123 protein-coding genes (2 of these 123 running past the window's edge) are annotated in these 111,953 nt (G+C 74.3%); 27 read left to right on the plus strand and 96 right to left on the minus strand.

All coding sequences use genetic code 11. The features are described 5' to 3' along the window. Together WA616_RS05545 and WA616_RS05550 are read right to left on the minus strand one after the other, a co-directional pair. Positions 1–1,378, minus strand: partial view of an ABC transporter ATP-binding protein gene (locus WA616_RS05545; RefSeq protein WP_336028042.1) — the 5' portion only. The gene continues 242 nt to the left of window position 1, outside the view; the window shows 1,378 of its 1,620 coding nt (coding positions 1–1,378); it begins with the start codon at positions 1,376–1,378; the stop codon falls past the left edge of the window. Between the two features lie 255 nt (positions 1,379–1,633). Continuing rightward, positions 1,634–2,701, minus strand: a complete 1,068-nt coding sequence (locus tag WA616_RS05550; RefSeq protein ID WP_336028043.1) for a BMP family lipoprotein — start codon at positions 2,699–2,701, stop codon at positions 1,634–1,636. A 265-nt stretch (positions 2,702–2,966) separates the two neighbouring features. On the opposite strand from WA616_RS05550, the gene WA616_RS05555 reads away from it, so the two are divergent. Beyond that, the gene (locus tag WA616_RS05555; RefSeq protein WP_336028045.1) at positions 2,967–4,274 is read left to right on the plus strand and encodes a D-alanyl-D-alanine carboxypeptidase family protein; all 1,308 of its coding nucleotides are present in this window, start codon (positions 2,967–2,969) and stop codon (positions 4,272–4,274) included. Here the strand turns inward: WA616_RS05555 and WA616_RS05560 are convergent. Genes WA616_RS05560 through hisC form a run of 4 tightly spaced genes read right to left on the minus strand, consistent with a single transcriptional unit; the run spans position 4,159 to position 7,992 of the window. After that, positions 4,159–5,184, minus strand: coding sequence for a YihY/virulence factor BrkB family protein (locus tag WA616_RS05560; protein WP_336028047.1), 1,026 nt, complete (start codon positions 5,182–5,184; stop codon positions 4,159–4,161). The two genes, WA616_RS05555 and WA616_RS05560, sit on opposite strands and share 116 nt — an antisense overlap. A 37-nt stretch (positions 5,185–5,221) precedes the next feature. Further along, positions 5,222–5,797, minus strand: coding sequence for a 2'-5' RNA ligase family protein (locus WA616_RS05565; protein ID WP_336028049.1), 576 nt, complete (start codon positions 5,795–5,797; stop codon positions 5,222–5,224). Next, positions 5,794–6,807, minus strand: coding sequence for a tryptophan--tRNA ligase (gene trpS / locus WA616_RS05570; protein WP_336028050.1), 1,014 nt, complete (start codon positions 6,805–6,807; stop codon positions 5,794–5,796). The genes WA616_RS05565 and trpS overlap by 4 nt, the downstream gene beginning before the upstream one ends. A gap of 39 nt (positions 6,808–6,846) precedes the next feature. Beyond that, positions 6,847–7,992, minus strand: coding sequence for a histidinol-phosphate transaminase (hisC, locus tag WA616_RS05575; protein WP_336028052.1), 1,146 nt, complete (start codon positions 7,990–7,992; stop codon positions 6,847–6,849). A 42-nt stretch (positions 7,993–8,034) separates the two neighbouring features. Here hisC and galE point away from each other — a divergent pair, with 42 nt between their 5' ends. Further along, entirely contained in the window at positions 8,035–8,991 is a 957-nt protein-coding gene (galE, locus tag WA616_RS05580; RefSeq protein WP_336028053.1) for a UDP-glucose 4-epimerase GalE, read from the plus strand. A 25-nt stretch (positions 8,992–9,016) separates the two neighbouring features. Here the strand turns inward: galE and WA616_RS05585 are convergent, their stop codons facing one another. After that, positions 9,017–10,336, minus strand: coding sequence for a hemolysin family protein (locus tag WA616_RS05585; protein ID WP_336028054.1), 1,320 nt, complete (start codon positions 10,334–10,336; stop codon positions 9,017–9,019). 197 nt (positions 10,337–10,533) lie between these two features. On the opposite strand from WA616_RS05585, the gene WA616_RS05590 reads away from it, so the two are divergent. Beyond that, positions 10,534–11,595 carry a CAP domain-containing protein gene (locus WA616_RS05590; RefSeq protein ID WP_336028056.1) on the plus strand — a complete coding sequence of 354 codons (1,062 nt, stop codon included), beginning with the start codon at positions 10,534–10,536 and terminating at the stop codon, positions 11,593–11,595. A 4-nt stretch (positions 11,596–11,599) separates the two neighbouring features. Here the strand turns inward: WA616_RS05590 and WA616_RS05595 are convergent, their stop codons facing one another. From WA616_RS05595 to WA616_RS05615, 5 genes are all read right to left on the minus strand, one after another. Further along, positions 11,600–12,499, minus strand: coding sequence for an endonuclease domain-containing protein (locus WA616_RS05595; protein ID WP_336028058.1), 900 nt, complete (start codon positions 12,497–12,499; stop codon positions 11,600–11,602). A 139-nt stretch (positions 12,500–12,638) separates the two neighbouring features. Then, positions 12,639–13,853, minus strand: a complete 1,215-nt coding sequence (locus tag WA616_RS05600) for an NADP-dependent isocitrate dehydrogenase (RefSeq protein WP_336028061.1) — start codon at positions 13,851–13,853, stop codon at positions 12,639–12,641. A gap of 65 nt (positions 13,854–13,918) precedes the next feature. After that, positions 13,919–14,872 carry a malate dehydrogenase gene (gene mdh, locus WA616_RS05605; RefSeq protein ID WP_073421465.1) on the minus strand — a complete coding sequence of 318 codons (954 nt, stop codon included), beginning with the start codon at positions 14,870–14,872 and terminating at the stop codon, positions 13,919–13,921. 53 nt (positions 14,873–14,925) lie between these two features. Next, positions 14,926–15,225 carry a DUF3017 domain-containing protein gene (locus WA616_RS05610; protein WP_073421463.1) on the minus strand — a complete coding sequence of 100 codons (300 nt, stop codon included), beginning with the start codon at positions 15,223–15,225 and terminating at the stop codon, positions 14,926–14,928. Beyond that, on the minus strand, positions 15,222–16,094 hold the full coding sequence (locus tag WA616_RS05615) for a bifunctional methylenetetrahydrofolate dehydrogenase/methenyltetrahydrofolate cyclohydrolase (RefSeq protein WP_336028065.1): 873 nt from the start codon (positions 16,092–16,094) through the stop codon (positions 15,222–15,224). Before WA616_RS05615 ends, WA616_RS05610 begins: the two co-directional genes overlap by 4 nt. A gap of 101 nt (positions 16,095–16,195) precedes the next feature. Between WA616_RS05615 and WA616_RS05620 the strand changes: the two genes are divergently transcribed. Beyond that, a complete protein-coding gene (locus WA616_RS05620) occupies positions 16,196–16,798 on the plus strand; it encodes a hypothetical protein (RefSeq protein WP_336028066.1) in 603 nt (200 codons plus the stop codon). A 149-nt stretch (positions 16,799–16,947) separates the two neighbouring features. Here WA616_RS05620 and WA616_RS05625 read toward each other — a convergent pair whose 3' ends face one another. The 9 genes from WA616_RS05625 to WA616_RS05665 all read right to left on the minus strand — a co-directional run bounded on the left by WA616_RS05625 (position 16,948) and on the right by WA616_RS05665 (position 26,022). Then, complete coding sequence (locus WA616_RS05625; protein ID WP_336028067.1) at positions 16,948–17,577, minus strand: pentapeptide repeat-containing protein; 630 nt, start codon at positions 17,575–17,577, stop codon at positions 16,948–16,950. Beyond that, a complete protein-coding gene (purH, locus tag WA616_RS05630) occupies positions 17,577–19,130 on the minus strand; it encodes a bifunctional phosphoribosylaminoimidazolecarboxamide formyltransferase/IMP cyclohydrolase (RefSeq protein ID WP_336028068.1) in 1,554 nt (517 codons plus the stop codon). Before purH ends, WA616_RS05625 begins: the two co-directional genes overlap by 1 nt. Continuing rightward, positions 19,127–19,735: a phosphoribosylglycinamide formyltransferase gene (gene purN / locus WA616_RS05635; RefSeq protein ID WP_336028070.1), complete on the minus strand. Its 609-nt coding sequence runs from the start codon at positions 19,733–19,735 to the stop codon at positions 19,127–19,129. The genes purH and purN overlap by 4 nt, the downstream gene beginning before the upstream one ends. An 84-nt stretch (positions 19,736–19,819) precedes the next feature. Then, complete coding sequence (locus WA616_RS05640; RefSeq protein ID WP_336028072.1) at positions 19,820–21,004, minus strand: cell division protein PerM; 1,185 nt, start codon at positions 21,002–21,004, stop codon at positions 19,820–19,822. Then, complete coding sequence (locus WA616_RS05645) at positions 20,935–22,230, minus strand: hypothetical protein (protein ID WP_336028074.1); 1,296 nt, start codon at positions 22,228–22,230, stop codon at positions 20,935–20,937. Before WA616_RS05645 ends, WA616_RS05640 begins: the two co-directional genes overlap by 70 nt. A 190-nt stretch (positions 22,231–22,420) precedes the next feature. Next, positions 22,421–23,299, minus strand: a complete 879-nt coding sequence (sucD, locus tag WA616_RS05650; protein WP_073421452.1) for a succinate--CoA ligase subunit alpha — start codon at positions 23,297–23,299, stop codon at positions 22,421–22,423. A 28-nt stretch (positions 23,300–23,327) separates the two neighbouring features. Continuing rightward, positions 23,328–24,488, minus strand: a complete 1,161-nt coding sequence (sucC, locus tag WA616_RS05655; protein ID WP_336028077.1) for an ADP-forming succinate--CoA ligase subunit beta — start codon at positions 24,486–24,488, stop codon at positions 23,328–23,330. Between the two features lie 104 nt (positions 24,489–24,592). Further along, complete coding sequence (locus tag WA616_RS05660; RefSeq protein WP_336028078.1) at positions 24,593–24,952, minus strand: cobalamin B12-binding domain-containing protein; 360 nt, start codon at positions 24,950–24,952, stop codon at positions 24,593–24,595. Next, positions 24,949–26,022, minus strand: coding sequence for a hypothetical protein (locus WA616_RS05665; protein ID WP_336028080.1), 1,074 nt, complete (start codon positions 26,020–26,022; stop codon positions 24,949–24,951). The genes WA616_RS05660 and WA616_RS05665 overlap by 4 nt, the downstream gene beginning before the upstream one ends. Positions 26,023–26,339: 317 nt before the next feature. Here WA616_RS05665 and WA616_RS05670 point away from each other — a divergent pair, with 317 nt between their 5' ends. After that, positions 26,340–27,161, plus strand: a complete 822-nt coding sequence (locus WA616_RS05670; RefSeq protein ID WP_336028082.1) for a lipase family alpha/beta hydrolase — start codon at positions 26,340–26,342, stop codon at positions 27,159–27,161. 188 nt (positions 27,162–27,349) lie between these two features. Beyond that, positions 27,350–28,294 (plus strand): M23 family metallopeptidase, encoded by a 945-nt coding sequence (locus WA616_RS05675; protein WP_336028083.1) that lies wholly within the window; start codon positions 27,350–27,352, stop codon positions 28,292–28,294. A gap of 222 nt (positions 28,295–28,516) precedes the next feature. Here WA616_RS05675 and pcrA read toward each other — a convergent pair whose 3' ends face one another. Then, the gene (pcrA, locus tag WA616_RS05680; RefSeq protein WP_336028084.1) at positions 28,517–30,808 is read right to left on the minus strand and encodes a DNA helicase PcrA; all 2,292 of its coding nucleotides are present in this window, start codon (positions 30,806–30,808) and stop codon (positions 28,517–28,519) included. 247 nt (positions 30,809–31,055) lie between these two features. On the opposite strand from pcrA, the gene WA616_RS05685 reads away from it, so the two are divergent. From WA616_RS05685 to WA616_RS05700, 4 genes are all read left to right on the plus strand, one after another. Then, positions 31,056–31,319: a chorismate mutase gene (locus WA616_RS05685; RefSeq protein ID WP_336028085.1), complete on the plus strand. Its 264-nt coding sequence runs from the start codon at positions 31,056–31,058 to the stop codon at positions 31,317–31,319. Between the two features lie 65 nt (positions 31,320–31,384). Then, positions 31,385–31,954: a carboxymuconolactone decarboxylase family protein gene (locus WA616_RS05690; RefSeq protein WP_336028087.1), complete on the plus strand. Its 570-nt coding sequence runs from the start codon at positions 31,385–31,387 to the stop codon at positions 31,952–31,954. Further along, positions 31,951–32,868 carry an RNA polymerase sigma factor SigJ gene (sigJ, locus tag WA616_RS05695; protein WP_336028088.1) on the plus strand — a complete coding sequence of 306 codons (918 nt, stop codon included), beginning with the start codon at positions 31,951–31,953 and terminating at the stop codon, positions 32,866–32,868. Before WA616_RS05690 ends, sigJ begins: the two co-directional genes overlap by 4 nt. A gap of 9 nt (positions 32,869–32,877) precedes the next feature. Continuing rightward, entirely contained in the window at positions 32,878–33,612 is a 735-nt protein-coding gene (locus WA616_RS05700; RefSeq protein ID WP_336028090.1) for a PIG-L deacetylase family protein, read from the plus strand. Positions 33,613–33,664: 52 nt separating this feature from the next. On the opposite strand, the gene WA616_RS05705 is transcribed toward WA616_RS05700, so the two are convergent. Continuing rightward, positions 33,665–35,269: a M28 family metallopeptidase gene (locus WA616_RS05705; RefSeq protein WP_336028093.1), complete on the minus strand. Its 1,605-nt coding sequence runs from the start codon at positions 35,267–35,269 to the stop codon at positions 33,665–33,667. 415 nt (positions 35,270–35,684) lie between these two features. Here WA616_RS05705 and WA616_RS05710 point away from each other — a divergent pair, with 415 nt between their 5' ends. Then, the gene (locus tag WA616_RS05710; protein ID WP_336028094.1) at positions 35,685–37,067 is read left to right on the plus strand and encodes an acetamidase/formamidase family protein; all 1,383 of its coding nucleotides are present in this window, start codon (positions 35,685–35,687) and stop codon (positions 37,065–37,067) included. Between the two features lie 53 nt (positions 37,068–37,120). Here WA616_RS05710 and WA616_RS05715 read toward each other — a convergent pair whose 3' ends face one another. Both WA616_RS05715 and WA616_RS05720 read right to left on the minus strand, forming a co-directional pair. Next, a complete protein-coding gene (locus WA616_RS05715) occupies positions 37,121–37,777 on the minus strand; it encodes a response regulator (protein ID WP_073421441.1) in 657 nt (218 codons plus the stop codon). Then, the gene (locus WA616_RS05720; protein WP_336028095.1) at positions 37,774–39,108 is read right to left on the minus strand and encodes an ATP-binding protein; all 1,335 of its coding nucleotides are present in this window, start codon (positions 39,106–39,108) and stop codon (positions 37,774–37,776) included. The genes WA616_RS05715 and WA616_RS05720 overlap by 4 nt, the downstream gene beginning before the upstream one ends. 124 nt (positions 39,109–39,232) lie before the next feature. On the opposite strand from WA616_RS05720, the gene WA616_RS05725 reads away from it, so the two are divergent. Then, positions 39,233–40,123, plus strand: coding sequence for a PspC domain-containing protein (locus WA616_RS05725; RefSeq protein ID WP_336028097.1), 891 nt, complete (start codon positions 39,233–39,235; stop codon positions 40,121–40,123). Beyond that, entirely contained in the window at positions 40,116–40,418 is a 303-nt protein-coding gene (locus WA616_RS05730; RefSeq protein ID WP_073421439.1) for a hypothetical protein, read from the plus strand. The genes WA616_RS05725 and WA616_RS05730 overlap by 8 nt, the downstream gene beginning before the upstream one ends. Before the next feature lie 91 nt (positions 40,419–40,509). On the opposite strand, the gene WA616_RS05735 is transcribed toward WA616_RS05730, so the two are convergent. Next, positions 40,510–41,097, minus strand: coding sequence for a dienelactone hydrolase family protein (locus tag WA616_RS05735; RefSeq protein ID WP_336028099.1), 588 nt, complete (start codon positions 41,095–41,097; stop codon positions 40,510–40,512). A gap of 63 nt (positions 41,098–41,160) precedes the next feature. Here WA616_RS05735 and WA616_RS05740 point away from each other — a divergent pair, with 63 nt between their 5' ends. Beyond that, the gene (locus WA616_RS05740; RefSeq protein ID WP_336028101.1) at positions 41,161–41,850 is read left to right on the plus strand and encodes a helix-turn-helix transcriptional regulator; all 690 of its coding nucleotides are present in this window, start codon (positions 41,161–41,163) and stop codon (positions 41,848–41,850) included. A 3-nt stretch (positions 41,851–41,853) separates the two neighbouring features. Here the strand turns inward: WA616_RS05740 and guaA are convergent, their stop codons facing one another. From guaA to guaB, 3 genes are read right to left on the minus strand one after another with little or no spacing between them, the layout of a single operon-like run. Continuing rightward, a complete protein-coding gene (guaA, locus tag WA616_RS05745; RefSeq protein WP_336028103.1) occupies positions 41,854–43,416 on the minus strand; it encodes a glutamine-hydrolyzing GMP synthase in 1,563 nt (520 codons plus the stop codon). After that, positions 43,416–44,552: a GuaB3 family IMP dehydrogenase-related protein gene (locus WA616_RS05750; RefSeq protein ID WP_336028104.1), complete on the minus strand. Its 1,137-nt coding sequence runs from the start codon at positions 44,550–44,552 to the stop codon at positions 43,416–43,418. Before WA616_RS05750 ends, guaA begins: the two co-directional genes overlap by 1 nt. Positions 44,553–44,555: 3 nt before the next feature. Then, entirely contained in the window at positions 44,556–46,073 is a 1,518-nt protein-coding gene (gene guaB, locus WA616_RS05755; RefSeq protein ID WP_336028106.1) for an IMP dehydrogenase, read from the minus strand. A 200-nt stretch (positions 46,074–46,273) separates the two neighbouring features. Between guaB and WA616_RS05760 the strand changes: the two genes are divergently transcribed. Further along, complete coding sequence (locus tag WA616_RS05760) at positions 46,274–46,669, plus strand: DUF5319 family protein (RefSeq protein WP_336028107.1); 396 nt, start codon at positions 46,274–46,276, stop codon at positions 46,667–46,669. A 2-nt stretch (positions 46,670–46,671) separates the two neighbouring features. Here WA616_RS05760 and WA616_RS05765 read toward each other — a convergent pair whose 3' ends face one another. Together WA616_RS05765 and WA616_RS05770 are read right to left on the minus strand one after the other, a co-directional pair. Then, a complete protein-coding gene (locus WA616_RS05765; RefSeq protein WP_336028109.1) occupies positions 46,672–46,842 on the minus strand; it encodes a DUF1059 domain-containing protein in 171 nt (56 codons plus the stop codon). Between the two features lie 158 nt (positions 46,843–47,000). Beyond that, on the minus strand, positions 47,001–47,693 hold the full coding sequence (locus WA616_RS05770; protein ID WP_442901973.1) for a response regulator transcription factor: 693 nt from the start codon (positions 47,691–47,693) through the stop codon (positions 47,001–47,003). Positions 47,694–47,982: 289 nt separating this feature from the next. Here WA616_RS05770 and WA616_RS05775 point away from each other — a divergent pair, with 289 nt between their 5' ends. Continuing rightward, positions 47,983–48,282, plus strand: coding sequence for a WhiB family transcriptional regulator (locus WA616_RS05775; RefSeq protein WP_073421428.1), 300 nt, complete (start codon positions 47,983–47,985; stop codon positions 48,280–48,282). 66 nt (positions 48,283–48,348) lie between these two features. Here WA616_RS05775 and WA616_RS05780 read toward each other — a convergent pair whose 3' ends face one another. Then, the gene (locus WA616_RS05780) at positions 48,349–48,858 is read right to left on the minus strand and encodes a hypothetical protein (protein WP_336028110.1); all 510 of its coding nucleotides are present in this window, start codon (positions 48,856–48,858) and stop codon (positions 48,349–48,351) included. A gap of 48 nt (positions 48,859–48,906) precedes the next feature. Between WA616_RS05780 and WA616_RS05785 the strand changes: the two genes are divergently transcribed. Next, positions 48,907–49,347, plus strand: coding sequence for a MarR family winged helix-turn-helix transcriptional regulator (locus WA616_RS05785; RefSeq protein ID WP_336028112.1), 441 nt, complete (start codon positions 48,907–48,909; stop codon positions 49,345–49,347). A gap of 147 nt (positions 49,348–49,494) precedes the next feature. On the opposite strand, the gene groL is transcribed toward WA616_RS05785, so the two are convergent. Both groL and groES read right to left on the minus strand, forming a co-directional pair. Then, positions 49,495–51,138, minus strand: coding sequence for a chaperonin GroEL (groL, locus tag WA616_RS05790; protein WP_073421423.1), 1,644 nt, complete (start codon positions 51,136–51,138; stop codon positions 49,495–49,497). Between the two features lie 155 nt (positions 51,139–51,293). After that, complete coding sequence (gene groES / locus WA616_RS05795) at positions 51,294–51,602, minus strand: co-chaperone GroES (RefSeq protein ID WP_073421422.1); 309 nt, start codon at positions 51,600–51,602, stop codon at positions 51,294–51,296. 183 nt (positions 51,603–51,785) lie between these two features. Between groES and WA616_RS05800 the strand changes: the two genes are divergently transcribed. Beyond that, on the plus strand, positions 51,786–52,991 hold the full coding sequence (locus tag WA616_RS05800; RefSeq protein WP_336028114.1) for a THUMP-like domain-containing protein: 1,206 nt from the start codon (positions 51,786–51,788) through the stop codon (positions 52,989–52,991). Here WA616_RS05800 and tsaD read toward each other — a convergent pair. From tsaD to WA616_RS05830, 6 genes are read right to left on the minus strand one after another with little or no spacing between them, the layout of a single operon-like run. Continuing rightward, positions 52,988–54,022: a tRNA (adenosine(37)-N6)-threonylcarbamoyltransferase complex transferase subunit TsaD gene (gene tsaD / locus WA616_RS05805; RefSeq protein ID WP_336028116.1), complete on the minus strand. Its 1,035-nt coding sequence runs from the start codon at positions 54,020–54,022 to the stop codon at positions 52,988–52,990. The genes WA616_RS05800 and tsaD overlap by 4 nt on opposite strands. Continuing rightward, positions 54,019–54,483 (minus strand): ribosomal protein S18-alanine N-acetyltransferase, encoded by a 465-nt coding sequence (rimI, locus tag WA616_RS05810; protein WP_336028118.1) that lies wholly within the window; start codon positions 54,481–54,483, stop codon positions 54,019–54,021. Before rimI ends, tsaD begins: the two co-directional genes overlap by 4 nt. Next, positions 54,480–55,118: a tRNA (adenosine(37)-N6)-threonylcarbamoyltransferase complex dimerization subunit type 1 TsaB gene (tsaB, locus tag WA616_RS05815; RefSeq protein WP_336028120.1), complete on the minus strand. Its 639-nt coding sequence runs from the start codon at positions 55,116–55,118 to the stop codon at positions 54,480–54,482. The genes rimI and tsaB overlap by 4 nt, the downstream gene beginning before the upstream one ends. Before the next feature lie 11 nt (positions 55,119–55,129). Further along, entirely contained in the window at positions 55,130–55,639 is a 510-nt protein-coding gene (locus WA616_RS05820; RefSeq protein ID WP_336028122.1) for a GNAT family N-acetyltransferase, read from the minus strand. Next, positions 55,636–56,085, minus strand: coding sequence for a tRNA (adenosine(37)-N6)-threonylcarbamoyltransferase complex ATPase subunit type 1 TsaE (tsaE, locus tag WA616_RS05825; RefSeq protein ID WP_336028124.1), 450 nt, complete (start codon positions 56,083–56,085; stop codon positions 55,636–55,638). The genes WA616_RS05820 and tsaE overlap by 4 nt, the downstream gene beginning before the upstream one ends. Further along, the gene (locus WA616_RS05830) at positions 56,082–56,714 is read right to left on the minus strand and encodes a uracil-DNA glycosylase (protein WP_336028125.1); all 633 of its coding nucleotides are present in this window, start codon (positions 56,712–56,714) and stop codon (positions 56,082–56,084) included. Before WA616_RS05830 ends, tsaE begins: the two co-directional genes overlap by 4 nt. A 95-nt stretch (positions 56,715–56,809) precedes the next feature. On the opposite strand from WA616_RS05830, the gene WA616_RS05835 reads away from it, so the two are divergent. Further along, on the plus strand, positions 56,810–57,364 hold the full coding sequence (locus WA616_RS05835; RefSeq protein WP_336028127.1) for a TIGR04222 domain-containing membrane protein: 555 nt from the start codon (positions 56,810–56,812) through the stop codon (positions 57,362–57,364). A gap of 28 nt (positions 57,365–57,392) precedes the next feature. Here the strand turns inward: WA616_RS05835 and WA616_RS05840 are convergent, their stop codons facing one another. The 11 genes from WA616_RS05840 to WA616_RS05890 all read right to left on the minus strand — a co-directional run bounded on the left by WA616_RS05840 (position 57,393) and on the right by WA616_RS05890 (position 68,745). After that, positions 57,393–58,616: an alpha/beta fold hydrolase gene (locus tag WA616_RS05840; RefSeq protein WP_336028129.1), complete on the minus strand. Its 1,224-nt coding sequence runs from the start codon at positions 58,614–58,616 to the stop codon at positions 57,393–57,395. After that, positions 58,616–59,752, minus strand: a complete 1,137-nt coding sequence (gene alr, locus WA616_RS05845) for an alanine racemase (RefSeq protein ID WP_336028130.1) — start codon at positions 59,750–59,752, stop codon at positions 58,616–58,618. The genes WA616_RS05840 and alr overlap by 1 nt, the downstream gene beginning before the upstream one ends. Next, entirely contained in the window at positions 59,749–61,212 is a 1,464-nt protein-coding gene (locus WA616_RS05850) for an NAD(P)H-hydrate dehydratase (protein ID WP_336028131.1), read from the minus strand. Before WA616_RS05850 ends, alr begins: the two co-directional genes overlap by 4 nt. After that, positions 61,209–61,586 (minus strand): holo-ACP synthase, encoded by a 378-nt coding sequence (locus WA616_RS05855; RefSeq protein WP_073421405.1) that lies wholly within the window; start codon positions 61,584–61,586, stop codon positions 61,209–61,211. The genes WA616_RS05850 and WA616_RS05855 overlap by 4 nt, the downstream gene beginning before the upstream one ends. Positions 61,587–61,707: 121 nt before the next feature. Then, on the minus strand, positions 61,708–63,582 hold the full coding sequence (glmS, locus tag WA616_RS05860; RefSeq protein WP_336028133.1) for a glutamine--fructose-6-phosphate transaminase (isomerizing): 1,875 nt from the start codon (positions 63,580–63,582) through the stop codon (positions 61,708–61,710). A gap of 202 nt (positions 63,583–63,784) precedes the next feature. Then, on the minus strand, positions 63,785–64,624 hold the full coding sequence (locus WA616_RS05865) for a DUF427 domain-containing protein (RefSeq protein WP_336028134.1): 840 nt from the start codon (positions 64,622–64,624) through the stop codon (positions 63,785–63,787). 61 nt (positions 64,625–64,685) lie between these two features. Then, positions 64,686–66,026 carry a phosphoglucosamine mutase gene (gene glmM / locus WA616_RS05870; protein ID WP_336028135.1) on the minus strand — a complete coding sequence of 447 codons (1,341 nt, stop codon included), beginning with the start codon at positions 66,024–66,026 and terminating at the stop codon, positions 64,686–64,688. 11 nt (positions 66,027–66,037) lie between these two features. Further along, positions 66,038–66,457 carry a 30S ribosomal protein S9 gene (rpsI, locus tag WA616_RS05875; RefSeq protein ID WP_442901974.1) on the minus strand — a complete coding sequence of 140 codons (420 nt, stop codon included), beginning with the start codon at positions 66,455–66,457 and terminating at the stop codon, positions 66,038–66,040. Next, complete coding sequence (gene rplM, locus WA616_RS05880; RefSeq protein WP_073421397.1) at positions 66,454–66,897, minus strand: 50S ribosomal protein L13; 444 nt, start codon at positions 66,895–66,897, stop codon at positions 66,454–66,456. The genes rpsI and rplM overlap by 4 nt, the downstream gene beginning before the upstream one ends. A gap of 122 nt (positions 66,898–67,019) precedes the next feature. Then, entirely contained in the window at positions 67,020–68,222 is a 1,203-nt protein-coding gene (locus tag WA616_RS05885; RefSeq protein ID WP_336028137.1) for a DUF7373 family lipoprotein, read from the minus strand. A 31-nt stretch (positions 68,223–68,253) separates the two neighbouring features. Then, entirely contained in the window at positions 68,254–68,745 is a 492-nt protein-coding gene (locus tag WA616_RS05890; protein WP_336028138.1) for a beta-class carbonic anhydrase, read from the minus strand. 133 nt (positions 68,746–68,878) lie between these two features. Between WA616_RS05890 and moeA the strand changes: the two genes are divergently transcribed. The 3 genes from moeA to WA616_RS05905 are packed head-to-tail and all read left to right on the plus strand — an operon-like array spanning position 68,879 to position 71,030. After that, on the plus strand, positions 68,879–70,072 hold the full coding sequence (gene moeA, locus WA616_RS05895) for a molybdopterin molybdotransferase MoeA (RefSeq protein ID WP_336028139.1): 1,194 nt from the start codon (positions 68,879–68,881) through the stop codon (positions 70,070–70,072). After that, the gene (gene moaC, locus WA616_RS05900; protein WP_073421388.1) at positions 70,069–70,539 is read left to right on the plus strand and encodes a cyclic pyranopterin monophosphate synthase MoaC; all 471 of its coding nucleotides are present in this window, start codon (positions 70,069–70,071) and stop codon (positions 70,537–70,539) included. Before moeA ends, moaC begins: the two co-directional genes overlap by 4 nt. After that, the gene (locus WA616_RS05905) at positions 70,536–71,030 is read left to right on the plus strand and encodes a MogA/MoaB family molybdenum cofactor biosynthesis protein (protein ID WP_336028141.1); all 495 of its coding nucleotides are present in this window, start codon (positions 70,536–70,538) and stop codon (positions 71,028–71,030) included. Before moaC ends, WA616_RS05905 begins: the two co-directional genes overlap by 4 nt. 120 nt (positions 71,031–71,150) lie before the next feature. Here the strand turns inward: WA616_RS05905 and fdhD are convergent, their stop codons facing one another. Beyond that, entirely contained in the window at positions 71,151–71,981 is an 831-nt protein-coding gene (fdhD, locus tag WA616_RS05910) for a formate dehydrogenase accessory sulfurtransferase FdhD (RefSeq protein WP_336028143.1), read from the minus strand. Positions 71,982–72,022: 41 nt separating this feature from the next. On the opposite strand from fdhD, the gene mobA reads away from it, so the two are divergent. Further along, a complete protein-coding gene (gene mobA / locus WA616_RS05915; RefSeq protein ID WP_336028144.1) occupies positions 72,023–72,616 on the plus strand; it encodes a molybdenum cofactor guanylyltransferase in 594 nt (197 codons plus the stop codon). A 29-nt stretch (positions 72,617–72,645) separates the two neighbouring features. Continuing rightward, complete coding sequence (locus tag WA616_RS05920; protein WP_336028147.1) at positions 72,646–73,308, plus strand: NAD(P)H-binding protein; 663 nt, start codon at positions 72,646–72,648, stop codon at positions 73,306–73,308. A gap of 4 nt (positions 73,309–73,312) precedes the next feature. Here the strand turns inward: WA616_RS05920 and truA are convergent, their stop codons facing one another. From truA to rpsL, 37 genes are all read right to left on the minus strand, one after another. Then, positions 73,313–74,161 (minus strand): tRNA pseudouridine(38-40) synthase TruA, encoded by an 849-nt coding sequence (gene truA / locus WA616_RS05925; protein WP_336028541.1) that lies wholly within the window; start codon positions 74,159–74,161, stop codon positions 73,313–73,315. A 6-nt stretch (positions 74,162–74,167) separates the two neighbouring features. Continuing rightward, a complete protein-coding gene (locus tag WA616_RS05930) occupies positions 74,168–74,545 on the minus strand; it encodes a hypothetical protein (protein WP_336028148.1) in 378 nt (125 codons plus the stop codon). After that, positions 74,542–75,168 carry a 50S ribosomal protein L17 gene (gene rplQ / locus WA616_RS24455; protein WP_442901975.1) on the minus strand — a complete coding sequence of 209 codons (627 nt, stop codon included), beginning with the start codon at positions 75,166–75,168 and terminating at the stop codon, positions 74,542–74,544. The genes WA616_RS05930 and rplQ overlap by 4 nt, the downstream gene beginning before the upstream one ends. Before the next feature lie 134 nt (positions 75,169–75,302). Then, complete coding sequence (locus WA616_RS05940; protein ID WP_336028149.1) at positions 75,303–76,379, minus strand: DNA-directed RNA polymerase subunit alpha; 1,077 nt, start codon at positions 76,377–76,379, stop codon at positions 75,303–75,305. A 122-nt stretch (positions 76,380–76,501) separates the two neighbouring features. Then, positions 76,502–77,128 (minus strand): 30S ribosomal protein S4, encoded by a 627-nt coding sequence (rpsD, locus tag WA616_RS05945; protein WP_073421374.1) that lies wholly within the window; start codon positions 77,126–77,128, stop codon positions 76,502–76,504. Between the two features lie 35 nt (positions 77,129–77,163). Beyond that, positions 77,164–77,571, minus strand: a complete 408-nt coding sequence (gene rpsK / locus WA616_RS05950) for a 30S ribosomal protein S11 (RefSeq protein WP_012950456.1) — start codon at positions 77,569–77,571, stop codon at positions 77,164–77,166. Positions 77,572–77,671: 100 nt separating this feature from the next. After that, positions 77,672–78,052 (minus strand): 30S ribosomal protein S13, encoded by a 381-nt coding sequence (gene rpsM / locus WA616_RS05955; protein ID WP_073421372.1) that lies wholly within the window; start codon positions 78,050–78,052, stop codon positions 77,672–77,674. Positions 78,053–78,067: 15 nt separating this feature from the next. Next, on the minus strand, positions 78,068–78,181 hold the full coding sequence (gene rpmJ / locus WA616_RS05960; protein ID WP_012950458.1) for a 50S ribosomal protein L36: 114 nt from the start codon (positions 78,179–78,181) through the stop codon (positions 78,068–78,070). A 73-nt stretch (positions 78,182–78,254) separates the two neighbouring features. Further along, complete coding sequence (gene infA / locus WA616_RS05965) at positions 78,255–78,476, minus strand: translation initiation factor IF-1 (protein ID WP_012950459.1); 222 nt, start codon at positions 78,474–78,476, stop codon at positions 78,255–78,257. 252 nt (positions 78,477–78,728) lie between these two features. Then, positions 78,729–79,532, minus strand: a complete 804-nt coding sequence (gene map, locus WA616_RS05970; RefSeq protein WP_336028172.1) for a type I methionyl aminopeptidase — start codon at positions 79,530–79,532, stop codon at positions 78,729–78,731. A gap of 70 nt (positions 79,533–79,602) precedes the next feature. Next, the gene (locus WA616_RS05975; protein WP_336028174.1) at positions 79,603–80,193 is read right to left on the minus strand and encodes an adenylate kinase; all 591 of its coding nucleotides are present in this window, start codon (positions 80,191–80,193) and stop codon (positions 79,603–79,605) included. An 8-nt stretch (positions 80,194–80,201) separates the two neighbouring features. Then, a complete protein-coding gene (gene secY / locus WA616_RS05980) occupies positions 80,202–81,512 on the minus strand; it encodes a preprotein translocase subunit SecY (protein WP_336028176.1) in 1,311 nt (436 codons plus the stop codon). Between the two features lie 192 nt (positions 81,513–81,704). Further along, positions 81,705–82,148, minus strand: coding sequence for a 50S ribosomal protein L15 (gene rplO, locus WA616_RS05985; RefSeq protein ID WP_073421369.1), 444 nt, complete (start codon positions 82,146–82,148; stop codon positions 81,705–81,707). Positions 82,149–82,161: 13 nt separating this feature from the next. Next, a complete protein-coding gene (rpmD, locus tag WA616_RS05990) occupies positions 82,162–82,341 on the minus strand; it encodes a 50S ribosomal protein L30 (protein WP_073421368.1) in 180 nt (59 codons plus the stop codon). Between the two features lies 1 nt (position 82,342). Further along, positions 82,343–82,957 carry a 30S ribosomal protein S5 gene (gene rpsE / locus WA616_RS05995; RefSeq protein ID WP_073421366.1) on the minus strand — a complete coding sequence of 205 codons (615 nt, stop codon included), beginning with the start codon at positions 82,955–82,957 and terminating at the stop codon, positions 82,343–82,345. A 40-nt stretch (positions 82,958–82,997) separates the two neighbouring features. Next, positions 82,998–83,405, minus strand: a complete 408-nt coding sequence (gene rplR / locus WA616_RS06000) for a 50S ribosomal protein L18 (protein WP_073421942.1) — start codon at positions 83,403–83,405, stop codon at positions 82,998–83,000. Next, the gene (rplF, locus tag WA616_RS06005) at positions 83,405–83,944 is read right to left on the minus strand and encodes a 50S ribosomal protein L6 (RefSeq protein ID WP_073421365.1); all 540 of its coding nucleotides are present in this window, start codon (positions 83,942–83,944) and stop codon (positions 83,405–83,407) included. The genes rplR and rplF overlap by 1 nt, the downstream gene beginning before the upstream one ends. Before the next feature lie 14 nt (positions 83,945–83,958). Further along, positions 83,959–84,363: a 30S ribosomal protein S8 gene (rpsH, locus tag WA616_RS06010; protein WP_425432423.1), complete on the minus strand. Its 405-nt coding sequence runs from the start codon at positions 84,361–84,363 to the stop codon at positions 83,959–83,961. A 122-nt stretch (positions 84,364–84,485) separates the two neighbouring features. After that, on the minus strand, positions 84,486–84,671 hold the full coding sequence (locus WA616_RS06015) for a type Z 30S ribosomal protein S14 (protein ID WP_012950469.1): 186 nt from the start codon (positions 84,669–84,671) through the stop codon (positions 84,486–84,488). A 22-nt stretch (positions 84,672–84,693) separates the two neighbouring features. After that, positions 84,694–85,278 (minus strand): 50S ribosomal protein L5, encoded by a 585-nt coding sequence (gene rplE / locus WA616_RS06020; RefSeq protein WP_073421361.1) that lies wholly within the window; start codon positions 85,276–85,278, stop codon positions 84,694–84,696. Positions 85,279–85,280: 2 nt separating this feature from the next. Next, entirely contained in the window at positions 85,281–85,640 is a 360-nt protein-coding gene (gene rplX / locus WA616_RS06025; RefSeq protein WP_442901976.1) for a 50S ribosomal protein L24, read from the minus strand. 2 nt (positions 85,641–85,642) lie between these two features. Beyond that, positions 85,643–86,011: a 50S ribosomal protein L14 gene (rplN, locus tag WA616_RS06030; protein ID WP_073421359.1), complete on the minus strand. Its 369-nt coding sequence runs from the start codon at positions 86,009–86,011 to the stop codon at positions 85,643–85,645. Positions 86,012–86,232: 221 nt separating this feature from the next. Continuing rightward, positions 86,233–86,532, minus strand: a complete 300-nt coding sequence (gene rpsQ / locus WA616_RS06035; protein WP_073421356.1) for a 30S ribosomal protein S17 — start codon at positions 86,530–86,532, stop codon at positions 86,233–86,235. Next, the gene (rpmC, locus tag WA616_RS06040; protein ID WP_073421354.1) at positions 86,529–86,762 is read right to left on the minus strand and encodes a 50S ribosomal protein L29; all 234 of its coding nucleotides are present in this window, start codon (positions 86,760–86,762) and stop codon (positions 86,529–86,531) included. Before rpmC ends, rpsQ begins: the two co-directional genes overlap by 4 nt. Next, positions 86,762–87,178 carry a 50S ribosomal protein L16 gene (rplP, locus tag WA616_RS06045; RefSeq protein WP_073421352.1) on the minus strand — a complete coding sequence of 139 codons (417 nt, stop codon included), beginning with the start codon at positions 87,176–87,178 and terminating at the stop codon, positions 86,762–86,764. Before rplP ends, rpmC begins: the two co-directional genes overlap by 1 nt. A gap of 3 nt (positions 87,179–87,181) precedes the next feature. Continuing rightward, entirely contained in the window at positions 87,182–88,096 is a 915-nt protein-coding gene (gene rpsC, locus WA616_RS06050) for a 30S ribosomal protein S3 (protein ID WP_073421350.1), read from the minus strand. Then, positions 88,096–88,587, minus strand: coding sequence for a 50S ribosomal protein L22 (rplV, locus tag WA616_RS06055; RefSeq protein ID WP_442901977.1), 492 nt, complete (start codon positions 88,585–88,587; stop codon positions 88,096–88,098). The genes rpsC and rplV overlap by 1 nt, the downstream gene beginning before the upstream one ends. 27 nt (positions 88,588–88,614) lie before the next feature. Further along, positions 88,615–88,896, minus strand: coding sequence for a 30S ribosomal protein S19 (rpsS, locus tag WA616_RS06060; RefSeq protein WP_073421347.1), 282 nt, complete (start codon positions 88,894–88,896; stop codon positions 88,615–88,617). Between the two features lie 23 nt (positions 88,897–88,919). Continuing rightward, positions 88,920–89,753 carry a 50S ribosomal protein L2 gene (gene rplB, locus WA616_RS06065; protein ID WP_073421345.1) on the minus strand — a complete coding sequence of 278 codons (834 nt, stop codon included), beginning with the start codon at positions 89,751–89,753 and terminating at the stop codon, positions 88,920–88,922. Positions 89,754–89,797: 44 nt separating this feature from the next. After that, entirely contained in the window at positions 89,798–90,100 is a 303-nt protein-coding gene (gene rplW / locus WA616_RS06070; protein ID WP_073421343.1) for a 50S ribosomal protein L23, read from the minus strand. Beyond that, positions 90,097–90,918 carry a 50S ribosomal protein L4 gene (rplD, locus tag WA616_RS06075; protein WP_336028187.1) on the minus strand — a complete coding sequence of 274 codons (822 nt, stop codon included), beginning with the start codon at positions 90,916–90,918 and terminating at the stop codon, positions 90,097–90,099. The genes rplW and rplD overlap by 4 nt, the downstream gene beginning before the upstream one ends. Next, positions 90,915–91,580, minus strand: coding sequence for a 50S ribosomal protein L3 (gene rplC, locus WA616_RS06080; protein ID WP_073421340.1), 666 nt, complete (start codon positions 91,578–91,580; stop codon positions 90,915–90,917). Before rplC ends, rplD begins: the two co-directional genes overlap by 4 nt. 16 nt (positions 91,581–91,596) lie before the next feature. Then, entirely contained in the window at positions 91,597–91,902 is a 306-nt protein-coding gene (rpsJ, locus tag WA616_RS06085) for a 30S ribosomal protein S10 (RefSeq protein ID WP_014742859.1), read from the minus strand. Positions 91,903–92,070: 168 nt separating this feature from the next. Next, positions 92,071–93,264, minus strand: a complete 1,194-nt coding sequence (tuf, locus tag WA616_RS06090) for an elongation factor Tu (protein ID WP_073421338.1) — start codon at positions 93,262–93,264, stop codon at positions 92,071–92,073. Between the two features lie 91 nt (positions 93,265–93,355). After that, positions 93,356–95,455 carry an elongation factor G gene (gene fusA, locus WA616_RS06095; protein WP_073421337.1) on the minus strand — a complete coding sequence of 700 codons (2,100 nt, stop codon included), beginning with the start codon at positions 95,453–95,455 and terminating at the stop codon, positions 93,356–93,358. Positions 95,456–95,559: 104 nt separating this feature from the next. Continuing rightward, the gene (gene rpsG, locus WA616_RS06100) at positions 95,560–96,030 is read right to left on the minus strand and encodes a 30S ribosomal protein S7 (RefSeq protein WP_073421335.1); all 471 of its coding nucleotides are present in this window, start codon (positions 96,028–96,030) and stop codon (positions 95,560–95,562) included. Then, complete coding sequence (rpsL, locus tag WA616_RS06105; RefSeq protein WP_012950487.1) at positions 96,030–96,404, minus strand: 30S ribosomal protein S12; 375 nt, start codon at positions 96,402–96,404, stop codon at positions 96,030–96,032. The genes rpsG and rpsL overlap by 1 nt, the downstream gene beginning before the upstream one ends. Before the next feature lie 602 nt (positions 96,405–97,006). Between rpsL and WA616_RS06110 the strand changes: the two genes are divergently transcribed. The 3 genes from WA616_RS06110 (at position 97,007) to WA616_RS06120 (ending at position 99,471) form a co-directional block, all read left to right on the plus strand. Continuing rightward, positions 97,007–97,984: a hypothetical protein gene (locus WA616_RS06110; protein WP_336028194.1), complete on the plus strand. Its 978-nt coding sequence runs from the start codon at positions 97,007–97,009 to the stop codon at positions 97,982–97,984. Positions 97,985–98,120: 136 nt separating this feature from the next. Beyond that, positions 98,121–98,351: a hypothetical protein gene (locus WA616_RS06115; protein ID WP_073421332.1), complete on the plus strand. Its 231-nt coding sequence runs from the start codon at positions 98,121–98,123 to the stop codon at positions 98,349–98,351. Between the two features lie 76 nt (positions 98,352–98,427). After that, the gene (locus tag WA616_RS06120) at positions 98,428–99,471 is read left to right on the plus strand and encodes an LLM class F420-dependent oxidoreductase (RefSeq protein ID WP_336028196.1); all 1,044 of its coding nucleotides are present in this window, start codon (positions 98,428–98,430) and stop codon (positions 99,469–99,471) included. A gap of 272 nt (positions 99,472–99,743) precedes the next feature. Here WA616_RS06120 and WA616_RS06125 read toward each other — a convergent pair whose 3' ends face one another. The 7 genes from WA616_RS06125 to WA616_RS06155 all read right to left on the minus strand — a co-directional run. Further along, positions 99,744–103,649: a DNA-directed RNA polymerase subunit beta' gene (locus WA616_RS06125; protein ID WP_073421329.1), complete on the minus strand. Its 3,906-nt coding sequence runs from the start codon at positions 103,647–103,649 to the stop codon at positions 99,744–99,746. Positions 103,650–103,746: 97 nt separating this feature from the next. After that, positions 103,747–107,256, minus strand: coding sequence for a DNA-directed RNA polymerase subunit beta (gene rpoB, locus WA616_RS06130; RefSeq protein WP_083628769.1), 3,510 nt, complete (start codon positions 107,254–107,256; stop codon positions 103,747–103,749). A 348-nt stretch (positions 107,257–107,604) separates the two neighbouring features. Further along, a complete protein-coding gene (locus tag WA616_RS06135) occupies positions 107,605–108,495 on the minus strand; it encodes a hypothetical protein (protein ID WP_336028199.1) in 891 nt (296 codons plus the stop codon). Between the two features lie 5 nt (positions 108,496–108,500). After that, the gene (locus WA616_RS06140; RefSeq protein WP_336028200.1) at positions 108,501–109,130 is read right to left on the minus strand and encodes a hypothetical protein; all 630 of its coding nucleotides are present in this window, start codon (positions 109,128–109,130) and stop codon (positions 108,501–108,503) included. 58 nt (positions 109,131–109,188) lie between these two features. Next, the gene (locus WA616_RS06145; protein ID WP_336028202.1) at positions 109,189–110,457 is read right to left on the minus strand and encodes an MlaD family protein; all 1,269 of its coding nucleotides are present in this window, start codon (positions 110,455–110,457) and stop codon (positions 109,189–109,191) included. Continuing rightward, the gene (locus tag WA616_RS06150; RefSeq protein ID WP_336028203.1) at positions 110,454–111,716 is read right to left on the minus strand and encodes an MCE family protein; all 1,263 of its coding nucleotides are present in this window, start codon (positions 111,714–111,716) and stop codon (positions 110,454–110,456) included. Before WA616_RS06150 ends, WA616_RS06145 begins: the two co-directional genes overlap by 4 nt. Continuing rightward, a protein-coding gene (locus WA616_RS06155; protein ID WP_336028204.1) for an MCE family protein crosses the window boundary here: on the minus strand, positions 111,713–111,953 show its final stretch. Its footprint extends 1,001 nt past the window's final position; the window shows 241 of its 1,242 coding nt (coding positions 1,002–1,242); the start codon falls outside the window, past its right edge; it ends in the stop codon at positions 111,713–111,715. Before WA616_RS06155 ends, WA616_RS06150 begins: the two co-directional genes overlap by 4 nt.

The raw sequence follows: 111,953 nt of genomic DNA on the forward strand, positions 1-111,953 counted from the left end.
GGTGCGCCGCGAGCAGCAGCCGCGGGGCGGCGCTCATCTCGCGGCCGACGATCAGCTTCTGCTGGTTGCCGCCGGACAGCGCGACGGCCGGCGTGTCCGGCCCGGGGGCGCGGACGTCGTAGTCGCGCATGATCCGCGCGGTGTCGGTGCGGGCGCCGCGGCGGTCGATGAAGGGCCCCTTGACCGCCGGCGGCCGGGTCTGGTGTCCCAGGATGCGGTTCTCCCACAGCGGCGCCTCGAGCAGCATGCCCTGGCGGTGGCGGTCCTCGGGGATGAACCCGAGCCCGGCCTCGCGGCGGGCGCGGGTGCTCCACGCGGTGATGTCGTCGGCACCGAGCAGCACGGTGCCGGCCGCGAGGGCGCGCAGGCCCATGACGGCGTCGACGAGCTCGGCCTGGCCGTTGCCCTCGACGCCGGCGATGCCCACGACCTCGCCCTCGCGGACGGTCAGCGTGACGTCGTCGACCGGCGGGCGGCCGGTGGGCGCGGCGACGGTGACGTCGCGCAACTGGAGCACCGGCGTCTCGCGCACGGTGGAGGTGCGGATCTCCGGCGAGGGCAGCTCGCTGCCGACCATGAGCTCGGCGAGCTGGCGCGCCGTCGTCGTCCGCGGGTCGGCGGTGCCGACGGTGGTGCCGCGGCGGATGACGGTGATCGAGTCGGCGACCTTGCGGACCTCGTCGAGCTTGTGCGAGATGAAGATGACCGTCAGGCCCTCGCGCTTGAGCTCGGCGAGGTTGCCGAACAGCTCGTCGACCTCCTGCGGCACGAGCACGGCGGTGGGCTCGTCGAGGATCAGCGTGGTGGCGCCGCGGTAGAGCACCTTGGCGATCTCCACCCGCTGCCGGTCGCCGACGCCCAGGTCCTCGACGAGGACGTCCGGGTCGAGGCCGAGCGCGTAGGCGTCGGAGATCTCGCGGATCCGGCCGCGGGCCTGCGCGCCGATGCCGTGCGCCTTCTCCGCGCCGAGCACGACGTTCTCCAGCACGGTCAGGTTGTCGGCGAGCATGAAGTGCTGGTGCACCATGCCGATCCCCGCGGCGATCGCGTCGGCCGGGCTCCTGAAGTGCACCTCACGGCCGTGCAGCAGCACGTGTCCCTCGTCGGGGCGGTGCATGCCGTAGAGCGTCTTCATGAGCGTCGACTTGCCGGCGCCGTTCTCGCCCACGATGGCGTGCACCTCGCCGCGCCGGACGCGCAGCTCGATGTCCTTGTTCGCGACCACGCCGGGGAAGCGCTTGGTGATGCCGCGCAGTTCGACGGCCAGCGGGGCCGGCGCGGCAGCGTCGCCGCCCTCGGCGCCGGCCCCGGTCGCGCCCTCGCTCAGGCCGGCCGGCGTCGGTGCCGGGACGCCTGCCGGGGAGCCTGGTGTGGCCATGGTGGGCCCTTCCTGCGTTCCTTCGGCCCACGGGTGCGCGGGCTCGCGTCCACTCTGCTGCACCGGCGGCGCGGGATCGACCGCGGTCCCCGGCGTGCGCACCGGCCGGGCGACCGGCGGGTGCGTCGGCTGGGCATCCTCCCCGACGAGTGTGACGGGCGGGGATCCCCCTCACGGCGGAGGGCCCGGGGGTGCGTGTGCTCCCCCCGGGCCCTCCGGTCGTCCGTCGTCAGCCGGCGGTGCGGCCGGTCGGCGTCACGGGGTCGTCGGGACCTCGATCTCGCCGTCGACGATCTGCTGGCGGTACTCGTCGATCTGCTCCTGGATGTCGTCGATGAAGCCGCCCGAGGTGGACAGGCCGACGCCGTCCTGCTCCAGGTTGTAGGTGATGTCCGAACCGCCCTCGACGCTGCCGTCGACGAAGGAGTCGACGAACGAGGACACCGCGGTGTCCACGCGCTTGAGCATGGAGGTCAGGATGACCGCCTGCAGCGCCGGGTCGTCGACCGTCTGGTACTGGTCAGAGTCGACGCCGATGGCGCGGTTGCCGGAGGCCGCGGCCGCCTGGAAGACACCGAGGCCCGAGCCGCCGGCCGCGTGGTAGACGATGTCGGCGCCGGCCTGGTACATGCCCTGGGCGACCAGCAGGCCGCGGTCGGGGGCGCCGAATCCGGAGAAGTCACCGGCCGGGGAGATGTACTGCCGGTCGATGATGATCTGCGGGTCGACCGCCTGCGCACCGGCCACGTACCCGGCCTCGAACTTCTGGATCAGCGGGGTCTCCACGCCGCCGACGAAGCCGATGTGGCCGGTCTCCGACTTGGTCGCGGCCGCGACGCCGGCGAGGAAGGAGCCCTGCTCCTCGGCGAAGAGCAGACCCGTGAGGTTGCTTGGGTTACCTACTTCGGTCGTCGAGTAGTCGACGATCGCGAAGGTCGTGTCCGGGTACTGCTCGACCACGTCGCCGATGATCTCGCCGTAGGCGAAGCCGACCGCGATGACCGGGTTGTAGCCCTCGTCGGCCAGCTGGGTCAGCAGGTCGACGCGGTTGGAGCCGTCGGCGTTGGGGCTGAGGTCCTGGAACTCCCCGCCGTGCTCCTCGACGGCGGCCTCGAGGCCCGCGACCGCCGCGTCGTTGAACGAGCGGTCGCCCCGGCCGCCGGTGTCGAAGGCCAGGCCGATGCGGGGCTCCTCGCTGCCCCCGCCCTCGCCGCCGCCGCTCCCGCTGCTGCCGCCGCCGGTCTCGTCGCTGGCACAGGCGGCCAGGGCCATGCTGCCGGCCAGCAGCAGGGCCGCGACCTTCATCTTCCGCGCTCGGCGCAAGACGCACTCCTCTCTGGGGGGAGCTCCCGGCACAGACGGGGGAGCTCCCGTGGGTCCTGGTCCGTCACGCCCGGGGACACCCCGGCACGGCCGGGACGCCGGACGCGACGACCCCGGCACGCTAACCGCGCTGCGCCCCCCCGCCGCCATCCGTGCGACGGACCGAGACGGGATCGTTGTGAACGCCCCGCCCGCGCGGAGTCCCGGCCACGGCCGCCCGCGCCTGGCGACCCGGCCCCGCCGGCCCGCGGCTAGCGTCCTCCCCGTGCGGCGACGGTGGGGTGCGCTGGTGGCCGTGCTGGCCGCGTTGGCGGTGCTCCTGGGCGCCGCTCCCGCCGCGGCGGCACCGGCCGACGACACCCCGCGCCCCACGGCCGACCCGGCCGCCCCCACGCCCACCGCGCCACCGGCCGGCGGGCCGCCGCAGGGCTCGGCGCCGGGCGGGGTCACCGTCGGCGGTGACGGCCTCGACACCCGCGGCACCGTGGTGGCCGACGGGGCGCCGCCGCTGCCCGACGGCGTCGTGGCGGCCGGCTGGCTCGTCGCCGACGCGGGCACCGGCGAGGTGCTGGCCGCCCGTGACCCGCACGGCCGCCACTACCCGGCGAGCACGCTCAAGACGCTGACCCTGCTGACCCTCGCCCACCGGCTGGACCCCGCGCTGGTGGTGGAGGGCACCGTCGAGGACGAGCAGATGGAGGGCAGCAAGGTCGGCATCGTGGCCGGCGGCCGCTACCCGGTCGGGTTGCTGTTCCAGGCGCTGGTGATGCAGTCGGGCAACGACGCGGCCAACGCGCTGGCCCGGGCGGCCGGGGGCACCGCGCCCACGATCGCCGCGATGAACGCCCGGGCGCTGCAGCTGGGCGCCTTCGACACGGTCGCCGGGTCGGTGTCGGGCCTCGACGTCGCCGGGCAGTCCTCCTCCCCCTACGACCTCGCCCTGTTCTTCCGGGAGCTGGTCGCGGACCCGGTCACCGCGGGGCTGCTCCTGACGCCGACGGCGCAGATGCCCGGCTTCGAGGGCCGCTCTCCCGGCTTCCAGATCCAGAACCAGAACCCGCTGGCCGGCTACCCGGGGACGCTGGGCGGCAAGACCGGGTTCACCGACGCCGCCCGGCACACCTACGTGACCGCCGCCGAGCGGGACGGCCGGCGGCTGGTGGTCAGCGTGATGGGCACCGAGAACGTGCCGCTGCGCGCCGCCGACCAGGCCGCGCGCCTGCTCGACTGGGGCTTCGCCGTCCCGGCGTCGCTGACCGGCGTCGGCCGCCTGGTCGCCTCAGCCGACGAGGTCCCCGCTCCTCCCCCGACCCGGACGGCGACGCCGACGCCGGCCGGCCCCGCGGAGGTGGCGGCGGGCCCGCCCGCGGCGGCGCCGGCGGCCGGCGACGGCGGCCCGCCCGCGCTCGGCCTGCTGGCGCTCGGCGCGGCCGCGGCCGCGGTCGTCGCCGCCACGGTCATCGGCCGGCGGCGGGCGGTGCGCCGGACGCCGCCGCCACCGGGGGCCGCGTCTCCGGGACGGCGGGCACCGCCGGGGTCAGGCGCGGGAGGGTCGCCGTCCACGCCGCCGTGAAGAACGCGAACCGGACCACCAGGTTGATCCACACCAGGACGCCGACCGCGCCGCCGAAGGCCGACGAGGTCACGCTGCCCGAGATCAGCGACAGGTAGAGGCTGCCGGCCAGCTTCATCAGCTCGAACCCGGCGGCGCCGAACAGCGCGCCGGGCATCAGCAGCCGCAGCGGGTGCGATGTCGAGGGCACCACCCGTAGCAGCCACAGGAAGACGACGACGTCGCCGGCGAACGCCAGCGCGATGCCGAGCAGGCTGGTGCCCACGGCCAGCCCCGGCGCGTCCTGCAGCCCCAGGACGTCGAGCACCACGGAGGTGGCCTGGGTGGCGAAGCCGGTCAGGCCGATGCTGAGCAGGCCGGCGCCGCCGAGGGCGACGAGCGCGACGACGTCGGCGAGGTTGTCGCGCCAGAACTCCGGCTCGTCGACGGAGCCCTTCCAGATCTGCTCCATGCCGATGCGCAGCTTGTCCATGGCGCGCAGCCCGGCGTAGAGGAAGCCGGCCGCGCCGATGATCCCGGTCAGGCCGGCCGCGCCCACCGCCGAGCGCAGCTCGTCGACGATCTGCCGCCCCGTGCCGCCGGGGAAGGACTCCCGGATGGCGGTGTAGAGCTCCCGCTGCAGGATCGCGTCGCCGGACAGGACCAGGGCGATGACCGAGGCGACCAGCAGCAGCACCGGGAACAGGCCGAGGAACACGAAGTAGGTGACCCCGGCGGCGAGCAGGTCGCCCTGGCTGCGCTGGTAGCGGCCGCCGGCCCGGGCGAGGTGGTCGAACCACGGGCGCCGGCCGCGCTGGCTGCGGACGAGGGAGTCCACGGAGCCCGCGACCCGGGCCCCGGCACCGGTGACGCGGGCCCAGGGGCCGCGTCCGGCGTTGGCGGGGGGCCGGTCGTCCGGAGGGGTGCCCACCCCGTCCAGTCTGCTGCCTCGGGGACCGCGGCGCAGGTCAGCGGCGGTGCGGCGGCCCGGTCAGCGGGTACTCGCGGGCGACCACCCAGGTGCCGGTGGGGCTCTGCTCGAACTCGGTGAACGAGGTGACGGCGAACTCCGCCGACAGGTCGGCCAGGCCGCTGTAGGCGAGGTCGAGCATGTCCGGCGCGACGTCGTGGGCCACGGTCACGTGCGGGTGGTACGGGAACGACAGGTCGCGCGCCAGCGGCCCGGTGCGCACGTCGGAGGCCAGCAGCTCGCAGTTGCCGATGCCCTTGGCGACGGTCACGAAGACGACGTCGGAGACCGGCGTGAAGGTGCCGGTGCCCGACAGGTGCATCTCGAACGGCGGGTGGTCGCGGGCGACGCGCGCCAGGTGCTCGCTGATCGCGGCGCGGTCGGCGCACGGCACCTCGGTGGGCGGCAGCAGCGTGACGTGCGGCGGGACGACGGTGGCCTGCGGGTCGCCGACCTTGGCGCGCCAGTCGACGAGCACCTGCGCCCAGGGCTCGGGGACCGGCACGAGGACGCCGACGACGGAGGTCTGCGGCGGCGCCGTCCGGCTGCGCGGGACGAACGTGTCGTCGTTCACGACACCGCCCCCGCGGGCCGGAGGAAGCCGACGCGGTCGTAGACCGTGGCGACGGTGGCCGCGGCGACCTCGCGGGCACGGGCCGCCCCGCCGGCGAGCAGCCGCTCGAGCTCGGCGCGGTCGTCGAGCAGCTCCTGCGTGCGGGCGCGCACCGGGGCGACGAAGTCGGTGACCACCTCGGCGAGCTCCTTCTTGAGGTCGCCGTAGCCGCGGCCGGCGAACCGCTCCTCCAGCTCGGGCACCGGGACGCCCGACAGGGCGCTGTGGATCGTCAGCAGGTTGGTGACGCCGGGCTTGTTCTCCGCGTCGGCCACCACCTCGCGGCCGGTGTCGGTGACCGCCGAGCGGATCTTCTTCGCCGACGTCCTCGGGTCGTCGAGGAGGAACACGCAGCCGGCCGGCGGCAGGCTCTTGCTCATCTTCTTCTCGGGCGACTGCAGGTCGAGGATCTTCGCCGCGCCCTGCGGGATCCGGGCGGCGGGCAGCGTGAACGTGTCGCCGAACCGGCCGTTGAACCGGGTGGCGAGGTCGCGGGTCAGCTCGAGGTGCTGGCGCTGGTCCTCGCCCACGGGCACCTCGTCGGCCTGGTAGACGAGGATGTCGGCGGCCTGCAGCACCGGGTAGGTGAACAGCCCGACCGAGGAGCCCGCGGCGCCCTCGCGCTGGCTCTTGTCCTTGAACTGCGTCATGCGGCTGGCCTCGCCGAAGCGGGCGAGGCACTCGAGCACCCACGAGAGCTGGACGTGCTCCGGCACGTGGCTCTGCACGAACAGCGAGCTGCGGTCGGGGTCCACGCCGAGGGCCAGCAGCTGCGCGGCGGACACCAGGGTGTTCTGCCGCAGCTGCGCCGGGTCCCAGTCCATCGTGATCGCGTGCTGGTCGACGACGCAGTAGAACGCCTCGGCGGTGTCCTGCAGCGCGACCCACTGGCGGAGCGCACCCAGGTAGTTGCCGAGGTGGAAGGAGCCCGCCGTCGGCTGGATGCCGGAGAGGACACGGGGTCGTGACATGAGGTGCGGTGGCACGGCGGCCATCAAACCAGCCGCGGCTCAGCCGACCGGCGCGCCGGTGCGCACGTCGTCGCCCGCCGCACCCGACGCGCCGGTGGTGACCTCGTCGAGCGCCGCGAGGAAGACGTCGTCCTCCTCGGGCGTGCCGACCGTCACCCGGATGCCCTCGCCGGCGAAGGGACGGGTGATGACGCCGCGGCCCTCCAGCGCCGCCGCGACCTCCGCCGTCGGCTCCCCCAGCGGCAGCCACACGAAGTTGGCCTGGCTGTCGGGCACCTCGTGGCCGCGCTCGCGCAGGGCCGCGGTGAGCCGGTCCCGCTCGGCGACGACGGCGGCCACCCGCCGGCCCACCTCGTCGGCGCTGGCCAGCGCCGCGACCGCGGCGGCCTGCGCGAGGCTGGACACGCTGAAGGGCACGTGCGTGCGGCGGACGGCGTCGGCGACGGCCGGGTCCTCGGCGACGAGGTAGCCCACCCGCAGGCCGGCCAGCCCCCACGCCTTGGAGAACGTGCGCAGCACCGCGACGTTCGGCCGGCCGCGCATGAGCTCGAGCCCGTCCGGGACGTCGGGGTCGGTGACGAACTCCCGGTACGCCTCGTCGAGGACGACCAGCACGGACTCGGGCACCCGGTCGAGGAACCGCTCGAGCTCGGCCCGCCGCACCGCCGTCGACGTCGGGTTGTTGGGGTTGCAGACGAACAGCAGGCGCGTGTCGTCGTCGACCACGGCGGCCAGCGCGTCCAGGTCGTGGGTGTCGGGTGACCCGCCGGGGCGGGAGGACACCAGCGGCACCTGCAGGCTGCGCGCCCCGGCGACCTGGGCCAGCAGCGGGTACATCTCGAACGAGCGCCAGGCGAAGGCGATCGCCGTCCCGGGGTCGTTGAACGACTGCGCGAGCTGCTGGCAGAGCATCACCGCGCCGCAGCCGGGCACGACCTGCACCGGGTCGACGTCGTAGTGCTCGGCCAGCGCCCGGGTGAGGACGGCGGCCCCGTTGTCGGGGTAGCGGTAGGTCTCCCCCGCCGTCGCCGACAACGCCTGGACGACCGCCGGCAGCGGCGGGAACGGCACCTCGTTGCTGGCCAGCTTGACGGCGCGGTCGACGCCGAGCTCGCGGGCGAGGTCGGCCGGGTTGCGGCCGGGCTTGTAGGCCGGCAGCGCCTGCACCGCCGGACGTGCGCTCACCACGGACAGGTCCTCCCGGGCGACGGCTCCTAGGGTGGCCCCATGCGCGTACTCGTCGCCGGTGGGGCCGGCTACATCGGCAGCGTAGTCACCGCCGCCCTCCTCGAGGGCGGCCACGAGGTCACCGTGCTCGACGACCTCTCGACCGGGCACGCCGACGCCGTCCCGGAGGGCGCCCGGTTCGTGCAGGCCAGGCTGCAGGAGTCGGCGCCGGTGCTGGCCGAGGTGCGGCCCGAGGCGGTGCTGCACTTCGCGGCCAAGAGCCTGGTCGGCGAGTCGCAGGTCAAGCCGGAGATCTACTGGGAGCACAACGTCGGCGGGTCGCTGGCGCTGCTCGAGGCGATGCGCGCGGTCGACTGCCGGCGGATCGTGTTCTCCTCCACGGCGGCCACCTACGGCGAGCCCGACCAGGTGCCGATCCGCGAGGACGCGCAGACCCGGCCCACCAACACCTACGGCGCCACGAAGCTCGCCGTCGACGCGATGCTCACCTCCTACGCCACCGCGTACGACTTCGCCGCGGTGAGCCTGCGCTACTTCAACGTGGCCGGCGCCGCGTACGGCCGGGGCGAGCGGCACACCACCGAGACGCACCTCATCCCGATCGCGCTGCAGGTCGCGGCCGGGACGCGGAAGGCGATGACCGTCTACGGCGAGGACTACCCGACGCCGGACGGCACCTGCATCCGCGACTACATCCACGTCTCCGACCTCGCCGACGCGCACCTGCTGGCGCTGACCGCGCCGCAGCCGGGCGAGCACCGGGTCTACAACCTGGGCAACGGCACGGGCTTCTCCGTGCAGCAGGTCGTCGACGCCGTCCGCGAGGTCACCGGGCACCCGGTGCCGGTGCAGGTGGGCGAGCGGCGGGCGGGCGACCCGGCGCAGCTTGTGGCCGCCAGCGACCGGATCCGGGCCGACCTCGGCTGGAGCCCGCGGCACACCGACCTCACCGGGATCGTGCGCGACGCCTGGGAGGTCGCGCAGGGGCGGAGCTGACGGACCCGGGCTCCCCTGCCGGCGCTCAACCGGCCGGGGCGTCCTCCCCGGCCGGCTCGGCGTCCGGGGCGCCGGTGACCGACAGCCGGGCGATCCGCCGTCCGTCGAGCTCCAGGACGCTGAGGGTGCGGCCCTCCACCTCGACCGAGTCGCCGACGCCGGGGATGCGGCCGAGCTCGGCGAGGACGAAGCCGGCCACCGTCTCGTAGGGGCCCTCGGGCAGCCGCAGGCCGGTGACCTCCGCGAAGTCGTCGAGGTTGAGCAGGCCGTCGACCTCGTGCGGTCCGCCGGGACGCTCGTCGGCGTCGGCGACGACCTCCTCGTCGTACTCGTCGTAGATCTCGCCGATGACCTCCTCGATGAGGTCCTCGAGGCTGACGATGCCGTCGGTGCCGCCGTACTCGTCCACCACGACCGCGATGTGCTGGTTCTCCCGGCGCATCTCCGACAGCGCCGTCAGCACGCCGGCGGTGCCGGGCAGCCGCTTGACCTCGCGGGCGAGGTCGCCGACGGTGGCCGCGCGCCCGGCGGGATGGGTGGGCAGCAGCAGGTCGCGGACGTGCACGAAGCCGACGACGTCGTCCTGGTCGCGGCCGGTCACCGGGTAGCGCGACCAGCCGGACTCGGCCACCTGGCGCGCGGCGCGGCTGACCGTCGTCGAGGCCTCGAGGAACTCGACCTCGGTGCGCGGGGTCATCACCTCGCGGACCTCGCGGTCGCCGGCGCGGAACACCTCGTCGATGAGCCGGCGCTCGTCGCTGGACAGCGACTCGTGGGCGGCGACGAGGTCGCGCAGCTCCTCCTGGCTGATCGCCTCGCCGCTGGCCCTCGGGTCGCTGCCGAGGAGCCGCACCAGGACGTTCGTGGAGGCCGACAGCAGCCAGATGACCGGCCGCGACAGCCGCGCGATGGTGTTCAGCGGGCGGGCGACCATCAGCGAGAAGCCCTCGGCGCGCTGCAGCGCCAGGCGCTTCGGCGTCAGCTCGCCGACCACCAGCGACAGGTAGCTGATCGCCACGGTGACCAGGACGAGGGCCAGCGGGTCGGCCACGCCCTCTCCCATGCCGCGGGCGACCAGCCAGTCGCTGAACGGCTCGGCGAGGGTGCTCGCGCCGAAGGCGGCGGACAGGAAGCCCGCGAGGGTGACACCCACCTGGACGGCGGCGAGGAACCGGTTGGGGTCGGCGAGCAGGCGGGCCAGCGCACGGCCGCGGCCGCCCCGCTCGGACAGCACGCGGACCTGGGCCTCCCGCAGCGACACCAGGGCGATCTCCGCGCCGGCGAAGAAGCCCCCCACCAGCACGAAGACGACAACCAGGACGATGTCGAGCCAGACGTCGCTCACGGCGGCGTGCTCCTCGGAGATGGGGGCGGGGTGAGCCGTCCATGCTGCCCGCCCGGCCCGCGCGGGCGGCGCCTGGGGCTCCCCGGGCGCGGGCGTGTGACCTCGGTCACGTCCCTCTCCCGGGTGAACGGCCGCTACGGCTAGTCTCGACGAAGTCACGGTCCGTTTCTGTCGAGTCCCGTGAGGACGTCCTCCTCGTGCGCCACCGCCGGTCTTCCCCGCTGCCCGCCCGCCTCGCCGCCGCGGGCCGTCGGCTGCTCCCGTCGCTGGTCCGCGTCCTGCTCGGCCGGCGCGCGCTGTCCGTCCTGGCCGTGACGGTGGTCGTCGCCGGCATCGCACTGGTGGTCCCGCTGGTGATGGCCGGGCGCGGCGCGCTGTCGACGGCGGAGTCGGCCGTCATGACCACCGCCGAGGACGCCGGGCAGCGGACCGGTGTGGTGACGATGGGCGTCGACGGCGAGCCCGCGCCGGGGTCCGCGGGGGCCGGCTCGGCGTCGTCGGGCTCGTCCTCCTCCTCGGCTACGTCCTCGTCGGGCTCGGCGTCGTCCGCGTCGGCGTCCTCGCCGGCCGGGTCCCGGTCCGGGACCGCCGCGGCCCCGGGCACCGCCTCGTCGTCCGCTCCGGCAGGCGCCCCGTCGCCCGCCGCGTCGTCCGCCGCGTCGTCCGCGGCGGAGGCGCCGCACTCCCCCGCGGAGGCCCCGTCCGCGTCGGCGGGGGCGCCTCCGGCCGGGTCGCCCTCCGCGGCCGGGTCGTCCTCCGCGTCGGCGGGCGCGCCCGCGCCGCAGGCGGCTCCCGCTCCGCCGGCCGCGCCCACGCCGGGCACCACGTCGCCGGGCACCACGTCGCCGGCGTCGGCCCCCTCGCCGACGCCGTCGCGGAGCAGCACGCCGTCCTCCTCCCCCGGCCCGGCGGCCCTCCCGGCGCCCGGCGCCACCGCGGCCGCGGTGCCCGGCGGGGCGGCCGCGGTGCTGGCGGCGGTCGACGTCGCCCGGGTGGCCGCGGGCTGCGACCCGCTGACCCGCGACGCCGGCCTGGCCGCGCAGGCCGAGGCGCACGGCGAGGAGATGCGGCGCGCGGGCGGCGAGGTGCCGGTGGGCGGCGGCGCGGTGGCGGCCGGGACCCGCGACGGCGGCACGGTCGTCGCCGGCTGGCTCGCCGGCCCCGCCGCCGGGGACCTGCTCGACTGCTCCCTGACCAGCGCGGGCGCGGCCGTCGTCGGCGGCCCCGGCGGCCCGTTCTGGACCCTCCTGCTCGCCTGACCCCTCAGCGCGCCACGGCGGCGGCCTGGCGGGCCCGCAGCGCCAGGACCCGCGCGACGAGGCGCTCGGCGTGGCGCATGTCCTCGGTGGTGACCGAGAGGGTCACCCAGCCGGCCGCCGTCATCCGGTTGGCCCGCCGCCGGTCGGCGAGGAAGGCGGCCCGGCCGCCGTGCCACAGCCCGTCGTACTCGATGGCCAGGCGCAGCTCGGGGTAGGCGAGGTCCACCCGGGCGACGAACCCCTGCGCGTCCCGGACGACGTACTGGGCCACGGGCGGCGGGAGCCCCGCACGGGCCAGCAGCAGGCGCAGCCGCGTCTCCTGCGGGGACTCCGCGAGCCCGTCGGCGAGCGCGGCCACGGCCCGGGCCTGTGCGCTGCCCCGGCACCGGGGCAGCCCGGCGACCGCGGCGCGCACGGCGGGCAGGTCGGCGAGCCCCGCGCGGACCAGGTGGTCGAGCAGGACGACGCACTCGTCCGGGTCCCCGTCCCGCACGAGGTCGACGGCCGTGTCGACGCGGCCGGTGCAGGGCCGCCCGCGGCGGACGGCCAGCGCCTGCCCGGAGCGCAGCGCGCGGACGCGGACGCCGTCGCCCGCGTTCCACCGCGTGCCGGGAGGGACGACGACCTCCACCGGGTCGTCGGCGCCGGCGAGTCCGGGCACGCCCCAGAGCAGCGCGGCGCTGCGCCGGGCGAAGCCCGCGCCCGGCGGCAGGACGAGGCCCACCCCGGCGACGTGCAGCCCGTGGGTGACCGGGAGCCGGGCGTCCGCGTGGACGTCCTGCCGGAGCCGCCGCCAGGCGCTGCTGCGCAGCTGGTTGCGCGTGAGCCAGCCTCGGTCGACCGCCGTGGAGCCGCGGAACGCGCGTCCCTCCAGCGGGAGCGGGCGTGAGGGCGGCACGGGCACGCCGGCGAGCCTGCCGCCACCGGGCGTCCGCGCGACCGTCGTCCACAGGACGACGACACGGCAGTGGCCCCCTCGGACGCGCCGAGAGGGCCACTGACGTGCGTCCGTCACCGCGGGGGCGACGGACGCGGGTGCTGGGTCAGGCCATGGCCTTCTGCAGGTTGCTGTCGATGGCCGCCAGGAAGTCCTGGGTGGTCAGCCACGGCTGGTCCTTGCTGATCAGCAACGCGAGGTCCTTGGTCATCTGACCGCCCTCGACGGTGTCGATGCAGACCTTCTCGAGGGTCTCGGCGAACCGGGTGACCTCGGGGGTGCCGTCCAGCTTGCCGCGGTGGGCGAGGCCCCGGGTCCAGGCGAAGATCGACGCGATCGGGTTGGTCGACGTCTCCTTGCCCTGCTGGTGCTGCCGGTAGTGGCGGGTCACCGTGCCGTGGGCGGCCTCGGCCTCGACCGTGCGGCCGTCCGGGGTGGCCAGCACCGAGGTCATGAGGCCGAGCGAGCCGAAGCCCTGCGCGACGGTGTCGGACTGGACGTCGCCGTCGTAGTTCTTGCAGGCCCAGACGTAGCCGCCCTCCCACTTGAGGGACGCGGCGACCATGTCGTCGATGAGCCGGTGCTCGTAGGTGATGCCGGCCGCCTGGAACTGGTCCTTGAACTCGGCCTCGAAGGTCTCCTCGAAGATGTCCTTGAAGCGGCCGTCGTAGGCCTTGAGGATCGTGTTCTTCGTGGACAGGTAGACCGGGTAGCCGCGCGAGAGGCCGTAGTTCAGCGAGGCGCGGGCGAAGTCGCGGATCGAGTCGTCGAGGTTGTACATCGACAGCGAGACGCCGGCGCCGGGCGCCTGGAAGACCTCGTGCTCGATCGGCTGCGAGCCGTCGTCCGGGGTGAAGGTGACGGTCAGCTTCCCCGAGGTGGGGAACTTGAAGTCGGTGGCCCGGTACTGGTCGCCGTAGGCGTGGCGGCCGACGATGATCGGCTTGGTCCAGCCCGGCACGAGCCGCGGCACGTTCTGCATGATGATCGGCTCGCGGAAGATCACGCCGCCGAGGATGTTGCGGATCGTCCCGTTCGGGGAGCGCCACATCTTCTTGAGGCCGAACTCCTCGACCCGCGCCTCGTCCGGCGTGATGGTGGCGCACTTGACGCCGACGCCGTGCTGCTTGATCGCGTTGGCGGAGTCGATCGTGACCTGGTCGTCGGTGGCGTCGCGGTGCTCGATGCCCAGGTCGTAGTACTCCAGGTTCACGTCGAGGTACGGCAGGATCAGCTGGTCCTTGATGAACTGCCAGATGATCCGGGTCATCTCGTCGCCGTCGAGTTCGACGACGGTGCCCTCGACCTTGATCTTGCTCACGTCAGACATTCCCTCTCTGCAGCCCCGGCCCGTCGGGCCGGGAGTCGGTCAGGTCGCGGCCGCTCTCACATGTCCGCGACGTCGGCCTGCTTGGCACGCACCGCCTCGGCGGCCTCGCGCAGCCCGGCCAGCTCGCTGTCGGTCAGGTCCCCCTCGACCACCCGGCGCACACCCCCGCGGCCGATCTCCGCCTCGACGCCGAGGTACACGCCGGAGATCCCGTACTCGCCGTCGACCCACGCGCACACCGGCATGACCGCGCCCGAGTCCTCGATGACGGCGCGGGCCATGCGGGCCGCGGCCGCCGAGGGCGCGTAGTACGCCGAGCCGGTCTTGAGCAGCGCCACGACCTCGGCGCCGCCGTTGCGGGTGCGCTGCACGAGGTGCTCGACGCGGTCGGGGGCCATCACGTCGGCCAGCGGCTTGCCGTCGACGGTGCAGCGCGAGGGCACCGGCACCATCGTGTCGCCGTGCGAGCCGAGGGTCAGGGTGCGCACCGAGGAGACCGGGACGCCGAGCTCCTCGGCGACGTTGTTGGTGAACCGGGCGGTGTCGAGCATCCCGGCCTGGCCCATGACCCGCTCCTTCGGGAAGCCGGTGGCGAGCTGGGCGAGGGCGGTCATCTCGTCGAGCGGGTTGCTCACCACGATGACGACGGCGTCCGGCGAGCTCTGCGCGATGTTCTCGGCGACCGAGCGGACGATGCCGGCGTTGGTCTCGATGAGGTCCATGCGGCTCATGCCGGGCTTGCGGGGCAGGCCCGCGGTGACGACCACGACGTCGGAGCCCTCGGTGCCCTCGTAGGAGCCCCCGCCGACGCCGACGACGCGCGTCTCGAAGCCCTCGATCGGGCGTGACTGGTTGATGTCGAGGGCCAGGCCCTCGGGCTTGCCCTCGACGATGTCGGTGAGCACGACCGTCTCGAAGACGTCGTACTCCGCCAGTCGAAGGGCGGTGGTGGAGCCGTAGAAGCCGGCACCGACGACGGTGACCTTGCCGTTCCTGGGCTGCTCTGCCATGGGCGTCAACCTAGACCCGGGACCCTCGTCGCCGCGCCCGCGGGCCGGTCCGCTCAACTGCCCGGCACCAGGACGGACAGCACCGTGACCGCCACCCCGGCCCCGGCCATCAGGACGACGTCGACCGGGCGGCTCCGGACGGCGAGGAAACCGACCCGCCGCACCGGCAGCACCAGCCGCAGCACCGCGGCGCCCACCAGCGCCAGCCCGACCACCAGCAGGCCGCGCCGCCAGTGCTCGAGCGCGACCATGCCCAGCCCCACCGCGACCGCGACCAGGACCGCGAACAGCGGCAGCTGGCGCAGCAGCCCGGCCAGGAACGGCCGGCGCGTGTAGAGGGGCGGCCGGCTCATCGGGCGGTGAGCACCTCGGCCGCGACGGCGCGCTCGGCGGCGAGCACCACGTTCTGCAGCAGCATCGCCCGCGTCATCGGTCCGACGCCGCCGGGGTTGGGCGCCACGTGGCCGGCCACCCCGGCGACGTCCGCCGCCACGTCGCCGGCGATCTTCCCGTCGACCCGGCTGACCCCGACGTCGAGCACCGCGGCGCCCGGCTTGACGACGTCGGCCGTGACCAGCCCGGGGACGCCGGCCGCGGCGACGACGACGTCGGCGCTGCGCAGGTGGGCGGCCAGGTCGCGGGTGCCGGTGTGGCAGAGGGTCACCGTGGCGTTCTCGGTGCGCCGGGTGAGCAGCAGCCCGAGCGGCCGGCCGACGGTGATCCCGCGCCCGACGACGACCACCTCGGCCCCGGCGACGGGGACGTCGTACCGGCGCAGCAGCTCGACGATGCCGACCGGCGTGCACGGCAGCGGCCCGTCGACGCCGAGCACCAGGCGGCCCAGGTTGGTGGGGTGCAGCCCGTCGGCGTCCTTGGCCGGGTCCATCGCCTCGAGGACGGCGTACTCGTCGACCTGGCGGGGCAGCGGGAGCTGCACGATGTAGCCGGTGCAGGCCGGGTCGGCGTTGAGCTCCTCGACGACGCCGAGGACGTCGGTGAGCGTGGCGGTGGCCGGCAGCTCGCGCTGGATGCTGGCGATGCCGACCTGCGCGCAGTCCGAGTGCTTGGCGTTGACGTACCAGCGGCTGCCCGGGTCGTCGCCGACGAGCAGGGTGCCCAGGCCCGGCCGGCGGCCGGCCGCGGTGAGGGCCTCGACCCGCGCGGTGAGCTCCTGGCGGATCGTGGCGGCGGTGGCCTTGCCGTCGAGGATCGTCGCGGGCACCCCGACAGTGTGCCGGAGGCGTCCCCGGCGGGGCCCTCCCGGCCCTACGCTCGCGGCGGCGCCTCCCCCGCGCCGTACCGCCCGCCCCGCGAGGAGTGCCGATGAGCGAGCCCGACCCGTCGACCCGGCAGATGCCCGCCGCACAGGCCGGTGGGTGGCGGGAGCAGACGGCGCCGGGGGCCGGCGGCTCCGGGGCGCACGGCTACGCCGGGACGGGCGAGAACTACTACACCTCGCCCAACTACTCGACCCGGCCGGTGGCGGTGCGCCGACCGGCGTCGCTCGCCGGGCTGCTGTGCATCCTCGCCGGGATCGCCGCCGGGATCAGCGTGCTGCTGCGCTGGCTGGCCGACACCCCCGACCGCGGCTGGGACCTCGTCGGGCGCGGGTTCACCGAGCTCGGCGACGGCTTCTCGCAGCTGACGTCGTCGGGCTTCTGGCAGCCGCTGGCCGTGGTGTTCGGCGGCGCGGTGCTGTTCGTGCTGGGCATCCTGCTGTGGCTGCCGGCCCGCACCCACCGCACGCTCGGGGTGCTGGCGCTGTTCGTCAGCGCTCTGGCGATCGCGGCGGTGCTCGTCCCGCTGGCCCGCGAGGAGTGGGACGCCGGCCGGTTCGCCCTCGGCTTCTGGTTCGGCTGCGCCGTCGGCGTCCTCGGCCTGCTGGGCGCCCTCTGGGCGATGCTCAAGGGCCCCCGGTACCGGTAGGGGTGAGCCGCCCTGCGGGGACGGCGGCCCGTCCGCGGGGCCGGAGGCTCCCGGTCGGGACGTCGTGACGGGGCTCCGTGCAGCAGGGGGACGGCACCTGGCCGCGGTGGAGGCCGGTAGGCCGACCAGGTGTCAGGGCGGCTCCCCTACTACTCGACCCTCGCGCCGTGGGCCTGGGCGAGCTGGACGGCCTGGGGCAGGTCGAGCCGGACGCCGGTGAGCTCCAGCCCGCGCCACGGCCACGCCTCGGTGGCCGCGCCGCGCAGGTCGGCCCCGGGCAGCTTCGCGCCCTGCATCCGCGCCCGGTCGAGGTCGGCGCCGGTGAGGTCGCACTCGCGCAGGTCGGCGTCGGTCAGGTCGGCCTCGCGGAACCGCTGGCCCGACAGGTCGGTGCCCGACAGGTCCGCCCCGCGCAGCGACGTCCAGCTCCAGTCGCAGTCGGTGCTGGTCAGCGGCCGCAGCGTGGCGCCCGGGAAGTGCGAGCCGGTGAGCTTGCAGCCGTCCCACACGACGTCGATGAGCCGCGCGCGGTCGAACCGGCAGGACAGGAACGCCGACCCGCGGTGCCGCGAGCCGCTCATCCGCACCCCGGTGAGCACGCAGGAGTCGAACACGCAGCGCCGGGTGACCAGCTCGGTCAGGTCGGCGTCGTGGAACCGGCAGCGGGTGAACGTGACGCCCTCGAGCTCGGCGCCCCACCAGTCCACGGAGGAGAGGTCGGCGTCGGTGACCTCGGCGCCGTCCTCCGGGGGCCGGACGTGCGGCCGCGACCCCGGCATCAGTGGGCGAAGTGGCGGGTCCCGGTGAGGTAGAGCGGCACGCCGGCCGCGCTCGCGGCGGCGACGACCTCCTCGTCCCGCACCGACCCGCCCGGCTGCACCACCGCGCGCACGCCGGCGTCGAGGAGCACCTGCAGGCCGTCGGCGAAGGGGAAGAACGCGTCGGAGGCGGCCACCGACCCGGCGGCCCGCTCCCCCGCCCGCGAGACCGCCAGGCGCGCGGAGTCCACCCGGTTCACCTGGCCCATGCCGACGCCGACGGTCGCCTTGTCGTGCGCGAGCAGGATCGCGTTGCTCTTCACCGCGCGCACCGAGCGCCAGGCGAACACCAGGTCGTCGAGGCCCGCGGCGTCCAGCGGCTCCCCGCAGGCGAGCGTCCACGTCGTCGGGTCGTCGCCGGCGGCGTCGATCCGGTCGGCGGTCTGCAGCAGCAGCCCGCCGCCGACCGGCCGCATCTCCACGGCGGGGCGCGCGGCGCCGTCGAGCCGCAGCAGCCGGATGTTCTTCTTCGCCGTCAGCACGCCGACCGCGTCCTCGGTGAACGACGGCGCGACGACGACCTCGGTGAACACCCCGGCCACCTGCTCGGCCATGGCGAGGTCGACCTCGCGGTTGGCGGCGATGACCCCGCCGAACGCCGAGACCGGGTCGCAGGCGTGCGCCTTGCGGTGCGCGGAGGCGATGTCGGCGCCGACGGCGATGCCGCACGGGTTGGCGTGCTTGATGATCGCGACGCAGGGGTCGTTGTGGTCCTGCGCGGCCCGCCAGGCGGCGTCGGTGTCGACGTAGTTGTTGTAGGACATCTGCTTGCCGTGCAGCTGCTCGGCGTGCGCCAGGCCCGGCGTCCCGCCGCGGTAGAGCGCGGCCTGCTGGTGCGGGTTCTCGCCGTAGCGCAGCACGTCGGCGCGCTCCCACGAGGCGCCGACCCACGCGGGGAACGCCGACTCGTCGTCGGGTGCGAGCACGCTGCCCATCCAGGAGGCGACGGCGACGTCGTAGCTCGCGGTGTGCCGGAAGGCCGCCGCGGCGAGCCGCTGCCGCTCGGGGAGGGTGAACCCGCCCGCGGCGACGGCGGCGAGCACGTCGCCGTAGCGCGCCGGGTCGACGACGACGGCCACCGCCGGGTGGTTCTTCGCCGCGGCGCGCACCATCGCGGGGCCCCCGATGTCGATCTGCTCCACGCACTCGTCGGGCGTCGCGCCCGAGGCGACGGTCTCGGTGAACGGGTAGAGGTTGACCACGACGAGGTCGAAGGGCGCGATGCCGAGCTCGTCGAGCTGCGCTGTGTGCTCGGGCTTCCGGCGGTCGGCGAGGATGCCGGCGTGCACCGCCGGGTGCAGGGTCTTCACCCGCCCGTCGAGGCACTCGGGGAAGCCGGTGACCTGCTCGACCGGGGTGACGGCGATGCCGGCCTCCGCGATGCGGCGGGCGGTGGCCCCGGTGCTCACCAGCTCGACGCCGGCGTCGGCCAGCCCGCGGGCGAGCTCCTCGATCCCGGTCTTGTCGTACACGCCCAGCAGGGCTCGGCGCACCGGGGTCCGGCTCTCGGTCATCGCGCGCTCTCCTCCGTCGTCCCGGTGACGAGTCGCGCCACCGTCTCCACCAGGAGCGTGCGCTCCACGGCCTTGATCCGTTCGTGCAGTCGGTCCTCGTCGTCGCCGGGCAGCACCGGGACCTCGCGCTGCGCCAGCACCGGGCCGGTGTCCACGCCGGCGTCGACCAGGTGGACGGTGCTGCCGGTGACCTCCGCGCCGGCGGCCAGGGCGTCGCGGACGGCGTGCGCGCCCGGGAACGCCGGCAGCAGCGCGGGGTGGGTGTTCACGAGCCGGCCCTCGTAGCGCGCCAGCACGGCGGGGCCGACGATCTTCATGAACCCGGCGGAGACCACCCAGTCGGGGCGGTGCGCGGCGATCGCGTCGGCCAGCGCGGCGTCCCAGGCGGCCCGGTCGGGGAAGGCGCGCAGCGGGACGGTGAAGGTGGGCAGGCCGCGGCGGCGGGCGTGGCCGAGGCCGGCGGCCTCGCGGTCGGCGCCGACGGCGACGACCTCCGCGGGGTAGCCGGGGGCGTCGGCGGCGTCGAGGAGCGCCGCGCACAGCGAGCCGGTGCCCGACAGCAGCACCACGACCCGCGCCCGCGCGGGGGATGGAGCGGCCGGCACGCCGCTGATCCTATGAGGACCCCGTCCTCCTCCCGCCTCGCAGGCTCGGCGCGAGCCCTGGGACGGGGCCGGCCGCACGGGGCGTCAGTCCCGCGCCCGCCAGCGGGCCACGGCCGCCGCGAGGGCCGCGGCGATGCCGGCCTGCAGCGCGACGGCCAGCGCGGTGGCCACCGGCGGCGCCCCGACGTCGGCCAGCGCGCCGTCGCCCAGCGAGCCGCCGGCGACCGCGACGGCCAGCCCGGAGGCGACCCCCAGCAGCAGCCCGGTGAGGACGCCCCACAGGCCCGCGGAGACCGAGCCGCCGTCGTCGTCGCCCATCCGGCGGCCGAGCACCGTGCCGGCCACGAGGCCGGCGAGCGCGGGCACCGCCTGCGAGGCGAAGGCCAGCAGGGGCACGGCCTGGGTGTCGGGGAGCGCGGCCAGCAGCGGCAGCGCGGGGACCGGGCCGAGGCTGACCCCGTGCACGGAGACGACGGTCGCCGCGCCGACGGAGAAGCCCGGCCCGGCGGCGACCCCGAGGGCCGCGGCGGCGGCGTTGGGCAGCAGCAGCGCGCCGAGCGCCAGGAGCCCGAGGACGCCGGCGGCCGACCCGCCCAGCGACTCCTCGACCGCCGCGTACCCGGCGGCGTCGGCGCCCACGGCGACCGCGACCACCGCGCAGCACAGCCCGCCGGCGGCGAGCAGGCCCGCCAGGACGGCCGGCAGCAGGGGCCGGACCGGCCCGGGCAGCCGGTCGAGGGCGGCGTCGGCCAGGCCGCTCTCCCGCAGCACGCCCCAGCCGCCCGCCACGAGCGCGAGGACCGCCGCACCGGCCGCGCAGCGCAGCAGGTCGGTGCGCGCGCCGGGCCCGTCGACGGCGAGCGCCAGCAGCACGGCGAGCAACGCGTGCACCGCCACCACGGTCGCCACGACGACGCCGGCCGCGCCGGCCCCGGCCGCCCCGGTCACCCGGGTGACCCCGCGCGCCGCGCGGGACAGGCCGACGGCGACGGCGAGGGTGAGCAGCAGCGGGGCGAGCACGACCGGCCCGGACCCGAGGTCGAGGCCGCCGCCGTTGGCCAGCAGCCACAGCCGGCCGGCCACCCGGACCGACCCGCCGACGGGCAGCCCGCCGGTGGGGTCCAGCGCCTGGACGACGACGACCGCGAGGCCCAGGCCGACGAGGCCGAGCAGCGTCACCGCCGCGGTGGCCGCGACCGTCAGGCCTGCCCCGCGTGCGGCCGACTGCTGCCGGCCGGGGACGGGCAGGCGCGCCAGCAGGGAGACCACGTCCCCACTCTCGCAAGCGCGGCGGCCGGATGCCGGTCGCACGCGCCGGGACCGGGTCCCGGACGCCGACGAGGGCCGGCGGCGGGTGCCGCCGGCCCTCGTCGGGACGGGTGCGTCCGGGGACGCGCAGTGCTCGCGTGCGCGCTCAGGTCAGGGCTGGCCCTGGCCCGAGGCGCTCGAACCGCCGGGCTGCCGGCCCGGGTCGGTGGCCGGGGACGGGGTGGCGGGCTGGGCGTCGTGCTGGCCGTGCTGCTGGCCCGGCTGCTGGCCCGGCTGCGGCTGCCCCCACTGCTGACCGGCTGGCCGTAGGGGGCCGGCTGGCCGTACTGCCCCGGCTGGCCGTAGGGCTGGGGCTGCCCGTAGGGCTGCGGCTGGCCGTACGGCTGCGGCTGGCCGTAGGTGCCGGGCTGCCCGGAGGACGCGGGCGGGCCGGGGTTGGTGGACGAGCCGTGCTGGCCGAACTCCGGCGCCTGCTGGTTGGCCCACTGGGCGGCCCCGGCGACGGCACCGGGGAGCGCCGGGCGGGTGCGCAGCTCCGGGATCAGCCGCAGGACGGCGACGGCGGTGACCGCGGCGGTCACCAGCAGCGCGAGCAGCCCGACCAGGCTGAACTCCCAGTCGAAGGTCTGGATCCAGGCGATCAGCGTGAGCAGCAGCGCGAGCCCGGCCAGCCCCACGGTGACCCAGCTGCGCGGGAAGCCCAGGCGCAGCTCGGTGACCGCCGGCAGCAGCGCCCAGACGGCCGCCGCCAGCAGCAGGATGAAGCTGAAGGTGACCAGGCCGCTGAACGAGAAGCCGTTCACGTTGTAGTCGGTGGAGAAGTAGCTGTCGTCGAAGTCGATCCACGGCAGGATCGCCAGGACGAGGAACAGCAGCGCACCGGCGGCGACGACGTAGTCGGCCACCTTCAGGCGCGTGAGGTCGAAGCCCGCGCCCGCCGGGCGCGGGGGCTGCCCCCACGGCTGGCCGTACGGCGGCTGCTGGCCGTACGGGCCCTGGGGCTGCTGACCGTACGGGGGCTGCCCCTGGGGCGCGCCGTAGGGCGGCTGCTGACCGTAGGGGGACTGCTGGCCGTTGGGCGCCTGCTGACCGTACGGCTGCTGGCCGTACGGGGGCTGCCCCTGGGGGGCGCCGTACGGCGGCGGCTGCTGCCCGTACCCCGGCTGGCCGCCCGGACCCGGCTGGCCGGGGCCCCCGGGCTGCTGCGGCGGCTGACTGGACGTCATGGTTCGGCTCTCTCTCGTTCCTGGGTACGGCGTCGCGGATGCTCTCCCCCTCCGTCGCGGGGCTGCAACCCCGCCACGCCCACCCCTCCCCACGAAGGGGCGGGATCGTGACCGGGCCGCGACCGGGCCCCGACGAACGGAACTGCCCCGGCTCCTGGGCAGGGGCCGGGGCAGTTCGCGGGGTTGGCGGTCAGGCGCCGACGAGCTCCCGCATGAGGCGGGCGGTCTCCGACGGCGTCTTGCCGACGCCGACGCCGGCGGCCTCGAGGGCCTCCTTCTTCGCCTGCGCGGTGCCGGCCGAGCCGGACACGATCGCGCCGGCGTGGCCCATCGTCTTGCCCTCGGGGGCGGTGAAGCCCGCGACGTAGCCGACGACGGGCTTGGTGACGTTGGCCTTGATGAAGTCGGCCGCGCGCTCCTCGGCGTCGCCACCGATCTCGCCGATCATCACGATGGCCTCGGTCTCCGGGTCGTCCTGGAAGGCCTGCAGCGCGTCGATGTGCGTGGTGCCGATGACCGGGTCGCCGCCGATGCCGATGGCGGTGGAGAAACCGATGTCCCGGAGCTCGTACATCATCTGGTAGGTCAGCGTGCCGGACTTGCTGACCAGCCCGATCTTGCCCTGCTGGGTGATGTTGGCCGGGATGATGCCGGCGTTCGAGCGCCCGGGGCTGATCAGGCCCGGGCAGTTCGGGCCGATGATCCGCGTCGAGCTGCCCTGGGCGTGCGCCCAGAAGGCGGTCGAGTCGTGCACCGGGATGCCCTCGGTGATGACGACGGCGAGCCCGATCTGGGCGTCGATCGCCTCGATGACCGCCGCCTTGGCGAACGGCGGGGGCACGAAGATGACGCTGACGTCGGCGCCGGTCTCCTTCATGGCCTCGGCGACGCCGCCGAACACCGGCACGCTGGCGCCCTCGAAGTCGACGCTGGTGCCGGCCTTGCGGGGGTTCACGCCGCCGACGATCGCGGTGCCGGAGGCCAGCATGCGCTGCGTGTGCTTGCTGCCCTCCGAGCCGGTCATGCCCTGGACGATGACCTTGCTGTTCTCGTTGAGGAAGATCGACATCTCTCTGTCTCCTGTTCGGTCGCGGCGATCAGGCGGCGAGCTCGGCGGCGCGGCGCGCGGCGCCGTCCATCGTGTCGACCACGGTCACGAGCGGGTGGTTGGCCTCGGCGAGGATCCGGCGGCCCTCCTCGACGTTGTTGCCGTCGAGCCGGACGACCAGCGGCTTGGTCGCCTCGTCGCCGAGGATGCCGAGCGCGGAGACGATGCCGTTGGCCACGGCGTCGCAGGCGGTGATCCCGCCGAAGACGTTGACGAAGACGCTCTTCACGGCCGGGTCGGAGAGGATGATCTCCAGGCCGTTGGCCATGACCTCCGCCGAGGCGCCGCCGCCGATGTCGAGGAAGTTGGCCGGCTTGACGCCGCCGAACTCCTCACCGGCGTAGGCGACGACGTCGAGGGTGCTCATGACCAGGCCGGCACCGTTGCCGATGATCCCGACCTCGCCCTCGAGCTTGACGTAGTTCAGGTCCTTCTCCTTGGCGCGCGCCTCGAGCGGGTCGGCGGCGGCGGTGTCCGCGAGCTCGGCGTGCGCGGCGTGCCGGAAGGCGGCGTTCTCGTCGAGGGTCACCTTCGCGTCGAGCGCGAGGACGGTGCCGTCGGGCGCCTTGGCCAGCGGGTTGACCTCGACGAGCGTGGCGTCCTCCTTGCTGAAGACGTCCCACAGCTGCACGGCGATGGCGATCACCTGGTCGCGCACCTCGGGGGCGAACCCGGCGGCGTCGACGATCTCGGCGGCCTTGGTCTCGTCGACGCCCTTGCCGGCGTCGACCGGGATCCGGGCGAGGGCCTCGGGGCGCTCGACGGCGAGCTGCTCGATCTCCATGCCGCCCTCGACGCTGGCCATGGCCAGGAAGGTGCGGTTGGACCGGTCGAGCAGGTAGGAGAAGTAGTACTCCTCGGCGATGTCGCTGGCCTGGGCCACCATCACCTTATGGGTGACGTGTCCCTTGATGTCCAGCCCGAGGATGTCCTGGGCGCGCGCCTTGGCGTCCTCCGCGTTGTCGGCCAGCTTGACGCCGCCCGCCTTGCCGCGCCCGCCGGTCTTGACCTGCGCCTTGACGACGACGGTCTGCCCGATCTCGCGGGCGATCGCCTCGGCCTGCTCGGGTGTCTCGGCGACGCCGCCGGGGAGCACGGGCACGCCGTGCGAGGCCAGCAGGTCACGCGCCTGGTACTCGAAGAGATCCACGGACAGGCACCGTAGCCCCCGGGGAACCGGCCTGCCGCACCGGCGGTGGGTGCCGTGCGCGGGGTCACACGCTCCCGGGTGGACGCCCCCGCCGGGCCCGCAGGTCAGGCGCGGCGCAGCGCTGCGACGACGTCGTCGGGCGGGGTGCCGTCGGGGAACCGGAGGACACCGGCGGGCGGCTCGCCGTCGTCGCCGAGGACGAAGACGGTCACGTCGTCGGCGCCGTCGCCGGCCAGCCGGCCGAGCAGCCCGGCGAGCAGCCGGGGAGGCGCGCCGGCGAGGCCGACGGCGTCGGCGTCCTCCTGGACGACGGTGGCGGCCAGGCGGTCCGGCGACGCGGGCACGCCGGTGAGCACGACCTCGGCGCCGGCGTCGCGCAGCGCCCGCGCGAGCGCGACCGCCCGCGGGTCGTCGTGCCCGTCCGGGCCGGCGACGACGACGCGCAGCCGCTCGACCGGGGTCACGCGGCGGCGCGGCGCAGCCGCCAGGCCAGCACGGTGAGCAGCGCGTAGCCCAGGCCGGCGGCAAGTAGGCCGGCGCCGGGGACCGTCCACTCGAGGTCGTCGGAGGTGACGGCGTCGCGCAGGCCCGCGAGGGCGGCGGCGAGCACGGTCACCGCGACGGCCAGCAGGCCGCCGACGGCGGCCAGCCGCGGACGCAGCGAGGGCGCGAGCACCGAGGCGAGGACGACGGCACCGGCGAGCAGCAGGCCGCCGAGGAGGGCGAGGCCGGGCCGCTCGAGCAACGCCTGCGGCCCCTGCTGCTCGACGACGACCTCGAGGCCGGTGGAGGGGTCGTCGACGAGCCGGTCGGGGACGTCGGCGGCGGGCAGCGCCAGGCACAGCACGGTGAGGACGCCGAGCAGCACCGCGGCGCCGGCGAGCCCGGGGCGGGCGGGGTCGAGGGCGCCGCGGTCCTCCATGACGGTGCGGCCCCACGACGCGGCGGCGAGGGCGCCGGCGAGCACGGTCAGGGCGAGCGCGGTGACCGAGAGCCACCAGCCGGCGCCGGTGGTCACGGAGCTGGTGAGCACCCGCTCCCCCGCGAGCACCTCGATGCCCGGGCGCACGGTGGAGCTGCTGCCGCGGTAGACCTCGATGAGCAGCGAGCCCAGGGCCAGCGCGCCGCCGACCCCGGCGTAGGCCAGCCCCAGGCGCGGCACGCGGCCCACCGCGAGGCCCGCGCCGACGGCGATCGACGCCACCGGGACGAGCAGGCCCACGAGGACGGCCCCGAGGCCGCGGCCGAGGACGAGCTCCTGCCCGCCGACGACGAGGTAGGTCGGGAACAGCGCGGCGATCCCGGCGAGGCCGGCCAGCACGAGCGCGACGCCGGCGGCGCGGGCGACCGGCGGGACGTCGCCGACCACCAGCCCGTCGGCGGGGACGGAGGCGGCGGGGGTGCGCGGCGTCCGGCGGTCCCCGGCGGGCCGGTTGCCGGTGCCGCGCCGTCCGGGGCCGGCGGCGGAGGCGGCGCGCCGGGCGGTGGCGCCGCGTGTGCGGTCGTCACGGGCGGAGCGGTCGCGGCCGGCCACGGTTCCCCTTTCGTCGCGATCCGATCGTCGCCCTGTGATCGTCGCGGTCGTGTCATCGCGTCTTCGTCGAGATGTGTTGCGATCCGGCCTCGATCTCGTCGAGACGCGGCACTCGTCGTGTGACCGTGGCCACACAGGGGCATTACCGTCAGGTGAACGGAGCACAGCAGGGGTGCTCCGGCCGCCGACGGGACCCAGGTCCCGGGACCAGGCCGGTGGCCGACAGACGGGAGGACCTGTCCATGCGCACGACCGGCTATCGGGGGCCCGGTCCAGAGTCGCACACGGGCGAGGTCTCCTCCGGGACGCCACGGGGCGTGCTGCGGGCGCTGGCGACGCCGGCCACGGTGACCGGCGGCATCGCCGAGCTGGCCTGGGTCGGCGCCCACGTGCTCATGTACCCGCTCGGCACGCGCACCGAGGCGCTGCGTCCCGACGTCCGCTGCCGCCCGGGCGAGCAGTCGCCGTCGGTCCGGGCCCTGTTCGCCGCCGACCCCCTGGCCGCCCGCATCCCGGTGCTGCTGGTGCACGGCCTGGTCGACAACCGCTCGATCTTCACCCTGATGCGCCGCGGCCTGCGCCGGCGCGGCTTCGCGCAGGTCTGCACCTGGAACTACAGCCCGCTCCTCGGCGACGTGGCCGAGGGCGCCCGCGACCTCGGCGAGCACGTCGAGCGGATCTGCGCGCAGACCGGGCACGACCGGGTGCACGTCGTCGGGCACAGCCTGGGCGGGCTCATCGCCCGCCACTACGTCCAGCTGCAGGGCGGCGGGCGGCGCGTGGAGTCGCTGACGACGCTGGGCACCCCGCACGGCGGGTCGGTGCTGGCCCACCTGCTGCCGACGCCGATGGTCCGCCAGCTGCGCCCGGGGTCGGCGGTGCTCGAGGAGCTCGCCGCGCCCGCGCCGCACTGGGACACCCGGATGACCGCCGTCTACAGCGACCTCGACCAGCTGGTCATCCCCACGCGCAACGGCCGCTGCGACCACCCCGACCTGCGGGCGCGCAACGTGCTCGTGCGGGGCCTCGGGCACATCACGCTGCCGTTCTCCCGGGTCGTCGTCGACGAGGTCGCGGCCACCCTCGCCGGCCTGCGCACCGTCGCGACGCCGATGGACGCCCCGGCCGCCGTCGCCTGATCGGTCACCCTCGGGAGACATGGCGACACGCAGCGTCGCTTACCGCGGTACGGACTGACGGAACGTTACGGTCCGATCACGGCGCCGGTACCCACCGGCGGGCGTCCACCGGGCGCCTCCACCGCCGTCGCTCCCCCGACGGACCGCTGCACTTCGTGGTCCCGGGAGCGGAGACGAAGGGGATCTGCGTGACCGCGCTCCTCGAGCCTGCCGCCGGCCGCGCGTCGGCCGAGCTGGAGGCGACCGGCCGCATCCCGGGCCTGCGCCCGGTGGCCGCGGTGCCGCCGCCGCGCACGGCGTCCGTCCCGGCGGTGCCGCCCGCGACCGCCTCCGCACCTGCCGCTCCCGCCCCGGCCGCGCCGGTCACCTCTCCCGCCGCTCCCGCCACCCCGGCGCCGGCCGCCGAGTCCGCTGCTGGGCCCGCCCGGTCCGCCGGGCCGGCTGTGTCCGAGCCGGCCGCGTCCGAGCCGGCCGCGCGCCGCGCCGTCCGCCGTCCTCCCGGCCGCCGCGGCGGCATGTGGCTCGGCGCGCTGGTCGCCGGTGCGCTCGTGGCCGCCGTCCCGACCTTCACCGGCAACGAGCCGCAGCCGGTCACCGCGAGCGCCGCCGACTACGGCCTCGGCGCCGCCGACATCGGCTTCTCCGGCGGCCTGGACGAGGCCGGCGCACGGCGCGGCATCACCGAGGCCGAGGCCGCCGTCCGGCTCTCCGAGCTCGCCGCCTCCCGCGCTGCCCGCGAGCCGGAGACCGTGCTGCCGACGTCGGGCCGGATGACCACCTGCTTCTGCCAGCGCTGGGGCTCCATGCACTGGGGCATCGACCTCGCCGCCCCGCTGGGCACGCCGATCTACTCGGCCACCGACGGCGTGGTGCTGCGCGCCGGCCGCGCGTCGGGCTACGGCAACGCCGTCTACATCCAGGACGCCGACGGCAACGTGCACATCTACGGGCACATGCGCTACTACGACGTCTCGGCCGGCGACATCGTGCACGCCGGCGACCAGATCGCGAAGGTCGGCAACGAGGGCCAGTCGACCGGGCCGCACCTGCACTACGAGATCCACCGCGGCGGCATGACCGGCCGCCCGATCGACCCCGAGGAGTGGCTCGCCGACCGCGGCGTCGCCATCTGATCTGTGCTGTCTGTCGGCCTCCGGCCGACACCGCGGCCAGGTGCCGTCCCCCGGCTGCGCTGAGCTGCTCCCTGCGCCTCGTCGGGGACCCTCCGGGCCCCGCTCCTCGGCGCACCTCGCGGGGCGGGTCGCCCTGACATCCGCGGCACCGAGCGCACCCCGCCCGGTGCCGCGACCGCAGCCCCCTCGTCGGGGGACGCTCCGCGTCCCCGCTCCTCGGGGCTAGAGCTTGACGAGCGGGGCGTAACGCAGGACGAGGCGCTTGGTGCCGCCGGAGCCGAAGTCGACCGTGGCCTGCGCCTTCTCCCCCACGCCGTTGACCTCGACGACGGTGCCCAGGCCGAACGCGTCGTGGCTGACCCGGTCGCCGACCTCCACGGAGATCACCGCCCGGTTCCCGCGACCGCCGCGCAGGCCGCCGGTGGACAGCCCCGTGGCCGCCACCCGCTGCTGCGCGGACCCGGTGCTCGGGGCCGGCGTCGGGTCGGTGCGCGCCCAGTGGACGGTGTCGCCCGGCAGCTCGTCGAGGAACCTCGACGGCGGGTTGTAGGCCGGCTGGCCCCAGCTCGTGCGCACCGTGGCGCGGGAGAGGAACAGCCGCTGCTGCGCCCGCGTGATGCCCACGTAGGCCAGCCGGCGCTCCTCCTCCAGCTCCTTGGGGTCGCCGAGCGCCCGCAGGTGCGGGAAGACGCCGTCCTCCAGCGCGGTGAGGAAGACGACCGGGAACTCCAGCCCCTTGGCGGTGTGCAGCGTCATCAAGGTGACGACGCCGGCCTCGTCGCCGGTGACGGGCACCTGGTCGGCGTCGGCCACCAGCGAGACCTGCTCGAGGAAGTCGGTGACCGTGCCGCCCGGGTTGGTGGCCTCGAACTCGGCGGCCACCGAGATGAGCTCGTTGAGGTTGTCGACGCGGCCCTCGTCCTGCGGGTCGGTGCTGGCCTCGAGCTCGGCGAGGTAGCCGGTGCGGTCGAGGATGCTCTCCAGCAGCGCGGCCGGCCCGGAGCCGGTCTCGACGAGCTGCTCGAACTCCTCCAGCAGCGTCACGAACTCCTGCAGCGCCTTGAGCGAGCGCGGCGCCAGCGTCGTGATCTCCCCGCACCGGCGCAGCGCCGTCGCGAACGCGATCCGCTCCCGGTCGGCGAACTGCTCGACGCAGGACTCCGCCTTGTCGCCGATGCCGCGCTTGGGCGTGTTGATCACGCGGCGCAGGCTGACGACGTCGGCCGGGTTGGCGACCACCTTCAGGTAGGCCAGCGCGTCGCGGACCTCCTTGCGCTCGTAGAAGCGCACCCCGCCGACGACCTTGTAGGGCATGCCGACGCGGATGAACACCTCCTCGAACACACGGGAGGCGTTGTTGGTCCGGTAGAAGACGGCGATGTCGGCCGGGCGGGCCTTGCCCTCGTCGACCAGCGCGTCGATCTGCTCGGCGACCCAGGCGGCCTCGTCGTGCTCGTTCTCGGCGACGTAGCCCTCGATCAGCTCGCCGTCGCCGGCGTCGGTCCACAGGTTCTTGGGACGGCGGCCGGTGTTCTTGGCGATGACGGTGTTCGCGGCCTTGAGGATGCGCTGCGTGGAGCGGTAGTTCTGCTCCAGCAGGATCGTGGTGGCCTGCGGGTAGTCGCGCTCGAACTCGTCGATGTTGCGGATCGTGGCGCCGCGGAAGGCGTAGATGGACTGGTCGGCGTCACCGACGACGCACAGCTCGCCGGGCGGGACCGGCCCCTCCCCCGCGCCGACCAGCTCGCGCACCAGGACGTACTGGGCGTGGTTGGTGTCCTGGTACTCGTCGACCAGGACGTGCCGGAACCGGCGCCGGTAGTGCTCGGCGACGTCGGGGAAGGCCTGCAGCAGGTTGACCGTCGTCATGATCAGGTCGTCGAAGTCCAGCGCGTGCGCCTCGCGCAGCCGCCGCTGGTAGAGCGTGTAGGCCTCCTTGAGCACCTTCTCCGGCGCCGTCTGGGGGTCGAACGACTCCTCGTCGACGAGCTCGTTCTTCAGGTTCGAGACCTGGGCGGTGAGGCTGCGGCCGGGGTAGCGCTTGGCGTCGAGGTCGAGGTCGCGCGCGACCATCGTCATGAGCCGGACCGAGTCGCCCTGGTCGTAGATCGTGAACGACGACTTGAGGCCGAGCTTGGCCGCCTCGGCGCGCAGGATGCGCACGCACATCGAGTGGAACGTGGACACCCACATGGCGCGGGCGCGCGGCCCGACGAGCTGCGCCACCCGCTCCTTCATCTCGCCGGCGGCCTTGTTGGTGAAGGTGATCGCCAGGACCTCGCCGGGCTGCACGCCGCGCGCGCCGAGGAGGTAGGCGATGCGGTGGGCCAGCACGCGGGTCTTGCCCGACCCGGCGCCGGCCACGATGAGCAGCGGGCCGCCCTCGTGGACGACGGCCTGGCGCTGGGGACCGTTGAGTCCGGCCAGCATGCGGTCCAGTTCCCGGCCGGCCGAGCCGGGAGCGGAACGCTGGAGCGCGGCGGTTCCGGGGAGGGCCTGCTGCACGCTGCTCATAGCCACACCACTGTAGTTCGACCGGGTGACGGTCCCGGCCGCCGTCGGACCCCCTGGGGACGGGGACCGGCGTGTGTCACACTCGACGGCGTGCTGCTCGCCACCGTCAGCTTTTCCTACGGGCACCGGGTTCCGGTGTCCGTAGCCGCTGGCTGAGCAGCCGCCGCGACGAACGCCCCGGGCCCGAGGAGCCCGGGGCGTCTCTCGTTCCTGGGCCCGGAGGCTCCCGCCCCGCCAGGAGACCGAGATGAACGCCACCAGCACCCCCGCCGACGAGCGCATCGCCGAGCTGCGCGGGGAGATCGACGCCTGCGACGCCGAGCTGATCCGGCTCGTGCGGCGCCGCCTCTCCGTGTCGCAGGAGATCGGGCAGCTGCGCCGGGACTCCGGCGGCACCCGGCTCTCGCTCGCCCGCGAGCAGCAGGTCATCGCCCGCTTCCAGGACGCCCTGGGTGCCGACGGCGCCGCGCTCGGGATGATGCTGCTCCGCCAGGGGCGCGGCCGCCTCTAGCGCCGGTGTCACGGATCGGCCGGCTGCGTCGTCTGGAGGGCATGCCCCGACGAGAGGACGCCGCCGTGACCGAGACCCGCACCGCCCGCATCCCGCTCGACCCGCCGCGCACGCTGCTCACCCGCGTCGTCGACCTGTACTCACGCCGCCGGTACGGCGCGCGCCTGCAGCCCGCCGCCGCGATGGGCCACCACCCGCGCCTGCTGCTCACCGAGCTGCGGCACGAGCAGGCCCTCGCCCGGTGGGACCGGCTCGACCCGACGCTCAAGGCGCTGGCCGTCATGTCGTCGGCGGTCACCATCGGCTGCTCGTGGTGCGTGGACTTCGGGTACTGGGTGAGCACGCAGGACGGCGTCGACCCGGCCAAGGTCCGCGCCGTGCCCTCGTGGCGCACTGACGACGCGCTCACCGGCCTCGAGCGGCGGGTCGTCGAGTACGCCGAGGCGATGAGCACCACGCCGCCCGGCGTCACCGACGGGATGGTGGAGGCGCTGCGGCGCGAGCTGGGCGAGGCCGCGCTGGTCGAGCTGACGATGATGGTCGCCGTGGAGAACAGCCGGTCGCGGTTCAACGCCGCGATGGGCCTGCACAGCCAGGGCTTCCGCGACCGCTGCGACGTCCCGGCCGGGACGTGAGCGACCCGCTGCCGCCGTTCGACGCCGCCCGGCGGCTGCTGTTCACCGTCGCCTACCAGATGCTGGGCAGCGTCGCCGACGCCGAGGACACCGTGCAGGACGCCTGGCTGCGCTGGTCGGCGGCCGACCGGGGCGACGTCGCCGACCCGCGCGCCTGGCTGGTGCGGACGACGACCCGCCTGGCGCTCGACCGGCTGACCTCCGCCCGCGCCCGCCGGGAGACCTACGTCGGCCCGTGGCTGCCCGAGCCGCTGCTCACCGGCGCGGCGCCGACCTCCCCGGGGGCCACCGCCACGGGACCCGACCCCGCCGACGAGGTGGCGCTCGGCGAGCAGGTGTCGCTGGCGCTGCTCGTCGTCCTGGAGACCCTCTCCCCCGCCGAGCGGGCTGTCTTCGTGCTCCGCGAGGTGTTCGGCCTGCCGGCGGCCGAGGTGGCCGCGGCGCTCGGCCGCTCGGAGGCCGCCGTGCGGCAGCTCGCGCACCGGGCACGGGAGCACGTGGAGGCCCGGCGGCCCCGGTTCGACGCCGACCGCCGCGCCCACCGCGAGGTGACCGAGCGGTTCCTCGCGGCGTGCGTCGGAGGCGACGTCGACGCGCTGCTGGCGGCGCTCGCGCCCGGCGCCGTGCTGGTCACCGACGGCGGCGGGCGGTCGAAGGCGGCGCTGCGGCCGATCACCGGCGCGGACAAGGTGGCCCGGTTCCTGGCCGCGGTCGCCTCCGGCGGGGCGGCGCTGCCCGGGCTGCGGATGGAGCTGGCCGACGTCAACGGCCTGCCCGGCGTGGCGGCGTGGACCGACGCCGGGCCGTTCGTGGCGGTGTCGCTCGGCGTCGCCGACGGGCTCGTCCAGCAGGTCCTCGTGGTGCTCAACCCCGACAAGCTGTCCGGACTGGGGGCCGGTGCGGCGCCCGCATAGGCTCCGCCGGTGACCGCACCGCCGCCCCGCAGGCCCGCCGAGCACGTCGAGCGCGCCCTCTGCGTGCTCGCCCACCCCGACGACGTCGACTTCGGCAGCGCCGGGACGGTGGCCACCTGGACCGCCGCGGGCACCGAGGTGACCTACCTGATCGTCACCGACGGCGACGCCGGCGGCTTCGACGACACCCCGCGCGACCGGATGGGCCCGCTGCGCCGCGAGGAGCAGACGGCGGCGGCCAAGGCGGTCGGCGTCACCGACGTCCGGTTCCTCGGCTACCCCGACGGCCGGCTCGAGCTGACCCTCGAGCTGCGCCGCGACATCTCCCGGGTGATCCGGCAGGTGCGGCCGCAGCGGGTGCTCACCAGCTCGCCCGAGCGGTACTACGAGCGGATCGGCGCCAGCCACCCCGACCACATGACGGTGGGCGAGTCGACGCTGCGCGCCGTCTACCCCGACGCCCGCAACCCGTTCGCCTTCCCGGAGCTGCTGGGCGAGGAGGGCCTGGAGGCGTGGACGGTGTCGGAGGTGTGGCTGGGCGCCAGCCCGCGCGCCGACCACGCCGTCGACGTGACCGACGTCGTCGAGCTCAAGTTCGCGGCGCTCAAGAGCCACGTGTCGCAGGTGGGCCACCTCGACGACCTGGAGGCCTTCGTCACCGGCTGGATGGCGCAGAACGCCCGCTCCCACGGCCTCCCCGACGGGCGCCTCGCCGAGACCTTCCACGTGGTGCACACCGCCTGACGACGCGGACGGGGCCGGCCCCCGGAGGGACCGGCCCCGCCGCTGTCGGCGATCAGGCGACGGCGTGGTGTGAGTGCGCCAGTCCCCCGCCGCCGTCCTCGGCGAACGTCCCCTCGGGACCGGCCGGCTCCGGCAGCGTGAACGGCCGGCCCGGGACCTGCTTGCCGACGACGCCGTTCACACTCTCCGTGGAGTAGGCGAACGTGAGCATGGCGAAGGCGATCAGGTCGCTGTTCACGTCGAGCGCGAACAGGTCGAGGTTCCCGATCGTGTCGCAGGCCTGGTGGTAGCAGGGGTCGAACGCGTCACCGGCCGTGCCGCCCCAGATGGCCGCCTGTTCCTCGGTCTTGATCTCCTCCGCCCCGGTGAACAGGCCGCTCGACGGGATGCCGGCGAGGATGAACGCCTCGTAGTCGCTCCGGCCGGAGAACTCGGTGTCGTCGTACGGCTGCCCGATCGCGGTGTAGAACGACTCGTAGACGTCCTCGATCGCCGTCGAGCCCTCGGGGATCGGGACCCCCTCGGGCGCCGGGAACGTCGACTGGTCGGCGTCGTAGACCATGAAGATGTAGTTCGGCGACCCGACCATGTCGTAGTTCATGTACAGCGCGATCCGGTCGAGCTCGGCTGCCGGCAGGCCCTCGACGTAGGCGGCGGAGCCGAGCAGGCCCTGCTCCTCACCGGCCCACCAGGCGAACCGCAGCGTGTTCTCGGGGCGGAGGTTGGCCATCGCCAGCGCCGTCTCGAGCAGCGCGGCCGAACCGGAACCGTTGTCGTTGATGCCCGGCCCCTCGATCACGCTGTCGAGATGGGCGCCGGCCATGACGACGTTGTCCCGGTTCTTCCCGGGCAGCTCGGCGATCACGTTGCGGTCGGTACGGGTCTCGCTCGGCAACACGTTGACGCGCGCCGTCGAGCCCGGCTGGGACAGCGCCACGCCGTCCGCGAAGCTGGCACCGACCACCGGGATGTCGTAGTCAGCCGGCTGCGTGCCCTCGAGGTCGAGGCTGGTGGCGTCACCGATGAAGAGGGGCTCGCGGTCCGGGCTGTTGCCCTGGTTCATCACGATGACCGCCTCGGCGCCCGCGGCATCGGCGTTCTGGGCCTTGAGTCCGAAGGTGCACGTCCCACGCTGGATCAGCACGATGTCGGCGGGCCCCGAGAGGTCGAGGCCGGCGAAGTCATCCGCCTCGCAACCGCTCGTGCTCGCGCGGTCGCCGGTGAGGTTGAGGTCCACGGGGATGACGGCCCCGCTCACCTCGCCCGACCCGCTGCCGGTGTAGACGCCCGTCTCGTACTCGGCCGCGACCGGGGTGAGCTGCTCGAGCTCGGCCGGGAAGTTGAAGGTGATCTCCACGTCGGTGAACGAGACCTCGTACCCCGCCTCCTCCAGCAGCCCGGCCACGTAGTCGACGCTGTCGGCGTACCCGTCGGTGCCGGCGGCCCGGGTACCCGGGTAGACCGGGTCGTCGCTGTTGTCGGCGATCTTCTGGAACTCCTCGAGGTGCTCGAGGACGCCTCCGACCATCACGCAGTGGAGCAGCTTCTCGTAGGTGTTGTTGCTGCGGTTCTCGCACCCACCACCATGGCCCCCACCGTGGCCGCCACCGCCGCCCGGGGCCGCGACCGCGGCGGTCGCCGGCAGCGTCAACGCCACCAGCAGCCCTCCCGCGCCCGCCGCCAGGGCCCTGGTGCCGGTCCTCGTGGATCTCGTTCGGCGATCTGCCATCCCGTGTCCCCTCGTCGGGCCCGCCGGCGTGGTGGCCGGCGGGCGCGTACCGGTCCCCCGATCGGGTGAGGATGGCCCGGCGTCCAGGGCACGTACAGGGAACACCCAGGATCCGTGTGACCCAGAACACACACTCCGGCGGGACGTGACTCCCCGGAGGCGGACGGCGACGTTCCGGTGCTCACGTCCTCCCGGCTCGGGAGCGCGTCCCCCGTGGTCGCCGGGTGACGTTCCGCAGCGGGCGCGCGCCCCGGAAACGGGACCGACACCGGCGTCGCGGGGCCGCAACACGGGGTCCGTAGACCGGCGGGGGACCGACCGCCCGCAGCACCCGGAGGACCCCGTGAGCGACATCCCGCAGCAGCCGACCGGCCCGGATCCCGCGACCGCCGCGACCGTGGTGGAGCGCGGCCTCGGCCGGCGGGCCTTCGTCCAGGCGGCGCTCGCCACCGCCGCCCTCGGCACCGGGCTCGCCGCGGCCGGGCCGGCGCGCGCGACGCCGGGCGGGCGGGCCCGGCTGCCCGGAGAGGTCCTGCAGCCGGGACGCGGACCTGTGGACGGCGACGTCTACCTGCCCTCCCGGGTCGAGGAGGTCCTCTGGGGGTACCTCCCGCGCACCACCGACGCGCCGGTCCTCCGGGTCGCCTCCGGCCGCACCGTCACGGTGGACACCGTGAGCCACGAGGGCATCCTCGAGGACCAGGGCCGCGACCCCGTCGGCTGGTTCGCGGCGCGGGGCGTGCCGCGCGACCAGGTCCTCGACGACGCGGTGGCCATCGCCGCGGGGTACGCCCGTCACCCCCGCGACTTCGACGCCGACGGCCCGCACGTCGTCACGGGGCCCGTGTACGTCGAGGGCGCCCGGCCCGGCGACGTCCTCAAGATCGAGCCGCTCACGGCCCTGCCCCGCGTCCCCTACGGCGTCGTCTCCAGCCGCCACGGCAAGGGCGCGCTCGCCCGGCAGCTGGCCACCCCGGCGGGCGGGATCACCGAGGCGGAGGTCATGCCGCCGGTCGGGACCGACGGACGCGCCACCGGGGACCCGACCCGCTACGGCAACGTCTCGGTGTTCACCCCCGTCGCCCGGGGACGGGGCGGGGTCCTCCGGGCGTCGCTGCCGGTGGGCACCGGCGGGAACCGGGTCTCCTGGCCGGTCGACTGCTTCCCCGGCCTCATGGCGGTGGCCACCGTCGCGGACGCGCCCGCGCCGAACGACCCGCTGGTCAACTCGATCCCGCCGACGCGAGGCGGCGGGAACATCGACATCCGGCGGCTCACCGTCGGCTCGGCGTTCTACGTGCCGGTGGTCGCCGAGGGCGCGTTGTTCTCCGTCGGCGACCCGCACATGTCGATGGGACACGGCGAGGTCGCGCTCACCGCGCTGGAGGGGTCACTGCGGCTGACCTTCCGGCTGACCGTCTGCCGGCCGGGCTCCGGGGACGCGCCGTCGGTGGCCTTCCGGTACCCCTTCGGCGAGAGCCCCGACGCCTGGTTGCCCATCGGCCTGTCCGACCCCGACGGCTACCGGGACGGGCAGTTCGTCGACCTCGACGTCGCCGCCCGCCGCGCGGTCGTCAACGCCCTCGACTTCCTCGAGCACGACCGGGGGATGGACCGGTCGGTGGCGTACGCGTACCTCTCGGCGGCCGCGGACTTCGAGGTGTCCCAGGTCGTCGACCGGACCGTGGGCGTCCACGGCGTGATCTACAAGGACCACTTCGCCTGACGCCGCGCGGGACCCGCGCACCCCGGGGCGTCCGGGTGCGCGGGCCCCGCCCGTCACAGGAGGCGGTTGGTGGCGGCCCAGCGGGTGAGCTCGTTGCGGTTGGACAGCTGGAGCTTGCGCAGCACGTTCGAGGCGTGCGACTCCACCGTCTTCACCGAGATGAACAGCCGCGAGCCGATCTCCCGGTAGGTGTAGCCGCGGGCGAGCAGCTGCATGACCTCGCGCTCCCGCGCGCTGAGCAGGTCCAGGCCGGGGTCGGTGGCCGGGTCCTCCGGCTGCGGGGCCGACGGCGAGCTGGCCGCGAAGGCGTCGAGCACGAACCCGGCCAGCCGGGGGCTGAAGACGACGTCGCCGTCGGCCACGCGCTGCACCGCGGACACCAGGTCGGGGCCGGAGATGGTCTTCGTGACGTATCCCCGGGCGCCCGCGCGGATGACCGCGATGACGTCCTCGGCGGCGTCGGACACCGACAGCGCCAGCCAGCGCACGTCCGGCAGCTCGCCGCGCAGCGCCTCGAGCACCGCGCGCCCGCCGCCGCCGGGCAGGTGGACGTCGAGCAGGACGACGTCGGGCGCCGCGGCACGGATGCCCGCGATGGCGGAGTCGGCGTCGGCGGCCTCGCCGACGACCGTGACCGAGTCGCCGAGCTCGTGCCGGACGCCGGCCCGGACCATCGCGTGGTCGTCGACGAGGTACACGCGGACGGTCACGCGGCGGCCTCGCGCGGCAGCACGAGCTCGACCTCGGTGCCCTCGCCGGGCGCGGACCGCACGGTCGCCGTGCCGCCGAGGCGGGTGATGCGGCCGGTGACCGAGTCGCGCAGGCCGCGCCGGTCGACGGGGACGGCGGCCGGGTCGAAGCCGGCGCCGCGGTCGCGGACGAACACCGACACCTGCCCCGCCGTGACCTCGGTGTAGAGGTCGGCGGAGGTCACGCCGGAGTGCTTCGCCGCGTTGACCAGCGCCTCGCGGGTGGCGGCCCCGAGGGCGGCGAGGGCGTCGTCGACCGGCGCGTCACCCACGACGACGGGGTCGACGGTGAGCGCGTGGTCGCCCTCCACCTCGGTGATCATCTCCGAGACCAACGCCGCCCAGGTGCCGCCGGCCGCCGTCCGCGGCTCGTACAGCCACGTGCGCAGCTCGCGCTCCTGGCTGCGGGCGAGGCGGGCGACGGCCTGCTGGTCGTCGGCGTGCCGCTGGATCAGCGCGAGGGTCTGCAGCACCGAGTCGTGCAGGTGCGCGGCGACGGCGGCCCGCTCCTCCGAGCGGATGCGGGCGGTGCGCTCGTCCTCGCGGGAGTCCAGCAGCCGGCGCCAGAACGGGGCGGTGGCCAGCAGGATTCCGGCGAGGATGACGACCGTCGCGACGAAGCCGTTGCGCGCGTTGGCCAGCTGCCCGGTGGTGGCCAGCAGGAGCACCAGCCCGAGCGCGGCGAGCGCGGCGCCACCGGCGAGCACCCAGCGGACGCCGGGCCGGGTGAGCGTCCGGTCGGTGTCCAGCTGCCGCCAGATGACCGCCAGGCCGCCGCCGACCAGCAGCAGCGGCGCGATGAGGTCGTTGTTGCCCCAGGTGGCGAGGTTGGTGACCAGCACGAGGGCACCGAGGCCGACGAACGCGAGCCCCAGCGTCTGCCGCCGGCTGGGCTGCGCGGCCTGCGCCGGGTCCACCTCGCCGAGCGGCACGAAGAACCACAGCAGGACGTAGGCGACGACGCCGATGCCGGTCATCGCCAGCGCCACGAACAGGGCGCGCACCACCAGCGGGTCCGCGCGCAGGTGGTGCGCGGTGCCGGCGGCGACGCCGGCGAGCATGCGGCCCGACCGGGGCCGGACCAGCGGCGGCCGCTCGGGCTGCGCGGGCGCCGCCGGGGACATCGTCAGCAGCGACGCCGGCGCGGCGGCCGGGTCCGGCGCGGGGGTCGGCACGGGCGCCGGGGCCGGCACGCCGGCCGGTGGCTGCGCGGCGGCCGCGGCCGGCACGCCCGCCGGCGGCTGCGCACCGACCGGGAGCCCGCCCACGGAGGTCGGCACGGTCCTCGTCACGGTGCGATCGTCGCACCGCGCGGGCCGCTCCCGGTACCGGGAAGACCCCGGATGGGCAGGACCAGGGTCGGATGGGGGCCTTCCCCGATGCCCCGCGGACGCCCCGCTGGGCACGCTCTGTGCCATGACCGCCGCATCCCCGCCTCCCCCCGCTCCCCCCGTCGAACCACCACCGGTCCGGCCCGCCCTCCGGCGCAGCCGCACCGACAAGTACGCCGGCGGTGTCGCCGGCGGGCTGGCCCAGTACAGCGGCGTCGACCCGCTGCTGTGGCGGGTCGGCTTCGTCGCCCTCACCCTCGCCGGTGGCACCGGCATCGCGATCTACCTGCTGCTGTGGCTGCTCATGCCGGCCGGCCCGAGGCACACCGACGGCGCGCCCGCCGCCCCGCCGGGGCCGCGTTCCCCCGTCGCCGGGATCACCGTCGCCGGGTTGCTGATCGTCGTCGGCCTGATGGTGCTGGTCACCCGCTACACGCCCCTCGACCTCGGCCCGCGGGGCTTCCTCGCCGGGGCGCTGCTCGTGGTGGGACTCGGCCTGGTCGCCTCGGCCTTCGTCCGCAACCGCGCCCCGCGCGGCGGGCTCATCGCGCTCGGCTCGGTGCTCACCCTCGCGCTGCTGTTCACCTCCTCGGTGTCGGCCTGGCACGACGGCGAGGGCCCGCGCGGCGGCGTCGGCGACCGTTCCTACGAGCCGTCGACCGTGGCCCAGATCCGGCCCGAGTACGCGCTCGGTGCCGGCAACCTCGAGCTCGACCTGTCCGAGATCGACGTCGACGACATCCGGCAGACCGTCGACATCGCCATCGACCACGGCGCCGGCGACCTCGAGATCACGGTCCCGGAGGACGCCGACGTCCGGGTGGTCCTCGACCAGGGGATCGGCGACGTGGACGTCTTCGGCCAGAGTGACGGCGGCTTCTTCCCCGCCGAGGACGACGACGACAGCGACGCCCGTCCCGAGTTCGTCCTGACCATCGACCACCAGGTCGGCAACGTGGAGGTGTCCCGTGCCTGACTACAGCGAGTTCCCCACCACCCCGACCGGCTGGCAGGAGCGGGCGCTGGCCGAGGACTGGCAGCACCACACCGCGAGCCTCCTGCCCGTCGAGGAGCCGCCGCGCCGGCGCCGTCCCGACCTGGTGGCCCTGGTGCCCGGCGTCGCCTTCGTCCTCCTGGCGCTGACCTTCCTCGCCGGGGTCACCCTGCCGCTCGAGTTCCTCGCCGACGGCGGCCTGCTGTGGCTGCTGCTGGTCGGCGCGGGGGTCCTGCTCCTGGTGAGCGAGCTGCGGAAGGCGCGCCGGAGGCGCTGACCGACAGGGGACGGTGGTCACGAGGGCCCGGGGAGCTGCTGCTCCCCGGGCCCTCCGCCGTGTCGGGGCGCCGCGATCCGGGGCCTCCGCGTCAGGCGGTCACGCGCGCGATGAACTCCAGCGCCCGTCCGAACAGCAGCTCCGTGGCGGCCGGGTCGTACTCGGCCGGCAGGCCCGCGTCGGTGAACAGGTGGCCCGCGGTGTCGTAGGTGCACACCTCGAGCTCCGCGCCGGCCGCCGCGACGTCGGCGGCGAGGGCCGCGTCCCACTCCGGCGACGCGAGCGGGTCCCCCGTCGCCCGGTGCAGCTGGGCCGGGAGGCCGGCGGGCCAGCCGGCGGCGCCGAGCACCGCCATCGGCAGGGCGCCGGAGAACAGCAGGACGCCGCCGCACCGCCGCCGGGTGGCCACGTGCTCGGCCATCCCGGCGCCGTTGGAGAAGCCCGCGGCCACGAACCCGTCGGGCAGGTGGCGCACCGCGTCCTCCGCCCGCGCCATGAGCGCCGGGAAGCCGACCTCCTCGACGAAGGCGCCTGCCCGCGCGTAGTCGTCGCCGAAGGCCCGCCCGTCGTACTGGTCGACGACGAGGACGTCGTGGCCGGCGGCGCGGAACCGGCCGGCCGCGTCGGTGACGCCCTGCCGGACGCCGAGGACGGAGTGGAAGAGCGCGATCGATGCCATGCGACGACCGTGCCGCAGGGTCGGTGACACCGTCCTGTCACCGACTCCTGCCAGGATCCGCGCGTGAACCGCACCGACCGGCTGCACGCGCTGACCGAGGAGCTGCGCCGCGCCGGGCCGCGCGGGCGCACCGCCGGGCGGCTGGCGGCGTGGCTGGAGGTGTCGACCCGCACGGTCAAGCGCGACGTCGACGCGCTGCAGCAGACCGGCGTGCCGATCTGGGCGTCGTCGGGGCCGGGCGGCGGTTACGTGCTCGACGCCGCGGCCACGCTGCCGCCGGTGAACCTGACGCCGGCGCAGGCGGTCGCGGTCGCGGTGGCGCTGGCCGGCGCGGGCGGCGCACCGTTCGCCGCCGACGGCCGGGCAGCGCTGGAGAAGGTGCTCGACGTGCTGGGCCCGGAGGCGCAGGCGGAGGCCGAGCGGCTCGGCGGGCGGGTGTGGGTGCGGTCCGGCGCCGGGTCCGGCCGGCCGGACCCGGCGCCGGTGGTCGAGGAGGCGCTGGCCCGCCGCCGCGTCGTCGCGATCACCTACCGGGACCGGGCGGGGACGCCGACCCGGCGGCGGGTGGAGCCGCACCTGCTCGCCCGCACCGGCGACCGCTGGTACCTGGTCGGCTGGTGCCGGGAGCGGGACGCGCCGCGCTGGTTCCGGTGGGACCGGATCGAGGCGGCGTCGCTCACCACCGAGACGGCGCCGGAGAGAGACCCGGCCGCCTACGGCACTCCCCCGCCCGACGCGCGTGCCGTCAGGTGAGCGTCACTCCCATTCGATGGTGCCCGGCGGCTTGCTGGTCACGTCGAGGACGACCCGGTTGACCTCGGGCACCTCGTTGGTGATCCGCGTGGAGATCCGGGCGAGCACGTCGTAGGGCAGGCGGGTCCAGTCCGCCGTCATCGCGTCCTCGCTGGACACCGGCCGCAGCACCACCGGGTGGCCGTAGGTGCGCCCGTCGCCCTGCACGCCGACCGAACGGACGTCGGCGAGCAGCACCACCGGGCACTGCCAGATCTCGGTGTCCAGCTTCGCCGCGCTGAGCTCCTCGCGGGCGATCGCGTCGGCCCGGCGGAGCACGTCGAGCCGCTCGCGGGTCACCTCGCCGACGATGCGGATGCCCAGGCCGGGGCCGGGGAACGGCTGGCGCTGCACGAGCCGGTCGGGCAGGCCGAGCTGCCGGCCAACCTCGCGCACCTCGTCCTTGAACAGCGTGCGCAGCGGCTCGACGAGGGTGAACTGCAGGTCCTCGGGCAGCCCGCCGACGTTGTGGTGGCTCTTGATGTTGGCCGTGCCGGTGCCGCCGCCGGACTCCACGACGTCGGGGTAGAGCGTCCCCTGCACGAGGAAGTCGACGGCCTCGCCGTGCGCCTGGGCGTCGGCGACGACGTCGGTGGCCGCCTGTTCGAACACCCGGATGAACTCGCGGCCGATGATCTTGCGCTTCTGCTCCGGGTCGCTGACGCCGGCCAGCGCGGTGAGGAACTGGTCGCTCGCGTCGACCACCCGCAGGTCGGCGCCGGTGACCTCGGCGAAGTCGCGCTCGATCTGCTCGGTCTCGCCCTGCCGCATGAGCCCGTGGTCGACGTAGACGCAGGTGAGCCGGTCGCCGATGGCCCGCTGCACGAGCGCGGCGGCCACGGCGGAGTCGACGCCGCCGGACAGCGCGCACAGCGCCCGCCGGTCGCCGATCTGCTCGCGGATCCGCCCGACCTGCTCGTCGACGACGTTGCTCATCGTCCAGCTGCGCTCGAGCCCGGCGATGTCGAACAGGAAGTGCTCGAGCACCGTCTGCCCGTGCGCGGTGTGCCGCACCTCGGGGTGGAACTGCACGCCGGCCAGCCGCCGGTCGACGTCCTCGAACGCGGCCACCGGGGCGCCGGTCGAGGTGGCGGTGACGGTGAACCCGGGCGGGGGCGTGCTGACGGCGTCGCCGTGGCTCATCCACACCGACTGCTCCACCGGCAGGTCGCCGAACAGCCGGCCGCCGGTGGTGACGGTCAGCGGGGTGCCGCCGTACTCGCGGTCGCCGGTGTGCGCGACCGTGCCGCCCAGCGACTGGGCCATCGCCTGGAAGCCGTAGCAGATGCCGAAGGCGGGCACGCCGCCCTCGAACAGGGCCGGGTCGACCTGCGGCGCGCCCTCGGCGTAGACGCTCGAGGGGCCGCCGGAGAGCACGATCGCCGCCGGCCGCCGCTCGAGGACCTCCGCCGCCGACACCGACGACGGGACGATCTCGGAGTAGACGCCGGCCTCGCGGATGCGCCGGGCGATGAGCTGGGCGTACTGGGCGCCGAAGTCGACGACGAGGACGGTCGGGAAGTCCATCAGTCGGGTCGACCGCCGATCACGAGGTCCACCCGCTGGAACTCCTTGAGGTCGCGGTAGCCGGTCTTGGCCATGGTGCGGCGCAGCGCGCCGAAGAGGTTGGTGCGGCCGTCGGAGGTCTCGGCCGGCCCGAGGAGCACCTGCTCCAGCGACCCGGCCGCGGGGACCGGCGCCGACGTGCCGCCGCGGGGCAGCCGCGGGTGGGCGGCCACCGAGTCCCACCAGACGCCGCCGGCCGGGGCCTCCTTCGCCGCGCGCAGCGGCTCGCCGACCTGGACGGCGTCGGCGCCGCAGGCCAGCGCCCGCGCGATCGCGCCGCTGGTCTCGATCCGGCCGTTGGCGATGACGTGCACGTACCGCCCACCGGTCTCGTCGAGGTAGTCGCGGCGGGCCGCGGCGGCGTCGGCGATCGCGCTGGCCAGCGGCACGCGGATGCCCATGACGGCGTCGCCGGTGGAGAAGCTGTCGGCGCCCACGCCGACGATCACCCCGGCCGCGCCGGTGCGCATCAGGTGCAGCGCGGTCGTGTAGTTGGCCGCCCCGCCCACGATCACCGGGACGTCGAGGTCGGCGATGAAGGACTTGAGGTTGAGCGCGGCGCCCTGGGTGGTCACGTGCTCGGCGGAGACGATCGTGCCCTGGATGACGAGCAGGTCGACCCCGGCGGCGAGCACCGCCGGGGCGAGCAGCTCGGTGTGCTGCGGCGAGACGCGCACCGCGGTGGTCACCCCGGCGTCGCGCATCTCCTTGATGCGGGCGCTGATCAGGTCGGGCTTCACCGGCTCCGCGTAGACCTGCTGCAGCAGCGCGATCGGCGGCGGCGCCTCGGCCGCGGCGTCGCGCAGCTGGCGGTAGACCGGCAGCGGGTCGTCGTAGCGGGTCCACAGCCCCTCGGCATTGAGCACGCCGAGGCCGCCGGCCTGCCCGACGGCGATCGCCGTCGCCGGGCTGACGACGGCGTCGCTGGGGCTGGTGACCAGCGGGATCTCGAACCGGAAGGCGTCGATCTGCCAGGCGGTGGAGACGTCGTCGACGTCGCGGGTGCGGCGGGACGGGACGATGGAGACCTCGTCGAGGTCGTAGCCCCGGCGGGCGAAGCGGTTGAGACCGATCTCGACGGTGTCGCGGCTGGGCATGGGTCAGCGCCCCCGGTAGTTCGGTGCTTCGACCGTCATCTGGATGTCGTGCGGGTGGCTCTCGGTCAGGCCCGCGGCGGTGATGCGGGTGAGCTGGCCGCGCTCCTGCAGGTCGGCGACGGTGGCCGCGCCGGCGTAGCCCATCGACGCCCGCAGGCCGCCGACGAGCTGGTGGGCCACGGTCGCGAGCAGGCCGCGGTAGGGCACCTGGCCCTCGATGCCCTCGGGGACGAGCTTGTCGTCGGAGAGGACGTCGTCGGCGAAGTAGCGGTCGCGGCTGAAGGACTGGTTGCCGCGCTTCTGCATCGCGCCCAGCGACCCCATGCCGCGGTAGGTCTTGAACTGCTTGCCGTTCATGAAGACGAGCTCGCCCGGCGCCTCCTCGACGCCGGCGAACAGCCCGCCGATCATCACCGTGTCGGCACCGGCGACCAGCGCCTTGGCGATGTCGCCGGAGTACTGCAGGCCGCCGTCGGCGATGACCGGCACGCCGGCCGGCTTGCACGCCAGGCTCGCCTCGTAGACGGCGGTGATCTGCGGGACGCCGACGCCGGCGACCACGCGGGTGGTGCAGATCGAGCCCGGGCCGACGCCGACCTTCACGGCGTCCGCGCCCGCGTCGACCAGCGCCTGCGCGCCGGCGCGGGTGGCCACGTTGCCGCCGACGACCTGCACGCCGCCGTCGCCCCCGAAGTCCTTGCGCACCCGGGCGACCATGTCGAGCACGGCGCGCTGGTGGCCGTGCGCGGTGTCGACGACGATCACGTCGACCCCGGCGTCGACCAGCAGGCCGGCCCGCTTGTAGGCGTCCTCGCCGACGCCGAGCGCGGCGCCCACGACGAGGCGGCCGTCGGCGTCCTTGGTGGCGTTCGGGTACTGGTCGCGCTTGACGAAGTCCTTGACCGTGATCAGCCCGCGCAGCCGGCCGGCGTCGTCGACGATCGGCAGTTTCTCGATCTTGTGCTGGGACAGCAGGCCCAGCGCGGTGTCGGCGTCGACCCCGACCGGGGCGGTGACCAGCGGCATCGGCGTCATCACGTCGCGGACGAGCCGGTTCTGGTCGGTCTCGAAGCGCATGTCGCGGTTGGTGACGATGCCCACCAGCACGCCGTCGGCGTCGACGACGGGGGCGCCGGAGATGCGGTAGCGGCCCGACAGGGCGTCGACCTCGGCGAGGGTGTTGTCCGGCGAGCAGGTGACCGGGTTGGTGACCATGCCCGCCTCGGAGCGCTTGACCAGGTCGGCCTGGCCGGCCTGCTCCTCGGCGGCGAGGTTGCGGTGCAGGATGCCGACGCCGCCGACGCGGGCCATGGCGATCGCCATGCGGGCCTCGGTCACGGTGTCCATGGCGCTGGAGACCAGCGGCACGGCCAGCCGGATGCCGCGGGTCAGGCGGCTGCTGGTGTCGACCTCCGCCGGGACGACGTCGGACTCGCCCGGGATGAGCAGGACGTCGTCGTAGGTCAGGCCGAGCGGGGCGAACTTCGCCGGCAGCTCGGGGGTCCGGTCGTCGGGCTGCATGATCGCCGCCACCCTCTCGTCGGTTCGCCCCCGGCCGGGCGCGCGGGAACCACCCCCGATCGTAGGCGGGGGCGCCGGGGGCCCGGGACGGCGTCCGCGCACGCGTGGGAACGGGAGCCGGGGGCGGCTACCGTGGTTCCCCGGACGCGCGCCCGCGCGACCGCACGAGAGCGACCGCGCCGCACGAGGGAGGAGGCACCGTGGGTCCCTTCGACGACCTGCCGGGCCCCGACTCAGGCTCCACGCCGTCGGACCCGCCGCCGCTCACCATGGAGGAGCGCGCCGGCGTCCTCGACGACCTCGCCGAGCTGGAGGTGTTCCGCACGCTGCTCGAGCCGACGGGCATCAAGGGCATCGTCGTCGACTGCCCGGACTGCGACGAGGAGCACCACGTCGACTGGGCGCTGATGCAGGCCAACCTGCGCCAGCTGCTCGAGGAGGGGCAGACCGGCCGGCACGAGCCGCCGTTCGACCCCGACCCCGACGACTACGTCAGCTGGGACTACGCCAGCGGCTACGCCGACGGGGTCGCCGCGATGGCCGAGCGCGAGGAGCCCGGGGGCGGCGGCACCGGCCGCCACGCCCGCGACGACTGAGCTCAGACGTCCCGGACGAGGGTCGCGAGGCGTCCCGCCAGCTCGGGGGTCACCTCGACGCGGTGCGCCTCCCGGGCGTGCGGCCCGACCTGCGCCATCAGCTCGTCGACCGACTCGGCCCGGACGACCGCCTCGCAGTCGAACCCGGCGTCGCGGCAGCGCAGCTCCTTCATCGTCGCCCCCTCCGGCGGCGGCCCCGTGCACGGTCAGCGTGCTCCCGGGCGGCCGTCCGGGCCAGGGGTACCGGCGCGTTCCGCGTGCACCGGGACGAGAACGCGCCGAGGGCCCCCTCCGGTGCTCCGGAGGGGGCCCTCGGCGTGCGTTCGTCGTCTCAGGTCATCATCCCGCGGCGGAAGCCCGTCGCGACGGCCTCGGCCCGGTCCTTGGCGCCGAGCTTGCGGAACAGCCGGCGGGCGTGGGTCTTGATGGTGTCCTCGGACAGGTAGAGCTCGCGCCCGATCTGGGCGTTGCTCTTGCCGTGGCTCATGCCGGTGAGGACCTGCATCTCGCGCATGGACAGCGTCACCGCGGGCGCGGCCTCGCGGACCGGCGTGCTCACCGCGCGCGGGCCGGCGCCGTTGAGCGGCGTGGCCCACGCAGGCACCGGGGCGCCGACGGAGGCCAGCGGCACGGAGGCGCTGACCTGCTGCGGCGGGCGCGGGCCCTCCGGGCGCAGGCCGACGCGGGACAGGCCCAGGCCCATCTCCAGCGCGCTCGCGTCCCAGCGCAGGTAGCCCCGCGCACCGACGGCGACCGCGCCGCGGACGGTCTCGGCGTCGTCGGGGGCGCCGAGAACCAGCACGGGCACGCCCGGGTGGCTGCGCAGCACCGTCGTCGCGACGCTCAGGCCGGTGTCCACGGCGCGCTGCGTGCCGACCAGCAGCACGTCGGGCTGCCGGGTGGCCAGCCGCTGCATCAGCGCGACCGCGTCACCGACGACCTCGACGCGTCCCACGAACGGGAGGGCCACCAGGCGGGCGGCGACGTCGTCGCGCACGCGGCGGCGCTCGTCGTACACCCACACGGTCGTGGCACCGTGTCCCGGTCCACGCATCCTGTCGTCGATCACTCGCTGCTCCTCGTCTCCCCCGGCCGGGCGGGGCGCCCGGGTCACTCGACCCGGGGAACGGCACGGCCTGCAGTCACCTTGACCGCCGGTCAGGACGGGGAACACCCGTGCTCACCCTGCGGGGGGAGACGGGAGCCGGGAAAATGTCCGATCCCGGTGTGTTTGACCCCGGGGACCCTCGGGCACCGGCACCCCAGCAGCCGGACCGCCCCCTCCGGCTCGCACCGAGCCGAGGAGGACCGACATGGCCGACATCCGCCGACTGCCGACGCCCGTGGCCGAGGTCTGGGACTGGCAGCTGCACGGCGCCTGCCGTGGAGAGAGCACGGCCCTGTTCTTCCACCCCGACGGCGAGCGCGGCCCCGCGCGGGCCCGTCGCCAGGCGGCCGCGAAGGCCGTCTGCGCCTCCTGCCCCGTCGTGGAGGCGTGCCTCAAGCACGCGCTGAGCGTCCGCGAGCCCTACGGCGTGTGGGGCGGCATGAGCGAGGAGGAGCGGGCCCGGCTGATCGCCGCGGAGCCCGCCGCCGTCGCCGCGGGCGTCTAGCCGCCCGGACGCAGCGAGAGGGCCGGTCCAGCAGACGCTGGACCGGCCCTCTCGCTGCGTCCGGGGTCAGTCGACCCGCTCGGCGGTCATCAGCTCGTCGTGCACCCAGGTGACGCCCCGGTCGGGGGACGTCTCGGCCGACCAGGTGAACGAGCGCGGGCGGACGTCGGAGAAGCGCCAGCGCAGCCACGGCTCCTCGTCGTCGCTGAGCAGGAGGACGCCGCCACCGCCGGTGGGACGGCCGGTGAAGCGCCGCACGCGCCCGTTGACCGGGTCCATCCACGTCGAGCGCCACGTCCCGGGGGCGTGCGGGTCGGGAAAGCGGACCGTCGTCCCGTGGAACGCCCGCGGCGGGACGCCGGCGCCGGGCCGTCCCGGACCGGGCACCACCCAGACGTCCTGCACCGCCCGGCCGCCGAGCACGCGGCCGGCGTGCAGGTCCCCCTCCGCCGTCGCCCAGTCCCCGTCGGGCCCGAGGCCGCGCCAGGACAGCCGCCAGCTCCCCGTCAGCCGGCCGAACAGCGCCAGCGCGTCCTCGCCGTCGGGCTCGGGCGAGTGCAGGACCTCGTGCAGCACGGCGACCTCCTCGTCAGCCTCCTGTCAGGACGACAGTAGACTGTCATCATGACCGACGTCCAGGAGGCCTACCGGCTGCTCGTCGCCGACGTCTACGAGCTCGCCGGCACGTCCCGGCGCACCAGCGAGGCGATCGCCGCGACGGCCGGGCAGACCACCGCCCGGTGGCACGTGCTCAGCGTCCTGTCCGGGGCGCCGTCGACGGTGGCCGCCGTGGCCCGCCGGCTGGGCCTGGCCCGCCAGTCGGTGCAGCGGGTGGCCGACGACCTCGTCGCCGACGGCCTGGCCGACCGCGCGCCCAACCCCGACCACCGCACCGCTCCCCTGCTGGAGCTGACCGGTGCGGGGCGGGCAGCGCTGGCGGCGCTGGTCGAGCGCGGGGACGCCGACCGGGCGCGCGTCCTGGCCGCGGCGGGCACCTCCGCCGAGGAGCTGCTGGCCTGCCGGGAGGTCCTGCGACGCCTGGTCGCCGCGCTCGACGGCCCCTGAGACGACGGGAGGGCCGGCCCAGCAGACGCTGGGCCGGCCCTCCTGGGATGTGCGGGCCGTCCTGGCTCACGTCCGTGCGTCCTGGCTCACCGTCGGCGGTGAGCCAGGACGCCGCACGATCAGCTCACCTGATCGTGCGGAACGGGGTCAGTGGCTGTGGCCGTGACCATGCGAGTGGCCGTGGGTGTGGTGCCCGCCGCCCGCGTGGTCGTGCTCCTCCTCCGGCGCCTCGACGACGGCGGAGTCGGTGGTGAGCACCATCGCGGCGATCGACGCGGCGTTGCCCAGCGCGGCCTTGGTGACCTTGACCGGGTCGATGACGCCCTGGCCGGCCAGGTCGCCGTACTCGCCGGTGGCCGCGTTGAAGCCCTGGCCCACGCCGAGGTCGCGGACCTTGGCGACGACGACGCGGCCCTCGAAGCCGGCGTTGTCGGCGATGCGGGCCAGCGGGGCCTCCAGCGCGCGCTGCACGGCGCGGGCGCCGGTCAGCTCGTCGCCGGTGAGGTCCAGCGCGTCGATGGCGGTGGCGGCGTGCACGAGCGCGGAACCGCCGCCGGGGACGACGCCCTCCTCCACCGCGGCGCGGGTGGCGGCGATGGCGTCCTCGATGCGGTGCTTGCGCTCCTTGAGCTCGACCTCGGTGGCCGCGCCGACCCGGATGACGCCGATGCCGCCGGCCAGCTTGGCCAGCCGCTCCTGCAGCTTCTCGCGGTCCCAGTCGGAGTCGGTGGCCTCGATCTCGCGGCGGATCTGGGCGACCCGGTCGGAGATCGCGCCGGCCGTGCCGCCGCCGTCGACGACCGTCGTCGTGTCCTTGGTGACGGTCACGCGGCGGGCGGTGCCGAGCACCTCGAGGCCGACCTGGTCGAGCTTGAGGCCGACGTCCTCGCTGACGACCTGGCCGCCGGTGACGATGGCGAGGTCGGTCATGAAGGCCTTGCGGCGGTCGCCGAAGTAGGGCGACTTGACCGCGACGACGCGGATCGTCTTGCGGATCGAGTTGACGACCAGGGTGGACAGCGCCTCGCCCTCGACGTCCTCGGCGACGATCAGCAGCGGGCGGGCGCCGTTGCCGAGCACCTTCTCCAGCAGCGGGAGCAGGTCGGCCAGCGCGCTGACCTTGCCCTGCACCAGCAGCACGAGGGCGTCCTCGAGGACGGCCTCCATCGCCTCCTGGTCGGTGACGAAGTAGGGCGAGAGGTAGCCCTTGTCGAACTGCACGCCCTCGGTGACGTCGAGGTCGGTGGAGAGGGTGTTGCTCTCCTCGACGGTGATGACGCCGTCCTTGCCGACCTTCTCCATCGCCTCGCCGATCAGGGCGCCGACCTCGGCGTCCTGGGCGGAGATGGTGGCGACGCCGGCGATGGCCGACTGCTCGTCGACGGGGATGGCGACCTCGTCGAGGGCCTTCGACACCGCGTCGACGGCGGCGCGCATGCCGCGGCCGAGACCCATCGGGTTGGCGCCGGCGGCGACGTTGCGCATGCCCTCCTTGACCAGCGCCTGGGCCAGCACCGTGGCGGTGGTGGTGCCGTCACCGGCGACGTCGTTGGTCTTGGTGGCGACGTTCTTGGCCAGCTGGGCGCCGAGGTTCTCGTACGGGTCCTCGAGCTCCACCTCGCGGGCGATGGTGACGCCGTCGTTGGTGATGGTCGGTGCGCCGAACTTCTTGTCGAGGACGACGTTGCGCCCGCGCGGGCCGAGGGTGACCTTGACGGCGTCGGCGAGCTTGTCCACGCCGCGCTCGAGCGAGCGGCGGGCGTCCTCGTTGAACTTGATGATCTTGGCCATGGGGCCCTTCCGATCAGATCGCTACGGGGGTGAGACGGCGACCGCCCCGGGACCCGGTCAGTCGGGTCGCCGGGGCGGTCTGGTGCCGTGCTGGAACGGCCACTCTTCAGGGGCCCGCGCCGAGCTCGCTCGGCGTGGGGGGAAGGGTGGTCCTTCTACTTCTCCACGACGGCGAGCAGGTCGCGGGCGGAGAGCACGAGGTACTCCTCGCCGGCGTACTTGACCTCGGTGCCGCCGTACTTCGAGTAGATGACGACGTCGCCGACGTTGACGTCGAGCGGGACGCGGTTGCCGTTGTCGTCGATGCGGCCGGGGCCCACGGCGATGACCGTGCCCTCCTGCGGCTTCTCCTTGGCGGTGTCCGGGATGACCAGGCCGGAGGCGGTGGTGGTCTCGGCCTCGTTGGCCTGGACGACGACGCGGTCCTCGAGCGGCTTGATGGAGACCTTGGTAGCGGTCGTCACGAGGTGACGCCCCCTTCGGGATCGGACGGCTGGTGGGGTTGCACGTTGTGGCACGGGGGCCGGGCCTGCCGTCGCGGGGGTCAGGCTCCTGCCCGTGTCGATTGGCACTCTACCCACGAGAGTGCCAGCCCCTCAACCGGGTCCACCGCTCGGAGGACGGGCCACTGCGGGAGGCTGGTCGCCGTGCCCGATCCCGCCGCGCTGACCCTGCTGCGCACGCCCGAGGGAGCCGCCGCGACCGCCCGCGCCGCGGCGCTGCTGGCCGGGGGCGCCGACGTGCTGGCGGGGGTCGCGGCGCTGCGCGCGGAGGTCGGGCCGGAACTGGCCGGTCCCGCCTGGGAGCTGGCCCGGCTGCGGGCGCGGGCCCGTCCGGTGTTCGGCGCCGACGCCGACCGGCTGTTCCTCACCGCCGACACGCTCGAGCAGGCCGGCCGGCCCGCACTCGCCGCCCGCCGGGCCGCCCGCCTGCTCGCCGACGGCACCGACTCCGCGGCCGACCTGGGCTGCGCGTCGGGCACCGACACCGTGGCGCTCGCCCGGGCCGGCGCGCGGGTGCTCGCCGTCGACCTCGACCCGGTGGCCCGCGAGCTCACGGCCGCCAACGCCGAGGCGCTCGGCGTGGCCGACGACGTGTGGGTGGTCGCGGGCGACGTCGTCGAGCTGGTGGACGCCGCCCGCGGGGGCGAGGTCGCCGGGTGCGCGGCCGCCGTCCTCGACCCCGCGCGGCGGGCGGGCGGCCGCCGGCAGCTCGACCCCGACCGCTGGTCGCCGCCCTGGTCGACGGTGACGGCGCTGCTCGACCGGGTGCCGCGCGCGGTGGTGAAGGTGGCGCCGGGCCTCGACCACGACCGGGTGCCCGAGGGCGTCGAGGCCGAGTGGGTGTCGGTGCGCGGGTCGATCGTCGAGGCGCTGCTGTGGGGCCGCGGGGTGTCCGGGGTGTGGCGGCGGGCGACCGTCGTCCGCGGCGACGACGTGCACGAGCTCACCGCCGGCGACGACCCCGGGCCCGCGCAGGCCGGCCCGGTCGGGGCGTGGCTGCACGAGCCCGACCCCGCCGTCATCCGCTCCGGGCTGGTGTCCCTGGTGGCCGCGGAGCTCGGCGCCACGCTGGTCGACCCGACGATCGCCTACCTGACCTCCGGCGCGGCCGCGGACTCCCCGTGGGCCGCCTCGTACCGCGTCGACGAGGTGCTGCCGTTCAACCTCAAGCGGCTGCGCGCGCTGCTGCGGGCCCGCGGCGTCGGCCGGGTGGTGGTGAAGAAGCGCGGGTCGGCGATCGAGCCGGAGACCCTGGCGCGGCAGCTGCGCGGCCCGGGCGACCGGAGCGCCACCGTCGTCGTCACCCGGGTGGCCGGCGCCCCGACCGCGCTGGTCTGCGACGTGTCCTAGGTCCGGACGACCTCGATCGGCAGGCTGCTGTCGGCCCCCAGGTCGGGCGCGGAGGGCTCGACGCCGGCCGCGACCAGCCGGGAGCCGAGCGCCGCGACCATCGCGCCGTTGTCGGTGCACAGCCGCGGGCTGGGCACGCGCAGCACGATCCCGGCCGCGGCGCAGCGCTCCTCCGCCAGCGCCCGCAGCCGCGAGTTGGCCGCCACTCCCCCGCCGAGCACGAGGTGGTCGACGCCGTGCTCGCGGCAGGCCCGCACGGCCTTGGCGGTGAGCACGTCGGCGACCGCCTCCTGGAACGACGCCGCGACGTCGGCCACCGGCACCGGCTCCCCCGCCTTCCGCCGCGCCTCCACCCAGCGGGCGACGGCGGTCTTCAGGCCGGAGAAGGAGAAGTCGTAGGGCGCGTCGCGGGGGCCGGTGAGCCCGCGCGGGAAGTCGATGGCCGCCGGGTCGCCGTCGCGGGCGGCGCGGTCGAGGGGCGGGCCGCCGGGGAACGGCATGCCGAGCACGCGGGCGACCTTGTCGAAGGCCTCACCGGCGGCGTCGTCGATGGTGCGGCCGAGCGAGGTGACCTCGCGGGCGAGGTCGGGCACGAGCAGCAGCGAGCTGTGCCCGCCGGAGACGAGCAGCGCGAGCGACGGCTCGGCCAGCGGGCCGTGCTGCAGCTCGTCGACGGCGACGTGCGCGGCCAGGTGGTTGACCCCGTAGAGCGGCTTGTCCAGCGCCAGGGCGTAGGCCTTCGCGGCGGCCAGCCCGACCAGCAGCGCGCCGGTCAGGCCGGGTCCCGCGGTGACCGCGACCGCGTCGACGTCGGACGCCGACACCCCGGCCTCGGCGAGCGCGCGGTGCACGGTCGGGACCATCGCCTCCAGGTGCGCCCGCGAGGCGATCTCGGGCACCACGCCGCCGAAGCGCTCGTGCTCGGCCATCGAGGTGGCCAGCGCGTCCGACAGCAGCGTGTGGCCGCGCACCAGGCCGACCCCGGTCTCGTCGCACGAGGTCTCGAACCCCAGGACCAGCGGCTCGCTCACCGCCGCACCTCCCGCTTCATCACGACGGCGTCGGTGCCGCTCGGCTGGTAGTAGCGCGGGCGCCGGCCGATCTCGGCGAACCCGCGGCGCCGGTAGAGGCCCTGCGCCACCTCGTTGTCGGCGCGCACCTCGAGCAGCACGACGGGGCTGCGCCGGTCGGCCTCGGCGAGCAGCGCGTCGAGCAGCAGCGCGCCGAGGCCCTCGCCCTGCCGGTCGCGGGCGACGCCGATCGTGGACACGTGCGCCTCGTCGTCGTAGGCGATGAGGCCCGCGTACCCGACGACGGCGCCGTCGTCCTCGCCGTCCGTGTCGACGGCCACGAGGTAGTGCCGGGTGTCGGTGCGCGACAGCTCGTCGCGGTACATCGCGCGGGTCCAGGTGTCCGGCGCGAAGAGCTCCTCCTCCAGCGCCAGCACGGCGTCGAGGTCGGCCAGCCGCATCGGCCGCAGCCGCGCGCTCACGACGTCGTCACCGGCTTGAACGACGTCGGCGGGACCGCGTCGGGGCGGCGCAGGTACAGCGGGACGAGCGGCCCGGCCGACGACGGGTCGTCGAGCAGCGGCGCCGCCGCCCGCAGCAGGCCGGCGACCGTCACCTCGGCGGGCGTGACCGCGGCGCCGAGCCGCTCGGCGAAGCGCGGGTCGCCGACCAGCGGGCCGTGGGCGGCGAGCTCCTCCGGGCGGACGACGCCCGGTCCGTCGACGCGCGCTCCGGCGGCGTCGTAGGCCGCCCAGTAGACCTCCTTGCGCCGCGCGTCGGTGACCACCGTCCGCTCTCCCGACCCGACGGCGTCGAGCGAGCAGACGCCCACGGCCGGGATGCCACCGGCGTCGGCCAGCGCGGCGGCGGTGACCACGCCGACCCGCAGGCCGGTGAACGGGCCGGGCCCGAGGCCGGTGACGACGGCGCCGACGTCGGCGAGCGCCACGCCGGCCTCGGCGAGGGCCTCGCGCACGGCGGGGACGAGCAGCTCGGCGTGCCGGTTGCCGGAGGGCACCGCCCGCTCGGCGAGGACCTCCACGCCGCCGTCGTCGGAGCGGCGGGCGACGCCGGCGACCAGCGTGGGGGTCGCGGTGTCGAGGGCGAGGACGAGCACGATCCGCCAGGTTAGACCGGCAGCTCGGAGACGACCTCGACGCCGTCGACCGGGTCCACCTGCTCGCCCACGACGACGAAGCCGAACGGCCGGGCCACCGCCTGCGACGCGGTGTTCGACGGCGCGATCGACAGCCGCACCACCGACACGGCCGGCTCCGCCCGGGCGCGGGCGAGCAGCGCGGCCAGCGCCGCCCGCGCGTAGCCGCGGCGCCGGTGCTCGGGCAGCACGGCGTAGCCGATCTCGACCATGCCGCGCCCGTCGGGCGGGCCGTGGAAGGCCGCGCGCCCGACGGCCAGCCGCCGGTCGGCGTCCCAGACGACGCCGGTCACCCAGGCGGCCGCGGCCGGGTCGGCGGCCACCTGCTCCGCGCGCATCCGCCACACCTCCGACCAGGCGGGGTCGGTGAACCCCGGCGGCAGCGGCACCGGGGAGGCGGCGGTCGCGGCGGCGAGGTCGCCGGCGGCCAGCGCGGCGTAGGCCGGGCCGTCCAGCGGCAGCACCTCCACCCGCGGGCTCACTCCGACAGCCGCCGCTCCCAGCCGGCGCCGGAGGGCACGAGGACGGCGGTGCGGACGTCGTCGTCGCGGCGGTCCAGGCGCAGCTCGAGGTGCTCGTCGGTGAGCCGCTCGACCAGCCCGGCGCCCCACTCGACGACCGTCACCGACTCCTCGGTCGAGGCGTCGAGGTCGAGGTCGTCGACGTCGGCGACGCTCCCCAGCCGGTAGGCGTCGACGTGCACCAGCGGCAGCCGCCCGCCGCGGTGCACGCGGGCGATGACGAAGGTCGGCGAGGTGACCGGCTCGGTCACCCCGAGCGCGGCACCCAGGCCCTGGGTGAGCGCGGTCTTGCCGGCGCCGAGCGGGCCGGTGAGCACCAGCAGGTCGCCCGGCTCCACGACGGCGGCGAGGGCGGCACCGAGGGCCCGGGTGTCGTCGACGGTGGGCAGCACGTGCTCGCGCCTCATGCCGCCAGGCTCCGGGCGACCGACGTCAGGTCCTCGAGCAGGCCGGCGCGGGGGGCGCCGTGGGGGCCGAACCGGATGGCCGCCGACGGGTGGTAGGTGGCCCAGACCGCCCGGCCGCCGACGTCGTGCGGGCGGCCGCGGGCCCCGGCGAGCACGGTGCGCGGGCCGAGGAACCACTTGGCCGACGACAGGCCCAGCGCCACGACGACCGGCGGGTCGAGCAGCTCGAGCTGGCGGCGCAGCCAGCCGCTGCAGCGGGCCACCTCCGGCGTCCTCGGCGTCCGGTTGCCCGGCGGGCGGCACTTCACGATGTTGAGCACGGCCGCCTCGGCGCGGTCGAGCCCGGCCTCGGCGAGCAGCTGGTCGAGCAGCTGGCCCGACTTCCCGACGAAGGGCCGGCCGGTCTCGTCCTCGTTGGCGCCGGGCGCCTCGCCGATCAGGGCGAACCGCGCCCGCCCGCGCACCGGCGGGTCGCCGACGACGACGTGCTGCCGGGTGGCCGACAGCTCGGGGCAGGCGACGCAGGGCGTCGCGGCGGCGGCGAGCGCGGGCCAGTCGGCGGCGGCCGCGGCCGTGGCGGCGACCTCCTCGGCCGCGGCGTCGAACCGGGGCGGACGGGGGGCTGCCACGTCCCCGACCCTACGGCGGGCGCGGCCGGGGGGCTTCCGCGCCCGCTCCCGCCCTGTCACCGTGGGACACGGCCCCCGCCGCGGGAGGAGTCGCCATGACCGAGCACCCCGACGTCTACGAGGTCGCCTGTCTGGCCGGCGGGCCGCAGCGGGTGGTCGACACGGCGCTGGTGGCCCTCGTGGTCACCGGCCGGGTGCGCGCGGTGGCGCCCGGGGAGCTGCAGGTCGTCGAGCCGCGGCGGCGCCACCCGGTGGAGGCCGCCGTCCTCGACGCCGTCGGGGGCCGGGGCCGCCGGTCGGTGGAGACGGTGCGCTGGCGCGCGCTGGCCGACGACCGGGTCACGGTCCTCCCCCGCCGGCTGCGCGCCGAGCGCCTGCTCGGCCGGTTCACCGGCCCGACCGCGGCCGGCCGGCGCGTGCTCGAGCGGGCGCGCGCCGCCGACGTCGGGCCGGTGCTGCACGTCGCCCTCGAGGGCCGGGACCGGCTGACCGACCCCGCGCTGCGGGAGGCCGTCTGCGACCCGCCGCGCCGCCCGGCGCTGCCGGGCGTCGCCGCCTCGCCGTGGGCGCTGTCCTACGCCGACGGGTGCGAGGTGGCCCAGCGGACCCGGGACACGCTGGTGGCCCGGGGCCTCGACGGCCGGCTTTGACGAGGACCGGGTAGGGCCCCGCAGGGACCTACCGGCCGGGTTCCTGGCGGATGCGGGCGGTCTCCGTGGCCACCCGGCGCACCAGGCCGGCCAGCGCCCGGGTGACCTCCTGCGGCTTCTCCAGCGTCACCAGGTGCCCGGCGTCGTGGACGACGACGTGCTCGACCGCCGGCCCCTCGCCGCCGAGCAGCTCCACCAGGGTGTCACTGTGCGCCGGCGGGATCATCCGGTCGGCGTCGCCGGTGAGCACGAGCGTGGGCACCCGGCGCAGCGGCGCGAGCGCGCCGGTCTCGTCGAGGCCGGCCAGCGCCGGGTAGAACTCGGCGATCACGTCGACCGGGGTGCCGGCGATCATCGCGTCGACGTAGCGGCCCAGCCGCGGGTCGACGTCGGTGGAGGCGAACGACAGCGACCACGTCGCCGCGGAGACGACGTCGGCGGCGAGCCGGCGGGTGCGCTCGGCGAACACCGGCCGCCGGCGCATCGTCCAGGCGGCCACGGGCAGCACCGCGGCGCGCACGCGGGTGAGGAAGTCGGGCAGGCCGAAGTCGAGGTCGGCCAGCTGGCCGCTGGAGGTGGACACCAGCGCGACGCCGGCGACCTTCGTGCCGAACAGCTCCGGGTGCAGGTCGGCCAGGCCCATGACGGTCATGCCGCCCATGGAGTGGCCGACCAGCACGACCGGTCCCTCCGGCACCCGCTCCTCGAGCACCCGCGCGAGGTCGCGCGCCAGCTGCTCGATCGTGGAGTTCTCCGCCGGCCCGCGGGACGACGAGCCGTGCCCGCGCTGGTCGTAGAAGACCAGCCGGGCGGTGGGCCGGTGGCCGTTCGCGGTGGCCAGCTCCGCGCCCAGGGACCGGCGCTGGTAGGTCCAGGAGGCCATCGACAGCGTGTAGCCGTGCACGAAGACGACGGTCAGCGGCGCGTCGAGCGGGCCGACCTCGTCCACGGCGAGCAGCACGCCGTCGTCGGCCTGCACCTGCGCCGTCCGGTCGGCCCGGCGCGCGGCGGCGCCGAGCGGGTCGTCCTCGCGCAGCTCGGCGTCGCTGGCGCCCTCCGGGAGCGCTCCGCCCGGGCTGAGCCGCTCGGCCCGCACCCGGCGGGTGGCGATGCGCGCGACGGCGACGCCGACGGCGGTGGTGGCCGCCGCGAGGCCGACGACCGCGCCGGCGATCCCGACCGCCGGGTGCCGCTCCAGCGCTCCGGTCAGTCCCGGGTGCGCCGGCGCCCGCCGGCTCGACCGGTGTGCCATCAGACCGCCCCCGCCGACCCGACGTGGCGGCGGGTGAACCGCCCGCCGACCCGGGTGACCAGCTCGTAGTGGATGGTGTCGACCGCGTCGGCCCACTGCTGGGCGGTTGGCTCGCCGCGCTCGCCCGAGCCCCACAGGACCACCTCGTCGCCCGGGGCGACGGCGTCGTCGCCGACGTCGAGCACGAACTGGTCCATGCACACGCGGCCGGCGATCGTCCGCTGCGCGCCGGCGGCGAGCACGGGTGCGCGGTTGCCCGCGGCGCGCGGGACGCCGTCGGCGTAGCCGACCGGGACCAGCGCCAGCGTCGTCTCGCGCTCCGGGGAGTAGGTGTGCCCGTAGGAGACGCCGACGCCGGCCGGCACCCGCTTGGTCAGCGCGACGCGGGCGCGCACGCTCATCGCCGGCCGCAGGCCGTGGACGGCGGGGTCGCCGCCGAGCGGGTCGAGGCCGTAGAGGGCGACGCCGGGCCGGACCATGTCGTACCAGGTGTCGGGCAGCGCGACGGTGGCCGCGGAGTTGGCCAGGTGCCGGGTGCCGTCGAGGCCGGCGGCGCGGGCGATGGCGACCGCCTCCTCGAACACCCGCACCTGCGCGCCGATGGTCGGGTGGGTGGGGGCGTCGGCGTAGGCCATGTGGCTCCACAGCCCGACCACCTCGACCTCGCCGTCGGCCTGTGCGCGGGCCGCCGCGGCCACCAGCGCGGGCCAGTCGGCGGTGGTGGCGCCCTCGCGGGACAGGCCCGTGTCGGCGCACAGGTGCAGCCGCGCGGGACGGCCGGTGACGCGGGCGGCGGCCACGACCTCGGCCAGGCCCCACTCCGCGTTCGCCGACACCTCGACGCCGGCCTCCAGCGCGGGCGCGAAGTCGGTGCCCGGCGCGTGCAGCCAGGCCAGCAGCGGCGCCGTGACCCCGGCGGCACGCAGCGCGAGCGCCTCCTCGAGGACGGCGACGCCGAGCGCGTCGGCACCGCCGGCGAGCACCGCCCGCGCGGCCGGCACCAGGCCGTGCCCGTAGCCGTCGGCCTTGACCACCGCCATGAGCGGGCGGCCGACCCGCTCGCGGAGCACGGCGGTGTTCGCCGCGATCGCGTCGAGGTCGACGACCACCTCGGCCCGGGGAGCTGGCTGCTTCACGCCCCCGAGTGTCCCAGGAGCGCGTCGCCGCCCCCGCGCACCCGGCCGACGGTGTCCGGCAGCACCCGCACGAGGTCGGAGGCGAGGATCGGCCCGCGCGCCGCGGCGACCTGGCCGGCGCGGCCGTGCAGGTGGGCGGCCGCCGCGGCCGTCTCCGCCGCGGGCGTGCCGGCGGCCAGCAGCGAGCCGAGGACCCCCGACAGGACGTCGCCGCTGCCGGCCGTGGCCAGGTCGGAGGTGCCGGTGGCGTTGACGAACGCGGTGCCGTCGGGCGCGGCGACCACGGTGGCGTCGCCCTTGAGCAGGACGACGACGCCGAGGTCGGCGGCCAGCCGGCGGGCGCTGCCGATGCGGTCGCCGCCGACCGGGGCGCCGAAGCGCTCGAACTCCCGGTCGTGCGGGGTCAGCACGGTGGGCGCGGTGCGGCCGCGGACGAGGTCCGGCTCGCGCGCGGCCATCGTCAGCGCGTCGGCATCGACCACCACCGGCAGGTCGGTGGCCAGCACCTCGGCCAGCACGCTCCGGGCGTCGTCATCGGTGCCCGTGCCGGGGCCGGCCACCCAGGCCTGCACGCGGCCGGCGTCGCGGGGCCGGCCGTCGGTGACGATGGCCTCCGGCCAGGCGGCGCGGACGCCGTCGGCGGCGGTACCGGCGTAGCGGACGAGCCCCGGGCGGGTGCGCAGCGCCGCCCCGGTGCACAGCACCGCGGCGCCGGGGTAGACCGACGAGCCGGCCACCACCCCGACGACGCCGCGGGAGTACTTGTCGTCGGTGGGGCCGGGCGGTTCCAGGTGCGCGGCGACGTCGGCGTCGGTGAGCTGGTGCGCGCGGGCCGGGGCCAGGTGCGGGGCGAGGCCGATGTCGACCAGGTGGACGGTGCCGGCGTACCCGCGCCCCTCCCCCACGACGAGGCCGGGCTTGACCGCGCCGAAGGTGACCGTGTGCACCGCGGCGAACGCCGCGCCCTCGACCGCGCCGGTGTCGGCGTCCACGCCGCTCGGCACGTCGACGGCGACGGTCAGCCCCGGTCCGGTGGCCGCCCGCTGCGCCAGCCGGGCCGCCTCGGTGCGCAGGCCGCCGCGGCCGCCGATGCCCACGATGCCGTCGAGGACGAGGTCGGCGCGGTCGAGCCCGTCGGGTCCCTCCGGGCCGGTCACCCGCCCGCCGGCGCGGCGCAGCGCGGCCAGCCCGGCGGGGTGGGCGCGGTCGGCGTCGAGCAGGACGGCGGTCACCCGGGCGCCGCGGGCGGCCAGCTGCGCGCCGGCGAACAGCGCGTCCCCGCCGTTGTTGCCGGCCCCCACGAGCAGCGTGACGCGGGTGCCGTGCGCCCGGCCGAGCAGCCGCAGGCAGACGACGGCCAGGCCGGTGGCCGCCCGCTGCATGAGCGCGCCCTCGCGGGTGGCGGCGAGCAGCACGTCCTCGGCGGCGCGGACCTCGGCGGCGGTGGACAGCCCGATCACGCGGGTCCCCCCTCGGCGACGACCACCGCGGAGGCGATCCCGCCGTCGTGGCTCAGGGACACGTGCCAGCGGGTGATGCCGAGCTCCGCGGCCCGGGCGGCGACGGTGCCGCGCACCTCCAGGTGCGGGCGGCCGTGCTCGCCGACGGTCACCTCGGCGTCGTGCCACTGCAGCGCTCCGGGGGCGCCGAGCGTCTTGGCGACGGCCTCCTTGGCGGCGAACCGCGCGGCCAGCGACTCCGCCGTCCGCGGGTTGCCCGACGGCGTCACCTGCTCGGAGGCGGTGAACAGCCGGTCGCGGATGCCGGGCGTGCGGGTCAGCGACTCGGCGAATCGGGTCACGGGGACCACGTCGATCCCCACCCCGATGATCACCGGGTCAGTCTGCCGTGCGCCCGCGCGTCCCGCCGTCCTGGCTCACCTCCGCGCGTCCTGGCTCACCGCCGACGGTGAGCCAGGACGCAGCACGACCAGGCGGCCTGATCGTGCTGCGAGGTCACTCGACGGTGACGCTCTTGGCCAGGTTGCGCGGCTGGTCGACGTCGAAGCCGCGGGTGTCGGCGATCTCGCAGGCGAGGATCTGCAGCGGCACCGTGGTCACCACCGGCGCGAGCAGGGTCGGCGTGCGCGGCACCCGGATCAGGTGGTCGGCGTAGGGCACGACGTCCTCGTCGCCCTCCTCCGCGATCACGATCGTGCGCGCGCCGCGTGCCCGGATCTCCTGGATGTTGGAGACGACCTTGCCGTGCAGCAGGCTGCGGCCGCGGGGCGACGGCGCGACGACTACCACCGGTGTGCCCTGGTCGATGACGGCGATCGGGCCGTGCTTGAGCTCGCCGGCGGCGAAGCCCTCGGCGTGGATGTAGGCGAGCTCCTTGAGCTTGAGCGCGCCCTCGAGCGCCACGGGGAAGCCCACGTGCCGGCCGAGGAACAGGATCGTGTCGGCGTCGGCCAGCGAGCGGCCGAGCTCGCGCACCGGCTCCATCTGGGTCAGCACCCGCTCGACGGCCCCGGGCAGCTTCTGCAGCTCGTGGACGATCGAGGCGACCTCGTCGGTGTACTTGATCCCCCGCACCTGCGCGAGGAACAGCCCGACGAGGTAGCAGGCGACGATCTGCGCCAGGAAGCTCTTGGTCGAGGCGACGGCGATCTCCGGGCCGGCGTGCGTGTAGAGCACGGCGTCGGACTCGCGCGGGATCGTCGAGCCGTTGACGTTGCAGATGGCCAGCGTGCGGGCCTTCTGCTCCTTGGCGTGCCGCAGCGCCATGAGCGTGTCCATCGTCTCGCCGGACTGGCTGATGACGACGACCAGCGTGGAGCGGTCGAGCACCGGGTCGCGGTAGCGGAACTCGCTGGCCACCTCGACCTCGACCGGGATGCGCGTCCAGTGCTCGATCGCGTACTTGGCGATCAGACCGGCGTGGAACGAGGTGCCGCAGGAGACGACGAAGATCTTGTCGATGTCGCGGAGCTCCTGGTCCGACAGGCGCACCTCGTCGAGGACCAGCTCCCCGTCCTCGCCCAGCCGGCCGAGCAGGGTGTCGGCGACGGCCTGCGGCTGCTCGGCGATCTCCTTGAGCATGAACCAGTCGTGGCCGCCCTTCTCGGCGGCAGCGGCGTCCCAGTCGACGGTGTAGGCCACCGGCTCGGCGGGGGCGCCGTCGAAGTCGGTGACGGTCAGGCCGCGGGTGCGGTCGATCTCGACGACCTGGTCCTGGCCCAGCTCGCGCGCCTCGCGGGTGTGCGCGATGAAGGCGGCGACGTCGGAGCCGAGGAAGTACTCGCCGTCGCCCACGCCGACCACCAGCGGGCTGTTGCGGCGGGAGGCGACGAGGGTGTCGGGCTCGTCGGCGTGCGTGGCGACCAGCGTGAAGGCGCCCTCGAGCCGGCGGGACACCACGCGCAGCGCCTCGGCCAGCCGGCCGGGGCCCGCGGGCAGGTCGCGGTAGGCCGCCTCGAGCAGGTGCGCGACGACCTCGGTGTCGGTGTCGGAGCGGAACTCGATGCCGCGGGCCTCGCACTCGGCGCGCAACGCGGCGAAGTTCTCGATGATCCCGTTGTGGATCACCGCGACCCGGCCGTCGGCGGACAGGTGCGGATGGGCGTTGCGGTCGGTCGGCCCGCCGTGGGTGGCCCACCGCGTGTGGCCGATGCCGATGGTCGACTCCGGCAGCGGCGCGTCGGCCAGCACCTTCTCGAGGTTGGCGAGCTTGCCGGCCTTCTTGGCCGCGGCGAGCGCGCCCTCACCGTCCCGCTCGACCCGGACCGCCACGCCCGCGGAGTCGTATCCCCGGTACTCGAGCCGCCGCAGGCCCTCCAGGACGACGTCCAGGGCGTTCTGCGGGCCGACGTAACCCACGATGCCGCACATGTGGACCGAGGGTACCGGCGGTGGCGGACCGATCCGTCCTCCGACGCCGTGACGCGCGCCCCGCGCCACACGCGTCACAACGACACGGTCGTCCTCCGGACGAGACCGCGACCACGAGCCGTCCCCGGCCGCGCGGAGCCCACCCCGCCGCTCGATCGCGGGAGCCCCCGGCCCCCACTCCTCCCGGCGACGCTCCGCGTCCTCAGGACCAGGGGGTGACCGGCCGGGACCGCGGCACGCCGTCGACCGCGACGTCGAAGCGCTCGTCGAAGAAGCACAGCAGCCCCGTGAGCCGGGCCGCGTCGGGCAGCGGGTCGGGGTAGCTCCACACCGCGTCGGGCACGAGGCCGTCGTCGGTGCGCACCGACCAGTAGTGCGCCACGCCCTTGTAGGCGCACTCCGTCCGGGTCGGGCTCGGCTCCAGGTCGGCGACGACGTCCGCGGCGGGCAGGTACCAGCGGACCGGCAGCATCGTCTCGAACACCAGGGCGGGCCGCGCCGAGTCCGCGAGCAGCTGGCCGCCGGCCGACACCCGCACCGAGCGCGACCCGGCGCGGACATCGACCCGGTGGAAGGGGTCGCGCGGGTGGCCGTGCAGCCGCTCGTCCTCCTCGAACCAGGCGTCGCAGCCGGCCCAGTCGAGGACGACGTACCCGGCGAGCGCCGGGTCGGCCGGGCAGAACCCCTCGACCGTGCGGTCGCTGCCCGGGACCGGCACCAGCACCGGTTCCCCCGGCGTGCTGCGGACGGCGAAGGGCACCCGCGGGTCGAGCACGCGCAGCCCGGTCACGTCGGGCAGGGCGAAGCCGGTCCCCGCGGGCTCGTCCGGCGCGGCGCCGGGGTCCGGGACCGGCGCCGCGCGCAGGTCCTCGACCGGCACCGCGTAGGCGGGCACCACCCGGCGGGGCTCCCAGACCAGCAGCGCCCGGTCGGTCAGGGCGACGACGGCGCCGTCCACCTCGGCCCGGACGCGCTTGGCCGTCGGCTCGTACCGGAGCCGGTCGACCACACCGCCGAGCAGGTCCCTCATCCGCACGGTCACGACGTCCTCCCGGAGGCCGGTGGGGACGATCGTCGTCCCGCCCGGCCCGGCGGTCCAGGGGTCAGTCGACGGCGGCGACGACGTCGGCCAGCCGCGCGGCGATCGCGTCGGCGGACTCCTGGGTGGGCGCCTCGACCATGACCCGCACCAGCTGCTCGGTGCCCGACGGGCGCAGCAGCACCCGGCCGTCGTCGCCGAGCTCCTCCTCGGCGGCGTTGACCGCGCCGGCGACGGCGTCGCTCTCGACGACGGCGATCCGGTCGCGCACCGGCACGTTCACCAGCACCTGCGGCAGCCGCTGCACGACCGAGGCGAGCTCGGCGAGCGAGGCGCCGGTGACCGACATCCGGGACAGCAGCGACAGGCCGGTGAGCAGGCCGTCGCCGGTGGTGGCGTGGTCGAGGAAGACCAGGTGGCCGCTCTGCTCGCCGCCGAGGGACAGCCCTCGGGCGCGGAGCGCCTCGAGCACGTAGCGGTCGCCGACGGCGGTGGTGTGCACGGCGATGCCGGCGTCGCGCATCGTGTGGTGGAACCCGAGGTTGCTCATCACGGTGGCGACGACGGTGTCCTGCGCCAGCGCGCCGCGCTCCTTGAGGCCGAGCGCGCAGACCGCGAGGATCGCGTCGCCGTCGACGACCTCGCCGTCGGCGGTCACCGCCAGGCAGCGGTCGGCGTCGCCGTCGTGGGCGATGCCGAGGTCGGCGCCGGTGGCGCGGACGGCCTCGGTCAGCGGGCCCAGGTGGGTGGAGCCGATGCCGTCGTTGATGTTCCAGCCGTCGGGCTCGCCGCCGATGACGGTCACGTCGGCGCCGGCGCGGCGGTAGACGTCGGGCCCGCCGGCGGCGGCAGACCCGTGGGCGCAGTCGACGACCAGGCGCAGCCCCGCGACGGGGGCGGGCAGCGTCGACAGCAGGTGGTCGGCGTAGTCGGCGGCGCCGCCGGGCAGGTCGCGGACGCGGCCGATGGCGGCGCCGGTGGGCCGGTGGGCGGCGGTGCCGGTCTGCACGCTCGCCTCGATCGCCGCCTCGACGGCGTCGGGCAGCTTGTGGCCGCCGCGGCTGAACAGCTTGATGCCGTTGTCGGGCATCGGGTTGTGGCTCGCCGAGATCATGACGCCGAGGTCGGCGCCGGTCTCGGCGGTGAGGAAGGCGACGGCCGGCGTCGGGAGCACGCCCACGCGGAGCACCTCGGCGCCCGCGCTGGCCAGGCCCGCGACGACGGCCGCCTCGAGCATCTCCCCGCTGGCGCGGGGATCACGGCCGACGACCGCGACGGGACGCGAGGTCCCGTCGCGGTCGGCGAGCACACCGGCGGCCGCACGGGCCACCGAGAGGGCCAACTCCGGCGTGAGGTCGGCGTTGGCCCGACCCCGGACGCCGTCGGTCCCGAACAGGCGACCCACGGCGGTACCGGTCAGCGCTTCGAGTACTGAGGCGCCTTGCGGGCCTTCTTGAGGCCGTACTTCTTGCGCTCCTTGACCCGCGCGTCGCGGGTGAGGAAGCCGGCCTTCTTGAGGGCCGGGCGGTCGTCGGCCTCGACCTCGATGAGGGCGCGGGCGATCGCCAGGCGCAGCGCGCCGGCCTGGCCGGTGACGCCGCCGCCCTTGAGGATGCCGACGACGTCGTACTGCTCGGCCTTCTCGAGAGTCACGAACGGCTCCCGGATGAGCTGCTGGTGGACCTTGTTCGGGAAGTACTGCTCGAGCGTCCGGCCGTTGAGGCGGAACTGGCCGGTGCCCGGCACGAGCCGCACGCGGACGACGGCCTCCTTGCGCCGGCCGACGGTCTGGACGGGACGCCCCTCGGCGTCGGTCACGGTCAGGGCGGAGGTCACTGGGCCACCTGCTTGATCTCGAAGGTCTGGGGCTGCTGGGCGGCGTGCGGGTGCTCGGGGCCCGCGTACACCTTCAGCTTCTTGATCATCTGCCGGCCGAGGCTGTTGTGCGGCAGCATGCCCTTGACGGCGCGCTCGACGACGCGGTCGGGGTGCGTGCGCAGCTGGTCGCCGACGTTGATCGCCCGGAGGCCGCCCGGGTAGCCGGAGTGCCGGTAGGCGGTCTTCTGGTCCCGCTTGGAGCCGGTCAGGGCGACCTTGCCGGCGTTCACGACGACGACGAAGTCGCCGACGTCGACGTGCGGTGCGAACTGGGGCTTGTGCTTGCCGCGCAGCAGGGTCGCGATCTGGCTGGCGAGTCGACCGAGCACCACGTCGGTGGCGTCGATGACGTGCCAGACCCGGTCGACCTCGCCGGGCTTGGGTGAGTACGTGCGCACGGCACTGTCCTCCGTCGTCGTCGGGGCGGCTGGTGGGATCGCCTCACCGAGCACGGGAGACGGGGACGGCGCGCGCGCACCAGCCGGCGGCCGCGCACCAGCCGACGACGATACCAGCCGGTTCAGCCGTCGATCAGGTCGCGCTGGGCGGGCAGCAGCCGGTCCATCGCGGCGACGTCGTCGGCCGCGGTGAGGCCGAGCACGTCGACGCTCGCGAGGTAGCTGCCGTAGCCGACGTAGCAGCGCTGGTAGAAGCTCTCCCCCGACTCGAACCAGAAGCAGGGCGCGTCGGGGATCGACGGCAGCGTGAACCGGGTGCCACCGAACTCCGTGGCCTCGAGCTCGGCGAACGTCGTGTAGACGGCGTTGGTCTGCGTCGACGTCGGGAAGGCGTAGAGCGCCACCGCGTAGCTGAGCTCGTCCTCGTCGGACTGCTTGGAGTAGAAGCCGCGGAACCCGTTGGCCGACAGCAGGTCGCGCTCGCGCGCCGGGTCGATCGCCAGCCGCAGGTAGCCCTCGAGGTCGTAGGGGCCGGAGAAGTCGGTGAAGTCACCCGGCGGGTCGAGCGTGAGCGACTGGAGGCCCACCGGGTCGGTCGGCAGCGTGGGCACCTGCGCCTGCGGCGTGGGCGTGAACCCCTGCAGCAGCCCGACCTGGTCGGTCATCAGCCGGCCGACGTCGTCGAGGCCCTGACCGGCGGCGGCCGTGTGGTACGCGTAGGCCAGCATCCGGCCGACCGGCACGAAGACCTGCACGACGTCCTCGCCGCCGTCCTCCAGCAGCACGGCCTCCCCGTCGACGCCGGGCACCGAGGCCGGCTCGTAGCCGGCGCCGGCCTGGTCGGCGGCGAGCTCGGCGGCGGCCCGCCGCGCCGACTCCGGGTCCGACAGCTCGGCCACCATCGTCAGGGTCGCGCGGCCGTCGGCCGGGTCGCTGGTGCACTGCCCCCACGCGGTGACGAAGCCCCAGCGGTCCAGGACCGCCCCCGCGGTGCCCGAGCCGAAGTAGGCCGCGTCGAGGGCGCCGGCGTCGCTCCACGGCCCGCTCGGGAAGCAGGTGTCGGTGCGCGCCGGGAAGGTCGCCTGCACCAGCGAGGTCACCGAGGCGATGCGGTGCGCCTCGAGCAGCGTGCCGACCGTGGGCGCGGGCGCCGGGGTGACGTCGACCGGCGGCTCCGTCGGGGTGGGGTCGGGCGCCTCGCTCGTCGTCGGCGGGGCGCTGGCCAGCGGCGTCGCCGTTCCGGACACCGTGCTGGTGCAGCCCGCCAGCAGCACCCCCGCCGCGACCGCGCCGGCCGCCGTCCACCTGCTCCGCGTCCCCGTCACGGGGCGTGAGCCTAGTGACGGGGACGGGGTGTCAGTCGGCCTCGACGCGGTGGAGTCGCCCGGTCGTGACGTCGTAGACGGTCCCGCAGACGTCCTTCGACAGCAGGAACGGGCTCTCGCGCAGCTTCCGGATCGACAGCCGGACGTCCTCGTCGACGTCGGTGAAGGCCTGCGCCGGCCACGGCGGGCGCACCCCGGTGGCCTCCTCGACGAGGTCGGCGAAGGAGGCGTCGTCGGTCTTCTGCAGCCCGCAGTCGGTGTGGTGCACGAGCACGATCTCGCGGGTGCCCAGCAGGTGCTGGGAGATGGTCAGCGACCGGATGGTGTCGTCGGTGACGACACCGCCGGCGTTGCGGATGACGTGCGCGTCGCCCACGGCGAGCCCCAGCAGCGGGAACAGCGGCATCCGGCTGTCCATGCAGGCGACGACGGCGACCTTGCGCGCCGGGGCCACGGGCAGGGCGCCCGCGAAGTCGCGGGCCCACTCCTCGTTGGCGGCCAGCATCCGCTCGTACTCGGCCACGTGCGTGCTCCTCTCGGGTGGCAGGCATCGGAAGCTCTCCGCACGTTCCGGGCGTGCGGACGCAGGGAGAGCTTCCTATGCCCCGGCCGGACGCGCGTCAGCCGGGTGGGCGGCGATCGGCCAGGATGACCCGGTGCGCACGGTCGAGGAACACCAGGCGGCGGTGGCGGCGCTGCTCGCCCCGCTCGGCGAGGAGGAGGTGCCGGTCGCCGCGGCGCACGGCCGGGTGCTCGCCCGCGACGTGACCGCCGGCGTCCCCCTGCCCGGCTTCGACAACTCGGCGATGGACGGCTACGCCGCCCGCGCCGCCGACCTCGGGCGGCTGCCCGTGCGGCTGCCGGTCGCCGACGACCTGCCGGCCGGGCGCACCGGCGTCGACCCGCTCCAGCCGGGCACCGTGCAGCGGATCATGACCGGCGCGCTGCTGCCCCCGGGCGCCGACGTCGTCGTCCCCGTGGAGCTCACCGACGCGGCCACCGACGTCGTCGAGATCCGCGACGCCCTCGCCGCCGGCACCCACCTGCGCCGCGCCGGGGAGGACATCACCGCCGGCACCGTCGCGCTGGAGGCCGGCAGCCCGCTGGGCGCCGCGCAGCTGGGCCTCGCCGCCGCGGTGGGCGCCCGCACGCTCTGGGTGCGCCGCCGCCCGCGGGTGCTCGTGCTGTCGACCGGCAGCGAGCTGGTGGAGCCCGGCGAGCCGCTGCTCCCCGGCCAGGTCTACGAGTCCAACTCGCTGCTGCTGTGCGCGGCGGTCGAGGACGCCGGCGGCACCGCGCGGCGGCTGCACTTCGTGCCCGACGACGTCGGCCAGTTCCTCGCCGCCGTGCGCGCCGAGCTGGCCGACGCCGACCTGCTGGTCACCAGCGGCGGGGTGAGCGCGGGCGCCTACGAGGTGGTCAAGGACGCGTTCCGCACCCTCGGCACGGTCGAGTTCCTCAAGGTCGCGATGCAGCCCGGCGGGCCCCAGGGCTGCGGCACCGTCGACGGCGTGCCGGTGGTGACCCTGCCGGGCAACCCGGTCAGCTCGTTCGTGTCCTTCGAGGTGTTCGTGCGCCCCGCGCTGCGGCAGGCGCTCGGCCACGCCGCCCCCGGCCGGCTGCGGGCGCCCGCGGTGCTCACCGCGCCGCTGCGCTCGCCCGCCGGGCGCCGCCAGTTCCTCCGCGGCCGCTACGACGCCGGCCGCGTCTCCCAGGTCGGCGGGCCCGGCTCGCACCTGGTCGCCCACCTGGCCCGGGCCAACTGCCTGGTCGTCGTGCCCGAGGACGTCACCGAGCTGCCCGCGGGCGCCGAGGTCGACGTCGTCCTGATCGAGGGAGCGCTGCAGTGAGCGACCGTCTCACCCACGTCGACGAGTCCGGGGCGGCCCGGATGGTCGACGTCTCCGCCAAGCCCGTCACCGCCCGCGAGGCGACCGCGGCCGGCCGGGTGCTGGTCAGTCCCGAGGTGGTGGCGTTGCTGCGCGGGGAGGGCGTGCCCAAGGGCGACGCCGTCGCCGTCGCGCGGATCGCCGGCATCGCCGGGGCCAAGCGGACGCCGGACCTCGTGCCGCTGTGCCACCCGATCGCCCTGCACGGCGTCACCGTGGACGTGACCGTCGCCGACGACGCCGTGGAGATCACCGCCACCGCGCGCACCGCCGACCGGACGGGCGTGGAGATGGAGGCGCTGACGTCGGTGGCGGTGGCCGGGCTGACCGTCATCGACATGGTCAAGGCGGTCGACCCGCGGGCGGCGATCACCGACGTGCGGCTGCTGGCGAAGTCCGGCGGCAAGAGCGGGGAGTGGCGGCGGTGAGCGAGCTCCCCGCGGACGCGCGCGCCGTCGTCGTCACCGCGTCCAACCGGGCCTCGGCCGGGGTCTACGAGGACCGCAGCGGGCAGGCGCTGGCCGAGGGGCTGCGCGCGCTCGGGTTCGCCGTCGAGGGCCCGCACGTGCGCCCGGACGACGCCGAGGCGCTGGCCGCGGTGATCCGCGAGGCGGTCGCGTCCGGCGCCGACGTCGTCCTCACCACCGGCGGCACGGGCCTCTCCCCCACCGACGTGACGCCCGAGGCCACCCGCGCGGTGGTCGAGCGGGAGGCGCCCGGCCTGGCCGAGGCGGTGCGCCGCTACGGGGAGGGGGAGGTGCCGACGTCGGTGCTCTCCCGCGGCATCGCCGGCACCGCGGGACGGACGCTGGTCGTCAACCTCCCCGGCTCGACCGGCGGGGTGCGCGACGGGCTCGCCGTCCTCGGCCCGCTCCTCCCCCACGTCGTGTCGCAGCTGCGCGGCGGCGACCACGTCTGACGTCGGCCTCCGGCCGACACCGCGGCCAGGTGCCGTCCCGGCCTGCGCTGAGCCCCACCCGGCGCTCGATCGCGGGACCCTCCGGGCCCCACTCCTCCCGCCGCCTCGCAGGGCGGCTCCCTACTCGGGCAGGACGAGGCGGTCCTGGCGGGTGTAGACGTTGCAGCCGTCGCCGCGGAGGAAGCCGACCAGCGTGATCCCGGCGTCCGCGGCCAGCTCCACCGCGAGCGACGACGGCGCCGACACCGCCGCCAGCACCGGGATGCCCGCCATCGCCGCCTTCTGCGTCAGCTCGAAGCTCGCCCGCCCGCTCACCATGAGCACGTGCCCGGCCAGCGGCAGCCGGCCCTCGCGCACGCCGTCGCCGATGACCTTGTCCACCGCGTTGTGGCGGCCGACGTCCTCGCGCAGTGACACCAGTTCGCCGTCGGCGGTGAACAGCCCGGCCGCGTGCAGCCCGCCGGTCTTGCTGAACACCTCCTGCGCCGCCCGCAGCCGGTCCGGCATCGCGAGCAGGGTGCCGAGGTCGAGCCGGGTGGGGTCGGCGGCGACGTCGTGGCGGCTGCGGGTGCGGATGGCCTCGATGCTCGCCTTGCCGCACACCCCGCAGGAGCTCGACGTCAGGAAGTTGCGGTCCAGGGCGGTGGCCGGCGGCTCGACGCCGGTGGTCAGGTCGACGTCGACGACGTTGTAGGTGTTGCGGCCCTCGTCGTCCACGGAGTTGCAGTAGCGCAGGCCCGCGACGTCCTCGATGCCGGCGATCACGCCCTCGGTGGCGAGGAAGCCGTGCACCAGGTCGAAGTCCGCGCCGGGGGTGCGCATCGTGACGGCCAGCGGCGACCCGTTGAGCCGGATCTCCAGCGGCTCCTCCGACGCCACCGTGTCGGGCCGGGTGGTGTGCACGGGGCCGCGGATGCGGAGCACGGGCGTGCGGCTGGTGACTCGTCCCACGAACGGCGACGGTACCCACGCCGGGCCCCTACGGTGCGGTCGTGGACGCGACGCCGGCCCCCCTGCCGCCCTACGCGGCCGTGGTGCTGGCCGGCGGGCGGGCGGCGCGGCTCGGCGGGCGCGCCAAGCCCCAGCTCGAGGTGGGCGGCCGCCCGATCCTCGCCCGCGTCCTCGACGCGGTCGCCGACGCCGACCACCGGGTGGTCGTCGGGCCGCCGCAGCCGGTCCCCGACGGCGTCGTCGTCGTCCGCGAGCACCCGCCCGGGGGCGGGCCGGTGGCGGCCCTGCGCGCGGGCCTGGCGGCCGTCGGCACCGACGTCGTGGCGGTGCTCGCCGGCGACCTCCCGTTCGTGACCCCGGCGGTCGTCACCGAGCTACGCGAGCGGCTCACCGACGACGGGGTGCTCGTCGTCGACGACGCCGGCCGCGACCAGTACCTGCTCGGCGTCTGGCGGACCGCGGCGCTGCGGCGGGCGGTCGGCGCGGCGCAGGGCCCGGCGCCGGTCCGCCGCGTCGTGGCCGCGCTGACGGTGACCCGCTGGCGCCCCGTCCCGGAGCCCGGCGCCCCGGCCCCCTGGACCGACTGCGACACCCCCGCCGACCTCGCCCGCGCCCGCGCGCAGGCCGGCGGGTGACCGGGCGCCCCGCCGGGTAGCCCGGCGGCATGCGCGTCGTCATCGCCGGTGCCCACGGACAGATCGCCCGCCGCCTCGGCCGGCTCCTCGCCGCCCGCGGGGACACGGCGGTGGGGATCGTCCGCAACCCCGACCACACGGCCGACCTCGAGGCCGACGGCGTCGAGCCCGCCGTCCTCGACCTGGAGTCCGCGTCGGTCGAGGAGGTGGCCGAGGTGGTGCGCGGGGCCGATGCCGTGGTCTTCGCGGCCGGGGCCGGACCGAACAGCGGCGAGGCCCGCAAGCACACCGTCGACCACGGCGCGGCCGTGCTCCTCGCGCACGCCGCCGAGCGCGCCGGGGTGCGGCCCTATCTCCTGGTCTCCTCGATGGGCGTCGAGCAGGCCCGGCACGGCACGCCGCAGGGCATGGACCCGGTCTTCGCGGTCTACCTGCAGGCCAAGCTGCGCGCCGAGGACGAGATCCTGCCCCGCACGGCCCTCGACACCGTCATCGTGCGGCCGGGCCGGCTCACCGACGACCCGGGCACCGGCCGCGTCACCCTCGCCCACGGCGTCGGGTACGGCGAGGTGCCGCGCGACGACGTCGCCGCGGTGCTGCTCGCCCTGCTCGACGCGGGGAAGGTGGACGAGGTGGTGGAGCTGGTCGGCGGCGACACCCCGATCGACGAGGCGGTCGCGGCGCTGCCCTGACGCCTCAGCTGCGCAGCGCGCGCGTCCGCTCCACCCGGGCGGCGAGGTCGGCGTCGGCCGGGTAGTCCACCCGCACCAGCGTCAGCCCGCCCGGCGGGGCGACGACGACCTCGTCGGCCCGCACGCGGCGGGTGAGCAGCTGCGCCGGCCAGCCGGGCTCCCGGCGGCCTTCCCCCACGGCCAGCAGCGCGCCGACGAGGCTGCGCACCATCGAGTGGCAGAAGGCGTCCGCCGACGCCCGCACCGTCACCAGGTCGCCGTCGCGCTCGACGCCGAGGTCGAGCAGCACGCGGATCGTGGTCGCGCCCTCGCGGCGGCGGCAGAACGCGGCGAAGTCGTGCTGGCCGAGCAGCAGCCCCGCGGCGGCGTCCATGGCGGCCGCGTCGACCCGGCGGGGCCAGCCGACGGTGTCCGCCCGTCGCAGCGGAGGGGGGCCGCCGTCGGCGTCGGTGAGCCGGTACCGGTAGTGCCGGGCGAGCGCGGCGAAGCGCGCGTCGAAGCCCGCGGGCGCCTCGCTCACGGTGGGCACGGCGACGTCGGGCGGCAGGACACCGCGCAGCCGCCGCACCAGCCGGGCGCGGTGCTCCTCCCACAGGTCGCGGGGCACGTCGGCGTGCGCCACCTGACCCGTCGCGTGCACGCCGGTGTCCGTGCGCCCGGCGACGGTCAGCCGGACCGGACGGCGCAGCACGGTGGCCAGGCCGTCCTCGAGCTCGGCCTGCACGGTGCGCCGGCCGGGCTGGCGGGCCCAGCCGGAGAAGGCGGTGCCGTCGTAGGCGACGTCCAGCCGGAGACGGACGAGCCCGCCCCCGAGGTCGGGGGCGGGCTCGTCCGTGGTGTGCGCGGGGTTCAGCGACGGCTACCGGGGGTCGGGCGCCGACTCGCCGCCGGGGGCGTGGGTGCCCGCGGTGGCGGCGTCGCCGAGCTCAGCGGCCTCGACCTCGGCCGCGGCCGCGGCGGCCACGTCCGGGGACAGCGCCGGGTCCTCGACGACGGCGACGTTCTCCGCCTTCGGCTGCTCGGTCACCGCGCCGTCGTCCTGACGGTCGCCGTCGGGGTTGAAGACGTCGGTGACGACCTGATGCGCCTCGGGGTCGACCTCACCGGAGACCACGGCGGGCGAGGTGTCGCCGCCGGGACCGGTGGTCTCGCCCTCGAACGTGGCGCCCTGGTCGCCGCCGCCGGGGCGGACGCCGGCCGCGCCCGCGTCGCCGTCGCGACCCGGCTGCTCGGTCACTTGGAGCCGTCCGCGTCCTCGGCCGGGGCGTCTGCGTCGGCCGCGGTGGCGTCGGCGTCGTCGGTGGCGGCCTCGATGGCCTCCACGGCGGCGTCGGTCTCGGCGTCGGTGACCTCGGCGTCGGTGTCGTCGACGGCGGGGGTCTCGTCGGCGGCCTCGACCGCGTCGGCGGTGACCTCACCGGACGCGGCGGCCGCGCCGGCACCGGCGGCGAAGCGGGTGCCGCGGGCGCGCTCGGCCTCGCCGACGGCCTCCTGCGCCACGGTCAGGCCCTCGACCAGCTCGATGACCGCCATGGGGGCGTTGTCGCCCTTGCGCGGGCCGACCTTGGTGATGCGGGTGTAGCCGCCGGGCCGGTTCTCGAAGCGGGGGCCGATCTCGGCGAACAGGTGGTGGACGACGTCCTTGTCCCGGATGACCGTCAGCACCTGGCGGCGCGCGTGCAGGTCACCGCGCTTGGCGAAGGTCACCAGCTTCTCGGCGAACGGCCGCAGCCGCTTCGCCTTCGCCTCGGTGGTGGTGATCCGCCCGTGCTCGAACAGCGAGGTGGCCAGGTTGGCCAGCATCAGCCGCTCGTGGGAGGCGGACCCGCCGAGACGGGGGCCCTTGGTGGGGGTGGGCATGTCGGTCCTTCCTCAGGCGGCCGGGGGCGTCTACCGGCTGCAACCAGGTGGTGCTGTCGTTCGCTGGATCGAGTGTGGCGGGCGCTCCCGCCCGGACGGGCGGCAGGTCCCCCCGCCGCCCGTCCGTGGCAGCGTCAGAGCTGCTCGGTCTCCTGGTAGGAGCCGTCGTCGTACTGGACCTGGCCGTACTCGGTGCCGTACTCGGCGCTGCCGTGGTACGCGTCGGTCTCGTAGCCCTCGTCGTAGCTCTCGACGGAGGTGGGGATGAACCCGGGCGGGCTGTCCTTGAGCGCGAGGCCCATGGCCGCCAGCTTCATCTTGACCTCGTCGATCGACTTGGCCCCGAAGTTGCGGATGTCGAGCAGGTCGGCCTCCGAGCGGGTGACCAGCTCGCCGACGGTGTGCACGCCCTCGCGCTTGAGGCAGTTGTAGGACCGGACGGTGAGGTCCATGTCCTCGATCGGCATCGAGAAGTTCGCGATGTCGGCGGCCTCGGCCGGGCTCGGGCCGACCTCGATGCCCTCGGCGTCGACGTTCAGCTCGCGCAGCAGGCCGAACAGCTCGACCAGCGTGGAGCCGGCGGAGGCGATGGCGTCGCGCGGGGCGATCGACGGCTTGGTCTCGACGTCGACGACGAGGCGGTCGAAGTCGGTGCGCTGCTCGACGCGGGTGGCCTCGACGGCGTAGGTGACCTTGAGGACCGGCGAGTAGATCGAGTCGACCGGGATGCGGCCGATCTCCTGGCCGGGCTGCTTGTTCTGCGGCGCGGGGACGTAGCCGCGGCCGCGCTCGACGACGAGCTCGATCTCCAGCCGGCCCTTGCCGTTGAGCGTGGCGATGTGGAGGTCGGGGTTGTGCACCTCGACACCGGCCGGGGGCGCGATGTCGGCGGCGGTGACCTCACCGGGGCCCTGCTTGCGCAGGTACATGGTCACCGGCTCGTCGGAGTCGGAACTGACGACCAGGCCCTTGAGGTTGAGGATGATCTCGGTGACGTCCTCCTTGACCCCGGGCACGGTGGTGAACTCGTGCAGGGTGCCCTCGATCCGGATGCTGGTGACGGCAGCGCCCGGGATCGACGACAGGAGGGTGCGGCGCAGCGAGTTGCCGAGGGTGTAGCCGAAGCCCGGCTCGAGCGGCTCGATGACGAACCGCGAGCGGTGCTCGGTGAGGGTCTCCTCGGTCAGCGTCGGACGCTGTGCGATGAGCACGGTCGTTCTCCTTCTCGGTCCTCCGGCGCCCGCCATATGACGCCGTGAGGGGGGGTGGTGCTGGCCCCGGCGGACATCGGTCCGCCCGCCGGGGCCGGGTGGTGCTGTGGTGCTGCGAGCCCTTACTTGGAGTAGAGCTCGACGATCAGCTGCTCCTGGACCGGGGTGTCGATCACCTGGCGGGCCGGGACGCTGTGCACGACCGCGCGCAGCTGGCCGGTGATGACCTCGAGCCACGGCGGCACGGGACGCTCGCCGGCGCGGGCCTGGGCGATCTCGAAGGGCACCATCCGCCGCGACTTCTCGGCGACCTCGATGATGTCGTTCGCGCTGACCCGGTAGGACGGGATGTCGACCTTGCGGCCGTTCACCCGGATGTGGCCGTGCTTGACCAGCTGGCGGGCCATGTCGCGGCTCTCGCCCCAGCCGGCCCGGTACACGACGTTGTCCAGGCGGGACTCGAGGATCTGCAGCAGGACCTCACCGGTCTTGCCGGTCTTGCGGTTGGCCTCCTCGTAGTAGCCGCGGAACTGCTTCTCGAGGACGCCGTAGATGCGGCGGGCCTTCTGCTTCTCGCGCAGCTGCAGGAGGTACTCGCTGTCCTTGCTGCGGCCCCGGCCGTGCTCGCCCGGCGGGTACGGCCGGATCTCGATCGGGCACTTGGGGGACTCGCACTTGCTGCCCTTGAGGAACAGCTTCATCTTCTCGCGCCGGCAGAGGCGGCAGTCGGCTCCGGCGTAACGGGCCACGTCAGGTACTCCTCGTTCTTCTCGTCAGTGGCCGGTCAGACCCGGCGGCGCTTCTTGGGGCGGCAGCCGTTGTGCGGCTGCGGCGTCACGTCCTGGATCTGGCCGACCTCGAGGCCGGTCGCCTGCAGCGAGCGGATCGCGGTCTCGCGACCCGAGCCCGGGCCCTTCACGAAGACGTCGACCTTGCGCATGCCGTGCTCCTGGGCCTTGCGCGCGGCGTTCTCGGCGGCCATCTGGGCGGCGAACGGCGTGGACTTGCGCGAGCCCTTGAAGCCGACGTGGCCGGCGGAGGCCCAGCTGATCACGTTGCCCGTGGGGTCGGTGATCGACACGATCGTGTTGTTGAACGTGCTCTTGATGTGCGCGGCGCCGTGGGCGACGTTCTTCTTCTCCTTGCGGCGGACCTTCTTGGCACCAGCCGCGGCGCGAGCCCTGGGAGGCATGTCTCTCCGGTTTCCTTCTGAACGATCAGTGGCCAGGTGAGCACGAGCGGCGCGCCGTCGCTCCCGCCCTCACGGGGCCTGCGACGGCGCGCCTCACGGCTTACTTCTTGCCGGCCTTCTTCTTGCCGGCGATGGTCTTGCGCGGGCCCTTGCTCGAGCGCGCGTTCGTGCGGGTGCGCTGACCGTGCACGGGCAGGCCACGACGGTGGCGCAGGCCCTGGTAGCAGCCGATCTCCACCTTGCGGCGGATGTCGGCGGCCACCTCGCGGCGGAGGTCACCCTCGACGCGGAAGTGCTCGTCGATGTAGTCGCGCAGCTTCAGCAGGTCCTCGTCGCCGAGGTCCTTGACCCGCAGGTCGGGGCTCACGCCGGTGGCCGCGAGGGTCTCCTTGGCGTGGGTCTTGCCGATCCCATAGATGTAGGTGAGCGCGATCTCCATCCGCTTCTCGCGGGGCAGGTCGACGCCGGCCAGTCGTGCCATGTCTCAGGTACTCCCTCAGCCCTGCCGCTGCTTGTGGCGGGCGTTGTCGCAGATGACCATGACCCGGCCGTGCCGGCGGATCACCTTGCACTTGTCGCAGATCTTCTTCACCGACGGCTGGACCTTCACCGGTGCCGCCCCTCATTCCTGTCGATCGATGGCCACGGGCGCGGCACCTGTCGGTGCCCCGCGCCGGTGGCGGTCACTTGTAGCGGTAGACGATGCGACCGCGGGTCAGGTCGTAGGGCGAGAGCTCCACGACGACGCGGTCCTCCGGCAGGATGCGGATGTAGTGCTGGCGCATCTTGCCGCTGATGTGGGCGAGCACCCGGTGCCCGTTCTGCAGCTCGACCCGGAACATCGCGTTGGGCAGCGGCTCGACGACGCGACCCTCGACCTCGATGGCCCCGTCCTTCTTCGCCATGCCCGACACGGCCTCCCTGACTCGGTGGTGCTCGTTGATGTGCTGGAGTCACGTGCGACCATGCCGGAGCCGGCCGTACGTGGTGGTTGCAGTCCAGGTGGTGCAGACGTTCCCGCGAGGGCGTCCCGGTCCGTGCGGCCACAGCACGACGACAGGACGGCGCGAACGCCGTCGTTCACTGTACCCCGCCGCAGCGGGGCCCTCCAACCCGCCCTCCGTCACACGGAGGGACGCGCGGAGGCGCTCCCCGGCCTACTGGCGCGGGGTGATGCCGAAGGGCGCGAGCCCCGCGACGCCGCCGTCCTCGGCCGTCAGGACCCAGGGGCCCTCGGGCGTGATGGCGACGGTGTGCTCGAAGTGGGCGGCCCGCGAGCCGTCCTTGGTCACGACGGTCCAGCCGTCCTCGAGCTCGACGGTGGCCGGGTCCCCGACGGTGACCATCGGCTCGATGGCCAGCGCCAGACCGGGCACCAGCTTGGGCCCGCGGCCGGCGCGGCCGTAGTTCAGGACGTGCGGGTCCTGGTGCATCTCGGTGCCGATGCCGTGCCCGCCGTAGTGGTCGACGATCCCGTAGGGGTGCGTCTCGGCCGTGACGGCCTCCTCGACGGCGGCGCTGATGTCGGTGAGCCGCCCACCGGCGACCGCCCGCGCGAGGCCCGCCCACATGCTGCGCTCGGTGACGGCGATGAGAGCTGCGTCCTCGGCGGACGGGGGGCCGACGGTCACGGTCACCGCCGAGTCACCGTGCCAGCCCTCGAGGATGGCGCCGCAGTCGATCGAGATGTTGTCGCCCTCGGAGAGCGCACGCTCCGGGTCCGGGATCCCGTGCACGACCTCGTCGTTGATCGAGGCGCAGATGCTGCCGGTGAACCCGTGGTAGCCGAGGAAGGACGGGATCGCCCCCGCCGAGCGGATCGTGTCCTCGGCGATGGCGTCGAGCTCCCCCGTGGTCACCCCGGGGCGGACGGCGGCGCGCACGGCCGAGATGGCGCGGGCGACCACGAGGCCGGCGCCGCGCATGAGCTCGATCTCGTGCGGTGTCTTGATCTGGATCATGCGTCCACTCCACTTCGCCAGCAGCGGGAGGCGGGTCAGGATCCCGGCCGACATGCGCGGCGCCGTCCCCTCAGCTGTCGCCCGGGCGTCCCGGGGTGCCGAGGGCGGTCATCACGCGCTCGGTGACCTCCTCGATGGAGCCGATCGCGTCGATGCGCGACAGCAGCCCCTCGCCCTCGTAGAACCCCGACAGCGGCGCGGTCTGTTCCCGGTAGACCTCGAGCCGGTGACGCACGGTCTCCGGCTTGTCGTCGTCGCGCTGGACCCACTCGCCGTCGACGAGCATGCGCCGGCCGGAGAGCCGGCGGACCAGCTCGTCCTCCTCGACGACGAGCTCGAGCACGCGGTCGAGGTGGTGGCCGAGCTCCTCCAGCGAGCTGCGCAACTGCTCGCCCTGGGCGATGGTGCGCGGGAAGCCGTCGAGCAGGAAGCCGGCCTTGGCGTCGGGCTCGGCCAGGCGGTCCTTGACCATCGCGACGGTGATCTCGTCGGGGACCAGGTCGCCGGCGTCCATGTAGACCTTGGCCTTGAGGCCGAGCTCGGTCTGGCCGCTGACGTTGGCCCGGAAGATGTCGCCGGTCGAGATGGCCGGCACACCGAGCCGGCCCGCGATGACCTGCGCCTGGGTCCCCTTGCCGGCTCCGGGAGGACCGAGCAGCACGACGCGCACTACTTCAGGAACCCTTCGTAGTTGCGCTGATTGAGCTGCGTCTCGATCTGCTTCACCGTCTCCAAGCCCACTCCCACCATGATCAGCACTGCGGTCCCGCCGAACGGGAAGTTCTGGTTCGCTCCCTGCTGCGTGATCGACAGGAAGAAGTTGGGCAGCACCGCGACGATCCCCAGGTAGATCGACCCGGGGAGGGTGATCCGGGAGAGCACGTACTGCAGGTACTCCGCCGTCGGCCGGCCCGGGCGGATGCCGGGGATGAAGCCGCCGTAGCGCTTCATGTCGTCGGCCCGCTCCTCCGGGTTGAACGTGATCGACACGTAGAAGTACGTGAAGAAGACGATCAGGCCGAAGTACAGCGCGACGTGCACCGGGCTGCTCTGGTCGATGACGTAGTTCTCGAAGAACTGGCGCACCGGACCGGTCTCGTCGCCCTGCAGCTGGGTGATCAGCTGCGGCAGGTAGAGCAGCGACGACGCGAAGATGACCGGGATGACGCCGGCCTGGTTGACCTTGAGCGGCAGGTAGGTCGACGTGCCGCCGTACATCCGGCGCCCGACCATCCGCTTGGCGTACTGCACCGGGATGCGCCGTTGCGCCTGTTCGACGTAGACCACCGCGCCGATGATGAGGAGCGCGAAGGCGCAGACGACGGCGAAGACGACGCCGCCGCGGGTCTGGAGGATCGAGCCGCCCTCGGCCGGGATCCGCGCGGCGATCGAGGTGAAGATCAGCACGGACATGCCGTTGCCGATCCCCTTCTCGGTCAGCAGCTCGCCCAGCCACATGATCACGGCGGTGCCGGCGGTCAGCGTGACCACCAGGACGACCGTCGACCAGATGCTCTGCGACGGGATGATCTCCTGCTGGCAGCCGGGGAAGAGCTGGCCGCTGCGGGCCAGGGCGATGATGCCGGTGCTCTGCAGGATCGCCAGGGCGATCGTCAGGTAGCGGGTGTACTGGGTCAGCTTGGCCTGACCCGACTGCCCTTCCTTCTTCAGCTGCTCGAACCGCGGGATCACCACGACCAGCAGCTGCACGATGATGCTGGCGGTGATGTACGGCATGATGCCGAGCGCGAAGATCGACAGCCGCAGCAGCGCCCCGCCGGAGAACAGGTTCACCAACGAGTAGACGTCGCGCTGGTCGGAGGCCTGGGCCTGCTCGAGACAGCTGTTGATCGCCTCGACGGAGACGCCCGGACCCGGGACGGCCGCGCCGAGCCGGTAGACGGCGATGATCGCCAGGGAGAACAGCAACTTTCGCCGGAGGTCTGGCGTCCGGAACGCCGCGGCGAACGCCTGCAGCACGTGCCCTCCCCTTCTCGGTCGGACGAGGTTAGCAACGGTCGGGGTCGGACCGGTCACAGCCCTCCCCCTCCGGGTGGCCCGGGCGCGGCCTCACGGCCGGCGCGGGAGCGACCCGGGCGGGCCCGCCCGCGGGGGACGGCGCCCGAACAGCAGACGACCCCCGGGGCGTCGGCCCCGGGGGTCGTGCATCGCTCAGATGCGGGTGGTGCTGCCCCCGGCCGCGGCGATCTTCTCGGCCGCCGAGGCGGAGAAGCCGTGCGCGTGCACCGTGACCTGGACGCCGCCCAGGTCGCCGGTGCCGAGGACCTTCACCGGCTGGCCGCGGCGGACCGCGCCGGCGTCGGCGAGCGTGTCGGGGTCGACGTGCCCGCCCTGCGGGAACAGGGCGGCGATCCGGTCGAGGTTGACGACCTGGAACACGACCTTGTTCGGGTTCTTGAAGCCGGACATCTTGGGCAGCCGCATGTGCAGCGGCGTCTGACCGCCCTCGAAGCGCGCGGAGGTGTTCCCGCGCGCCCCGGTGCCCTTGGTGCCGCGACCGGCGGTCTTGCCCTTGGAGCCCTCACCACGGCCGACGCGCGTCTTGGGGGTGTGGGCGCCCGGGGCGGGACGCAGGTGGTGGACCTTGAGAGTCATGACTGGTTCCTGCTCAGATCTCTTCGACGGCGACGAGGTGCGTCACCGTGGCGACCATCCCGCGGATCTCGGGACGGTCCTCCTGGACGACCGAGTCGTTGATCCGCTTGAGGCCCAGGGACCGCAGCGTCTGCCGCTGGTTGGGCTTCGTGCCGATCGCCGACCGGACCTGGGTGACCTTCAGCTGAGCCACGTCAGACCCCCTGACCCGCACGCGCCCGCAGCATGGCGGCCGGAGCGACGTCCTCGAGGGGCAGCCCGCGACGGGCGGCGATCTCCTCGGGGCGGACGAGGTCCTTCAGCGCCTGCATGGTGGCGTGCACGATGTTGATCGGGTTCGACGAGCCGAGGCTCTTCGAGAGCACGTCGTGGATGCCGGCGCACTCGAGCACGGCACGCACCGGGCCACCGGCGATGACACCGGTACCGGGGCTGGCCGGCTTGAGCAGCACGACGCCCGCCGCCGCCTCACCCTGCACCGGGTGCGGGATGGTGCTGGCGATGCGCGGCACCTTGTAGAAGTGCTTCTTGGCCTCCTCGACGCCCTTGGCGATCGCCGCGGGCACCTCCTTGGCCTTGCCGTAGCCGACACCCACGGTGCCGTCGCCGTCGCCGACGATCACCAGCGCGGTGAAGCTGAAGCGCCGACCGCCCTTGACGACCTTCGACACGCGGTTGATGGCCACCACGCGCTCGATGTACTGGCTCTTCTCGGCAGGCGCGCCGCCGGGCCCCCGCCCGCCGTCACGACGGTCGCGGCGGTCGTTGCCGCCGCCGGCGCCGCCGCCGCGTCGCTGTGGTCCTGGCATCAGACGTCCCTCTCGATCTGCTCGTTCGCGGTGTCGCTCATCAGAAGTCCAGCCCGCCCTCACGCGCGCCGTCGGCCAGCGCGGCGATGCGGCCCTGGTAGCGGTTGCCACCCCGGTCGAAGACGACCTTGGTGATGCCGGCGGCCTGGGCGCGCTCGGCGACCAGGGCACCGACCCGGCGGGCCAGGGCGGACTTGTCGCCCTCGGTGCCGCGCAGGCTGGCGTCCAGCGTGGAGGCGCTCACCAGCGTACGGCCGACGGTGTCGTCGACGACCTGCACGTGGATGTGCCGCGAGCTGCGGTTGACCACCAGGCGCGGGCGCTCCGCCGTGCCGCCGACCCGCTTGCGGAGCCGGTTGTGGCGGCGCAGCCGCGAGACGCGGCGCCGGGTGCTGATGTCGGTGCCGACCGGGGTGTGCACCCGAGCGGCCTTCTCGGTCTGTGCCATCACTTACCCGTCTTCCCGACCTTGCGCTTGACGACCTCGCCCTGGTAGCGGACGCCCTTGCCCTTGTACGGGTCCGGCCGGCGCAGCTTGCGGATGTTGGCGGCCACCTGGCCGACCTGCTGCTTGTCGATGCCGGCCACCCGCAGACGCGTGGGCGACTCGACCGTGAAGGTGATGCCCTCCGGCGCCCGCACGGGCACCGGGTGGCTGTAGCCGAGGGCGAACTCGAGGTCGCTCCCCCGCGCCTGCACGCGGTAACCGACGCCGACGATCTCGAGGGTCTTGGTGTAGCCCTCGGTGACGCCGGTGATCATGTTGGCGATCAGGGTGCGGGACAGGCCGTGGAGGGCCTTGCTCTCGCGCTGGTCGTCGGGACGGGCCACCGCGAGGGTGCCGTCCTCGCTCTTCTCGACGGTGATCGGCGCGGCGACGGTGTGGGCCAGGGTCCCCTTGGGGCCCTTCACGTTGACCGTCTGGCCGTCGATGGTGACGTCCACACCACCGGGCACCGGAATCGGCAGTCGTCCGATCCGTGACATCTCGCTCGCTCCTCTTACCAGACGTAGGCGAGGACTTCCCCGCCCACGCCCTTCTTGTTCGCCTGCCGGTCGGTCAGCAGCCCGGTCGAGGTGGAGATGATCGCCACCCCGAGGCCGCCGAGCACCTTGGGCAGCGCGTTGGACTTCGCGTAGACCCGCAGGCCCGGCTTGGACACCCGGCGGACGCCGGCGATGCTGCGCTCGCGGTTGGGGCCGTACTTGAGGTCCACCACCAGCTCCTTGCGGGTGGAGCCGTCCTTCTCGACCTCGTCGACGCGCCAGCCGGCGATGTAACCCTCCTGCTGGAGGATCTCGGCGATCTTCGTCTTGAGCTTCGACGACGGCATGGCTGCCGAGTCGTGGTACGCCGTGTTCGCGTTGCGCAGACGCGTGAGCATGTCCGCGATCGGATCGGTCATCGTCATGGGTGTCGTGCCTCTCTCGCCGCGGTTCCTCAGGCGGACCTCGCGTGGGCCTCTCGGCGACCGGTGGTGCTGGGGACCCGCCCCGCGCGGTCAGCGCGCGGGGCGGGGACTGCGGACTACCAGCTGGACTTGCTCACACCCGGCAGCTCGCCGGCGTGCGCCATCTCCCGCAGGCAGATCCGGCACAGGCCGAACTTGCGGAAGACGGAGTGCGGACGTCCGCACCGCTGGCAGCGGGTGTAGCCGCGGACCGCGAACTTGGGCTTGCGGGCCGCCTTGTTGATCAGCGCCTTCTTGGCCATCTGTCTGTCTCCTCGGCCCGGCTCAGCGGATGGTAGTGACGACGGGCTGGCCGGCGAACGGGAAGCCCAGGAGGCGGAGCAGCTCGCGACCCTCCTCGTCGTTCGTCGCGGTGGTGACCAGCGTGATGTCCATGCCGCGCGGCCGGTCGATCTTGTCGACGTCGATCTCGCGGAACATCGACTGCTCGGTCAGCCCGAAGGTGTAGTTGCCGTGCCCGTCGAACTGCTTGGCGTTCAGGCCGCGGAAGTCGCGGATGCGGGGCAGGGCCAGCGCCAGGAGCCGGTCGAGGAACTCCCACATGCGGTCGCCGCGGAGGGTGACCTTGGCGCCGATGGGCATGCCCTCGCGCAGCTTGAACTGCGCGATGGACTTGCGGGCCCGGACGACGGCGGGACGCTGGCCGGTGATGGCGGTGAGGTCGCGGACCGCGCCGTCCATGAGCTTGGCGTCGCGGGTGGCCTCGCCGACGCCCATGTTGACGACGATCTTCGTCAGCCGCGGGATCTGCATGACGTTCTCGAAGCCGAACTCGTCCTGCAGGGCCGGCACGATCGACTCGCGGTAGTGCGCCAGCAGGCGCGGGAGCTCGCGGGTGGGGGCAGTCATCGTCACAGGTCCTTACCGGTCCGCCGCGACACCCGGATGGTGCGGCCGTCCTCGTCCTTGCGGTGGCCGACCCGGGTCGGCTTCCCCTCGGAGTCGATCACCATCACGTTGCTCACGTGGATGGGAGCCTCCTGGGTGACGATGCCGCCCTGCTGGGCGCCCCGCTGGTTCGAGCTGATGCGGGTGTGCTTCTTGACCCGGCCGACGCCCTCGACGAGGACCTTCTGCAGCTGGGGGAAGGCGGCGATGACGCGACCGCGCGCGCCCTTGTCCTTGCCGGCCAGGACGACGACCGTGTCGCCCCTCTTGACCTTCATGGACGGGGCCTTCTTCTTGGTGTCCGTCTTCTTCGGGGCGGCCATGGTCAGAGCACCTCCGGGGCGAGCGAGATGATCCGCATGAAGCGCTTGTCGCGCAGCTCGCGGCCGACGGGCCCGAAGATGCGGGTGCCGCGCGGGTCGCCGCTGTCGCGGATGATCACCGCGGCGTTCTCGTCGAAGCGGATGTAGGAGCCGTCGGGACGACGACGCTCCTTGGCGGTGCGGACGACGACGGCCTTGACCACGTCGCCCTTCTTGACGCCGGCGCCGGGGATGGCGTCCTTCACGGTGCCGACGATGACGTCGCCGATGCCCGCGTAGCGCCGCCCGGACCCGCCGAGCACCCGGATGCAGAGGATCTCCTTCGCACCGGTGTTGTCGGCGACCCGGAGCCGTGACTCCTGCTGGATCACGTCCTACTCCCAATCTCAGTGGTGACAGCCGGGCCGGAACGGTGAACCGGCTGTCCGGCACCCACGTGCGGACGCACCGGCGACTGATGCCGCCGGTGCGTCCGACACGGGTACCGGGATGTGGCGCTCACCCGGAGGGGCGCCAGTCGTCCAGGGTACCCGGTCCCGCGACCGCGCCCGAGGGCGTGGGTCACAGGGAGCCGGAGGCACCCGGACGGGTCCTACTTGGCCTTCTCGAGGACCTCGACCAGCCGCCACCGCTTGGTGGCCGACAGCGGCCGGGTCTCCATGATCTGCACGCGGTCACCGATGCCGGCGACCCCCTGCTCGTCGTGGGCCTTCAGCTTGCTCGTGCGCCGGAGGACCTTGCCGTACAGACCGTGCTTCACGCGGTCCTCGACCTCGACGACGATGGTCTTGTCCATCTTGTCGCTGACCACGAGGCCCTCGCGGACCTTGCGGTAGCCACGGCCGGCCAGGCCGGGGCCGCTGGCGACAGCGGCGTTGTCGGACTCGCTCATGCCACACCCTCGTTCGGGGCGGCCGAGAGACCCAGCTCGCGCTCGCGCATGATCGTGTAGATCCGGGCGATGTCGCGGCGGACGGTCTGCAGCCGCCGGTTGTTGTCCAGCTGGCCGGTGGCCACCTGGAACCTCAGGTTGAACAGCTCTTCCTTGTGCTCACGCAGCCGCGTGGCGAGCTCGTCGGCAGACAGCTCGCGCAGCTCCGGGGCGGTCAGGCCGGCGGCCATCACACCTCTCCTTCGCGCGTGATGAAGCGGCACTTCATGGGCAGCTTGTGGATGGCGCGGCGCATGGCCTCGCGGGCGACCGGCTCGGCCACACCGGAGAGCTCGAAGAGCACCCGGCCCGGCTTCACGTTGGCGACCCACCACTCGGGCGAGCCCTTACCGGAACCCATGCGGGTCTCGGCCGGCTTCTTGGTCAGCGGACGGTCCGGGTAGATCGAGATCCACACCTTGCCGCCACGGCGGATGTGCCGCGTCATGGCGATACGGGCGGACTCGATCTGTCGGTTGGTGACGTACGCCGGCTCGAGGGCCTGGATGGCGTACTCACCGAAGTTGATCTCGGTGCCGCCCTTGGCTCGGCCGGAGCGGTCCGGGTGGTGCTGCTTGCGGTGCTTGACGCGCCGGGGGATCAGCACGTGTCAGCCCTCCGTCTGGGTCTCGGTCGCCGTCGACTCGGCAGCGGCGGTCCCCTCGGGACCCGCGGCCTGGGCGACGGTCTGCTCGGGCGCGACCTCGCCGGAGGTCACGGCCACGGTGCTGTCGGCGGTGTCGGGGCCGGTCGTGGACTCGCCCGACGCGGCGGCGCGGCCGGCCTCGGTGCCACCGGCGGTGGTGCCGCTGGAGCCCGACCGGCGCGGACGCTGCGGGCGCTCACGGCGCTGCTGCCGGGCGGCGAGGGCCTCGAGGGCCTCCCGCTCGGCACGCGAGCCGCTGACGTCGCCCTTGTAGATCCACACCTTCACGCCGATGCGGCCGAAGGTGGTCCGGGCCTCGTACAGGCCGTAGTCGATGTTCGCGCGGAGCGTGTGCAGCGGCACGCGGCCCTCGCGGTAGAACTCCGACCGGCTCATCTCGGTGCCGCCGAGGCGACCCGAGCACTGCACGCGGATGCCCTTGACCTGCGGGCTGCGCTGGGCCGACTGCATGGCCTTGCGCATGGCGCGGCGGAAGCTCACGCGGCTCGACAGCTGCTCGGCGACCGCCTGGGCCACGAGCTGGGCGTCGGCCTCGGGGTTCTTGACCTCGAGGATGTTGAGCTGCACCTGCTTGCCGGTCAGCTTCTCCAGCTCGCCGCGGATGCGGTCGGCCTCGGCGCCGCGGCGGCCGATGACGATGCCGGGGCGGGCGGTGTGGATGTCGACGCGGACCCGGTCACGGGTGCGCTCGATCTCCACCTTCGAGATGCCGGCGCGCTCCATGCCCTTGGACATGAGCTTGCGGATGGCCACGTCTTCCTTGACGTAGTCCTTGTACAGCTTGTCGGCGTACCACCGGGACTTGTAGTCGGTGGTGATGCCCAGGCGGAACCCGTGCGGGTTGACCTTCTGACCCACTAGCGGGTCCCTCCCCTCGTGTTGGAGCGCTGCTGCGTGCCCTGCTGCTGCCCCGTCTGCTGCGTGGCCGGGCCGGACTGGCCGGTGCGGCGGCGCGCGGTGCGGGACTTGCCGGCGAGCTCGGCGCTGGCGCCGACCTCGGTCACCTCGACGGTGATGTGGCTGGTCCGCTTGTTGATGCGGTAGGCCCGGCCCTGCGCACGCGGACGGATCCGCTTGAGCGTGGGGCCCTCGTCGACGTAGGCGGCGCTGACGACGAGCGCGGCCGGGTCGAGCCGCAGGTTGTGCTCGGCGTTGGCGACGGCGCTGGCGACGACCTTGGCCACCGGCTCACTGGCGGCCTGCGGGGCGAACCGCAGCAGGGCCAGGGCCTCGTCGGTGGGCAGGTAGCGGATGAGGTCCACCACCCGGCGTGCCTTCATGGGGGCGACGCGGACGAACCGGGCGGTGGCCCGGGCGACCTGCGTCTCCTCTCCCAGCTGGGAAGTCATCTCGTGTCTCTCTCTCCCGGGTCCGCGTCAGCCCCGCCGGGACCGGCGGTCGTCCTTGACGTGGCCCCGGAAGGTCCGGGTGGGGGCGAACTCGCCGAGCTTGTGCCCGACCATGGCCTCGGTCACGAAGACCGGCACGTGCTTGCGCCCGTCGTGCACGGCGATGGTGTGGCCGAGCATGTCCGGGATGATCGTCGAGCGCCGCGACCAGGTCCGGATGACCGTCTTGGTGCCCTTCTCGTTCTGGACGTCCACCTTCTTGAGCAGGTGGTCGTCCACGAACGGGCCCTTCTTCAGGCTGCGTGGCATGTCTGTCGTACTCCTCTACCCGCTCAGCGCTTCTTGTTGGTACGCCGGCGGCGCACGATGAGGGCATCGCTGGCCTTGCGCTTGCGCGTACGGCCCTCGGGCTTGCCCTTCGGGTTGACGGGGTGACGACCACCGGAGGTCTTGCCCTCACCACCACCGTGCGGGTGGTCGACCGGGTTCATCGCCACACCACGGACGGTCGGGCGCTTGCCCTTCCACCGCATGCGGCCGGCCTTGCCCCAGTTGATGTTCGACTGCTCGGCGTTGCCCACCTCGCCGACGGTGGCGCGGCAGCGCACGTCGACGTTGCGGATCTCGCCCGAGGGCATGCGGAGCTGGGCGAAGCGGCCCTCACGGGCGACCAGCTGGACGCTCGTGCCGGCCGAGCGGGCGATCTTCGCGCCGCCACCCGGGCGCAGCTCGATGGCGTGGACCACCGTGCCGACCGGGATGTTGCGCAGCGGCAGGTTGTTGCCCGGCTTGATGTCGGCCGCGGGGCCGCACTCCACCGTGTCGCCCTGCTTCAGGCGGGCCGGCGCGATGATGTAGCGCTTCTCGCCGTCGGCGAAGTGCAGCAGCGCGATGCGCGAGGTGCGGTTCGGGTCGTACTCGATGTGCGCGACCTTCGCCGGCACGCCGTCCTTGTCCGCCCGACGGAAGTCGATGACGCGGTAGGCGCGCTTGTGGCCGCCGCCCTGGTGGCGAGCGGTGACCTTCCCGTGCACGTTGCGCCCACCGCGGCCGTGCAGCGGCCGGACCAGCGACTTCTCGGGATGGTCGCGGGTGACCTCGGCGAAGTCGGCGACGCTGGAGCCGCGGCGGCCCGGCGTCGTCGGCTTGTACTTGCGGATAGCCATTGCTGACTCAGTTCCTCTGTCTCTGGTCCGAACGGTCCGGGCCCTCAGGCGCCGGGACCACCGAAGATCTCGATGCGGTCGCCGGGGGCCACCGAGACGATGGCGCGCTTGGTGTCCTTGCGCTTGCCCATCCGGGTGCCCCGGCTGCGCTTGCGCTTGCCCTGGCGGTTGATCGTGTTGACCGACAGGACCTTGACGTCGAAGACCTGCTCGACGGCGATCTTGATCTGCGTCTTGTTGGCCTCGGGCAGGACCACGAACGTGTACTGGTTGTCGTCCAGCAGCCCGTAGCTCTTCTCCGAGATGACCGGCGCCAGCAGGACGTCACGGGGGTCGCGGACGCTCACGCCTTCTCCTCGGTGGTGTCGGTGGCCTCGTCGGCGAGGTCCAGGTCGGTGGTGCCCACGGCCGGCTGGATCGACGGGATGGCGCCGGGGATGTCCGGCGTCGTCAGGTCCGGCTTGGTGAGCGAGGTGCCGCCCGTGCTGCCGCCGTGCGGGCCGGCGACGAACTCGGCGAGCGCGGTCTCGGTGAAGACCACCTCGTCGCTGACGAGCACGTCGTAGGTGTTGAGCTGGCCGGCCTCGATGAGGTGCACCCGCTGCTCGTTGCGCAGGCTCACCCAGTTGAGGACGTCGTCGCGGTCGAGGACCACGAGCACCCGCTTGGCCGAGGTGACGGCGTCGAGGGTGGCCAGCGCCGCCTTGGTCTTCGGCGCGTCGCCGTCGACGAAGGTGGTGACGACGTGCACGCGGCCGTCGCGCGCCCGGTCAGAGAGGGCGCCGCGGAGGGCGGCGGCCTTCATCTTCTTGGGCGTGCGCTGCGAGTAGTCGCGGGGCTGCGGGCCGTGGACGGTGCCACCGCCGGAGAACTGCGGCGCGCGGATCGAGCCCTGGCGGGCGCGGCCGGTGCCCTTCTGGCGGTAGGGCTTCACGCCACCGCCGCTGACGGCGCCGCGCGTCTTGGTCGCGTGCGTGCCCTGGCGGGCCGCGGCGAGCTGCGCCACGACGACCTGGTGCATCAGCGAGACGTTGGCGTTCGCGTCGAACAGGGCGCCGGGCAGCGTCACGCTGCCGGAGGTCTCCCCCGCGGGCGTGCGGACGTCGACCTGGCGGTCGGCGCGCGCGGCCTCGGTGGTGGCCGTGGTCGCGGTCGACTGGGTCACTTGGTGTCACTCCCCACGGGACCGCCCTTGACGGCCGAGCGGACGAGCACGAGGCCGCCCTTCGGACCGGGGACGGCGCCCTTGATCAGGATCAGGCCGCGCTCGGCGTCGACCTTGTGGACGACGAGCGAGAGCGTCGTGGTCTTGACCGCGCCCATGCGGCCGGCCATGCGCAGGCCCTTGAAGACCCGGCCGGGGGTGGCGCAGCCACCGATGGAGCCCGGCGACCGGTGCTTGCGCTGGGTGCCGTGGCTGGCGCCGAGGCCCTTGAAGCCGTGGCGCTTCATGACACCGGCGGTGCCCTTGCCCTTGCTGGTGCCGATCACGTCGACCTTGGCCACGCCGTCGAACACGTCGACGGTGAGCTCCTGGCCGGCCGCGTACTGCGTGGCGTCCTCGGTGCGGAGCTCGACGACGTGGCGGCGCGGGGTCACGCCGGCCTTCGCGAAGTGACCGCCCTCGGGCTTGTTCACCTTGCGGGGGTCGATCTCGCCGTAGCCGAGCTGGAGAGCGGTGTAGCCGTCCACCTCGGGGGTGCGCACCTGCGTCACCACGTTCGGGCCCGCCTTGACGACGGTCACCGGCACGATGCGGTTGTTCTCGTCGAAGACCTGGGTCATCCCCAGCTTCGTGCCGAGGAGTCCGCGGAACGTACTCGCCATGACTGGTCTCGGTCCCTTACTGGATGTTGACGTCGACCGAGGCCGGCAGGTCGATGCGCATGAGCGCGTCGACCGTCTTCGGCGTCGGGTCGAGGATGTCGATGAGCCGCTTGTGCGTGCGCATCTCGAAGTGCTCGCGCGAGTCCTTGTACTTGTGCGGCGAGCGGATGACGCAGTACACGTTCTTCTCCGTCGGCAGCGGCACCGGGCCGACGACGCGCGCACCGGTCTTGGTGACCGTGTCGACGATGCGCCGCGCCGAGGCGTCGATGGCCTCGTGGTCGTAGGCCTTCAGCCTGATGCGGATCTTCTGTCCCGCCATCGCTGTCTCTGCTCCTGCCGATCGCTGTTCTGCTAGCTGGGGGAACGCCGGGTGCGTCCGGAACTCATCCGGCGCGGCCCCAGCGGGGAGGGTGGCGGTGCACACACGCAGCACGCCGACCCGGGGACGGGCGGCGGCGCAGGGGTGCGCCGCCGCCCGTCGGGGGTGTTACTTGAGGATCTTGGTGACGCGACCCGCGCCGACGGTACGGCCACCCTCACGGATGGCGAACCGCAGGCCCTCCTCCATGGCGATGGGCTGGATGAGCTCCACCGTCATCTCGGTGTTGTCGCCCGGCATGACCATCTCGGTGCCGGCCGGCAGGGTCACGACGCCGGTGACGTCGGTCGTCCGGAAGTAGAACTGCGGACGGTAGTTGTTGAAGAACGGCGTGTGACGGCCACCCTCGTCCTTCGAGAGGATGTAGACCGAGCCCTCGAAGTTGGTGTGCGGGGTGATCGAGCCGGGCTTCACGACGACCTGGCCGCGCTCCACGTCCTCGCGCTTGATGCCGCGCAGCAGCAGGCCCACGTTGTCGCCGGCCTGGCCCTGGTCGAGCAGCTTGCGGAACATCTCGACGCCGGTGACGGTCGTCTGGGTCGAGGTGGGGCGGATGCCGACGATCTCGACGGTCTCCGACACCTTGACGATGCCGCGCTCCACGCGACCGGTCACGACGGTGCCGCGGCCGGTGATGGTGAAGACGTCCTCGACGGGCATGAGGAACGGCTTGTCGATCTCGCGCTCCGGCTCGGGGATCGCCGTGTCGACGGCGTTCATGAGCTCCATGAGCTTGTCGCCCCACTCGGCGTCGCCCTCGAGGGCCTTCAGCGCCGAGACGCGGACCACGGGGACGTCGTCGCCCGGGAACTCGTACTCGGACAGCAGCTCACGGACCTCCAGCTCGACGAGCTCGAGGATCTCCTCGTCGTCGACCATGTCGGCCTTGTTCAGCGCCACGACGATGTAGGGGACGCCGACCTGGCGGGCCAGGAGGACGTGCTCCTTGGTCTGCGGCATCGGGCCGTCGGTCGCGGCGACCACCAGGATGGCGCCGTCCATCTGCGCCGCACCGGTGATCATGTTCTTGATGTAGTCGGCGTGCCCGGGGCAGTCGACGTGCGCGTAGTGACGGTTCTCCGTCTGGTACTCGACGTGGGCGATCGAGATCGTGATGCCGCGGGCCTTCTCCTCGGGCGCCTTGTCGATCTGGTCGAAGGCCGACGCCTCGTTGAGGTCCGGGTACTTGTCGTGCAGCACCTTGGTGATCGCCGCGGTCAGCGTGGTCTTGCCGTGGTCGATGTGCCCGATGGTGCCGATGTTGACGTGCGGCTTGGTCCGCTCGAACTTAGCCTTGGCCACTGGGTTCCTCTCCTCGTGGTCTCGCGTCGTGCGCGAACTCTGGGGTGGGCTTGCTGGGGGTGCCGGCCGGGGTCCTGCCCCGGCCGGCGGGTCACTCGCCGGTGGCCTTGGCGATGATCTCCTTGGCCACGTTCTGCGGGACCTCGGCGTACGAGTCGAACACCATGGTGTAGCTCGCCCGCCCCTGGGTGCGGCTGCGCAGGTCGCCCACGTAGCCGAACATCTCCGAGAGCGGGACGAGGGCCCGGACGACGCGGGCGCCGGAGCGCTCCTCCATCGCCTGGATCATCCCGCGCCGGGAGTTCAGGTCGCCGATGACGTCACCCATGTAGTCCTCGGGCGTGACGACCTCGACGGCCATCATCGGCTCGAGCAGGGCCGGGCTGGCCTTGCGCGCGGCCTCCTTGAAGACCATCGAGCCGGCGATCTTGAAGGCCATCTCCGAGGAGTCGACCTCGTGGTACTGGCCGTCGACGAGCGTGGCCTTGACCCCGACCATCGGGTAGCCGGCGAGGATGCCGTACTGCATGGCGTCCTGCATGCCCTGGTCGACCGAGGGGATGTACTCCTTCGGGATGCGGCCACCGGTGACGCCGTTGACGAACTCGTAGGTCGGGCCGTCGCCGGAGACCTCGAGCGGCTCGATGCTGACCTGCACCTTGGCGAACTGGCCGGACCCACCCGTCTGCTTCTTGTGGGTGTAGTCGACCTTCTCGATCGCCTTGCGGATCGTCTCGCGGTAGGCCACCTGCGGCTTGCCGACGTTGGCCTCGACGCGGAACTCGCGGCGCATGCGGTCGACGAGGATCTCCAGGTGGAGCTCGCCCATGCCGGAGATGACGGTCTGGCCGGTCTCGTCGTCGAGGCGGACCTGGAAGGTCGGGTCCTCCTCGGCGAGCTTCTGGATGGCCGTGCCGAGCTTCTCCTGGTCACCCTTGGTCTTGGGCTCGATCGCGACCGAGATGACCGGCGCCGGGAAGGTCATCGACTCGAGGATCACCGGGTTCTGCGGGTCGCAGAGGGTGTCACCCGTGGTCGTCTGCTTGAGGCCGACGACGGCGACGATCTGACCGGCGCCCACGCCCTCGCGCTCCTCGCGCTTGTTCGCGTGCATCTGGTAGATCTTGCCGATCCGCTCCTTGCGGTCCTTGGTGCTGTTGAGCACCGGGGACCCGGAGTTGAGCCGGCCCGAGTAGACCCGGACGTAGGTCAGCTTGCCGAGGTGCTGGTCGGTCTGGATCTTGAAGGCCAGCGCGGAGAACGGCTCGTCCTCGTCGGCGTGCCGCAGGACCTCGGTCTCGCCGTCGAGCGCGGTGCCGACGATGGCCTCGATGTCCAGCGGGCTGGGCAGGTAGTCCACGACGGCGTCGAGCAGGGGCTGCACGCCCTTGTTCTTGAACGCCGTGCCGGTGAGGACCGGGTTGATCTGCGCGTTGATCGTGGCCTTGCGGATCGCGGCCTTCAGCGTCTCGACGGAGATCTCCTCGCCACCGAGGTAGGCCTCCATGATCGCGTCGTCGGTCTCGGCGACGGTCTCGAGCAGCTTGTCGCGGTACTCCGCGGCCTGGTCGGCGAGCTCGGCCGGGATCTCCTCGACGGCGTAGTCCTCGCCCATCTTGGTCTCACCGCGCCAGGTGAGCGCGCGCATCTGCACCAGGTCGACGACGCCGATGAAGTCGGCCTCGGCGCCGATGGGCAGCTGCAGGACGGCGGGGTTGGCGGCGAGCCGCTCGACCATCATGTCGACGCAGCGGAAGAAGTTCGCACCGGTGCGGTCGAGCTTGTTGACGAAGCACATGCGCGGGACGCCGTACTTCTCCGCCTGCCGCCAGACCTGCTCGGTCTGCGGCTCCACGCCGGCGACGCCGTCGTAGACGGCCACGGCACCGTCGAGCACACGCAGGGACCGCTCCACCTCGACGGTGAAGTCGACGTGCCCCGGGGTGTCGATGATGTTGATGTCGTGGTCGTTCCAGGTGCACTTCGTCGCGGCGGACGTGATGGTGATGCCGCGCTCCTGCTCCTGCTCCATCCAGTCCATCGTGGCCGCGCCGTCGTGGACCTCACCGATCTTGTAGTTGATACCGGTGTAGAAGAGGATGCGCTCGGTCGTCGTGGTCTTGCCGGCGTCGATGTGCGCCATGATCCCGATGTTGCGGGTCTTGGCGAGCTGGGCCTTGATGTCGGCCATCTGTCTCGTCTCCTCTTTCTCTCTGGTCCGCGTGCGGTGTCCGGGGGTGGCCCGGCGTTCCCGCCGGCGGGTGCTGGTGGACGGGTGTCACCAGCGGGGTGCGACTACCAGCGGTAGTGCGCGAAGGCCTTGTTCGACTCGGCCATCTTGTGGGTGTCCTCGCGGCGCTTGACCGCGGCACCGAGGCCGTTGCTGGCGTCGAGCAGCTCGTTCATGAGGCGCTCGGTCATCGTCTTCTCGCGGCGCGCGCGGCTGTACTGGATCAGCCAGCGCAGGCCCAACGTGGTGCTGCGGGAGGCGCGGACCTCGACCGGGACCTGGTAGGTCGCACCACCGACGCGGCGGCTGCGGACCTCGAGGGCCGGCTTGACGTTGTCCAGCGCGCGCTTGAGCGTGACCACCGGGTCGGTGTCGGTCTTGGCGCGGGCGCCCTCGAGGGCGCCGTAGACGATCGCCTCGGCGACGGAGCGCTTGCCGTCGACCAGGACCTTGTTCACCAGCTGGGTGACCAGCGGCGACTGGTAGACCGGGTCGGCGACCAGCGGACGGCGCGGCGCGGGGCCCTTGCGCGGCATTAGCTCTTCTCCTTCTTCGCGCCGTACCGGCTGCGAGCCTGCTTGCGGTTGCGGACGCCCTGCGTGTCCAGCGACCCGCGGATGATCTTGTAGCGCACACCCGGGAGGTCCTTCACGCGGCCGCCGCGCACGAGCACCATCGAGTGCTCCTGCAGGTTGTGGCCGACACCCGGGATGTAGGCGGTCACCTCGATGCCACTGGTGAGGCGGACGCGAGCGACCTTGCGCAGCGCCGAGTTCGGCTTCTTCGGCGTCGTCGTGTACACGCGGGTGCACACGCCACGACGCTGAGGGGAGCCCTTCAGCGCCGGGGTCTTGGTCTTCTCGACCTTGTCCTCGCGGCCCTTGCGGACCAGCTGGTTGATCGTGGGCATGGGTGGCCTGGATCTCCTACCTGCGCTGGGTCGTGCTGTGGACGGTTCTGCTCTGCGTGCCGGTACCGGTCCTGCCGGGGCCATCTGCCCTGGTCACGCCCCACCCACCGGCCCCCGCGGTCGGGCGTGTCGCCCTACCCAGGACCGGCCGGCGGTCGAACCGGACTGGTCGCCCCCCGCGACTCGGCGCCGCCACCTCCGGACACCGTCCACCGTGGACGGCCCACCGGGGCGGACCCGCGGCCAGGAGGAGGACCTCCGGACACCCAGGCGCACCGCGAACGGGAGCAGGCCCAGGGCACCCTGGGCACGGCTGACCACGATACCCGCGGTACCGGAGGCGGTCAAAGCCGGGTCCCGGTCGCCTGGCGGGCGGTCGCCTGCCTGTCCCCGGGGCCCATCGATCCGCACAACGGCGCGGTCGCCGGACCGTATTCCCGGCGCCCGCGCGGGCCGCACGGGGCGGCCCCGGGGTGGCGAGCACCATACCGCGCGACGGCGCCCGCGCCAGCCCTCCGCCACCCGACGCGGGAACGCGCGACTGTCGGCACCTCCCCCTACCGTCGGTGTCAGGTAAGGCACTCACCGCAACGGAGGTCCCCGTGCTGATCGACTCGGCGCGCGAGCTCAAGGCGCGCCTGTCCGCGCGGCTGGCCGAGGGCTTCCCCCTCGCCACCGCCAGTGGCCTGGGTGGCCGGCCCTGGACCCGGCCGGCCATCGGGCTGACCCCGGTGGCGCCCGGGCGGGCGCACCTGGCCATCCGGGTCGCCGTGGAGGACGACGCCCGCGTGCTCCTCACCGGCCTCGACGACGTGGTCCGCGCCGAGGTCGACGTCCGGGTGACCGGCCCGATACTGCCCCAGGCGCGGCACCGGGCCTCCCCTCCCCCGGCCGACCTGCAGCGGCGCACCCGGCCGCTGGTGCCCGGCCTGTCCGTCGCGCACACCGCCGTGTCGGCCGGGACGCTCGGCGGCTTCGTGCGGCTCGACGGGCGGCTGGCGGTGCTGTCGAACAACCACGTGCTGGCCGCGGAGGGCGCGGGCGCCGTCGGGGACGCCGTGCTGCAGCCCGGCCCCGCCGACGGCGGCACCGCGGCCGACCGGGTGGCCACGCTGGCCGCCGTCGCGCCCCTCACCGACGGGCCCAACCGCGTCGACGCCGCCGTCGCCACCCTCGACGAGGGCGTGACCGCCGAGCCCGGCGACGTCCCGGGCGGCCCGCTCGGGGCCGCCGTGCCCGACGGGCTGGAGGTCGAGCCCGACGAGGAGGTTGAGAAGGTGGGCCGCACCACCGGGCACACCCGCGGGCGGATCACCGCCGTCGAGGTGGACGGTGTCGCCGTCCAGTACGACGACGGTGTGCACGTCTTCGACGACCAGATCGAGATCGAGGGGCTGTCGGGGGCGTTCTCCTCCGGCGGCGACAGCGGCTCGGTCATCTGGCGCAGCAGCGACCGGGCACCGCTCGCCCTGCTGTTCGCCGGCAGCGGCCGGGGCGGGCGCACCGGCGCCGGCCTGACCTTCGCCTCCCCGCTGTCGACCGTGCTGGCCACGCTCGGGGTGGAATGGGTCGCCACCTGAGCACACTCCCCAGGTCAGGGGGATGTCGCTCCGGGCGGGGACGAGGCACCATGGGGAGGTGACCGAGCCCGCCCGGCTCCCCGGGGCCTCCCTCGCCCCGGGCACCCCGGCCGGTGGGCGCCAGCGAGGAGCCCGCGTGACCGACCGAGCCGCCGCCCGCGCCGCCAAGAGCGCCCTCGCCACCCAGCTGTCGGCCGCCCCCGGCGTCGTGGGGATCGGCCTGGCCCGGCGCGACAGCGGCTACGTCGTCAAGGTCGACGTGGCCGACGCCGACGCGGCCGGCCGGGTGCCTCGCGACGTCGACGGCGTCCGGGTCGTCACCGAGGTCGTGGGCGTGGTCCGCCCGCTGCGCAGCCGCACCGCCTGAGCCCTCTCCCCCGCCGGGGCACCCGCTACGGTCGCCGGAGGCGCCGACGCGGGCGCCGCCGACCGAAGGAGTGCAGGTGCGCATCGGCATCCAGGCCAGCTACGCCGGGGGTTTCCAGGAGACGGCGGCGGAGATCGTCGACCTGGAGGCCGCCGGGCTCGACCTCGCGATGTGCGCGGAGGTGTACACCTTCGACGCCGTCAGCCAGCTCGGCTACCTCGCCGCGGTCACCCAGCGGGTGGAGCTGATGAGCGCCATCCTGCCGATCTACAGCCGCACGCCGGCGCTCACGGCCATGACGGCGGCCGGCCTGGACTTCGTCTCCGGCGGGCGCTTCACGCTCGGTCTCGGCGCCTCGGGGCCGCAGGTGATCGAGGGCTGGCACGGCGTCCCCTACGACGCCCCGCTGCAGCGCACGCGGGAGGTCGTGGAGATCTGCCGGCAGGTGTGGCGGCGCGAGCGGCTCGTGCACGAGGGGCCGAAGTACACCGTGCCGCTGCCGGCCGAGCAGGGCACGGGCCTGGGCAAGCCGCTGAAGCTGATCAACACGCCGGTCCGCGAGCGCATCCCCGTCATGCTGGCCGCCCTCGGCCCCAAGAACGTGGAGCTGGCGGCGGAGATCGCCGAGGTGTGGGAGCCGATCTGGTTCATGCCGGAGCGCGCCGACGAGGTGTGGGGCGACTCGCTGCGGGCCGGCAAGGCCAAGCGGGACGCGGCCCTCGGCGACCTGCAGGTCATCTGCGGCGTCCCCGTGGCGATCGGCGAGGACGTCGACCACCTGCACGACCACGTCCGGCCGCAGCTGGCCCTGTACGTCGGCGGCATGGGCGCCAAGGGCAAGAACTTCTACAACGACCTCGCGCGGCGCTACGGCTACGAGGAGGCGGCGGAGACCGTCCAGGAGCTGTACCTGGGCGGGAGGAAGGACGAGGCGGCCGCGGCGCTGCCCGAGGAGTTCGTCCGCAAGGTGTCGCTCATCGGGCCGGAGTCCTACGTGGCCGAGCGGGTGGCCGCCTACGCCGAGGCCGGCGTCACCACCCTCGCGCTGCAGCCCCTCGACGACAGCCGCGAGAGCCGGCTGCGCACCGTGGAGACCATGCGAGAGCTGGCCGACCGATAGGTCGAGTCTTCCGTCACGTGACGGCTCGGAGGTCCCGGGGCGGGTCCGACCGGCCTGGGTCGGTGAGGTCCGCTGCGTCGCCGGGCACGGCCGGGCAGCCGGGAGTGGTCCGGTCGCGGGGCCCGGAGGGTCCCCGACCGGGACACGGGGAGGGCTCCGCGGCGGCCGGGACGGCACCTGGCCGCGGTGGAGCCCGGTAGGGCGACGGAGTGCACGGGAAGGGCCCCGCAGATCTCGCGATCTGCGGGGCCCTTCTCACGTGCTACCGGGGATCAGCCCCGCCAGTCGTACTCCTCGAGGCGCACGGCCTCACCGGAGCCCGACCCGAAGACGTCGGGGCTGTAGTACTGCCCGTCGTCGTACCCGGCCATCGTGTAGACGGCGGCGCGGGCCTCCTCGGTCGGCTCGACCGTGATGTTCCGGTAGCGGCTGATGCCCGTACCCGCCGGGATCAGCTTGCCGATGATCACGTTCTCCTTGAGGCCGAGGAGCGAGTCGCTCTTGCCCTGGATCGCGGCGTCGGTGAGCACCTTGGTCGTCTCCTGGAAGGAGGCGGCCGACAGCCACGACTCGGTCGCGAGCGAGGCCTTGGTGATGCCCATGAGCACCGGACGGGCCGAGGCCGGCTCGCCGCCCTCGGCGACGACGCGGCGGTTCTCGGTCTCGAACAGCGTCCGCTCGACGAGCGCACCGGGGAGGAACTCCGTGGCGCCCGAGTCGATGATGGTCACCCGCTTCAGCATCTGGCGGATGATCACCTCGATGTGCTTGTCGTGGATCGACACGCCCTGGCTGCGGTAGACCTCCTGGACCTCGCGGACCAGGTGCAGCTGCACCTCGCGCGGGCCCATGATCCGCAGCACCTCGTGCGGGTCCACCGCACCCTCGGTGAGCTGCTCGCCGACCTCGACGTGGGCGCCGTCCTCGACCCGCAGCCGCGACCGGCGCGACAGCTTGTCGTAGACGACCTCGTCGGAGCCGTCGTCCGGGGTGATCGTCAGCTTGCGGAACTGCTCGCCGTCCTCGATCCGGACGGAGCCGGCCAGCTCGGCGATCGGGGCCTTGCCCTTGGGGACGCGGGCCTCGAAGAGCTCCACCACACGCGGCAGACCGTGGGTGATGTCCTCACCCGCGACACCACCGGTGTGGAAGGTGCGCATCGTCAGCTGGGTGCCGGGCTCACCGATCGACTGGGCGGCGATGATGCCGACCGCCTCGCCGACGTCGACGAGCTTGCCGGTGGCCAGCGAGCGGCCGTAGCAGGTGGCGCAGGTGCCGAGCAGCGACTCGCAGGTGAGCACGCAGCGGACCTTGACCTCCGCGACGTTCGCGTCGACCAGCTCGCCGATCAGCACGTCGCCCAGGTCCTGGCCGGCCTGCGCGACCAGCGTGCCGTCCTCGGCCACCACGTCGGCGGCCAGGGAGCGGGCGTAGACGCTGGTCTCGACGTGCGCGTCCCGGGTGAGGACACCGTCGATGACGGTCGCGATCGGCATGATCACGCCGCGCTCGGTGCCGCAGTCCTCCTCGCGGATGATGACGTCCTGGGAGACGTCGACCAGCCGCCGGGTGAGGTACCCGGAGTCCGCGGTCCGCAGGGCGGTGTCGGCCAGACCCTTGCGCGCACCGTGCGTGGAGATGAAGTACTCCAGCACGGACAGACCCTCCCGGAAGTTGGCCTTGATCGGCCGCGGGATGATCTCGCCCTTCGGGTTGGCGACCAGACCACGCATGCCGGCGATCTGGCTGATCTGCATCATGTTGCCTCGGGCGCCCGAGTTGACCATGACCCAGACCGGGTTGGTGGTCGGGAAGTTGTCCACCATCGCCTGGCTGACCTCGGCCCGCGCGCGGGTCCAGATCTCGATGAGCTCGCCACGGCGCTCGGCGTCGGTGATGACACCGCGCTCGTACTGCTTCTCGATCTGGCGCGCCTCGTTCTCGTGGCGGTCCAGGATCTCCTGCTTGGCCGGCGGGGTGACGACGTCGTCGATGGCGATCGTGACGCCCGAGCGGGTGGCCCAGCGGAAGCCGGCCGACTTGAGGGCGTCCAGCGTCGCCGCGACCTGCACCTTGGGGTAGCGCTCGGCGAGGTCGTTGACGATCGCCCCGAGCTCCTTCTTCGGCACCTGGTAGTTGACGAAGCGGTAGTCCTCGGGCAGGGCCTCGTTGAACAGCACCCGGCCCAGGCTGGTCTCGACCAGCGCCGGGGCACCCGGGGTCCAGTCGGCCGGCTGCTCCCACGCGGGGTTGACCTTGCCGTTGTCGACGCCGAACACCTCGTCGAGGCGGATCAGCGCACGCTCCTGCAGGCCCAGGGCGCCCTTGTCGAACGCCATGATCGCCTCGGCCGTCGACCCGAAGGCCGCCGGACGCCCACCGTCGGCCTCGTACCGGCTCTGCACGAGGGTCGTCAGGTGGTACAGGCCGAGCACCATGTCCTGGGTCGGCGCGGTGATCGGGCGACCGTCGGCCGGGCTCAGGATGTTGTTGCTCGACAGCATGAGGATGCGGGCCTCGGCCTGCGCCTCGGCCGACAGCGGCAGGTGCACGGCCATCTGGTCACCGTCGAAGTCCGCGTTGAACGCGGTGCAGACGAGCGGGTGGATCTGGATGGCCTTGCCCTCGACCAGCTGCGGCTCGAAGGCCTGGATGCCCAGGCGGTGCAGCGTCGGCGCCCGGTTCAGCAGCACCGGGTGCTCGGTGATGACCTCCTCGAGCACGTCCCACACGACGGGGCGGGCACGCTCGACCATGCGCTTGGCGGACTTGATGTTCTGCGCGTGGTTGAGGTCGACCAGCCGCTTCATGACGAAGGGCTTGAACAGCTCCAGCGCCATCTGCTTGGGCAGGCCGCACTGGTGCAGCTTCAGCTGCGGGCCGACGACGATGACCGAACGGCCGGAGTAGTCGACGCGCTTGCCGAGCAGGTTCTGGCGGAACCGGCCCTGCTTGCCCTTGAGCAGGTCGCTCAGGGACTTGAGGGGACGGTTGCCCGGACCGGTGACCGGCCGGCCACGGCGGCCGTTGTCGAACAGCGCGTCCACGGACTCCTGCAGCATCCGCTTCTCGTTGTTCACGATGATCTCGGGCGCGCCGAGGTCGAGCAGACGCTTGAGCCGGTTGTTCCGGTTGATGACCCGGCGGTACAGGTCGTTCATGTCGCTGGTGGCGAAGCGGCCACCGTCGAGCTGCACCATCGGGCGCAGGTCCGGCGGGATGACCGGCACACAGTCGAGCACCATGCCCATGGGCGAGTTGCGCGTCTGCTGGAACGCCGCCACGACCTTGAGCCGCTTGAGGGCGCGCAGCTTCCGCTGGCCCTTGCCGTTGCGGATGGTGTCGCGCAGCGAGGCGGCCTCGGCGTCGAGGTCGAAGTCGGACAGCAGCTTCTGCAGGGCCGCGGCGCCCATGCCGCCCTCGAAGTACTCACCGAAGCGGTCGCGCAGCTCGCGGTAGAGGCCCTCGTCGGCGATGAGCTGCTTGACCTCGAGCTTGCGGAAGGTGTCGAGCACCTCCTCGAGGCGGTCGATCTCCCGCTGGGCGCGGTCGCGCAGCTGGCGCATCTCGCGCTCGCCGCCCTCGCGCACCTTGCGGCGGACGTCGGACTTGGCGCCCTCCGCCTCGAGCTCGGCCAGGTCGGCCTCGAGCTTCTGCTGGCGGGCCTCGACGTCGGCGTCGCGCCGGCTCTCGAGGTTGTGCTTCTCCGCGCTGATCTCGGCCTCGATGGTCGGGAGGTCGCGGTGGCGCGCCTCGTCGTCGACCGAGGTGATCAGGTAGGCGGCGAAGTAGATGATCTTCTCGAGGTCCTTGGGCGCCAGGTCGAGCAGGTAGCCCAGGCGCGAGGGGACGCCCTTGAAGAACCAGATGTGGGTGACCGGAGCGGCCAGCTCGATGTGACCCATCCGCTCGCGGCGGACCTTGGCGCGGGTCACCTCGACGCCGCAGCGCTCGCAGATGATGCCCTTGAAGCGGACCCGCTTGTACTTGCCGCAGTAGCACTCCCAGTCCCGGGTGGGACCGAAGATCTTCTCGCAGAAGAGACCGTCCTTCTCCGGACGGAGCGTGCGGTAGTTGATGGTCTCGGGCTTCTTCACCTCACCGTGCGACCACTGGCGGATGTCGTCGCCACTGGCCAGACCGATGCGGAGCTCGTCGAAGAAGTTGACGTCGAGCACTGAGTGGACCCCTTTCCCGGGGCTCGGTTGGTGCACTTCTAGCTGTTGTCGGAGGGGCGCCGGCCGGCCCCGTCATCCAGGGCCGGCCGGCCGCCGATCACACGTCCTCGACGCTGGAGGGCTCGCGGCGGCTGAGGTCGATGCCCAGCTCCTCCGCGGCCCGGAACACCTCGTCGTCGGTGTCACGCAGCTCGATCGCCTGCCCGTCGCCGGAGAGCACCTCGACGTTGAGGCACAGCGACTGCAGCTCCTTGAGCAACACCTTGAACGACTCGGGGATGCCCGGCTCGGGGATGTTCTCGCCCTTGACGATGGCCTCGTAGACCTTGACTCGGCCCAGGATGTCGTCGGACTTGATGGTCAGCAGCTCCTGCAGCGCGTAGGCCGCGCCGTAGGCCTGCATCGCCCAGCACTCCATCTCACCGAAGCGCTGGCCACCGAACTGCGCCTTACCACCCAGCGGCTGCTGCGTGATCATCGAGTACGGGCCGGTCGACCGGGCGTGGATCTTGTCGTCGACCAGGTGCAGCAGCTTCAGGATGTAGACGTAGCCCACCGAGATCGGCTCGGGGAACGGCTCGCCGGACCGGCCGTCGAACAGCCGGGCCTTGCCGGTCTCCTGGACCATCCGGTCGCCGTCGCGGTTGGGGATCGTCGACCCGAGCAGGCCGATGATCTCCTCCTCGCGGGCGCCGTCGAACACCGGCGTCGCGGTCCGCGTGCCGGGGTCGGCCTGGCGCGCCTGCTCGGGCAGGTTGGCCGCCCACTCGGGGGTGCCCTCGACCTGCCAGCCGGACTTGGCGATCCACCCGAGGTGGGTCTCCAGCACCTGGCCGACGTTCATCCGGCCCGGGACGCCGAGCGGGTTGAGCACGATGTCGACCGGGGTGCCGTCGGAGAGGAACGGCATGTCCTCCTGCGGCAGGATCTTCGCGATGACGCCCTTGTTGCCGTGGCGGCCGGCGAGCTTGTCACCGTCGGAGATCTTGCGCATCTGGGCGACGTAGACCCGGATCAGCTCGTTGACGCCGGCGGGCAGCTCGTCGCCGTCCTCGCGCGAGAACACGCGGACGCCGATGACCTTGCCGGACTCACCGTGCTTGACCTTCAGCGACGTGTCGCGGACCTCGCGGGCCTTCTCGCCGAAGATCGCGCGCAGCAGCCGCTCCTCGGGGGTCAGCTCGGTCTCGCCCTTGGGCGTGACCTTGCCGACGAGGATGTCGCCGGGGACGACCTCGGCACCGATGCGGATGATGCCGCGCTCGTCGAGGTCGGCGAGGACCTCCTCGGAGACGTTCGGGATGTCCCGGGTGATCTCCTCGGCACCGAGCTTGGTGTCGCGGGCGTCGACCTCGAACTCCTCGATGTGGATCGAGGACAGGACGTCGTCCTGCACGAGGCGCTGCGACAGGATGATCGCGTCCTCGTAGTTGTGGCCCTCCCACGGCATGAAGGCGACGAGCAGGTTCTTGCCCAGCGCCATCTCGCCCTGGTCGGTGCACGGGCCGTCGGCGATGACCTGGCCGACCTCGACGCGCTGGCCCTCGTCGACGACGGGGGTCTGGTTGATCGAGGTGCCCTGGTTCGAGCGGCGGAACTTCAGCAGGCGGTAGGTCTGCCGGGTGCCGTCGTCGGCCATGACGGTGACGTAGTCGGCGGTGGAGTCCTCGACCACACCGGCCTTCTCGGCCACCACGACGTCGCCGGCGTCGACGGCGGCGCGCAGCTCCATGCCGGTGCCGACCAGCGGGGCCTCGCTGCGCAGCAGCGGCACCGCCTGACGCTGCATGTTGGCGCCCATGAGCGCGCGGTTGGCGTCGTCGTGCTCGAGGAACGGGATCATCGCCGTCGCGACCGAGGTCATCTGCCGCGGCGAGACGTCCATGTAGTCGACGTTCTCCGGCGCCAGGTAGTCGACCTCGCCGCCCTTGGTGCGGACCAGGACGCGGTCCTCGGCGAAGCGGCCCTGCGCGTCGAGCGGCGAGTTCGCCTGCGCGACGACGAAGCGGTCCTCCTCGTCGGCGGTCAGGTAGTCGATCCGGTCGGTGACCGTGCCGTTCTCGACCCGCCGGTAGGGGGTCTCGATGAAGCCGAAGGCGTTGACCCGGCCGTAGGCCGACAGCGAGCCGATCAGGCCGATGTTCGGGCCTTCCGGCGTCTCGATCGGGCACATCCGGCCGTAGTGGCTCGGGTGCACGTCGCGGACCTCCATGCCGGCCCGCTCACGGGACAGACCACCGGGACCCAGCGCCGACAGGCGGCGCTTGTGGGTCAGGCCCGCGAGCGGGTTGGTCTGGTCCATGAACTGCGACAGCTGGCTGGTGCCGAAGAACTCCTTGATGGAGGCGACGACCGGCCGGATGTTGATCAGGGTCTGCGGCGTGATCGCCTCGACGTCCTGGGTCGTCATCCGCTCGCGGACGACGCGCTCCATGCGGGAGAGGCCGACCCGGATCTGGTTCTGGATCAGCTCGCCGACGGTGCGCAGGCGGCGGTTGCCGAAGTGGTCGATGTCGTCGACGCCGTGGTCGGGCTCGCCGGCGTGCAGGCGCACGACGTACTCGATGGTGGCGACGATGTCGTCCTCGGTCAGCGTCGACGTCGGCTGGGGCACCTCGACGCCGAGCTTCTTGTTCACCTTGTAGCGGCCGACCTTCGCCAGGTCGTAGCGCTTCGGGTTGAAGAAGAGGTTCTCCAGCAGGGCCTGGGCCGACTCACGCGTCGGCGGCTCGCCCGGCCGCAGCTTGCGGTAGATGTCGAGCAGGGCCTCGTCCTGCCCGGCGATGTGGTCCTTCTCCAGGGTGGCGAGGACGGTGGGCGACCACTGGAAGTGCTCGCGGATGCGGTCCTCGGTCCAGCCCAGCGCCTTGAGCAGCACGGTGACCGGCTGGCGGCGCTTGCGGTCGATGCGGACGCCGACGGTGTCGCGCTTGTCGACGTCGAACTCCAGCCACGCGCCGCGGCTGGGGATCACCTTGGCGCTGAAGACGTCCTTGTCGGAGGTCTTGTCCAGCGTCTTGTCGAAGTAGACGCCGGGGCTGCGGACGAGCTGGGAGACCACGACGCGCTCGGTCCCGTTGATGACGAACGTGCCCTTGTTCGTCATGATCGGGAAGTCGCCCATGAACACCGTCTGCGACTTGATCTCGCCGGTGGTGTTGTTCATGAACTCGGCGGTGACGAACAGCGGCGCCGCGTAGGTCATGTCCTTGTCCTTGCACTCCTCGAGGGACGCCTTGACGTCCTCGAAGCGCGGGTTGGAGAAGGACAGCGACATCGAGCCGCTGAAGTCCTCGATCGGGGAGATCTCCTCGAGGATCTCGGCGAGGCCGCCGACGGCGGAGGCCTGCTCCTCGGGCGAGAGGGTGGCGCGCCACTCGGGGCTGCCGACCAGCCAGTCGAAGGAGGCGGTCTGCAGGGCGAGCAGGTCCGGGACCTCGAGAGGCTCGGAGATCTTCGCGAACGAGACCCGGAGGGGGGCCCCGGGGATCTTCTGCTGGTCGGCCTCACCGGTGCGGGGGCCGGCCTGGGGAGTCTGGTTCTGCTGGCCGTAGCCGCCGGACTCGGTGGTGCTGGGGGAGATGCTGGTGGGGCGAGAGCCTGCCAAGATGCGTCCTTCCAAGGACCTCACGACGTGCGGGCGGGGGTGCGGGTTCGTCCTGGGTCGTCGTCGGTTTCGGCGGGGCTGCCGACGGCGTCCGGCCCGCGCGGTCGACCGGGTGCCGGGTGATCCCGGGCACCCCACTCGACCCGGCTCGGCGGGCAGGCAGTCAGGGGGCAGCGCAACAGAGAACCCTACCCCTGCTCGTCAGCGCTGTCCACGTCGGGGGTGGGGGGACCCGCGCCACACTCCCGGGAAGGACAGCACCTCCGCAACACCGGCGGTGGGCCGCGGCACAGATGATGCCAGCCGGACCGCCCCGTTGTCTCCGCCACGCCGCACGGGGCCCGGCGGTCAGCTGGTCGTGAGCAGCGTCAGGTCGCTGATCCGCCAGTCGCCGTCGACCCGGGTCATCGCGACCTGCACGGTCTGCGTGCACGACTGCGCGCCCTCGGGCGTCACGGTGCACTCCGACCCCTCGGGCGGGGCCTGGGTGCCGCTGGTGACCGACTCGACGACGTACTGCCCGAACACCACGACCGTCGCGGAGTCCTGGTCGTCGGACACCTGCTGCAGGCCGACGTCGAGGACCTCGTAGCGCGTGGTGGCCGACACCTGCTCGTAGGTGTCGAGGATCCCGCCCTGGGAGAGGTCGCGTTCGTACTGGTCGCGCAGGTCGCCGGTGAGGACGTCGAGCTTGCGCTGCACGCTGCCCTCGGAGTCCTGGTAGTCGTAGGCGTAGAGCGCCTGCACGTTCTCGCGGGCGGCGCTGAACACCGTGGCGGAGACCGTCGACGGCTCGGCCCGCTGCCAGGCGAGGACGGCGACCGCCGCGGCGGCGAGCACGCACAGCACCGCCAGGACGGCTGCGATGGGCAGGCCCCGGCGCCGGCGGGCCGGGGCGGCCTCGCGGGCGGGCCGGGTGCGCCGGGCGGAGGAGCCGGACCGCGCGGGGCGGCGCTCCTCCCCCGCCGGCGCCTCGTCCAGCGAGGTCGGCGCGGGAGCGACGGCGGCACCGGCCGCGGGGCTCTCGGCCGCGGGGCCCTCGGGCGCCGGGCTCTCGGCCCCGGGGCCCTCGGGGCCTTCGAGCGCCGGGCTCGCGGGCGCCGGGCCCCCGGCCTGCGGCGCCGGGCGCGGCTCGTCACGGTCGCGGCGGCTCCCGGCCACGCGCGGCCGCGGCGACGGGCGCGTCGCGGCGCGCGGTCGCGGCGTCGGGCGCGGGCGGTCCTCGGGGGTCTCGGGCACGCCGGTCACCTCCCCTGGATCCCGGACAGCACCCAGCGGCCGTCCTCGCGGACGAGCTCGACCTGGATGCGGTAGCGCAGCACCTGGGCCTGCGGGCTCGCGGTGCTCTGCTGGGTGGACTGGAGGACGAGCAGCACGGTGCCGCTGTCCTCGTCGGCGGCGACGACGCCGGCGCCGACGACCTCGGTCTGCACCACGGCCTGCGCGTCGACGAGCTCCTGCCGCCGGTCCTGCAGCTGGGCGAGGGACTCGTCGCGCAGGTCACCGGTGGCCACGCGGCGGACCTGCTCGATGTCGTCGTCGATGGTGACCGCGTCGAAGGAGGTCAGGTCGACCACGCCGGAGCGGGCCGCCTGCAGCACCTCGACGTAGGTGTCGGTGCGCACCGGGGAGTCGGTGTCGCCGCGGAGCAGCGGCAGCGCCAGCCAGACGCCGGCCGCGACCAGCGCGACCAGCAGGACGGCGAGCACCGGGACGAGCGGCAGCGACGGCCGCCGGCGCCGCGGCGCGGTGTCGTGGACCGACGAGCCCTCGGCCTCGGGGGCGGCGTGGCGGGACCGGCGCCCTCCGCCGCGGCCCTCCTCCGCCGGGGACGCGACGGTCCCCTGCTCCGTGTCCTGCCCCGTGCGGGTCACCGCGTCCTCCTCTCGTCCTGTACCGGTTCGATCTCTCTGGGTGACGAGCATGCCTGACCTAGCCCTGGGTCCGTGCGAAGGGGGAGGCGCCGAGCAGCCCGCCGACGACGTCGTCGAGCACCGCGGCGCCCGGTGCGCCGGCGCCGGGCTGCCCCTGCGGGCCGGGCGACCCGACACCGCCGTCGCGGCCGATGTTCTGCTCGCCGCGGATGTTGGAGCCGCTCTCGTCCACGCCGTCGCCCGGCGAGGGGTCGGCGCCGTCGACGACGTCGCAGCCGACCGCGTCGACGTCGACGGTGGCCACCGAGCCCGGCGTCGGCGTCTGCCCGGTGGAGACGTAGCCGCTGGTGCAGGCGCGCGGGTCGTCGCTGCCCAGGACGAAGCCGAAGTGGGCGCGCAGCGTGCCGCCGTCGTTGCGGACGACGCTGAAGCCGCCGCTGACGACGTCGGGGTAGGTGACCAGCAGCTGCTCGACACCGTCGAGGCGCGGGATCGTCACGCCGTTGAGGACGTCGAGGCCCCGCACCAGCGACCCGAGGCCCGGCCCGGCGTCGTCGACGAGCCGCTGCAGCGCGGCGCCGGCGTCGGGGGCGTTGACCACCAGGCCGCGCAGGTCGGGGTCGATGTCGACCAGGGTGTCGCTGACGGCGCGCAGGTCGGCGGCCCACTGCTCGATCGCCGAGCGGCTCGCGGCCTGCGTCTCCAGCACCGTGCGGCCGTCGGTGATGAGCCGCAGGGTCTCGGGCAGCGACTCCTCGGCGCGGGCGAGCAGCAGGTCGCCGTTGTCGATGAGGCGGGTCAGGTCGTCGCCGGCGCCGGCGAAGGCCCGGCCGAGCTCGTCGACCACCACCCGCAGGTCCTCCGCGTCGAGCGAGGTGACCAGCTCGTCCACGTCCAGCAGCAGCTGCTCGACCGGGATCGGGATCGCCGTGCGCGACTGGGGGATGACCGCGCCGTCCTCGAGGTACGGCCCGTCGGCGGTGGCCGGTCGCAGGTCGAGGTACTGCTCGCCGACGGCGCTGCGGGTGGCCACGACCGCGTCGGTGTCGGCCGGGATCGGGTCGGCGCCGGGCTCGATGGTCATGGTCACGCGGACGCCGTCGTCGGTGAGCCGCATGTCGCTGACCCGGCCGACCGCGACGCCTCGGTGGGTGACCTCGGCGTTGACGAAGATGCCGCCGGAGTCGGCGAAGTCGGCGGAGACGTCGTAGCCGCTGCCCAGCAGCACCCGGTCCAGGCCGACGTAGGTGAAGCCGACGTAGGAGATGCCGAGCAGCGCCACCGTCGCGAAGGCGAGCAGCTGCAGCCTGACCCTGCGGGTGATCACGAGCCGCTCCCGGGCACCGGCGGCAGGCCCACGAGGCCCCCGTCCGCGGGCTGCCCGCCGGGGACGGTGCCGGCCAGGCCGCCGAGGACCGGCGCCGGCGACGGCGCGCCCGGTCCGGCGGGTGCGGCGCCCGCCGTGGCGTTGGACGGCGGGGTGCCGGGCGTGCCGCACTCGGCGCCCACGAGGTCCTGCGGCTCCAGCGTCTCCAGGCCGCCGGTGACCGGGTCGACCACGTAGCGGCAGAGCAGCTCGGACAGGTCCAAGTTCAGGTTCGCGGTCATGTTGGTGAACAGGCCGTACCCGCCGGTGCGGGCGTCGGGCCGGTACTGCAGCGCCGACAGCGAGCTGGCCGGGAAGGGGTAGGTGAGCAGCAGGTCCAGCGACTCGGCGAGGTCGGGCCCGGCCGCGGCGAGCTGGGACAGGATCGGCTGCAGCAGCTGCAGGTCGGCGACCGTGTCCGCACCGGCCTGCTGGATCACCCGGGTGCCGACGTCGCCGAGGCGGGCCAGGCTGCCGAGCATCGACACGAGCAGGTCGCGCTGCTCGGTGATCACGTCGAGGCCGGGGCCGATGGTGTCCAGCGCGGTCTCGATCGAGCCGGTGCGCGCGGCGAGCGACGCGGTGAGGGCGTCGACGCTGTCCAGCGCCCGGTCGATCTCCTCGCGCTGGTCGTCGAGGCCGGCGATGAAGGTGTCGAGCTCGGTGAGGGTCCGGCGGATGGCGTCCTCGCGGCCCTCCAGCGCGACGCCCAGCTCGCGGCTGATGGTCTGCAGTTGCGCGAGCCCGCCGCCGTCGAGGACCAGCGACAGGGCGCCGAGCAGCTCCTCGACCTCGACGTTGCGGTTGGTGCGGTCCAGGCCGATGCGCGCGCCGTCGGCCAGCCGGCCGGTGGGCTCCTCGCCGCCGGGGGCGGCGAGCTCGACGTACTTCTCCCCCAGCAGCGAGGACTGCTGGACCATCGCCACCGCGTTGGCCGGCAGCTCGACGTCGCCGTCGACCTCCACGGTGACCACCGCGGTCCAGTCCTCGCCGAGCGCGATGTCCTCCACCCGCCCGACGGGGACGTCGGCCACCCGGACGCCGGCCTGCGGCACCAGGTCGAGGACGTCGAGGAACTCGATCTGCACGGTGTAGGGGTCCTCGCCGGTGTCGGCGCCGCCGGGCAGGTCGAGGGAGTACGCGCCGCGGAAGCCGCAGCCGGACAGCAGCAGCGCACCGGCGGCCAGCGCGGCCGCCCGGCGGCGGGCGGGGGCGCTCACCGCGGGCCCCCGACCAGCGGCAGGCCGACCAGCGGGGTGCCGCCGGCGGCCGGGGTGGCGGCGGACCGGCCGAACAGGGTGCCGAGCAGCTCCTGCAGGTCGGGCACGCCGTTGCCGTTGAGGTCGTCGAGCTGCCCGTCGTTGCCCGGGTCGCCGGAGAGCAGCCGCACGCAGATCTGCTCGGTGGGCGGCAGCTGCAGGAAGGAGGTCAGGTCGGTCAGCGCCACGCCGCCGAGC

It is taken from the genome of Geodermatophilus sp. FMUSA9-8, from assembly GCF_037034165.1.
Classification (GTDB): Bacteria; Actinomycetota; Actinomycetes; order Mycobacteriales; family Geodermatophilaceae; genus Geodermatophilus; species Geodermatophilus nigrescens.

Coding starts and splice junctions, on each gene's coding strand:
- trpS (WP_336028050.1), bottom strand. CDS start 6,807: ATGTCACGACCCCGTGTCCTCTCCGGCATCCAGCCGACGGCGGGCTCC.
- galE (WP_336028053.1), top strand. CDS start 8,035: ATGCGCGTACTCGTCGCCGGTGGGGCCGGCTACATCGGCAGCGTAGTC.
- mdh (WP_073421465.1), bottom strand. CDS start 14,872: ATGGCAGAGCAGCCCAGGAACGGCAAGGTCACCGTCGTCGGTGCCGGC.
- WA616_RS05610 (WP_073421463.1), bottom strand. CDS start 15,225: ATGAGCCGGCCGCCCCTCTACACGCGCCGGCCGTTCCTGGCCGGGCTG.
- WA616_RS05620 (WP_336028066.1), top strand. CDS start 16,196: ATGAGCGAGCCCGACCCGTCGACCCGGCAGATGCCCGCCGCACAGGCC.
- WA616_RS05625 (WP_336028067.1), bottom strand. CDS start 17,577: ATGCCGGGGTCGCGGCCGCACGTCCGGCCCCCGGAGGACGGCGCCGAG.
- purH (WP_336028068.1), bottom strand. CDS start 19,130: ATGACCGAGAGCCGGACCCCGGTGCGCCGAGCCCTGCTGGGCGTGTAC.
- WA616_RS05645 (WP_336028074.1), bottom strand. CDS start 22,230: ATGACGTCCAGTCAGCCGCCGCAGCAGCCCGGGGGCCCCGGCCAGCCG.
- sucD (WP_073421452.1), bottom strand. CDS start 23,299: ATGTCGATCTTCCTCAACGAGAACAGCAAGGTCATCGTCCAGGGCATG.
- pcrA (WP_336028084.1), bottom strand. CDS start 30,808: ATGAGCAGCGTGCAGCAGGCCCTCCCCGGAACCGCCGCGCTCCAGCGT.
- WA616_RS05685 (WP_336028085.1), top strand. CDS start 31,056: ATGAACGCCACCAGCACCCCCGCCGACGAGCGCATCGCCGAGCTGCGC.
- WA616_RS05725 (WP_336028097.1), top strand. CDS start 39,233: ATGACCGCCGCATCCCCGCCTCCCCCCGCTCCCCCCGTCGAACCACCA.
- WA616_RS05735 (WP_336028099.1), bottom strand. CDS start 41,097: ATGGCATCGATCGCGCTCTTCCACTCCGTCCTCGGCGTCCGGCAGGGC.
- guaA (WP_336028103.1), bottom strand. CDS start 43,416: ATGGACTTCCCGACCGTCCTCGTCGTCGACTTCGGCGCCCAGTACGCC.
- WA616_RS05750 (WP_336028104.1), bottom strand. CDS start 44,552: ATGCCCAGCCGCGACACCGTCGAGATCGGTCTCAACCGCTTCGCCCGC.
- guaB (WP_336028106.1), bottom strand. CDS start 46,073: ATGCAGCCCGACGACCGGACCCCCGAGCTGCCGGCGAAGTTCGCCCCG.
- WA616_RS05765 (WP_336028109.1), bottom strand. CDS start 46,842: ATGAAGGAGCTGCGCTGCCGCGACGCCGGGTTCGACTGCGAGGCGGTC.
- WA616_RS05775 (WP_073421428.1), top strand. CDS start 47,983: ATGGCCGACATCCGCCGACTGCCGACGCCCGTGGCCGAGGTCTGGGAC.
- WA616_RS05785 (WP_336028112.1), top strand. CDS start 48,907: ATGACCGACGTCCAGGAGGCCTACCGGCTGCTCGTCGCCGACGTCTAC.
- groL (WP_073421423.1), bottom strand. CDS start 51,138: ATGGCCAAGATCATCAAGTTCAACGAGGACGCCCGCCGCTCGCTCGAG.
- tsaE (WP_336028124.1), bottom strand. CDS start 56,085: ATGAGGCGCGAGCACGTGCTGCCCACCGTCGACGACACCCGGGCCCTC.
- WA616_RS05835 (WP_336028127.1), top strand. CDS start 56,810: ATGACCGAGCACCCCGACGTCTACGAGGTCGCCTGTCTGGCCGGCGGG.
- WA616_RS05840 (WP_336028129.1), bottom strand. CDS start 58,616: ATGGCACACCGGTCGAGCCGGCGGGCGCCGGCGCACCCGGGACTGACC.
- glmS (WP_336028133.1), bottom strand. CDS start 63,582: ATGTGCGGCATCGTGGGTTACGTCGGCCCGCAGAACGCCCTGGACGTC.
- WA616_RS05920 (WP_336028147.1), top strand. CDS start 72,646: ATGCGCGTCGTCATCGCCGGTGCCCACGGACAGATCGCCCGCCGCCTC.
- rplQ (WP_442901975.1), bottom strand. CDS start 75,168: ATGCCCACCCCCACCAAGGGCCCCCGTCTCGGCGGGTCCGCCTCCCAC.
- rpsK (WP_012950456.1), bottom strand. CDS start 77,571: ATGCCTCCCAGGGCTCGCGCCGCGGCTGGTGCCAAGAAGGTCCGCCGC.
- rpsM (WP_073421372.1), bottom strand. CDS start 78,052: ATGGCACGACTGGCCGGCGTCGACCTGCCCCGCGAGAAGCGGATGGAG.
- infA (WP_012950459.1), bottom strand. CDS start 78,476: ATGGCGAAGAAGGACGGGGCCATCGAGGTCGAGGGTCGCGTCGTCGAG.
- map (WP_336028172.1), bottom strand. CDS start 79,532: ATGATCCAGATCAAGACACCGCACGAGATCGAGCTCATGCGCGGCGCC.
- rplO (WP_073421369.1), bottom strand. CDS start 82,148: ATGACTCTCAAGGTCCACCACCTGCGTCCCGCCCCGGGCGCCCACACC.
- rpsE (WP_073421366.1), bottom strand. CDS start 82,957: ATGCCAGGACCACAGCGACGCGGCGGCGGCGCCGGCGGCGGCAACGAC.
- rplR (WP_073421942.1), bottom strand. CDS start 83,405: ATGGCACAGACCGAGAAGGCCGCTCGGGTGCACACCCCGGTCGGCACC.
- rplF (WP_073421365.1), bottom strand. CDS start 83,944: ATGTCACGGATCGGACGACTGCCGATTCCGGTGCCCGGTGGTGTGGAC.
- rpsH (WP_425432423.1), bottom strand. CDS start 84,363: ATGACCGATCCGATCGCGGACATGCTCACGCGTCTGCGCAACGCGAAC.
- WA616_RS06015 (WP_012950469.1), bottom strand. CDS start 84,671: ATGGCCAAGAAGGCGCTGATCAACAAGGCGGCCCGCAAGCCCAAGTTC.
- rplE (WP_073421361.1), bottom strand. CDS start 85,278: ATGACTGCCCCCACCCGCGAGCTCCCGCGCCTGCTGGCGCACTACCGC.
- rplX (WP_442901976.1), bottom strand. CDS start 85,640: ATGGCCGCCCCGAAGAAGACGGACACCAAGAAGAAGGCCCCGTCCATG.
- rpsQ (WP_073421356.1), bottom strand. CDS start 86,532: ATGAGCGAGTCCGACAACGCCGCTGTCGCCAGCGGCCCCGGCCTGGCC.
- rpmC (WP_073421354.1), bottom strand. CDS start 86,762: ATGGCCGCCGGCCTGACCGCCCCGGAGCTGCGCGAGCTGTCTGCCGAC.
- rplV (WP_442901977.1), bottom strand. CDS start 88,587: ATGACTTCCCAGCTGGGAGAGGAGACGCAGGTCGCCCGGGCCACCGCC.
- rpsS (WP_073421347.1), bottom strand. CDS start 88,896: ATGCCACGCAGCCTGAAGAAGGGCCCGTTCGTGGACGACCACCTGCTC.
- rplB (WP_073421345.1), bottom strand. CDS start 89,753: ATGGCTATCCGCAAGTACAAGCCGACGACGCCGGGCCGCCGCGGCTCC.
- rplC (WP_073421340.1), bottom strand. CDS start 91,580: ATGGCGAGTACGTTCCGCGGACTCCTCGGCACGAAGCTGGGGATGACC.
- rpsJ (WP_014742859.1), bottom strand. CDS start 91,902: ATGGCGGGACAGAAGATCCGCATCAGGCTGAAGGCCTACGACCACGAG.
- fusA (WP_073421337.1), bottom strand. CDS start 95,455: ATGGCCGACATCAAGGCCCAGCTCGCCAAGACCCGCAACATCGGGATC.
- rpsG (WP_073421335.1), bottom strand. CDS start 96,030: ATGCCGCGCAAGGGCCCCGCGCCGCGCCGTCCGCTGGTCGCCGACCCG.
- rpsL (WP_012950487.1), bottom strand. CDS start 96,404: ATGCCCACGATCAACCAGCTGGTCCGCAAGGGCCGCGAGGACAAGGTC.